The organism is Maribacter caenipelagi (assembly GCF_004364175.1).
Lineage (GTDB): Bacteria > Bacteroidota > Bacteroidia > Flavobacteriales > Flavobacteriaceae > Maribacter > Maribacter caenipelagi.
Map to the genome: position 1 here is coordinate 1 of NZ_SNZW01000011.1, position 115,343 is coordinate 115,343.

Genomic DNA, 115,343 nt, shown 5'->3' on the forward strand with positions numbered 1-115,343 from the left:
GCAATTAGCAATTAGCAATTAGCAATTAGCAATTAGCAATTAGCAATTAGCAATTAGCAATTAGCAATTAGCAATTAGCAATTAGCAATTAGCAAAAAATAAATTTTTCTATCTACAATACCTATTTAAATTCTAATTTCAATTCGTAATGCAACGCTGTTGTCAGTTCGAATGGTTTTTAATTCAATATGTTCATTGAATTAAAAAATGCCTGCCCGCCGGTTAGGAGGGTATCGAGAACCTTTTTGAACACGTAAGCTTCTCGATACTAATTTTCTCGTGCCTCAAAAATTCACTCGAAGTGACAGTTACATAAGTCTTGCTTTAAACTTCATTGAGAAAATAGTGAGATTCATCTAAATTACGTAGCGCTCTTCACCATATTACACTAGCTAATATCAAACCCAGCATTCTTGATTAGACATTAAAAAACAATTATAGTTGTCATAATGTAAAGTTTTATTTACTATTAGTAATCAATTATAGCATTATGAATTTTCAAATATTACCCAATAAGTTTAAATCAATAGGATTAATAATTTTCATCATTGGTTTTGTTATTCCATTTACAATAGGTTTTATAAATGGTTTATCGCAACCCTTTAATTCTAATGAAACCAGTCGTTTAACAGAAAAGCTTCTTCAACCAAACCTTTTAAAGTGGCTAGATATTGTTACTATTTTTGGTATGTTAATCTATATGCTCTCAAAAGAGAAAATAGAAGATGATTATATTACTAAACTGCGATTAGAATCTTATCAAATTACCACAATATTTTGTCTAAGCACCATCATTATTTTTCATGTCATTAATAATGAAATGACATTTTATGTTTCTTACATGATATATGCATTTATGCTGCTATATTTAATAACATTTTCCCTTAAAAAGAGATTTGTACTATGAAAAATTTGGTCAAAGTTGAAAGGGCAAGGCTAGATTTGACACAAGCACAACTTGCTGATACATTAGGAGTTTCAAGACAAACTATTCATGCGATTGAAAAAAACAAATTTAACCCATCGGTAATTTTAGCACTTAAAATGGCAAAATTATTCAGTCTAACAGTTGAAGAATTATTCATTATAGATGAAGAATAAATCCAATAGAGCATTTACCTACTACCCCAAAATATTAGCCACCAAATCCTGCAACTCCGCAACTACCTCATCTTCAAACCACGGATTCTTTCTTCGCCAAAAATGATTAACCGGTGAAGGATGTGGTAGTAAGAAAAACTTTGGTAGAAACTCTTTGTAATGCAAAACATTCTCCGTTAGGTTCTTTTTGGCTTGTTTACCCAAATACTGGTCTTGGGAATATTTACCGATGAGCAGAATCAGTTTTACATTTTTAAACTGATTCCATACTTGTGAATGCCATAAAGGTGCGCATTCTTTTCTGGGTGGTAAATCGCCTGTCTTTCCCTTTCCAGGATAACAAAAGCCCATGGGCAGTACTGCAAAATTATCAGGATTGTAAAAGACTTCTTCGCTGACACCAAGCCACTCTCTAAGCTTTTTACCACTAGGATCATCCCACGCCTTATTTTCAACATGTGCTTTTCTGCCTGGTGCCTGACTTACCAATATAATTTTAGAATTATTTGTACCCGCAACAATAGGTCTTGGCTCTAAAGGCAAATGTGCCTTACAAACCTCGCAACCTCTTATTTCTGATAATAAATCTTGCATTGTAGAAATATAATATATCGCAATTTTTGTAAGCTATAGGGAGAAGCAAACTTTGATTGAACAGATTGCTTTGTACTAGGCAACGACGAATAATTCTATAATAACTTTAGTGCTTCACCATCAAAAGACAAACCTTCAAAACCAGTTTCTATAAAATTTCGAATATTCTGATGAGAGCTTCCTTTTAAATCCAATAAGACCTCATCAAAATAATATTGACCAAAACAAGCTAAGGTTTCCTCTTTTGAAAACCCCTCTTTAATAGCAAACGAAAATAATTTACACGAACCGGAGTTTTGACCCACTTCGTTTCTAATAGCTCCGTTCGTATATGCCGTTGGTGTAAAACTGTATTTCGAATCAATCGCGACCATAGTGTCAGAAAAATTAATTTCTTTCGGTGAGGTCTTTAGTTTATTCTTGAACTCTTCTAATGTCATCGTTACCGGTTTTGGACTTAAATAGGATTATTTCTTAGATTTTGATATTCAAATATAACGAAACCCTATTTTTCACCTCTACTTTACCTTCGTTCAAATTCTCAAATCTATTTTACTTATTACCCCCAACAATTATAACGATTTCCCCTTTTGGTGGTTTCTCAGTAAAGTGTTTTAGAACTTCTTCTGCAGTACCACGAACAGTTTCTTCATATAGTTTAGTGAGCTCTCTTGAAACAGAAACGGGTCTTTCAGTACCAAAATATTCCACGAAGTTTCCTAAAGTCTTTAATAGCTTATGCGGAGATTCATAGAAGATTATAGTACGTGGTTCTTCTGCCAATAATTTTAAACGTGTTTGCCTTCCCTTTTTTACGGGTAAAAACCCTTCAAAAACAAACTTATCATTAGGTAAGCCACTATTGACCAAGGCGGGTACAAAAGCTGTAGCACCAGGTAGACAATCCACTTCAACTCCCGCTTCAACGCAAGCACGTGTTAATAGAAAACCAGGGTCAGAAATTGCCGGTGTACCTGCATCTGAAATTAACGCAATATTTTCTCCTCCCTTTAATTTTTCTACCAAAAAATCTACCATTTTATGCTCGTTATGCATATGGTGACTTTTCATTTGGGTACCAATTTCAAAATGATGTAACAATTTACCACTGGTACGTGTATCTTCCGCAAGAATTAAATCTACCTCTTTAAGAACTCGAATCGCCCTTAAGGTCATATCCTCTAAATTACCAATTGGTGTTGGTACTAAATACAGCTTTCCCATATATTTAAATCTCAATCTTCGAGTAAAAAAACCCAACACAGGTGCTGGGTTGCTGATACAAATATTGTATTAATTAAGAGAATCTACGAGATACCAATTCAATGAATCTTTCTTCATAAGGTTCTTTACCTGCCCAATTGTTATAGTCTGGCTTCACCATATTTTTTATAAATGAAATAGAGCGTTCTTCTGTGTCAATAGTATTTAATTGTGATAGTACACGGTTATAATCTTCCATTTTATCATTGAACAAATGCTTTACAAATGCCAAGCGATCGTTCAAATCTACTTTTACGTTACTTTTTGCCAAAAGATCATTTAATGATTTTGGTGCAGAATCTACTTGTTTAAAATCTTCCTTTCTTGGTGTAAAAAGCTCCTTGTCATTTTTCATTAAATCGGGCTTCGACATAAAATCTGCCAATACATCTTCTAACTCTTCGTTATCTGGCATTTCAGATATAAATCCTTTAATGGTATCCATCCCCGGATGCTTAACTATATCTTCTTCATGCGGATTACTTTCCGGCACTCCTGTATTTCCTTTCATTACGGCATTCGCCATTTCTTCGAATTTTGCCGCAATAGCATTTTTAGAAACATCAATTTCCATATCATTGAGTTCTACTTCAATAAACTTAAGCACAGCGAGTTTCTCGTATAGGTTTTTAGAAACCTCGTACAAATTTGTTACATCATCTAAATTATCAGCAGTCAAAATTTCTGTAGATAACTTTCTCAATTCCAGTTTCAACTTATTTTTCATCTCACAATTTTTACGGTAAAGACCTAAATAGCGGGTTTTTTAAATACCTTTATCATTCTTAAATAATAAACGAAAAACCCATTATTTTCGTCTAAAATTACAAAATGTTTCTTGAAAACACAGTTAATCCTAAAGAACAATTCGGCTGGATAGAAGTCATTGCCGGGTCGATGTTTTCTGGAAAGACAGAAGAATTGATTCGTAGACTTAAGCGAGCACAGTTTGCTAAACTAAAGGTTGAAATCTTTAAACCTATGGTAGATACCCGATATGATGATGAAATGGTGGTATCGCATGATGCCAATGAAATTCGTTCTACGCCCGTACCAGCAGCTGCCAATATTCGTATTCTCGCAGATACTTGTGATGTTATCGGTATTGATGAAGCTCAATTTTTTGATGATGAAATAGTTACTGTTTGCAATGACCTAGCGAATAAAGGTGTTAGGGTTATTGTTGCCGGATTAGATATGGACTTTAAAGGAAAACCCTTTGGTCCCATGCCTGCTCTTATGGCTACAGCAGAATATGTTACCAAAGTACACGCCATTTGCACACGTACTGGCAACTTGGCAAATTATAGTTTTAGAAAATCTAGCAATGATAATTTGGTCATGTTGGGCGAAGTAAATGAATATGAACCTTTAAGCAGAGGTGCATATTATAAAGCTATGCTTAAAGAAAAGGTGAAAACGATGGATGTAAAATCTGAAGAAATCGATACCGTCAAAAAGAATGAAAATGGCTAAGGCAGAAGAAACCGTTTTAGAAATTGACTTAAAAGCTCTAGGTCATAACTACCGTTTTTTACGCTCTAAAATAAAGCCAGAAACCAAATTCATGGCAGTGGTAAAGGCTTATGCCTATGGTAGTGATTCTGTCGCTATTGCTACATATCTTCAAGGTTTAGGTATCGATTATTTTTCCGTAGCCTATGTAAATGAAGGCGTAACCTTAAGAAAAGGCGGTATTACTACTCCTATTCTAGTACTTCACCCACAAAAGGTTCATTTTAAAACGCTCATCGAAAATAATCTTGAACCTAGCATATATTCTAAAGCTATTTTATCTGATTTTATAACGGTGGCCAAAGAAATGGGTAAGACCAATTACCCTATTCACCTAAAATTTAATACGGGACTCAATAGACTAGGTTTTTCTGTTGATGAATTACCGGAAATCTCTACTCGTATTAATCATCAAAAAACAGTCCAGGTTATTGCGTTGTTATCGCACTTGGCAGCTACTGAAGATGCTAACGAAACCGACTTTACCAACCTTCAACTAGAACGGTTTGATGCTATTTGCCAAAAGGCAGATGCAATGTTTAAAACAAAGACTATAAAACATGTATTAAATACTTCGGGTATTATTAATTACGCACATGCGCAACATGATATGGTTAGAAGCGGTATTGGTCTATATGGTTATGGTAATGAACCGCACGTAGATGATGAATTACAACCCGTAATGACCTTGAAAACGATTATTTCCCAAAAACACACCATCGCTACAGGAGAATCTGTTGGTTACAATCGTAAATACAAATCTGATCATAAAACCGTAACGGCTACCCTACCTTTGGGTCATGCAGACGGTATTGGTAGAGAATATGGCCATGGAAAAACGTATGTACTTATACATGATAAACCAGCTCCAATTATTGGTAATGTTTGTATGGATATGATCATGGTAGACGTTACCGATATTGAATGTGAAGAAGGAGATGAAGTGGAAATTTTTGGAAAAAACCTGTCTGCGAACGAATTTGCGGAAACAGCTAATACCATAACGTATGAAATACTTACGGGACTTTCTCAACGCATAAAGCGAGTTTTAATAAATTGAGACGTTAACATTTTATTAAGGAATCAAATTTTTTAGTAAATTGCGTTACTTTTTAAAATTAACCATTAATATAAATTAAATAAACATGTTAAAAGAATTTAAGGATTTCATCATGACAGGAAATGTCATAGATTTAGCCGTAGCCGTATTACTTGCCGGTGCTATGGGATTAGTAGTAAGCGGTTTTGTTGGCGACATTATGATGCCAATAGTAGGACACTTTGCAGGAGGTGTAGATTTTGCTGATTTGAAAGTTGTATTAGACGAAGCTGTTGTTGCCGCTGATGGTGCAGTAACTAAACCAGAAAATGCAATTCTATATGGTAAATGGATCAATGCTATTATCAACTTAATTATCGTTGGTTTTGTATTGTTCATGATCGTTAAAGCTTATAACAAAACAAAAACTCCACCAGCTCCAGTTGAAGAGGCTCCAAAAGGACCAACAGCTGAAGAGTTATTGGCAGAAATAAGAGATGCTTTAAAAAAGTAATCTTAATAATACTCCCTAGTTCTAGGGTACCGTTGCACTGCAACTTACATTAATTAAAACCGTCAACTTTGTTTCGCTAACATTGTTGACGGTTCTTTTTTATAGCACACTTTCCAAATTACCTCACCATAAACAATTGTTATATTTTAAACAATTTGTTATATTTTGATTATTCTATTCTTTTTTACTTGTGCAAGTACCAGTAATACGTATTTTTGCCGCTTAATATAATTGTTTTACAAATGAAAGTAGCTGTAATTGGTGCCACAGGCATGGTTGGCGATGTAATATTGAAAGTATTGGCAGAACGTAATTTTCCATTAACGGAGTTATTATTGGTAGCCTCTGAACGTTCTGTAGGTAAAAAGATGACCTTTAAAGGTCAAGAGCATACGGTTATAGGCTTATCAGATGCTGTAGCCGCTAGGCCACATATTGCTATATTCTCTGCAGGTGGTGACACCTCTTTAGAATGGGCTCCAAAATTTGCAGAAGTTGGTACTACCGTAGTCGATAATTCTTCTGCTTGGAGAATGGATCCGACCAAAAAATTAGTAGTTCCTGAAATCAACGCTCATGAACTTACTGCCGAAGATAAAATCATTGCAAACCCTAACTGCTCTACCATTCAATTAGTAATGGCTTTACACCCTTTACACAAAAAATATAAAATGAAACGTGTTATTGTTTCTACCTATCAGTCGGTTTCTGGTACTGGTGTAAAAGCGGTAAAACAATTGGAGAATGAAATTGCCGGGGTACAAGGCGAAATGGCTTACCCTTACCCAATTGGTAGAAATGCATTGCCTCACTGTGATGTTTTCATGGAAAACGGATACACTAAAGAGGAAATGAAATTAGCTCGTGAACCTCAAAAAATCCTAGATGATCGTACTTTTTCAATCAGTGCTACCGCAGTTAGAATACCTACCGCTGGCGGGCATTCAGAATCTGTAAATGTAGAATTTGAAAATGATTTTGAATTGAATGAAGTCCGTCGTTTGTTAAATGAAATGCCAGGTGTAACAGTTCAAGATAATCCTGATACAAATACCTACCCAATGCCAATATACGCTCACGATAAAGATGAGGTTTTTGTGGGTCGTATACGTAGAGATGAAACACAAAGAAACACCTTGAATATGTGGATCGTTGCCGATAACCTCAGAAAAGGTGCGGCTACAAACGCTGTTCAGATTTCAGAATACCTAGTAGAAAAAGGCTTAGTTTAATTTATACCCTTTACAACGTTAAAACCTTCAAAACTTAACTGTTTTGAAGGTTTTTTTATGGTATTTTAGTGCAAACTGAACTACTCATGAAAAAAATAATATCTACGCTATTCATCATTACACTTTTTTTTTCCTGTAAAAACGAATCAAAACCTGAACCCATTATTGTGAATTATCCTGTTACCGCAAAAGTTGATACTGTAGATACTTATTTTGGCACCGAAGTTAAAGACCCTTATCGGTGGTTAGAAGATGATAGAAGCCCAGAAACAGAGGCTTGGGTAAAAGAACAGAATAAGACAACTTTCGGCTACTTAGAAAATATCCCATTCAGAACCGACTTAAAAAATCGACTAGAAAAACTATGGAATTACGAAAAACTAGGTTCTCCGTTCAAAAAAGGGGACTATACTTATTTCTATAAAAACGACGGACTCCAAAATCAATACGTCGTATATAGAGCTAAAGGCGATGAGAAGCCCGAAGTGTTTTTAGACCCGAATACATTTTCTGAAGATGGTACTACATCTTTGGCGGGTTTGAGCTTTACAAAAGATGGGGCATTAGCAGCTTACCTTATTTCTGAAGGTGGTAGCGATTGGCGAAAAGCTATCATTCTAAATGCTGAGACTAAAGAAATAGTGGAAGACACTTTGATAGATATTAAGTTTAGCGGACTTTCATGGAAAGGGAACGATGGTTTTTACTATTCTAGTTATGACAAACCAAAAGGTAGTGAGCTATCGGCTAAAACTGACCAACACAAAGTATATTATCATAAATTAGGCACCGCTCAAAAAGAAGACGAACTTATATTTGGCGGTACTTCTCTAGAAAAGCATCGCTACATTGGGGCTAGCGTCACCGAAGACAACAAGTATCTATTAATAAGTGCATCTGTTTCTACCTCTGGAAACAAACTATTTGTTCAAAACTTAGAAGATCCCAACGGTCTTCTAATACCCATGGTCGAAGACTCAGATTCTGACAACTATGTTATTGATAACATAGGTTCTAAACTATATATAGTTACCAATAGAAATGCGCCTAACAAGAAAATTGTTACCGTAGATGCTAGTAACCCTGAAGCAAAAAATTGGGTAGATTTTATACCGGAGACCGAAAATGTACTTAGCCCTAGCACAGGAGGAGGCTACTTCTTTACCGAGTACATGGTAGATGCCATTTCAAAAGTATATCAATATGATTATGATGGTATTCGTATTAGAGAAGTTAAATTACCCGGCATAGGTTCGGTTAGTGGTTTTAGTGGTGAAAAAGATGATAAAGAACTCTACTTTTCTTTTACAAATTACAACACACCTGGGTCCACATATAAATTTGATCCGCCCAACGGAGAATATAAATTGTATTGGAAACCAGAGATAGATTTTAATCCTGATAACTATACTTCAGAACAGGTTTTCTATTCTTCAAAAGACGGAACAAAAGTTCCTATGATCATTACCTATAAAAAAGGAACTGAGCTAAACGGCAAAAACCCAACCTTACTTTACGCCTATGGCGGATTCAATGTTAGTTTAACTCCGTCTTTTAGTATCGGAAACGCTGTTTGGATGGAGCAAGGCGGAATTTATGCCGTACCAAATCTACGTGGTGGTGGCGAATATGGTAAAAAATGGCATGATGCGGGTATTAAGACCAAAAAGCAAAACGTATTTGATGACTTCATTGCTGCCGCAGAATATTTAATAGCTAACAAGTACACCTCAAAAAAATACTTAGCCATTCGCGGAGGTTCTAATGGCGGATTGCTAGTTGGTGCCACAATGACACAAAGACCGGACTTAATGCAAGTAGCATTGCCTGCTGTTGGAGTTATGGATATGTTGCGCTATCATACATTTACCGCTGGAGCCGGATGGGCTTATGATTACGGTACCGCAGAAGACAATGATGAAATGTTTCAGTACTTAAAAGGATACTCGCCTGTACATAATGTACAAGCGGGTACGGCTTACCCTGCTACTTTGGTTACTACCGGTGATCATGACGATCGAGTAGTACCTGCACATAGTTTTAAGTTTGCAGCAGAACTACAAGAAAAGCAAGTAGGCACGAACCCAACTTTAATACGTATTGAAACAAATGCAGGTCATGGAGCAGGAACACCTGTTAGTAAAACAATAGAGCAATACGCCGATATTTTCGGCTTTACACTCTACAATATGGGCTATACAGCGCTACCTAACCAAAGTGTTTTAAAAGAATTTAAAGAGTAATTACCTTCTTAAATCAATAATTTATTGAAAAATCCGTTTCATATTGGAACGGATTTTTCAATTTTGCATTCCTAAGAATAAAAACATGTTACGAGTAGAGAATCTATCATTTTCATATGATAAACTTCCAATTTTAGAGTCCATCAACCTTCGTATCCAACGCGGAGAACATGTGGCTATAATTGGTGAAAGCGGATGCGGTAAAAGTACCTTGCTGAAACTTATGTATGGTTTGATGGATTTAGAGCAGGGTGAAATTTTCTGGGAAGATGAACAAATTTTAGGTCCGGCTTACAACTTAGTGCCTGGTATGCCATTCATGAAATATCTTTCTCAAGATTTCGATTTAATGCCGTTCATTACCGTTTCAGAAAACATTAGCCAGTATCTCTCCGTTTTTTATCCCGATGAATTAAAAGAAAGAACCGAAGAGCTGTTGGAGTTGATAGAGATGACAGAATTTGCAGACAAGAAAGTAAAAACTTTGAGCGGTGGTCAACAACAACGTGTTGCCTTAGCTAGAGTACTAGCTCAAAAGCCAGAAGTACTACTCTTAGATGAGCCTTTCAGTCATATAGACAACTTTCTTAAAAATAGCTTACGCCGAAATATTTTCAATTACCTGAAAGAGAATCTCATTACCACCATCGTAGCTACCCACGACGTTCATGATGTTTTACCTTTTGCGGATCGTGCAGTTGTTTTACGCGATAAAGATATTATAGCCAGGGCACGGCCTATGGAGCTTTATAAAAACCCTAAAAACTTGTATGTAGCTTCACTTTTCGGCGAGGCCAATATGATTTCTATAGATGTGCTTAAAACGTATGCGAATACGAAAAGGAAAATAATAGTCTATGCTCACGAGTTTCGAGTTTCACCTTCTTCAGGATTAAAAGTGATCGTTGAAAAAGCATATCCGATGGGAAGCCATTATTTGACCGAAAGTAAGAACGATGAGAATGAAATCATCTTTTTTAATGCAGACCAGTTATTACCGAAAGGAAAGGTTGTTTTTCTAAATGTCGCCATTGAAACCATTAACCAACGTATACAAGAAGCGACTACCGCCTAAAGAACCAGTTTTGAACATTTAACGCTTTAATTCAATCTTTTAACGACTAATTCAACTCGAAATAAACTATTTTTCAATACACTACGATAATGTATTGAAATAATGAATAAATTCGATGAAAAAGTTACATTTTGTACTGGCTATTATCATTTTTACAATGATTCTTTTACCACTATTATAGGTCCTAAAAATAATCTTTAACGTATACTACTGTTCATATTTTTCATTGAAAAGTAGGAACATTTGTTTTGTGTATTTTTGTAAAAATTGAATTTTGAACCAAGAACAGCTACTTACCGAACTACAATTTAAAGCTATTAGAAGTAGTGGTCCTGGCGGTCAGCATGCAAATAAAGTTTCTTCAAAAATGGAACTTACTTTTGAATTGAATTCATCGAGCGGACTAACAGAACGAGAAAAGAAAAGAATTCAATTAAAATTAAAAAATAAATTGACCAAAGACGGATTGTTAATTTTGCAATGTGATGAATTTAGAAGTCAGCATAAGAATAAGGAACTAGTAATAAAACGTTTTTTAAAATTAATAGAAAAAGCATTAGTCGTTCCCAAACCAAGAAAAAAAAGTAAACCGACACGGTCATCAATCGAAAAAAGACTGAAAGGCAAAAAAATAGCTTCCCTCAAAAAGGCCAATAGAAGTAAACCAGAATATTAACCAATAGCCTTAGTAAACCTATCTTAAATTTCTTGTTCTAGTAGATGACATCTAGATTACCACTCTAATAGGGTTTCACTTTTAGTATTATTTGAGTTTATGCAAAAATTGTATACAAGATAAAAACTGTAATAGCCCCCGTAAGCCCCAGCAAGCCACTACCTAAACTAAACAACCGATACCCCGTATTTACGTTCATTCCACTCATTTGGGTAACCACCCAAAAGAAACTATCGTTGGCGTGAGAAACTACCGCCGACCCCGCACCGATTACAATTACCACCAAGGCTTTTTGTATTTCAGAATCAAAGCCAAGTGAACTCATCATAGGCATAATAATGGATGCTGTTGTAACCAAAGCCACTGTTGAAGAACCTTGAGCTGTTTTAATAGCCGCGGCCAAAACAAAAGGGAGAAAAATACCCATATTGTAATCGGTTAAGGTCTGTCCTAAAATATCTGCTATACCCGAGTTTTGTAAAATTTTTCCGAATATACCACCAGCTCCGGTAATTAAAATAATTGAGGCAGCATCTTTAATGGCTTTACCCACCCAACCCGATGAAGACAGCATATCATAATTTAATTTTTTCGGCAAAAGCAAGCATAAAAAAATTCCGATTAATAAAGATATTACTGGCTCTCCCACAAAGTTGATGAAGTCTATAAATCCATTGTCCAATCCTGTTTTTACGGGATTAAGAACAGATTTTAAAACTATAAGCACAATAGGAACTAATATTGGAATAGAAGCTTTTAAGGCACTCGGAGAACCTTTTATTTCCTTTTCAACCACTTCAGCATTTTCAACATCTGGCTCTATATATGTTTTTGAAGCATATTTCTTCGCAAAAATAATACCTACGATCAGCGCTATAATACTTGTGGGAAAACCGAAGGCAATTACCAGTCCTAAATCTGCCCCTAAAATACCTGCAGCCGCAATTGGACCTGGAGTTGGCGGCACCATAGTATGTGATGCCATAAGGCCTAACCCTAGTGCAATTGCGGGTCCGGCAATTGAAATTTTTGCTTTTTTAGAAAGGCTTTTATTCAGCGGATGTAATAGCATAAAACCACTATCGGCAAAAACCGGAATAGAAACAATATACCCGATAATACCCATGGCGGTTGGTACTCTTTTAATTCCTATAATTTTCAATACCTTTTCGGCGATGGCGAAAGCGCCTCCTGTATTTTCTAAAAAAGCACCTATGATAACCCCAAGGACAATTATCAAACCTATTTTACCTAGCGTACCCCCAAACCCTTCATTAATCGAAACTATTATATCAGCATAGGGCATACCGGCAAAAATTCCATATAAAATAGAAATAAGGAACAGCGCCAAAAATGCATGAATTTTTAGTTTGGTCGTTAGTATAATAATCGCAATGACCGCAATAATGAGGTAAAATATTTCCATAGTCTAGTGTAAATCTCGTTCTACTTTAGACCCAGAACCACCAACTAGAAAATCTAAGTCGGCACCTTTATCAGCTTGTTCTACATGATCAATATACATTTTAACATATCCTCGTTTTGCCAAAGGTTCTGGAGCTATCCACTCCTTTTTACGTTTGATCAGTTCTTCTAACTCAACATCAAGATGTAATGTGCGTTTTTCAACATTCAGTTCTATCATGTCTCCATTTTTTACAAAAGCTAATGTGCCACCTACTGTCGATTCTGGTGAAACATGCAGAATTACTGTCCCTGCAGCTGTTCCGCTCATTCGTCCATCAGAAATACGAACTATATCTGTTATTCCCCTTGCCAATAACTTCTTCGGAAGGTCTACATTACCTACTTCAGGCATTCCCGGGTATCCTTTTGGTCCAACTCCTTTTAAAACAATAACACTGTTCTCATCTATTTCTAAATCAGGATCGTCTATTCGCTCATGGTAATCTTCCATGCTTTCAAAAACAACCGCCTCACCTCGATGTTGCATTAACCGCGGCGTTGCAGCAGATGGTTTAATAACTGCTCCATTTTCGCACAGATTTCCTTTCAACACGGCAATTCCAGCCTTATCTTGAAAAGGCTTTTCTAAAGTTGCTATTACATCTATATCATAACAGACCTCTTTTTCATAATTATCAGTAATGCTCTTACCATTTACAGTAATGGCTTCATTATGTAATAATGGTTTTAATTCTTTCATGACAACCGGCAAACCACCTGCATAAAAGAAATCTTCCATTAAATATTTTCCCGAAGGTTTTAAATTTACAAGTAAGGGTACTTTACTACCTACCTTATCAAAATCTTCTAAATTCAATTTTACTCCAATCCTACCCGCTATTGCCGTAAGATGAATAATAAAATTTGTTGAGCCGCCTACTGCAGCGTTTGTAATTATAGAATTTTCAAATGCTTCTCTTGTTAATATTTTAGAAAGTGTTAAGCCTTCCTTTACCATTTCTACAATTCGCCTGCCAGACAACTGTGCGAATAATTTTTTTCTAGAATCGACTGCAGGTATTGAAGAAAAACCCGGTAACGTCAACCCTAATGCCTCACACATAGTTGCCATGGTCGAGGCAGTACCCATAGTATTACAATGACCAATACTTCTTGCAACACACACCTCGGCTTCTTTAATATCTTCGGCAGAATATCCTCCAATTTCTTGACGTTCTTTTATCATCCAATTCATAGAACCTGAACCAATTTTCTCACCTCTAAAACGACCACTCAACATAGGTCCACCTGGCACTACAATGGTAGGTAAGTCTACACTGCAAGCGCCCATAATTATTGAAGGTGTTGTTTTATCACACCCTGTTAACAAAACGATACCGTCTAATGGATTGGCACGGATAGATTCTTCCGTATCCATACTTGCCAAATTGCGAAATAACATGGTGGTGGGTTTCATAATAGTTTCTCCCAAAGACATCACCGGAAACTCAAGTGGAAAACCTCCTGCTTCTAAAATTCCTCTTTTAACAACCTCTGCAAAATCTCGTAGGTGGCCATTACATGGTGTTAATTCTGACCAAGTATTACAAATACCTATAACAGGTTTGCCTTCAAAATAATCATCGGGATACCCCTGGTTTCTTAACCACGATCGATGCACAAATCCCATTTTATCGTTACCCCCAAACCACTCACTACTGCGTAATTTCTGCTTCTTATCCATATTACTAAATAGACAATAAATTATATGCCGGGATTAAGATAACAAAATATTCTGAACGAATTTTTAGTGAATTGTTAGTATCGTGGAGCTTTTGCCATTAAAATGAAATACATCGCCCACAGACTTGCCGAATATTAATTTTCCGATTGGAGTTGCTGCAGAAATACAATATGCAGCTCCAGATGCGTATTTAAATTCACCAGCGGAAATAGCTATATAATACGTTGCGGTATCTGTGATAACCAAACTACCTAACCCTACCGTTGGGGTATTTCTATCTTTTGGTACTTTTGAAAGTAGTTGTTGGGTTTTTTCCAGTTCTGCGAGTTGCTGACCCAGTTTTTCTCGCTCTAACTGTATCATGGCGCGACCTGTTTCGTGCTTATCGCCAGCACTACTTTTTGTTTCTGACGTTAAAGCCGTTTCCAGCTCTTTGATCTGACCCTGTATTCTAGTCAACCTATCGTTAACGAAATGAACACAAAAATCGTAAGCGTCATTTTTTAGAATATCAAGTGATTCAGTTTCCTTCAATGTGGTAAAGATCTGCCAGTTTATAGATCAAGTAATTTACAATTTGATTATCACTTTCACCAGCACTTATCATTTTTTGAATCTCGATTTCATTTTCAGCTTTAAAATAGTCCAAATCACCAGAGCGGTCATCGCTAAAAATATTCCACGACTTTAGTCCGCTGAGCATTGCTTTATGTGCTTCGTAACGCTTTGTAATTGACTGAACTCTCTTTTTGTCAACCTTTACGGTTGCTTTTTCATCATGTAAAAGTTTATAGTCTGCAGTTATTTTTGCATCTGCCTTTTCTGCTTCGGTAATAATTTTGAAATATGCCTGAGATACTAACGATTCATATATATTATTAAAACCTGCATCTATGACCTCATCTTTAGCTAGCGCAACATTTGCATCTGTACTGGCGTATAAATCGTCGTTGGCATATGAATTATCAGTTAATAATGATTTTTTCCATGCTTCACTTTTTATATGCTCTTTCCAGACTTTTGCATATTCTCGTTGGTAGTGGGTTTTCGACAATCCGCAGCTAGTAAGGCAAAGCGCTGTCATAACAACTGTAAGCACAGCTGAAATATTTCTTATAAAAAATGTTTTCATATAGTATAATGCTATTACAAACCATCTTATAAGTCTACTGTTCTAGGTAAACCGATAAGTGCATTTTTGGGTAATAGATAATCAAAGGGGACGTACAATTTAAAAATAAAAATAAGAGTATCGATGCCTTTTGGATAAGATTTAAAAAAACAGGTTAAACGGAGAACGGACTAGTCGAACAAATTTGCCAACTTCTTACCAATGGTGCTGCCTATGGCAATACCCATACCCCCAAGACGGACTCCGCATGCCACATTACCAGACACTTGTTTTACTATTGGTTTCTTTTGTTGCCCAACACCCATAATACCACTCCAGCTGTAATCGATTTCAAAATGTTGCTCTGGTAAAATAACTGTTCTTAATAGTTCTTTAAGCCTATTTTCTACTAAAGAAGTCGTTCCAAATTCAGCCGTTTCTTCTGTTTTAAAATCTAAATTACGACCACCACCCAACAAAATACGGTTATCAATATTTCTGAAATAATAGTAGCCTTCTTCTAAATGAAAGGTGCCTTTAACATGTAAGTCTTTAATAGGTTTCGTAATCAAAACCTGTGCTCGTGCCGGTTTCACATTCTCCGATAATAATTGAGCAGCAAAACCATTTGTTGCTATCAGTAGTTTCTTGGTTGTAAATTCTAGATCATCTGTTTTAACCATTACTTCTGCACCTGAATCTTTAAAAGAATGTACTTCGGTTGAATTTACAATTGTGATCCCTTTTTGCTGTGCTAATTGCACCAAAGATGTCATCATCTTACCGGTATCTATTTGCCCTTCAAAAATCTGAGAGATATAGTTGGTATTGATTCTATTGAAATTGAAGGTATTTGAAGTGGTCTTAAAGACATCTTCTTTAAAAACGGAATGAAGTAACTCGTTTACCGACTTTAATTCTTTTAGACAGCGCTCGTATAATTCTAAATCCTTGTTTAAAAATAACTCGTGTCCGCCATAATTCTGATACCCAATTGCGGTATCTCCTAAAAGATGACGCAAAGTATGTATACCGTCATATCTTTCTTTCACCAGATCAATTACCTCTTGTTCCGAGTGTATTTTTAAGTCCGATAAAATTTCAGAAATACTACCAAAACAGGCAAATCCGGCATTTTTGGTGCTCGCACCTTGAGGAAGTTTCCCTTTTTCCAAAATGAGAATACGTGCCTTCGGATGTTTTGCCTTTAATTCTATTGCACAATTTAAACCTACAATACCACTACCGATGATTGTAAAATCGATATTCGAAAACCACGACGTACGTTCCCAGTAACTTAGATTCATAACAGCATTTTGATTGCGATATAAGATAGAAAAATCAATCTTAAAAACGGACATAAAAAAACTCCAACATTTCTGTTGGAGTTCGTTATTAACTTTCTGGTTGAGGATCCATTTTAAAATCGTTCATGAAGGCTGTTGTATAATTACCAGCCAAATAATCTGGATGGTCCATTAATTGCCTGTGAAACGGAATGGTGGTCTTAATTCCTTCAATTACAAACTCATCTAAAGCACGCTTCATCTTGTTAATTGCTTCTTCTCTAGTTTGGGCAGTAGTAATCAACTTAGCGATCATTGAATCGTAATTTGGAGGAATACTGTACCCACTATAAACATGAGTATCCATTCTTACCCCATGACCACCTGGCGTATGCAAGGTTGTAATTTTACCTGGTGATGGTCTAAAATTGTTATATGGGTCTTCCGCATTAATTCTACACTCGATAGAATGTAATTTTGGAAGGTAATTTTTACCTGAGATCGGCACACCTGCAGCTACAAGTATTTGTTCACGAATTAAATCATAATCAATAACTTGTTCTGTAATTGGATGCTCTACTTGAATACGGGTATTCATTTCCATAAAATAGAATTTACGGTGCTTATCTACCAAAAACTCAATAGTACCAGCCCCTTCGTATTTTATGTATTCTGCAGCCTTAACCGCAGCTTCACCCATTGCTTCTCTTAACTTATCTGTCATGAAAGGTGACGGAGTCTCCTCTGTCAACTTTTGGTGACGACGTTGAATAGAACAATCTCTTTCTGATAAATGACATGCTTTACCGAATTGATCACCAACAATTTGAATTTCAATATGTCTTGGCTCTTCAATCAACTTTTCCATGTACATACCACCATTACCAAAAGCAGCAGTTGCTTCGTTAACGGCACTATCAAAAAGCTCTTCCATTTTGTCTTCAGACATTACGGCGCGCATACCCTTACCACCACCACCGGCTGTAGCTTTAATCATTACAGGGTAGCCCATTTTCTTGGCTATCTTCTTGGCATCCGCAACATCTTTCAAAAGACCTTCTGAACCAGGTACACAAGGTACACCAGCTTCTTTCATGGTTTCTTTGGCCGTAGCCTTATCTCCCATTTTGTCTATTTGATCACCAGAGGCACCAATAAATTTTATATCATGTTCTGCACATATACGTGAGAACTTTGAGTTTTCTGAAAGAAAACCATAACCTGGGTGAATAGCATCTGCATTTGTAATTTCTGCAGCTGCAATTATATTAGGGATCTTTAAATAAGATTCGCTACTAGCAGCAGGACCAATACATACAGCTTCATCTGCAAAACGTACATGTAAACTTTCTTCATCTGCCTTACTATATACAGCTACCGTTTTAATACCCATTTCTTTACAGGTACGAATAACACGCAAAGCGATTTCTCCCCTATTGGCAATCAGTATTTTTTTAAACATCTTTTAAATTTTAAGTTCTTGGTTCCATAACATTCTTAAACACCGTTTAGCAACGGCATCTAACAATAACTACTCAAAATTTAGTTAAGAAGGATCTACCAAAAATAATGGTTGATCAAACTCTACCGGTGAAGAATCATCAACTAATATCTTAACGATAGTACCAGAAACTTCTGATTCAATGTCATTGAACAATTTCATTGCTTCAATTACACAAAGTACATCTCCTGTACTAATAGACTGTCCTACCTCAACAAAAACAGGTTTGTCTGGTGAAGGTTTTCTATAAAAAGTACCAATAATCGGAGATTTTATAGTGATATATTTATCATCTTCAGCTTGTTGCTTTTCAGCTTCTGTAGCTCCGGCTGCTACCTGAGTTTCTACTGGTGCAGGGGCTGCAGCAGGCATAGCTGGCTGAGCCATAGGCATTGTGTGCACGTAAGTGGGCTCAGAATTTGTTGATAAGCTTCCTGTACGAATGGTGATTTTAATATCATCCGTTTCCAGTTTTACCTCGCTAGCGCCAGACTTGGCAACAAACTTGATAAGGCTTTGAATTTCTTTAATATCCATATTTTCTAAGTTATAATTGGTAGTTGTTGTTAGTTAATACGCCCATTTCAAGTAGATAGAACCCCATGTAAAGCCACCACCGAAGGCTGCAAATACTAAGTTATCACCCTTTTTAAGCTGTTTTTCGTAATCAAATAATAACAGTGGCAAAGTTGCTGAAGTAGTATTACCGTAACGTTGAATATTCATCAACACTTTTGAGTCATCTACACCCATTCTTTTTGCAGTAGCATCAATAATACGTTTATTCGCTTGATGTGGCACTAGCCAGTCTACATCTTCTTCCGTAAGGTCATTTCTATCCATGATCTTCGCTGCTACATCTGCCATATTAGATACGGCAAATTTGAACACGGTTTTTCCCTCTTGAAAAATGAAGTGTTTTTTGTTGGTCACACTTTCTATAGTGGCCGGCATTAATGATCCGCCACCTTCCATACCTAAGAATTGTCTTCCGCTACCGTCTGCTCTTAAATACTCATCTTGTAAACCAAGACCTTCTGTATTCGGTTCAAAGAGAACTGCACCAGCTCCATCTCCAAATATGATACAGGTGGTACGATCAGTATAATCAATAATAGATGACATTTTATCTGCCCCTATAAGTAGTACTTTTTTATATCTACCGGTTTCGATATGACCGGCAACCGTTGACATGCCAAAAAGAAAACTTGAACAAGCAGCTAATAAATCATAGGCAAAAGCATTAACAGCTCCTATTTCTGAAGCAACGAATGCTGCCGTAGAAGCCACCATACTGTCGGGCGTTGCCGTAGCAACTACAACAAGGTCTATTTCTGAGGCTTTCAGCCCCTTCTTCTCCATTAGGTCTTGTGCCGCTTTAATGGCTAAATACGACGTACCTTCTCCCTCTTCCTTCTTTAAGACCCTTCTTTCTTTAATGCCCGTTCTGGTAGTGATCCATTCGTCATTGGTTTCAACCAAATCCTCAAGCATTTTGTTAGTCATTACAAACTGGGGAACATAGCCTCCTACCGCGGTAATAGCTGCTGTAATTTTGGTCATACTTTATTTGCTTTCTTGTAAAAAACTTAAAAAACCTGTCAAAAGTCATGAAAATTAGTGATTTTCAACGACTTTTTGGGTAAAGTTATCGGGTTTTTGAAAAATTGCAATTAATAGCCACACCTCTGTTACTCCTTAATTTATCTGAGTAACAAGATCCTAAAATAGAAATTGGGCTAAAAAAAACTCCCTCCTTCAAATGAAGTGGGAGCTTAGTATAATGTAAAAGGGTCTTAAGCTTCTGCTTCTTCAGTTTTATCAACCAAAACTTGACCTCTATAATGTAATTTTCCTTCGTGCCAGTGAGCTCTGTGAAATAGGTGAGTCTCGCCAGTTGTAGAATCTGTAGCCAAAGTAGGAGCTACTGCCTTATAATGTGTTCTTCTTTTGTCTCTCCTTGTCTTGGAAATTTTTCTCTTAGGATGTGCCATTTAAACCTTATTTATCCGTTAATAGTTTCTTTAATTCGTCCCAACGGGGATCGTTTTCTTCTTTGTCTGATCTTTTCTCTTTTGGTTGAAGCTCGTTTAACCTGTCTAACACTTCAGATTCTAAAGTGCCATCTTCAATACCAGGATGAATTCTTTTTTGTGGAACTGCCAATACTAGCATTTCATACACATACTGCGCAATGTTCAATTGGTGTTCGTTATGCGGAAGAATCAATATTTCATCATTCTCATCATTATACTCTTCACCAAACTTAACCACCAAATGTAAATCTCCGCTTATAGCCTGATCATACGGTTCGCTAGTTATGTCACAATCAACATTCACTGTTCCTGATGCTTCCAAATCAACCTCCATCATTGTACTTGTTTTATGAAGTACTACATCTAAATTGATGTTGGTAGCGTTGAATTCATCGTATCCAAAAGAATCAAAGAACGTATTATCAATCTGGTAATTAAAGTTGTGTTTCCCTTGCTTCAATCCTGAGAAAAGAATATTGAACTCCTTTTGCTTCATCTCGTACACACTTAAATTAACACTAATCGCCCACAAAAGGCGGGTGCAAAGATACTATAATTTTGATAAAAGACAATAGTTATCAACTATTTATCTTTATAACTTTTTATTCGAACCAAAAATTAACGTTCCCGCTTTAAACGTTGCTTTTTTAGTACGTCTTTCGTAAGCTCTTCATACTCGGTTCTGTTCTTGAAAATCTTCAGCGCCATAAAGACCGCTTCTTTAAACGAACTTTCGTCAGCCACCCCTTTTCCTGCTATTTCATAGGCAGTACCGTGATCTGGCGATGTTCTAACTTTACTTAGACCTGCAGTAAAATTCACGCCTTGACCAAATGATATTGTTTTAAAAGGAATCAACCCTTGATCATGATATGCAGCCAAAATTGCATCGAACTTTTTATAGCCATCAGACCCAAAAAAACTATCTGCTGAATACGGACCATATACTAAATGACCCATATTTGACATTTCTTTAATAACCGGCTTCATTACTTCATCGTCTTCTTTACCGATTACACCATTATCTCCGCTATGCGGATTTATACCTAACAAAGCGATTTTTGGCTTACGAATACCAAAATCCATCATTAAAGATTTTTCTATCGTATTGATCTTATCGCGTATTAACCTAGGGATTATTGCTGCAGATACATCTTTTACCGCTACATGATCTGTAAGCAAGCCGACCTTTAAAGTATCAGTTACCATAAACATCAAACTTTCACCATCTAACTCTTGTGCTAAAAAGTCGGTATGGCCAGGGAATTTAAATTCTTCTGACTGAATATTGTTTTTATTGATCGGTGCCGTTACCAATACATCTATGTCTCCCTTTTTTAAGGCATCTACTGCTGCTCTTAAAGATTTAATAGCATATTCGCCACCATCTTTGGTCGCCTGCCCAAAATTAATTCTAGGGACTTCTTTCCAAACATTTACGATATTGATCTTATTATCTATCGCTTTTGAAGCATCTGGTATTCCATTGAAAACAATACTTAGATTCAATTGTTTCATTTGAAACGAAACCGTCTTATTAGAGGCAAAAATAACGGGAGTACAAAAATCTAACATTCTGCTGTCTTCGAATGTTTTTAATGCTACCTCACAACCTATTCCGTTCAAGTCTCCTATAGAGATACCTAACCTAATTTTCCTGTTTTCCTCCATGATAATCTGTACCTTTGTAACCCCACGTAAAACCACAAAAATGGTTTTGACCTCCCCAAAGGAGAGGTAAGGTGGTTATCCCATTTATACATTGGGATATAAATAATGAAGCACAAAATTACTTAAATTAAACGACACATGTTTACGGGAATTATTGAAACATTAGGTAAGGTTACTTCTCTTGAAGCCAAAGGCGGTAACTTAGATATTACTATAGAATCTAGCTTAACACCTGAACTGAAAATAGATCAAAGCGTAGCACATAACGGCGTTTGTTTAACCGTTGTTAGCTTAACGGATACTACCTATACCGTAACAGCTATTGCCGAAACATTGAATAAAACCAATCTTGACACACTTAGAACTAATGACTTGGTAAACTTGGAACGCGCCATGATTTTAGGGTCTAGGTTAGATGGACATATTGTTCAAGGCCATGTAGATCAAACTGGCGAATGTACTAGTGTAAAAGAAGATAATGGCAGTTGGATTTTCTCTTTCACTTATGATGACGCAACAGGAAACCCAACTATTGAAAAAGGCTCTATTACTATAGACGGTACAAGTTTAACGGTAGTGAATTCTGGTAAGAATACTTTTGAGGTTGCTATTATACCCTATACGTACGAGCATACACGTTTTAATACCTACAAACCGGGAACTATTGTAAACCTGGAATTTGATGTTATCGGAAAGTACGTTGCTAAGTTGATGGCAAAATAATCTGCTATACCTTAATAAATATTTTTTTCTGATATAAAATGTAGCCCACAAGGCTATAAAATAGCACTACACTCAGTCCATATAAAAGGGATGATGTTTCTAGTGCAAAAAAATCGTGCACATATACTGCTTGAAATAACCAACCATGTAATGAGGTATCGCCAATTTGTATTTGCCCCATTACTTTACTGATAAAACTCGACAAGAAATAAATAACAATGGCATTTGCACCTGCATATCTGAAAATTGAACCAAATTCTATTTTCTTTACATCGGTCAAATAATAGACCAATGCTAAAATTAAGTTTGCCCAACCTGCGGTTACCAACACGAAACTACTTGTCCAGAGTGCTTTGTTGATGGGGAAGACAAAATCCCAAATGTGCCCTATAATAAGTAGACTACCACCCAATCCCATTAAAATGGTGGCTTTCTTTTCTTGTTTACTGGTTAAGATGAGTCCTGTGAACACTCCCAATAAAGAGCTTGCAATTGAGGGTATGGTACTTAGCAATCCTTCTGGGTCATAATCTGCTTTGTAATTGTGAGACCCAAAGACTTTTACGTCTACCCAATTGGCTAGATTATTAGGTGCTCTTTCCAATGTTGAGACCACACCTTCAACAGGAACAAAAGTCATTATCAACCAATACCCTATCAGTAATATTGCGGTAACCCAAATTAACTTTTTCCAGCTCAGGTTAATGAACAATACAGCTGCAAAAAAGAACACTACACCAATGCGTTGCAGCACACCCGGAAAACGAATATCGCTGAACTTTTTAAAGAACGGATAGTGAATTAGAAACGCTCCTAAGAAAAGTCCCAATGCAATTAATTTAAATGCTCTTATGGCAATTTTTTTATATGCTTTTGTATCTACAGTTCTGTTTTTATAAGAGAACGCTATCGATGTACCTACGATGAACAAAAAGAACGGAAAAACTAAATCGGTCGGTGTATAGCCATGCCAATCGGCATGTAAAAAAGGAGAATACACATTAGACCATGTTCCGGGTGTATTTACCAAGACCATTAACAATATGGTAGCTCCTCTAAAAATATCGACCGATAAAATTCTGTCTTTTATCATCTTTATACTATAAGATGTTTCCTTTTAATCGGTTCCATGCCTTTACCAGCAAAAAGCCTGCAATTGCAGAAACAACAGTTAAGACTATAGCTTGTGTTGTTCTACCATAGATCCAATAACCAGTAGCGAACATTATAGAATAAATTAGAATTACCCCTAACAACATTGCTGTTATACCAGCGGGTACACTCCACTTTTCTTTATCCTTTACAATTTCTACTGCATCGGTTTTTGCATCGGCAACTACTTTAGACCAACCTGGTCCACCTGGTTGAATCTTCTTGTAGAAACTTCTCAAGGTATCTTTAGATTCTGGCTGTGTCATAAATGTTGCTATTAACCAAATCGCCGTAGTCAACACTACAATAAATATGTATTCTGACCAGTCTGGCAAAAGTCCAGTTTCCGTGGCAAATAGATACGCACCAACGGGAGTCAATTTTAATATAATTGAAATAATACCTGATGCGAACATCGCCGTAATTTCACTCCATGCGTTAATTCTCCACCAGAACCATCTTAAAATAAATATGAGTCCGGTACCTGCACCAAAAGCAAGAAGGACATCAAATAACTGAAGTGCATTTTGAAGCAATAATGCCAATGCAGCACTGAATATCATTAAAACAACCGTAGATATTCTACCTACTGCCACCAATCTTTTCTCAGAGGCATTCGGATTTATCTGTTGCTTGTAAAAGTCATAAACAATGTATGAAGAACCCCAATTTAATTGGGTACTAATGGTACTCATATACGCTGCTACTAAAGATGCTAATACTACCCCAAGCAATCCGCTAGGTAGTTTTGTCAACATTGCCGAGTACGCTAAATCATGCCCTAATTTATCTGCCGTCACATTTGGAAAAGCTTCTTGTATGCTTGCCAAATCCGGATAAACCACTATTGATGCCAATGCCACCAAAATCCATGGCCATGGTCTTAAGGCATAATGCATAATATTGAAAAAGAACGTTGCGCCAATTGCATGATTTTCATCTTTTGCCGCCAACATACGTTGCGCAATATAACCACCACCACCTGGCTCTGCACCTGGGTACCAAGAACTCCACCATTGCACGGCTAGGGGTATTATAAATAAGGTAATCAATGCTTTTTTATTACTAAAATCTGGAAGTATGTTTAGTTTAGAAGCCACATTTTCATTTGCCATTAAAGCTTCAACACCTCCAACTTCAGGTATATTCACCAAGTAATAAGCAGCACCTATCGCACCTGCCATAGCTACAAAGAATAAAAGGAAATCGGTATAAACCACACCTTTAAATCCGCCAAGGGCGCTAAAAGTTACTGTAATTAATCCTGCACTTACTACCGTCTGCCAAGGCTCTAACCCTAGCATAATGCTTCCTATTTTTATAGCTGCCAATGTTACCGCAGACATGGTAATTACATTAAAGATCACCCCTAAATAAACAGCTCTAAACTTTCTTAAAAAGCTAGCAGGTTTTCCGCCATAGCGCATTTCATAAAATTCTAAATCTGTATTTACATTCGACTTACGCCACAATTTTGCATAAACGAAAACGGTCAACATACCTGTAATCAAAAAACACCACCATACCCAGTTACCAGATACTCCGTTAGTACGTACAATATCTGTCACCAAATTGGGTGTATCTGTTGAAAATGTCGTCGCTACCATTGAAAGACCCAAAAGCCACCATGGCATAGTACGACCCGATAGAAAAAACTCTGATGAATTTTTACCCGATGTTTTTGATACGTAAAACCCTATGCCTAAGACAAGGGAGAAAAAAACTATAATAAAAGTATAGTCTAGCGTACTGAGTTCCATAAGTTGGTTTTAGGTTGATTGTTAAAGATATATTATTTTAGGACATTTTTATATCTAAATACGCTAAACGTACCACGTGCTTCTATCAATAACTACTGAAATTACCCCAACCGCTTGGATCCTTGCTTCAATTGCGACATTTATTATAGGATTATCAAAAGCGGGCATTAAAGGTATTGCTGTTTTGAACGTTACTATAATGGCTTTGGCATTTGGTGCAAAACAATCTACAGGTATGGTCGTACCCTTACTTGTTCTTGCCGATATTTTTGCCGTTATCTACTACAATAGATACACGCAATGGAAGTATGTTTTTAAAGTACTACCGTGGATGGTTTTCGGATTACTCATTGGTGTTTTCATTGGAAATGAATTACCCGAGAAGTTTTTTAAAATAGGTATGGCGACCATAATTATCATTACCGTAGTTATGATGTTTTATTGGGATCGTAAAAAAGATAAGAACGTACCTTCGCATTGGACATTTGCCGGAGCAATTGGTACCATTGCAGGAATTACGACCATGGTCGGCAATTTAGCCGGGGCTTTTTCAAATATTTACTTTTTAGCCATGCGCTTACCTAAAAATCAATTTATAGGTACCGCCGCCTGGTTATTCTTGATCATAAACATTCTTAAACTCCCCTTCCACTTTTTCATCTGGAAAACTATTACATTAGAATCGTTAACCTTAAACCTAATGCTTTTACCAGGAATTCTATTGGGTTTCTTCGTTGGTGTAAAGTTCATCAAATACATTAAAGAAGCATTTTTCAGAAAGATGATTCTGGTACTTACTGCCGTGGGTGCGGTTCTGATTATGCTTAGTTAGAGTTGTATCTATAGGTTTGATTTATTTTGAAAATAGCTTTGGATGATGTAAATCTTACAATTGGATTAATAAGGTTTTAATTTCTACGTAACTTTAATAAATGTAAATAGCTTAAAAAAGTTATTAACTCTTATTATAGTACTTGAAAAGTAATTTACGGGAAACCTTAATTATATGGCGGTTCTCAAAGAGTGACCTAAATTGTATAATAATATCAAAAAAAATTATATCGATAAATTTTAATTTATACATTTGCCATAAGTATAACAATTACAAAACATTTTTAAAATAGCTTGATTAAACAAACTATTTTAAATAAAAAAGACCACAATTGAATTGCAGTCTTTTGTTTAAATGTTAATGAGTAAATTAGGGCTTTTTCATATTTCGTAGTTTCTCTAGAACTACAAAAATTGCCGCTAGAATTTGAAATAACCAAACGAGTTTTTCCATTTTCTTTAAAAGGTAATCTAAGGTCTTAAGTAAAATCATCTAAGAGCCAAATGGTGTGAGATACCTTTTGGCTTTTTTCATTTGTATTTCCTTCTTTACAAACTCTACCGTCTTCACAGATTGGCTTTAATGAACGTTCTGCCCTATTACAATCTGCAGTACTACAAAGGTACATTTTGTGCCACCTGATAAACGTATTAAGCTCTTTTAGCTTTTAACAGGGTTATCAACAATTACATGTTTCAAAAAGAACAATTTGTTAAATACAAATATCAAAAACTTACTTCAACACACTTAAAAACAACAATTTAAGTATACATATATAAATGCATAAATTAAGTTTGCTTAAATAAATACTTCTCCTAAAAAAGATTTAAATTAATTTTTAGGTGATTTTCACATAACTAAATCATTTACATTTTAACCTATATTCTTCAAAGTATAATTAGTAATTGTTCAAGAAAACCTAAAAGCGTAAATTAGGCTAAAGAAACGACCATCGTCCCTAACCCAATAAAGTCCACATATTTCATATTAGGGTTAATCTTTAACCCACGTAACCAGTAATTTAGCAATACTAACCTAGAAATACTGCTACACATGAATATCATAGGAAATTTTATAAAAGGAGTTATCGATATTACCGACAAAATTACTGGTGATGACAACCCTATTGAAGATCAAAAAGCAGTGCTGAAAAACCTTTTAGAAACAGCAAAAGATACTTCTTTTGGTAAAGCCTATGAGTTTAAAGATATTCTAGAAAGTGATTATCCACAGCAAGCATTTCGTGATGCCGTGCCTTATTTCGATTATAATCAAATCAATGAAAAATGGTGGCATAAATTACATGAAAATCAGACCGATGTAACGTGGCCTGGTAGTCCAGATTATTTTGCATTGAGTTCTGGTACTACTGGTAAAACAAGCAAACGCATTCCGGTCACCGATGCTATGATAAATACTATTAGGCAGGCAGGAATCAAGCAAGTTTTGGCAATTTCTAATTTTGACCTTCCGGCAGATTTCTTTGAAACGGGAATTTTAATGTTGGGGAGTTCTACAGATTTAGTCGAAAACAATGACCATTTAGAAGGTGAGATTAGCGGCATAAGTGCAAGTAACATACCATCGTGGTTTAGCGGATACTACAAACCTGGAAAAGAAATTGCCAAAATTGATGACTGGGACGAACGTGTAGCAAAAATTGCCGAAAAGGCTGCCGATTGGGATATTGGCGCACTTAGCGGAATTCCTTCTTGGATAGAACTGATGCTAAAAGAAGTTATTAAAAAACATAACCTCAACAACATTCACGAGATTTGGCCCAACTTGCAGGTATATACATCTGGGGGAGTAGCATTCGGTCCGTACGAAAAGAGTTTTAATGCCTTAATGGGTAAACCGGTAACGGTAATTGACACCTATTTGGCTTCCGAAGGGTTTATCGCTTTTCAAGCTAGACCAGAAACCGACGCCATGAAATTGGTTACGGATAATGGAATCTACTTTGAATTTGTTCCTTTTAATCCTGATTATATTTTAGAAGATGGGTCACTTGCACAAGATGCTCCGTCACTTACTCTTTCTGAGGTTGAAACCGGTCAAAATTATGTATTGATTATAAGCACCGTTAGTGGTGCATGGCGTTATTTGATTGGTGACACTATTGAGTTTACTGATGTAGAGCGTGCTGAAATAAAAATTACGGGTCGTACCAAGTTCTTTCTAAATACGGTAGGTTCTCAATTATCGGTTAATAAACTTGATGATGCCCTACAAGATATTATGGAAACTTTTGATATCGAAGTCCCTGAATACACCCTTTGTGCAAAGAAGTATGAAGACGGATTTTACCACACTTGGTATTTAGGTACTACGGCGACTCAAGATGCCGAAGTTATAGCTCAAAAACTAGATGTGTCTTTAAAAGCTGCAAACAAAAACTATAAGGTTGCCCGTTCTAAAGCACTTAAAGGAGTAAAAGTTTTTACTATTAATCCCGATATATTTTACGATTGGAACGATAGCAATAAAAAGAAAGGCGGACAAGTAAAAATGGAACGCGTAATGAAAGAAGAAAAGTTTGCCGAATGGGAAGCTTTTGTTGAAAAACATCATTAAAATTTGTTTCTCTTATTCTTCAAGAGTCGCATCTCTCTCTTCAACCAATAACATAATTTCTTCTGGAGACAGGTACAGGTTTTTAATACGGTCTACATATGCTTGCGTTAATCCTGCTTTCTTTAAAATGAACTCTTTAGTGGCAAGAATATAACTTTCCATACCGTGTGTAACCGCAAAAGAATCTGCGCGGCGTTCTGCCGCTCGTATATAATTCTCTGAGGTTACGTATTTAAAGCCAAATCCTATTAAATTAAACCCACTTCGCTGCTGGTAATCCATAACATGACCGAGTTCATGACCTAACCACCCTATCATAATTTCTGACGGAATGTCTTTGGTATAGTACACCGAATCGGCAATCTTTATTCTTTCACTAATCAATATTTTATAAGACCTATTTTTTTTTGATTTGAAAACACTCCAAAATGAAGGTTGTGCCTGCATGGTTGACTTTTTAATATTCTTTTTAAACTTGAATTCAATTTTGGTATTGGCAAGTTCAGGATAGTGAGAAAGAGCAATTTTTGCTTCTTCAGTTATTTCATTAGGTATTGTATGTTGTGCAGATGCAACCATATTGTAACTTAATAGTATTAAGATTAAATAGTTCAATTTTTGTATATGTAGGAGTTTTATCAAAGTAGCGGACTAAAAAATTTGGCGAGACCTTCTAAAAATTTACTGAACGGTGATCTATTTTTAAATTTTTCTAAATCTACCTTCGCCTCTTCGGTACAATGTTTTGTAAATAGCCCTTCTATTTCAGAAGCTTTTTCTTTATCATACAAAATAGCATTAGTCTCAAAATTGTGCTCAAAGCTTCGATAGTCAAAATTACCTGAACCTACAGATACTATTTCTCCATCGATAATGATGACCTTACTGTGCGAAAAATCAGGTCTCAAGTAAATATTGGCACCCACTTCTAACAATGCTTCAAAAGTGGAAAACATACTATATTGAGCCAATAAAGAATCTGATATTTTAGGGGTCAATAAGGTAACTTCTATTCCGCTTAGCGCTGCTATTCTAATGGCTTCTAAAACCGGTTCGCCGGGAATAAAATACGGATTAGCAATACAAATACGTTTCGTTGCAATATTGATCATTGCCAAGTATTGCTGCATGATTGCCGGATATCTAGAATCTGGTCCGCTTGAAATTATCTGTGTTACCGTATCACCTTGAGGTTCAACTTTTGGAAAATATTTGTCTTGAAGCAACAATTCTTCCTTACCCGCAAAATGATAATCTTTCACAAATACACGCTGTAAACTGTTTACCGCAGGACCCTCAATTTTTAGATGCAAATCTTGCCACACACCAAGTTCAGATATTGGTTTCATGTATTTATCAGACACATTAAATCCGCCGGTAAAACCAACATTACCATCAATGATTATAATTTTTCTATGATTTCTATAATTAAGGGTAAATAATAGATTTCCGAAACGAATTGGCATCGTCGGAAATGCCTTGACCCCAATATCTATAAACCGTTTTACTCTTTTGCCACGCATAGAATTGCTTCCAAAAGAATCGTACAACATTCTAATTTCAACACCTTCTTTAACCTTTTTCTCAAATAGCTCGTAAAACCTATCTAAAAGCATGCCCTCTGCTAAAATGTAATATTGTAGGTGTATAAAATCTTTCGCTTCTTCTATGGCTTTAAATATAGCTCCAAACGTTTCTTCACCACTATTTAACAAGGTGATATTATTACCTTCATAAGGAGCGAAATAACTGTTTTTTCGAATGAGCGATGCTAATTTATCGTGTTTATAGTCTTCAAATTCATGTACACTCTGCTCACCGCCCTCAAGTTCTTTATGGGTTTCTGAATACAGTCTTCTTTTTTCGGTCTGCTTTAATTTAAAGAGTTTAAATTTTCTTCTGTTAATACCGAACAAATAGTATAACAACGGACCTAAAAAAGGAAAAATTATCACAGTTAAAGACCAACTAACCATCTTGGTCGCTCTAGATCCATTAAAGATAATATTGACTATACTCCATAAAGTTACCGCTATGTAAGCAAGCCAAAAAACAGTATTCATAATTAATTATTTTGTTCCTTAACAAGATACTATAATTTGCTTAAGCCCTAGTTTGATTAAACCTATCAAGATACTTTTAGTATCAAAAGAGTTAATTACTACCTCTAGTTGTGAGTACTTTTAAAAAAAAGTAATGGGAGTAATCGCTATGGACAAAAAACAGATAACCTTATATTATAGTTCGCAAAATTCAATTGGTAAGCAATTGAACGCCTATGTTGAATCTTCGGGTAAAGATCATTTAACCATAGATATTTCTAAGACGAACGTTACGGGCACGCAATGGGCTGAATTAGCTGACGGACTCAACAAAAACATTTCTGACTTGGTGAATACCGAGCACCCAGATTTCAAAGAAGCATATGGTAAATCATCTGTTGATCTTGATGATGACGGTTGGTTGAAAATTTTAAATAAGAACCCTAGTTTTCTGAAAAATGCCATTGTTATAAAAGGTAAAGACTTTATTGAGCTTACAAGTGCATCAGACTTTAAGCAATATATGGACCCCGATAGTGCGGGTATAGAAAAGCCTTATAAGTAACAGCGTTTTCAAATAGCATATAACTTATTTTGAAACATAAGGTTTTCTGAACTTCTAACTACATTGCTTTAAATATACCTTATGTCCAAAATTTTAAAATGGCTTGTTTTCGTTAGTATTTTCTGCATTGGTGGGTATATGCTTGCCGAATGGAAAATGAAAAAAGAGGTCATTAGCTTTTTAGAAAGAAAAGTGCCCGATCATATAGATTTTTCATACGATCGATTGACCATTAGTCTTATGAAAGGCAACATAGCGTTCGAAAATGTAGCCGTAGTTAGTTTGGGCAAGCAGACTTCTTCTTGCGAAATAAAGGTGAATGCCGAAATGCTCTCTATCGAAGGATTTGACTATTGGAAAATTCTATTTCAGAACGCTATCTACATTAAATCTCTAACCCTTAACAAACCTCATCTAAGTTTCAAGACATGCCCAAAAGAATCAGATAATGTAGTTGCCAATAAAAGCAACCCCATTAATCTTTTGAAAGAGATATTTGTTGAAGAAATTATATTCGATGCCGGTAAGATTGAAATTTGGGACTCTAATGAAGAAGTAGCACTCATTGCAGTTAATCAAATAAACCTTTCCCTTAAAAAAGTAGCTACCGATCCCGATGTTATAAAAAAATATGTTCCGTTCACATTTACCGATTACAACATCGAAATTCAAAACTTCAACGCTCCATTAGGTGAATTTGAAAAGCTTGAAATGGCATCATTGGTTATGAATAATGCTACTATCGATATTACAGATATAGTACTTTCTACTATATATTCTAAAGTTGAATTAAGTAGGGAAATTGCCTATGAAAGAGATCATATTTATTTATCTATTCCTGAGATAAAAGTAGATGAGCATAATTACTTGGTTTCAAACGATTCGCTACACGTAAACTTCAAAGAACTTTTGCTATCACAGCCTAAATTAGAAATATATCGTGATAAATCTAGATTAGAAGATTTTACAAATAAGCCACTTTATGGTAAATTATTGCAAAAACTGCCTTTTAAAGTAGCAATTGACTCCGTTTTTATCGAAAAAGGGGCAATTGTCTATGAAGAGAATATTCCTAATAATGTTAAGGCAGGTGCATTGAGTTTTGAAAATTTAGATGCCGAAATCACTAATTTATCCAATAAAACAAATGTTGAAGAGCCTGTTCAAATTCAGCTTAATGCCGATTTAATGGGGACAGGGAAATTTCATCTTAATTGGCAATTTGATGTTTATGATCCCCGAAGTACTTTTCTAATTTCTGGCGGATTATCTAATTTCAACACCTCAAGTCTAAATGATTTTCTTGTACCCAATTTAAGAACCCAAACTACAGGTACTATCGACCAGCTTTACTTTACCATTTCTGGTGACGAGTATGTTGCTACGGGAGATATTAAAATGAGGTACGAAGATTTTAAATTTCAGGTACTTAATAAAGAAAGAAACGGAGTAAAGAAAGTACTTTCATTTATAGGTAATTTATTTATAAACGATGGATCAAAAACAGATGATGATGGGTACAGATATGGTGATATAGAGACCGAACGTGTACAGAATAAATCATTTTTTAATTATCTGTGGATCAACTTACAAGATGGTCTTTTAGATGTACTAACAGGAAATGGAAAGAAAGATTGAACCGAAATATTATAAAACTAAAAAAGCCAGGTAGTAAACTACCTGGCTTCTCTTTTCATAGCAATATTTCATACTAGTTGTCATCAGTAGCATCTTCTACTGCGTCTTCAACTTCATCAGCTCCATCTTCGATTTCATCTCCAACATCGTCCATTCCTTCTTCAATCTTCTCTCCTGTAGTTTTTTCTTCTCTACAGCTTGTTGCAATGCTCATTGTAGCAAATGCAAATACGATCATTAATAGTGACTTTTTCATAATATAGATTTTAATAATTAGGTTAACATTTAAATATTTAGGTATAAAGGTTTACTTGTTAACGAAATAGTTTCCCATACCTGTCATTGCAAATATGAAGGTTTTAACAGAGAGCGCTTAGTTATAAAAAAATGAATATTAACTCATCTACGAAAACCGCATATGTGTCAATTAACATTTTAAAAGTGTCAAGGTTATTCTCTTTTTTCTAGTTTTTTTGTAAGGTACAATTGCCATTGTACATAAAATAAAACAATGAAAAAGTTAACCATAAATAGTTCTAAGTCTAGCGATATGTTTACTCAAATACATGAATGTATACAGGGTAATCTTGTAGAAGATTGGGGTGAAAGTGTTTTAACTTTTAATACTACTATTGGTAAAGGAGCATTAAGAACCATCGATTTTAATTGGGGAGTGTCTCTTATTGATTGTAATATAAAACTGAATGAAGAAACTAAGATTGTTTTTGACACTAAAGACCTAGCACCAATTGAGTTCATTTTTATTACAAGCGGGTATTTTGAGTATAGTGAGAACAATACAGATTCTTATACCAGATTAGAGCAATTTCAGAATACGATTATATCGCATAAACGAGATGCCGAAAAAACATTTTTGTTTCCGAAGAACGAGAATTTAAAAATCAATTTTATACGGATTAACCGTCAAGAATATTTAAAAAAGAAACATAATAATGTCTCTCAATTAAATCAATTGTTGGTGTCATTATTTAATGATAGTAAAGGAGAGGCTACTTTTCAACACGGTGGCAGTTTTAGTTTACGAATTGCAGATGAAATCAAGTTACTAAACGATATAGATACAACTAACGGATTGCTAAGGTCTCTTTCACTAGAAGGCAGGCTTTATCTTATTCTATCGCTACAGTTATTAGAACATAAAAATTTTGAAGAAAACATGAATTTACCTGAAGCTATTTCTAAAGAGGATATTCTAAAGATTCACAAGTTGACTACCTATATATTAGAGCATATTTCCGAAACTATATCTATAACAATATTAAGCGCAGAATCTGGATTAAGCCCCAAGAAACTACAATTAGGATTTAAGATTCTGTATTCTAAAACCGTTAACGAATATGTAAGGCAGTTGAAATTAGAAATCTCGAAAGATTACCTTAAAAATACCGATTTATCGGTATCTGAAATTGTATATGCGATTGGAATAAAGAGTAGAAGTTACTTCTCTAAAATATTCTTTGAAGCTTATGATGTTCTGCCAACAGACTATAGAAAGCATTTAAAAAATAAGAATGCTTCTTTGCGCTAATTTTCTGGATACTCATAGGGCATTAACATGCTGTCATACGAAATATCTTGATTAAATAGATTTTTTGCAATAGGTCTTATTTCTAAATCTGTTTTATGTGGCGGCTGCAATATCATTTGCGCCCTTTCTATTTTAGTATCTTCTGAAAGCCATTCATATTTATCTTCATGGTCTATAATTACGGGCATATAATCTACTAGGTTTTGGTAATTTACTACATCTTTTTCGAGCGGACCAGTTAGTAAAGAACAGGTAATAAACCCATCATCTAGAACGGTATAAATTCCTGCTAAGTATAATATTCCACCATTTTTACTACTCACGTGGTATGGATATATTTCTCCGTTTTTCAATACAGAAGTAAAGAAACCAGTAACGGGTATTATACACCGACAGTTCTTAAACGAATCATGATACCACATATTCGAATCTATTTTTTGGGCAGAGATGGTCAAGGTATTGGTCAGCTTTTGAAAGAGCTCCCAATCATCGTTAAAAGTACTCGGCAACAAACCCCAGATGGCCAAATTAACAGCATTAGGCTCATTCATTGTAATTATGGGTATTGAGACTTCGGTCAAGCCGCTAATAACTACTTGCGGAGTGTATAAATTTGGATATTTGAACAAAGCATTTACATCTCGCTCTATCTCCTTCATCTTTGCTGTATTCGAAATTTTAAAATACATATCAATCATTTGCTTTAAACATAAAGTTCGTCAAATAACCATAGCTCTCTTATTGCAGAAACATAAAAAGATAACGCATTAAAAAAGAGGTTGATATTTCCTAAAAATAAGCACAAAAAAAGAGGCTAAAAATAGCCTCTTCTAGAATTCGTAAAACATGGATTTATCTAATGTCTTCTAACATTTTAATATTTGAAAGTCCGTTTTTAATAGCCTCTTTTTGACTTCTTAAAATGGTAGCGGTCGTTGAAGGCAACGATGTGTCTTCTAAAACATCTTCATATTCTTCTATAGCTGCTTTTTCGCCTCTAATAGCCTCTTCTAACATTGCTTCTGCGTTGTCTAGAGAGAATAGTGCTTTTACATCCATCCAGGCTCTATGTGCCTTACCAGCCATGCTATCGCCTTTATCAATTTCTTGCCCAAATGTTTTGATTTCTGCCTTTAATTCATGGCCAAAATCGTAACGTTGCTTTGCCTTTGTTTCGAAAAAAGCTTTCAATTGAACATTATCAGTGTTTTCAGCTGCCTTCTTAAATCCTTTTTCGGCATCATATGTTTTTTCTAAAAGTTCATTCAACTTGTTTCCTACTTCTTCTGTATATGTACTCATTTTATATAGTTTTAATGATGTGATTTTTATTTAGAGATGTTAATCACAATTACATCTTGTAAAATTTATTTCTATTCTTAAAATCTTGTAATTTTCTCTTTAACTCGGTAACATCTTTACCTTTTGCCTTATCTGAATACATTAATACATGCTCCATATCAATTTCGCAAAACGCATCTTCTTGATTACTGCTGTTATCATTGTTCATATTGTCAACGACAAAATCTCTTAACAATAAGCCGATGAATCCTAATCCTATTATAATAGATATACCTGCAATTAATTGTATCATCTGTTTAGTTTTGATGACAAATATATATTCGATTATATGTACTTTTTATCTTGAAAAAATATAGCATTAACTCCTTTCAATAGGGTTAATTTTCAAAGCTTTAAGGTTAAAAATATAATGCCCTTGCCACACAATAAAGAAGAAAATTATAGAACTTGTAGTATAAAATTAGTTCTCAAGTTTGTGCTACTCTAAATGGTTTTTTCCATCACTTGGTTCTCCAAAATACTAGCGGTGATGGAAAGCACAAACGATAAAAGAATTTGGATGATAAGAAAAGGTACAACAGTAAAATGGTCTTGGGGTAATGGCACTGCCAAAGGTAAAATTATAGAAACATATACTTCAAAAACAACAAAGACCATCAAAGGAAATGAAGTTACAAGAAATGGTAGCGATGATGATAAAGCACTTTACATACAACAAGAAGATGGCGACTATGTTCTAAAGAGCGAAAGCGAAGTTGAACGTGCCGATTAATTTACATATAAGATTTCAACCACTACTTCTTTGTATCTAAATTCAATAACGGATTAAAATCTGCTATTACCTTAATTAATACTTTTTCTGCTGCAGTTTGATATTCTGAATAAGAAGTGATTTCTACGCTCTCAAAAATATCGCTCAGTTCTCTCTTTTCATACTTATTGACTACAAATGGATGCACATAGTATTTCTTACATACATTTCTAGTATTACCCAATGCTTTAGCAGTATCATCAAATGCTTTTATAACATTCTTTTTAATTTCACTCTCAGCATCAGAAGGTTCATTTTCTATAAGCGATTCAAAAAATATTAGCGTACCAGACCATGTTCTAAAATCTTTCGCAGTAAAAAGCTCTCCGCTTATATCTTGTAAATACTCATTGACCATACCACTGTCAACTCCCGTTTTAATACCATCTTCATCAAAGAATTGAAAAAGATCCCAACCCGGTATTTCTTCGCATTGCAATACTAACTTGCGTAATTTTCTATTATTTAAAGAGATACTATGTTTTTTCCCTTTCTTACCGGTAAATTCAAACTTTAGCTTATTCTTACTGGTTTTTAAATGCCTTGTTCTTAAGGTTGATAAGCCATAAGTTTTATTTCGTTTTGCATATTGCTGATTACCTATACGAATATGGGTTTCTTCCATTAACCTTACAATTAGTGCTAGAACTTTTTCTTTAGGCCATCCTTCTAATTGTAAATCTTCATCTACCTTTTTTCTGATAATGGGTAAAGCTTCCCCAAATTGATGCATTCTTAAAAACTTGGTTCTGTTTCTCACCCGTAACCACAAATCGTGATAACGGTATTGAAGTCTATGTTTCATATCAAAACCTACTGCTTGTAAATGTGCGTTGGCTATCGGTGCAATTTTTACATCTTGCCATGCCGGTGGAATTACCAGTTTTTTAATTCTAGATAATTCAGCTTCTTTACTGAGTGGTTTATTCTTTAGTAGATACAGAAATTGGTCTTTCTCTTTAATGCGCAGAATAGATAGTGCTTCTCTATTTACATATTTTAAATGCATATGTGCAGCGACATCATGTGGTTCACTCGCCAGTAGTTCTGAATAATTCATCTATTATTTTTTTTGGTCTAACAGTGCACAAACCGAAAAATTTTGTTCATTATTTTCTGCACAAGTTCAAACAAAAATAATGAATCGGGTTGCTATATACGTGTTCTATAAAACTCTTTTGTAGTCTAAAAACTTCTTTTATCAATCTTATAAATCACTTATACAAAGTTCGATTGCGGTAGAATTTTTACTATACGGATTCTTTTTAATCGCTGAAGTTATATACCTTTCCTTATATAAATATCCATTGCTTATGAAAGGAGAACCAATGTTAATATGTATACCAGACATAAGCGGCTTTACCGAGTTTATGAGCGAAACAGATTTTGAATTAAGTTCTAAAATCATTCCTGCGCTTCTAAATCAAATTATCTACACGAATAAAATCGGACTTAAAGTTTCTGAAATTGAAGGCGATGCCGTTCTGTTCTTTAAAACCGGAGAAATGCCAAGCTTAGAAAAGCTTATTGAACAGTGCCGCATTTTTTATACAGAGTTCTACATAGAGCTAGATGCCCTCAGAAAAAAGTATAGAAAAAATAAAGATGCCGAATCGATACCCGATATACTCGGCTTAAAAATCATACTACATTACGGTAAAGAAATTGCTTTGACCAAAGTTGGCAACAGCATAAAACTCTTTGGTGAAGACCTTATAATTGCTCACAAGCTTTTAAAAAACAAAGTAAGGTTAAGCGAGTATCTACTGTTGACCGAAGGTTTGACCAATTATTACAAAGAGAACAATTTAAACGATCAGTTCGATTGGGGCTCATTAAAGCAAAATTCTACAGAGTACGATCACGTGGGTGAAATTAACTACTCATATATCAACTTAAAACCTTTGGTAGAAGAATAAGTCTCCCATTTTTCAAAACTGTAAAACGTTCATCATTGAGTCTTCTGAGTCAATGATAATCTTCAATATTATTTAATTTTGTAATAGATTAATTAAACAAAAATTATGAGCTATTTAGATATAAAATCAAAAGATATTAAGCCAATAGTAGATGAATTGAACACACTACTGGCAGATTACAATTTATATTACCAAAACCTAAGAGGATATCACTGGAATGTTTCTGGAAAGAACTTTTTTGATCTTCATATTAAGTTTGAAGAACTATATACCGATGCAAGAATAAAGATTGATGAAATCGCTGAGCGTATCTTAACCTTAAGACATAACCCAACTAGCGAGTTTTCTAAGTATTTTGAAATGTCTTCAATAAAAGAGACCTCTTCTCTAATTGCTGATACTGACATGGTTGATCATATTTTAAATCAACATGAAGCTCTATTGAAGCAAATGAATAAAGTTATTAAGAAAGCTGAAGCTGGTGGAGATGAAGGAACTATTGATATGATCGGAGCATATATCGGTGAAATCGAAAAAGTAAGTTGGATGCTTGACGCCTGGTCTAAAGAATAAAATTACAATAAATACAGTATAAAAAAGCACCTCTTTAAAAAGGTGCTTTTTGCTTTCAACTAGATTGCCAATGCAATCTTCATTGTATATTATTTTACGACTTTACGCATTAAATATAACATACCAAATTTTTTGGCTGCAGAGAATGCGGTCGATACCCAGTTATACGGACTCAAATCTTCTTGTACATCTTGTTTCAATCCTTTTAGCTCTTCTAAAGCAATTTCCCGCTCTAATTTCAAGCGCTTTAAATTGAACTCTATTTCCTCAAAATTTTTGTACATATCTTCTTAATTAAAGAATTTAACAGATAGCTTTTTTACTAGCATGTTGTCAATTTTACCTCTAAAAACATAAGCTAAAATTAAGAACACTATAAACAAAGCTCCGGCAATTAAACAAGCGCCTACCATACTCTCAAGAACATTCGCCAAGAAAACGACACCGGCTACAGTTATAAATATAAGTGCCAAAAAAGCAAGACCACCTATAACTGCCATTTTTAGCAGCATACCGGTGGTCATTGTTAATTGTTGAAACACTTTTAGCCTGTAGTATTCTTGGGTTTTCTTATAGTAAACCTCTCCTACATCAATTGCCTTATTAGACGTTTCGTTAAGTGATTCAATAACTCCCATTTATACTGTTTTCTGCAGTTTCTTATTTTTTGTTTTCAACTCAGACAATTTCTTCTCTAAAGTTGAAATTACATCTTCTGTTTTGTAGCTTAAATCAGATACTAAAGATTCTACTCTCGTATCTAAAGTTTCTCTTTCATCGATCATTTTAGAAGCAACTCTGTTTTTAAGATCAACTGCACTGTCTGCAAAATTATCTCTTGTAGCAGCTGCTTGATCAGCAATCAATCTTCTTGTGTTCTCACCTTTATCTGGTGCGTAAAGAATTCCTAAAGCTGCACCTATGGCAGACCCTGCAATAATTGCTAATAATGTATTTCCACTATTGTTCATATTATATATTTTAGATTAAACGTTTTTTTTATACATGATAAACTATTACTTATCGTGCCTTACAAATGTCTATAATAAAGGGACAACTACTTAACTCAAAACCTTTTAATATTGACGTTAACAATAGCTTAAAAGGGTTAAGAATTATATGAAACGAATTAATGCATCAAACTCTTTACCTCTAAATTTGTAACATGAAAGAATATCAAACTAAGAACCCGTTCAACGGTGAGGTTGTAAATACATATACACAAGACAGCACTGTCGATATTGAAGAAAAATTAAAAAAAGCTTTAGCTATAGAAGCCTCTTGGGCAGCTATGGAAATTGAAGATAGATGCGAACTTCTCACCAATGTAGCAGAACTGCTTATAGAACGTAAAGAGGAATATGCAGAGCTGATGACACAAGAAATGGGAAAACCATATTCGCAAGGAATTTCTGAAATTGAAAAATGTGCTTGGGCTTGTGATTTCTATGCACATAATGCCGAGGATCTTTTGGCTGATGAGGTAATTGAAACCGATGCCGATGAAAGTTTTATAAGCAATGACCCATTAGGCTGTATTCTCGCAGTAATGCCATGGAATTATCCTTTCTGGCAGGTAATTCGCTTTGCGGCCCCAACTTTAACGGCAGGTAATACCGCCTTACTTAAACATGCACAAAACGTAACCGGTTGTTCTATGGCAATTGAAAAGTTATTCTTAGATGCAGGTTATCCTGAAGGATGCTTTCAAAGTTTAAAAGCGGGTCATGAAGAAATTGAGAAACTTATTGCTAATGACGGAATCAAAGCCGTAACCTTAACCGGAAGCGAAAAGGCTGGTAAATCAATAGCGGCTACGGCAGGAAAGAATCTAAAGAAATCTGTTTTAGAGCTTGGCGGAAACAATGCATGTATTATTTGGGAAGATGCCGATTTAGACCAGCACATCGATACCATGGTGACCGCACGTATGCAGAATACGGGTCAAAGCTGTATTGCCGCGAAACGCTTTATAGTTTGTGAAGAAATTTATGATTCTTTTCTAGAGAAATTTACTGAAAAAGTAAAGTCCCTTAAAAGCGGTGATCCTATGAAAAAAGATACGTTTATAGGTGTTATGGCTCGTGAAGATTTAGCCGAAGAACTTCAAAAACAGGTCAATGATTCTATAAAAAAAGGTGCTAAAGTAGTATTGGGCAACATGCGAAATGAAGCCTATTTCTCTCCAACCATACTAACGAATGTTACCGCAGAAATGCCCGTATTTAAAGAGGAAACTTTTGGACCCGTTGCTGCAATTACCAAAGTAAAGAATAGAAAAGAAGCCATTGCACTAGCTGCAAATTCTAGATTAGGACTTGGCAGTATGTTATTCACTGAAGATATTGATGCGGCCATGAACGTTATATCAGATATACCCGATGGAGCATTCTTTATAAACGACATGGTTAAATCTGATCCTCGATTACCATTTGGTGGTACAAAAGCATCAGGCTACGGTAGAGAATTATCTAGAGAAGGTATATTAGAATTCGTAAACAAGAAAACAGTATATATTAAAAAATAAAGTTATGACACAAAATACACAAGAGACCAAATTTGTAAAGGAACCAGAAGAAGAAACAAGAGAATATATTCTTCAAAAGAATAAAAAGACTAAAGTTGGCATTACCATTCTAGTCTCTTTTTTAGTGATACTTATTATTGGTATCATCGTTTCAAATGTGTTCTTTACCAATTAAAGATTACTATTTCAACTATTCTAACTTCAAAACAATTCATGATCAACAGATCCTTTCAAAATTTTAGGAAATACTATACCAAAAGCAAATCTTTTAGCTTAGCTATTCTTTTTCTGCTATTTCACTCATGTGCAACATTTAAAGAGCAGAATTCTTTAAATGTTGACGATATAAATGTCAACAACGACATTACTTATACATTTTATATTGCTGGTGGATTAGGGAACTCCTCTTCTCAACCAAACGAGACTCTTTTACAACGTTTTAAAACAGAACTTGATAACGCTTCTGAAAATAGTACTTTGGTTTTTACAGGTGATAATATCTCACCAGATACAAATAATTGGCAAACCGATAGCCTCTTGATTCAAAAACAGTTAGACCTTTCTTCAGATTTTAAAGGCGAGACCGTGTTTTTACCTGGTAACAATGAATGGAAAAGTTATAAGCTTAATAAAATTGAAAAGGTAGAAAATTATCTAAAAGAAATAGAGAGAAAAAATACGGCGGTAGTACCCAATAATGGCTGCCCAATAGACTACCGTGTTATTAATGACGATTTAGATTTAATACTTATAGATTCAAAATGGTTTGTTTCTAACTGGTCTAGAATTGAAGATATCAATAGTAAGTGTTCTGATATTATTACCCGAAGAAGGTTTATGGAAGAGCTAGAGGGTTACATTGGTGATGGACAAGGCAAAAACATAGTCATAGCCATGCACCACCCTGTATTTACGAATGGAACTTATGCCGGTAAAACTACTGTTAAAGACCATATGACTCCTTTACCAATTTTAGGGACGATTAAGAATGCAGTAATGGATCTTGGCGCATTTAATCCTGAGCACGTAAATTCAAGAAGATATAATTATTTACGTATTGCTGTAAGTGCATTGGCACAAGCAAATGATAGAATAACCCTAATTTCAGGTCATGAAGAAAGTTTACAGCTATTAGTAGGTGGTGGAATTCACCAAATAGTTAGTGGTTCTTTAGGCGAAACAAGTGCGACCAAATTGGGTCCGGGTAGAATTACCGCTATTGGTGGTTCTATTGAATATCAAGGTGAATATGCTCATGGCGAAAGAGGCTTTGCCAGGTTGGATTATTTTAAAGACGGTAGTTCTAACGTTACTTTTATCTCAGAAAATGATTTGTCTTCTGACAAAACCTTTTCCGTTTTACCCAAAAAAGTTAAAGAAAAGGAATTCACACAGTTTACTTCCAATAATAAGCAAACTGAAGAAAAAAAAATTCTAGACGACCCAAAGGATTTTAATAAAAGTGGTTTCTATAAGTTTTTGTGGGGTGAGCGATACCGCAAATATTATGGTACAACCGTAGAATCTCCAAACGTTCAATTAGATACGCTTTATGGTGGTCTATCAGTAGTTAAAGAAGGTGGTGGCCACCAATCTTTTTCTCTTAGATTAGAAGACAAAAATGGAAAACAATACGCAATGCGCTCCCTACAAAAGAGTGCACTGAAATTTCTAAAGTTTAAACTTCCCGGTATTGCATATAATACTGAAGATTATCAAGATACCTGGGCAGAAAAAGCTATCTCAGATTTTTTTACAACTGCCCATCCATACATGCAACTGGTAATAAACCCTTTGGCTAAATCTGTAGACATCAATCACTCTGATACTGATTTGTTCTATGTACCAAAACAAGATAGTTTAAAACAGTTTAATGAAAATTATGGCGACGAGCTTTACTACATTGAACGCAGACCTTCTGAAGAACAAGCTCATTATAAAGGTTATAGAAGAAATATCAATGGCGCATCTGGTGAGGTAACCGATTATGAAAGCACGACAGATATGCTTGAAAAGATCAAAAGCGATGAATCATATTCTGTAGATGAAAGAAGCTTTATAAGAGCTCGAATATTCGACATGCTCATTGGTGATTGGGATCGTCATCAAGATCAATGGAGGTGGATAGAGTATGAAAGCCCAGATGGTGAAAAAGAATTTATGCCAGTGCCTAGAGATAGGGACAATGCTTTTCCAAGGTTTGACGGTAAGGTGATACCATTTTTACAATGGTTTATGCCAGGTACGCGAAACTGGGAGACTTATGATGAAGATGTTGACAATGTAAAATGGCTCAACCTATCTGGAAATGTTTTAGATAGAACGTTGACAACTGCTTATGGTCCTGATGTATGGATAGAAGAAGCTAAAGCCATTCAAAATGGGATGACAAGCCAAGTTATTGAAAACGCGTTCAATCACCTACCTACTTCGGTACAAGATGAAACTTCTGAATATATTAAAGAAAGTTTGAAAAAGCGCTTGGCCACTCTACCTGAAACTGCCGAAGATTATGCCATATACCTCAATAAAATTGTTACCGTTACCGGTACCGAAAAAGATGATATCTTCAGCATAACGCGTTTAGAAAACGGAAATACAAATGTTGATGTTAAAAGAATATTATCAGATGAAAAGAATGAACTAATATATTCTAGAATATTTAATGACAGTCTAACTAAAGAGATATGGATTTATGGTTTAGGTGATAATGATGTATTTGTTGTAGAAGGAGATAACAGTCCTAACACTAAACTACGCATCGTTGGTGGTTACGGTAAGGATACCTATAATATTTCAAATAAGAAAAAAGTGAAATTATATGATTGGGAACATGAAAAAATAAATTTTGAGAACTTACAGCCGAAAACCTTATTAACCGACAACTATAAAACCAACACTTTTCATTTTAGGTATTTTAAGCCTAATACAAACGTATTGGTACCAACTTTAGGTTTCAGAACCGATGACGGTATGTTTATAGGCGCATCGAACACTTATACTCAATATGGTATTGACGGTAATTCATTTAGACAGAAACATACTGTTAGTGCCAATTACTATTTTAAATTTAAAGCTGCTGAACTTTTTTATTCTGGTGTATACGGAAGTGTTATGCCCGGGTGGAATTTTGAAATGGATGCATATTTTGCCAATGACCGTTATGTAAAAAACTTCTTCGGTTTTGGAAATGAGACCATAAACAATGAAGACGCCTTAAACAGAGATTATTATAGGGGGCGAATTAGAACGATCAAAGCAAGTGCTGGACTGGCATATTATAGTCTTCGTATTAAAGGTTTGTTCGAGTCTTTTAAGGTTGATGATAACCCTGATCGTCTATTTAATTCTAGTAATTTAGAAGATGCAGTTTTTGAAAACCAAAACTATGGTGGAGCAGAATTGACCGGTGAATATGACCGTGATGATGCTGGTGATTTTCCATCAAAAGCAATCTATTTTGGTTTTTCTGCCGGTTACAAAATGAACCTAAATAATAACGCTAATAAATTTGGCTATGCTTCTTTAAAAGTTGGTCTTGACCATAAGTTAGAGCCTAAAGGAAATCTGGTCTTAAGTACAACTGCAGCGTATAAGGGTCTTTTTGATTATAACGATGTTTACTTTTACCATACCCCCTCTATTGGTGGTGGAAACGGTTTACGTGGATTTAGAGACGAACGTTTTACGGGGAAGTCATATTTCTACCAATCATCAGATATAAAACTTAAACTTAAGCGTTACGTTACAGCCGTATCTCCTGTTACGATTGGTATGTATGGCGGGTTTGATTATGGTAGGGTGTGGTTACCTAATGAAGACTCTAATATATGGCATACATCACAAGGTGGCGGCTTTTGGATCAGCAGCTTAAAAGCACTAACCTTCAATATAGGCTACTTCAACTCTAAAGAAAGTAACTTGATTCAGGTTGGTTTCGGTTTGTCCATTTAATACTAGTTTTAATTTTTGTACTTTTCTAAAGCGCACATCATACCAAAAATACCATGTCTAAAATAGTTTCTAAAGCAGAAGTATTTGCCACTAATTTACTGAGTGACAATGATAACCCAAGATACCTATACCATAATCTTAGGCATACACAACGCGTTGTAAACAGTACTAAAGAACTTATTGAAGGCGAAAAAGTTAACGAGATCGAAAGCGAAATTCTCTTAGTTGCTGCTTGGTTTCATGATCTTGGTTATACTATTTCTTATGAAAATCATGAAGAAAATAGTTGCCAAATGGCTAAAGACTTTTTAGCTGAGCATGATAATAATGACTCATTTATGGATACTGTTTGTAGCTTGATTATGGCTACAAAAAAAGATTACGAACCTAAGAACGAATTAGAGAAAATTATTCGAGATGCAGATTCTTCGCATTTTCACGTAAAGAATTTTGTAGCTACGACCGAGTTATTACGAGAAGAGATTTCTTTAAATGGCAAGAAAAATTATTCTTCTGCAGAATGGCGAGAAGGTAATATTGCGCTATTACGTTCCAAGCATAGATTTTACACCGATTATGCTATTTCCAATTGGCAAAAAGGTAAAGACAAGAACATTAAGAAGCTCATTAAAGCAAAAAAGAAGCATAGTGAGTTGATTAAAAAGGAGAGCTTAAAAGCAAAGTTTAAAGGAGAATTACCTGATAGGGGAATTCAAACATTGTATAGGGTTACCTTACAAAATCATTTAAAACTTAGTGATATTGCCGATACGAAAGCGAATATTCTACTTTCGGTCAATGCTATTATTATTTCTATGGCATTGGCAAATCTGGTTCCTAAGCTTGACAACCCCTCTAACGATTATCTGTTCTACCCAACATTTACTTTTATTATTTTTAGTGTAGTATCTATGGTGATGTCAATCTTAGCCACTAAACCGAATATAACTTCTGGACAATTTACAGAAGAAGAAGTCACTACTAAAAAGGTAAACTTATTGTTCTTTGGTAACTTTCATAAAATGAAATTAGAACAATACAGTTGGGCAATGTCAGAACTTATTAAAGACAAAGATTATATCTATAGTTCATTGACAAAAGACCTCTACTTTTTAGGAATTGTTTTAGAAAGAAAATATCGAATTTTAAGATGGACGTATACCGTATTTATGGTAGGAATAATTATTTCGGTAATTGTTTTTGGTATTGCCCTTAAGTTCTATGGGCCGGAAAGAGTATTAGAACTACCCGTAATGCAGCCTTAATAAAACGGCTGTTATTAAATTGGAATTAGATTAAACTTATTGCATAGTTTAGACTCCGAAATTCATTAAAAGTATGCATGTTAAAATTCCGATTGCAGCTATTACGATAGTGAACTTTAAAGCTTTTGCAAATGCGGGCTCTTTAGTTTGATTATTTACGTTTACCCTGGTCATGAGTGGTTATTTAGAATTATACCACAAATTTATGATGAAACAGTCTAGCGTTTTAACCTCATAAATGAATTTCTTGTCTCCATTGCATTTTATCTAACTCATTGGCCGTATCTGAAGTATAATTTTTCAAATGGTTGTTTTTAACTCATTTGAATCATTGCTTTCTTAAATGTAGCTTTTGGAGCAGAACACATTGGGCATTCATATGCTTCATCAATATCTTCAAATTTGGTGCCTGGGGCAATATTAAATGCTTCATCACCGAAAGTCGCATCATAAACCGTTAAGCAGTCTTGACATTGATATAGCGATTGGGTTGCTTCTACAACTTCAACACTAGTTTGTTCTTCATCGTCTTCGGCACGACCTAGTTGATCAAAGTACATTTTACTCAATTCCATCAACAACCCAGGTAATTCGATTTTATCTATGTCTTGAGCATAGGTAATATACTTCTGACTATTCGGGTCAAAATGCTCAAAATGTAACACGTTATATGTGGGGCGGACTTCAAATTCTTTAACAATAGTGGGCAAACTATTCTTTTCAATAATCACCGAGGCAAAGTGAGAACGTTTACCCACCTCATTGCTGATACCAAAAGTAAGACCATAGGTACTAATATCATTTTGATCAAAACTCCTAACTAAAAACTTCTTTAATTCCAACGCCTCGCCATCATCAATAGGCACATGCCAATTCATCTCTAATTGAGAATGCCTAACATTGATCCCTCTTTTACCTAAAAAGCGCTCTAAGGCGGGTCTACTAGATTTCTTTATACCTTTTACTACAAATGATTTCCATGGGGTGATACAGATTTTACCAATACTGTTATCTAAACAAAAACCGCAGAATTCTTTTAAGAAGGATAGGTCATATTTATTATTTCTCCAGTAAAGACCAAGCCAATACATATCTGAACCCAAACGGTTCATGCCCTCATAATAAGGAAAGGTCTGAAAAGGAACCTTCAGCTCCTTTTCCATCGTTTTATTATTGGTCTCTAAGTTCTTGTTAATCACAAAGAACAACTCATCTATATCGGTAATGTCCTCATAAATTTCTTCGATCTGTTTTGAAATCGAATTGATATCCCAACTATAAATAAGAACTGGATAAAATGCCGATGATTTCCAATGCGGAAGCTTAATGTTCAAATACCAATAATCTTCTTGTTCAGATGCTATAAAGTTGAGGTTTCCACTAAAAATAGGAACCAAACGTTGTTTTGGATCTGTAATATTGATTTTCAACTTGGGTAAAAAGTCAAATCCTTCTAAAATATATAGATAGGTAGATCCTTTAAGCCAGTGGGTCATATCAAAAATATCAGCAGAAACATAAGAACTTACTATGTTCTGAAAGGTTCGATTGGCAATAATATCGGTATTGAATTTCGAAATACTTTCTAGCTGTTCTTCTTTTGCATCTTTTAGCGGAAACAAAATATCTTGTCGAGACCCAAAATTTACACTTGTAAGTCCGGCCGCCTCTAACATGGTGATAATATCTTTCAATTCACCAGGCGAAGTAACACCTCCTTTTATCAGTATTCTATGAAGATCATCATTCATATCTCGCAATTTTAATTCGCTAAAACCAGCTGTTTCTTTAATAAATCTTTTATTTCGGGCTTACAACTACCACAGCCCAAACCTGCGCCTGTTTCTGAACATAACTTATTGAAATCTGAGCATCCGCCGTTAATCGCATCTACTACATTGCCTTCACCTACCTGACTACAAGAGCAAACCAATTTTCCTTTAAGCGGTACAGAAGTAGATGCACCACGTAAAAGTTCATTTCGCTTTTCTGAAAGTTCTATTTCTTCTTCTATCAACCTTTTAAACTCGGCGAATTCATTTTTATCACCCATCAAAATGGCGCCTTTTAACGTATCATCTTTAACTATACATTTCTTGTAAAAACGCTTACTAACGTCCATTAAAATAATTTCTTCATATGAAGTATCGCCTATGGGTGAATTAACCATACCGATACTGCAGAGATCCAGATTTTCGAACTTTAAAATGTTCATCAATACCGAACCGTTGTAAATACTACTAAAATCTCCGAGTATAAAATTGGCGGCAATATCTGCTTGCTGTTCGGCAGCTGAGGTAATACCGAAAAGTGAATTATTAAACTCCGCAATTTCTCCTAAAGCAAATATCGATGGGTCACTACTTTGTAAGTATGAATTTACCACCACGCCTCTTCTCGTCTTAATTCCCGTAGGCTTTGCCAGTTCAATATTTGGTCTTGTACCAATTGCATACACAATGGCATTACACTGAATGGACCGTCCTGTTTTTAGATTTACAGATAAGCTATGTTTTTGGTCTTTATCTTCAAAAACAGTACTTACCTCATTATCAAAATATAAATTTATACCGCGCTCTATGACATCTTCTGCTAATAGGCGACTGGCAACGTTATCTAATTGGCGTTCCATTAATCGTGGCGCTCGTTGTATAATGCTAATATTAATATCTATTTTCTTTAGGGCGGCAGCGAGTTCCAATCCTAAAAGTCCGCCACCAACGATAACCACATTTTGATCTTTAGCCTGTAAGCCTGTTTCAGCTAAATATTTTCTAAGTTTATCGGCATCACCTCTTTCTCGCATGGTAAAACGACCAGGTAATCGTATCTGTACATCGCTAGGTATAAATGCTCTACTACCTGTAGCCATTATAAGCAAATCATAGCTATGCTCTTTTCCGTCGGAATCTAAAACAGTTTTATTCTCCGCATCAATATTGTCGATTCCAATACCCTTATGTAAAGTCACCTCCAGCTTTTGCAACTCCCCTTCCTTTAGCTTTTCAAGTGCCTCCCAAGAAAGTTCATCACTTACATATTCTGGAAGTAATACACGGTTGTAAAAGGGATCTTTCTCTTTTGAAAATACATGTAACTCGTCTATACTATTTTTCTCTCTGTACGATTGTATAAAGCGGTATGCCGCAGCACCTGCACCAATAACAACCACTTTCTGTTTTTCTTTTACAAACTTTGTAACCTCAACGGCACAATACTTAAAATCCGGCTCTTTAGATATGGGGTCGACCAAGTCATTGGTCAAGTTATTTGCCCTACCAAAATCATTGTTCAATACTTTACCCCAATGCATTGGCAAGAAAACAACAGATTCTCGTATATCATAATTAAGCTGCACTTTTACCTGTACTTTCCCTCTTCTGCTTTTTACTACCGCAATATCACCTTCTTTAATTTTGCGCAGATAGGCATCTACAGCATTCATTTCTAAATAAGGCTGTGGAATGTGGGTCAGCAATCTTTTTACCTTACCAGTTTTGGTTCGGGTATGCCATTGATCACGAACCCTACCGGAATTCAATATTAGCGGATATTCGTTATCGGTTTCCTCAGATTTGTTGTAAAGTGTATTAGGTGCATTAAAATGTGCTTTTTTATCGTTAGTAAAGAACTTACGATCCGTAAATAACCTTGGTGTTCCCTTATGTGTTTTATGTGGCACTGGCCACTGAAAACTACCTTCGTTGATCAACCTATCATATGACAAGCCAGAGATATCTATTTCGGTACCTTTTGTCAATAAACAGTGCTCGTCATAAACTTCACTGCTATTATTATAATCAAAACCTTTATAACCCATTGCCTGTGCAAATCTCCATATGATCTCTGCATCTGGCAATGCCTCACCAGGGGCGTCAATAACCTTTGGCAAATAACTAATTCGCCTTTCTGAATTGGTCATGGTACCCTCCTTTTCTAGCCAACCTGCAGCCGGTAATAGAAGATCGGCAAATTTAGTCGTCTCTGAATTATGAGAAATATCTTGTACCACTACAAATTTTGCCTTTTTTAATGCTCTTTCTACCTTATTAGCATTAGGCATACTCACTGCAGGATTGGTACAAACGATCCAGACTGCTTTTAACTTACCTTCGTCAAGGGCATCGAACATTTCTGTTGCCGTGTAGCCTGGCTCGGCTTGTATTTCTCCACCTCCCCAGAAATCGGACACTTCTTTTCTATGCGTCGCATTACCTAAATTTTTATGTGCTGCCAACAAGCTGGCCATACCACCAACTTCTCTACCGCCCATGGCGTTTGGCTGACCTGTTAGTGAAAAAGGGCCTGCACCAGGTTTGCCTATTTGCCCCGTTAAAAGTGACAAATTTAGTAATGATACATTTTTGGCAACACCGATTACACTTTGGTTCAGCCCCATTGTCCACATGCTTATGAACTTTTTAGCATTGCCTATGTATTCGGCAGCCTTTCGAATATCACCAACAGGAATATCACACTTTTTAGCAGCTTCTTTAAGGCTTAGGGTAAATGCCATTTCTTTACAAGCATCAAAATTTGCAGTATGCTTTTTTATAAAGGCGGTATCTATTTTTCTTTTCTCAATTAATCTACGTGCTATGGCATTGAATAAAATAACATCTGTACCCGGTAGAATTTGTAAATGTAGATCTGCACCTGCACAAGTCTGTGTTTTACGAGGGTCTACTACAATTATCTTTACATTCGGGTTTTCTTCTTTATGCTTTTCTAATCTTCTATATAAAATAGGATGACACCACGCCGGGTTCGCCCCTGCAATCAAAAAGCAATCTGCTAGTTCTATATCTTCATATGAAATAGGTACCGAATCTTCACCTAAAGTTTTTTTATAACCCACTACTGCAGAACTCATGCACAACCTAGAGTTGGTATCTATATTGTTCGTGCCAATAAACCCTTTTGTCAATTTATTTATCAGATAGTACTCTTCTGTTAAACATTGTCCCGACACATAAAAACCTACACTATCAGGACCGTGTTTGGCTATAATACTCTTGAATACGGCAGCGGCACGTTCAAAAGCGGCATCCCAAGAAACGCGTTGTAAAGGGTGGTTACGGCTCCACTTCATTTCTGGATATAGAATTCTATCTGTAGTATCTTGAGCTACGTAGTTTAAATTACGCCCCTTGGTACAAAGCATACCCTTGTTGGATGGATAATCTGGATTACCATCAACGGAAATTGTTCCTTTTGCATCTACATCTACCAATATACCGCAGCCAACACCGCAATAGGAACATATTGTTTTATGAGTTTTATTACTGTTCATTTTATCAATGATAAAGAATGGTTCAGAAGTATACTGCAAATTATAAAAAGTACGTATAAATACGTACTTTTTTATCGTAAATGTTTTGGATTAAATCGAGTGATCCGTAATTATTCTGCTTTAAGACTGAGAATGGATCAATAAATAGGAAAGTGAGGTGTTGAAATGTTAAAGTAAAGTATCCTTTATTTGAACTTTTGTTTATGATGTAACACCCTTAGTATATAAACGGCATCATTATGAATAATAAAATGGATTGAATATCTAAACGTATTAAAATGAGCCCTTCGAACATTTCGATAGTAAATCTGATAAAGAAATGGGTTGGCTTTTAAATATGCTATTTGGCTTTTAAAATCATTATCAAATGTATCCTCTAAACCAGATACTTTATAATGACATTTTGCAATTAAGAGATCCTTCTCGGCATCTTTTGATACATTAATTTTATATGCCATTCCTACTCATTACTTCTTCAATAGAGGAAAATTCTATTTCATTATTATCAAATTTATTCAATAAATCATCCATCATATCGGTATACTCCTTTGAGGGTACTTCTAGCTTTTTAGCCTGCTCTATAGCTAAAAATTCTAAGTAGTTTTTAAGGCTGCGATTTTGCCTTTTTGCTTCCGCTTCCAAAGCAGAGATAATTGTTTCATCTAAGTGTAATTCCTTACGTATCATAATAGAAATATATTTATACGTACAATTTACGTATAAATATCGAATTTAATACAATTTTATCCTTTATTTATATTTTACTGAAGTTATGAGCTTTAAATTCTAGATTGTAAGAAATCATGTCAAAGACTAGCACCGGCATGGGCCTGCACCTATAAATTTTTTAGTTCGAGCGCCTAAATTAAACCCTATAATAGTCTCCTTTCCAACTTTTGATACTCGATTTAATTTCTTTGGCAGAAAGTTTTTCTTTTAAAGCTTTTTCCATCAAGGATAAAAACTCATCATCGCTAGCGAAACGTAAGGCAATTATTTGCGACATTCTCAAATCTGAAGGAAGTAGTTTTCCGGTCATAACATAATGTCTCATATTTTCTTCAGCTCTAATAGCTCTATCTTGTGCTTTTAAAGGAAATGTTCTCACATACCACGCCATCAGAATCAAGATAATGGCAATTAACACCGTTAAAGATGCTAAATACAAGTTTTCTGATGTGGTTCTAAAAAGATGATATACCGACCCAACTAATAATGCAACTAAGGCAACAAATAACACGCCGTGAAAACCTGTTACTAGTTTTGCGTGATTTTTAAAATTCTGATTTTTCATTTTATAATTTTTGATAAAGATACTTGTATAATACGATTTTGCTCAAGTTGTTAGTAGTGGTGTGAAGCCAATTGATGCGAAAACGTACGTCTAACTATAAACGTTGTAGTTTTAGCATGAATGAAAGATGAAAAAAATTCGTTTTAAAGAGAATAAAATCTCTAAATCAAATTATACTTGTGTGCCTTTTAGAAAGGTCAATTAGGTTTTTTACATCCATCTTACGCATTAAATTAATGCCTGTTGTTTAGTTTATTGAGACACTAAGATGGTATAACTTCCATTTTCCTCATTCAATTCAAATTCAGCGTTTTCAATTCTTAGGTCATTATATCTCGTGAACTCGCAGCAATCTTCAGAAGTTCGTTCGGCCTCAACTATTAAATTTAAAATATCAATGCCGGACACATTTATTAATACGTCTACCTTTTCGGACTCCCAGCCTATTGAGTTTAATTGAATCAAGTTTACATTATTCTCATCGATAAAATCAAATTCTAAATTTGAATTGTCGGCAAGGTTTGTCACACTAATTTCATTAGAATTAAAGGTCTCATTGGTAAAAAGATTTTCCATTGTCGTTTTGTCCACCAATTCAAAAGTGAATCCATTTGGGGGTGTAAAGCAATCTTTATCCTCACAATCATCGCAAGAATTAAAAATCAATACGAAAGCTACAAGGGCTATGAGGATATTATTTTCCATTTAGAATTTTTCTTATAATATCGTAAGATTTTTCTAAATCAAATTGTGCTTCTGTGCCTTTTTAGAAAGGTCGATGAGGTTTTTTACATCCATCTTACGCATTAGATTAAAACGATGTGTTTCAATAGTACGTTTACTGTTTTGAAGTTTTTCTGATATCTGTTGATTGGTTAAACCAGACAATACCAACTCTAATACCTTAAGCTCTTTGTTGGTTAAATCAAAAACATTATCAGCACTTTTACGAGGTGACTCTTCTATAACAACCTCTTTTTTTGCTCCCAATAAGTTATTTACCAAAACATTGCTTATGTCTCCACTAAAATATTTACCACCTTCTCTAACGGTGTGTATTGCCTTAATGAATTCTGATTTATCGGTATCTTTCAATAAATACCCATTAGCACCTGAACTAATAGATTTTAATATGTATTCTTCTGAATCGTGCATGGAAAGTATAATGGTCTTCACCTCAGAATTGCTTTTGGTCAATTCAGCTACGGCATCAATACCGTTCATGACGGGCATTCTAATATCGATGATTAAAAGATCAGGATTTACCTTCCCTACCAATTCAATAGCTTCTTTACCGTTCGATGCTTCACCAATCACCTCCAAATCAGATTCGGATTCTAATAAAGAACGGATTCCGTCCCTAACCAAGGCATGATCATCTGCCAATACTATTCTTGTTATTTCACTCAAAATTTAGGTAATTATACGTACCGTGCTAAATTACATATTTTAAAAACAACAATACGGTCTACACAACCAATGCTGCATAGACCGTATAACTAACTAAATTCTTGTAAAACTCTATTCTTTTTTGGTATTCAAAAACTGAGGCTTAATAGTTAACTGTACCCAAGCCCAATTTTGGCTACTTGCCGCTAAATCTTCTGTAACCCCTTTAAGTTCATACATACCATCTGCAGCGAACATTTGAGAATACCCGATTGCCAAACCGTAACCATTGAACTTTTTAGCAAACACCAAATCAATCTCCGTACCCAAAGATTTTTCACCGCTTGGCAATTCTTGTTCTCCACTAAAATTTAAGACTTTAACCAGTAAGCTAGATTTCTTTCCTAAATCGAATTTTGCACTTGCGTGAATGTCAAACAGACCTACTGAATTGGCATGGTTACCTACGTAGAAATAATCCATAAATCCGTTAAACTTATGATTGGTTCCGTATAGTGGAAAAAATGCCTCTGTTTTGTCTGTAGTATCTGCTTTGTTTCCGCTAATAACTTCTGTACCTAAACCTAAAACTACCTTATCACTAGCCTTATACCCAACCTCTAAACCTAGTAAATATGCACCGCCAACCTTTACTTCGTTCTGTCTTTCTCCCGTTTGTAAAAATAGGTTGGCATTTGCACTGAAACTGCCCGCTTTATATGCTAAGTGTGTACCAATTGTTTGCAAACTACTTACACCGTCTGCAGCACCGTCGGTATCAAAATTTTGGAAACCGTTGTTCAATGCCAAAATGCTCCCAGAGAATTTATCCCATTGTTGTTTTGCATATACATATTGCATGGTTTTATAGGTAAAAAAACCAGATGTATTGTAGGCTGTACCTACAGATTGAAAACCCGTAGGGTTATCAAAATCTTGACTAAAAGCAAGACCTACATCTAACATGAACTTGTCTTTTTTATACTTTAAAAGTCCCGCATCATGGTTTCTGCCTTGTTGAGCCCAATCCAATCCGCCAAAAATACGTTGGTCATCATAAGAGATAACTTGTCTACCCAATTTTGTAGACCACCCTTTACCTAAATTTATATTTGCCCATGCTTCGAATACAGCAAAAGAATCATTTTGATCATCTGGTAGAATTTGTCTATTCTCTCCCCAAACCATCACATCTTGTATACTTAAATAAAACTGATACGCCTCAGATTCATATTTCGCATTTAATCGAGCTCGTGTAGAAATGGCGAAACCTGCATCTGCGGCATCGGGTATTAAATTACCAAAACCATGTCTGTATTCTGTTCTTGGTCTAAATTGCCCGTCTAGCGTAAATTGTGCATACATGGCATTCGCCGTTAGAAACAATAGGGTAATGATTAGATATTGCTTTTTCATAATCGTAATTTTTAAGTAAATGATTGAGTTATTTGTTAGTGTTCTAAAAAGTCTATTAGGTGTTTTCTGTACGTGTAATAATCATCGTTCTCCAAAACGGATTTACGAGTTCGTGGTCTTTCAAAATCTATGGAAAGGATATCGCCAATCTTGGCACTTGGGCCACTGGTCATCATAATGACGCGATCTGCCAGAAAAATAGCTTCATCAACATCATGTGTAATCATGACCGCAGTAATTTTCTCCTTGTTCCAAATTTCTATAAGAATATCTTGTAATTCTCCCCTAGTCAGTGAGTCTAACATTCCAAAAGGCTCGTCTAATAACAATACTTTTGGCTTAATAGCGAACGCCCTGGCGATACCGACACGCTGTTGCATACCTTGAGATAATTCCGAAGCCTTTTTATGGAAGGCATTCTCAAGGCCTACTTTTTGCAAATAGTATTTTGCAATATCTTGACGTTGGCTTTTGGTTGCATGCGGAAAAACTTGGTTTACACCTAACAATACATTCTGCAAGGCGGTCATCCAAGGCATTAGGCTTGGGGACTGAAAAATGACCCCTCTATCTGGTCCGGGACCTTTTACAGGATTTCCCAGTACGGAAATATTGCCTCCAGAAATCGGATTTAGACCTGCGATCATAGAAAGCATTGTTGTTTTTCCACAGCCAGAATGCCCTATTATGGTTACAAATTCTTCTTTTAAAATCTGTAAATTCAAATCTTCAAGTACCACATAATCTCCCTTTGATGTCGGATAAACTTTCTTCAACTTAGAAAGGTCTAGCATAACTTTAGACGGGTAGATAATGCCATTCTCTGAATATACTTCGTTAGCTTGTTGTGTCGTGTTCATATACTCTTTCTTTAGGCTACAAAGCTTTTAGGAGTGAGCTCTGGTAATTTATATTCTACGTCAGAAACTGTTTTTCTTTCATCACCTATGTCCATTAAATATTCAATAATGGAGTTTCTTGTTTTCTTGTACTCAGGATTATCGTTCATTGCCGTTTTATCCCTTGGTCTTTCAATGTCGATTTTAAACTCTGGTCCCAACGTTGCATTTGGTCCTGGTTTTAAAGGAATTATTCTATCTGCCATATAAATACCTTCGTCAACATCATTGGTAATCAATAAAGCAGTACGCTTATCTTGACTCCAGATATTCAAAATCTCATCTTGTAAGTTGCCACGTGTAAGAGCATCCAAAGCACCTAAAGGTTCATCCATAATGATCATTTCTGGATTCATAGCCAAGGCACGTGCAACCGCAACTCTTTGTCGCATTCCACCAGAAAGCTCTTTAGGTCTTTTATTTATTGCAGGACTAAGGCTTACCATTGCTACATATTCCTTTACCCTTTTCATCAAGTCTTTTTTACGCTCTTTCGGGAAAGCTTCTTTTACTGCCATGTAAATGTTTTGACCTACCGTTAACCATGGTAAAAGCGAATAATTTTGAAAAATTACACCGCGCTCATGACTCGTATCGGTTACGGGTACTCCTTTAAAAAGAACTTCTCCGCTCGTTGGTTGCAGGAGTCCGTTAATAAGGTTTACCAAAGTGGTTTTTCCACTTCCCGTAAAGCCTACAATAGCTACAAACTCCCCTTCATCCATAGTAAGGTTGATATTGGAAAGTACCTCTGTACTACTATCTCCCTCACCATAGGTTTTGTATATATTATTTAGTTCTAAATATGCCATATTCTAACTTTTGATAGCGTTATGCCATTTCGTTTTTATTGAAAGAAACCATGTTCTGTACTGCTAACATCAACCTGTCTAACAAAAAGCCAATGATACCGATGACGAACATTGCGACGATAATTTTTGAGTTGGAATCGTTTGCCCCGTTCTGAAATTCTTCCCAAACGAAAAGACCTAATCCTTGACTTTGTGCCAAAAGCTCAATAGCAATCAATACCATCCACGCCACGGATAGCGTAATTCGTAATCCCGTGAAAATTAACGGTAAAGAAGAAGGCAAAATAACCTTGAATACTTTTTGAAAAGTTCCCAACTTTAATATTTTGGCAACATTGATGTAGTCTTTATCTACAGATGCCACGCCCATCGCCGTATTGACCAAAGTTGCCCACATGGCACAAAGACCCACACTTATAAACGAGATAACAAAAGCATTATCTGAACTGTCGCCGATATATAATGTTTTTACGATCATAAAAACCAATAGGTACCATACTACAGGAGACACAGGTTTAAAAATTTGAATAAACCAGTTAAATGCACTTCTTAATGATGGACTAAGGCCTATAATTATCCCAATAGGTACTGCGATAAACATTGCTAAAAGAAAACCGGCAAATACTGTTTTTATACTTGTTAAAACTATATCTACAAATGAGGCTCTACCCGTATATACAATTGGATCTTTACCTTGAGAAATCATTTTCTCATTAGTAACCGCCATTTTCTCTGCGAATGCAGCCTTATCGGCACGAATAACCTGGTGGTCTGCGACTAAAGATTTTAACGATGCCCATACTTGAGAAGGTGATGGTAATGTATTTGGCTGACAACTACTGTCGCCAGATTCTATACACGCGCGCTCTGCAGCGGCTGCTTCTTCTCCTCTTTCTTGTAGAGCTTTTTCAACCCTGTAATCTGCTTCTTTATTGTAAAGCGCTTTTGAACCCATTTGCCATAAACCAATGAACAATAAGATGGACAAAAGAGTTATACCAGTATTTTTCAAAGATTTTATAATGCCATCTTTTTTAATACTTGGCGTAAGTTTTGAAAGTATTTGCTTCAAACTAGAAGACAAACTTTTTTCGTTTTTTAAGACCATTTCTTGTTCCATACTGTTTAATTTAAGGTCAATGATTTAAAGTTCTTATTTCTTGTCTTTGTTACCGATCGAGAAACTATTGATATACCCAATTGGATCCTTAGCATCATAGCTCGTTCCATCTATAAAGTCTGAAGTTGCTGCTTTGTAACCATCTGTATCAGGAACATCTGCTGCTGGTATCTGACCCTCTGCCACTAAAATATCTGCGGCTTTTTTCCATATATCTGGTCTGTAGATATCTTTAATCGTACTCGCATACCAATCAGAAGATTTAGATTCAGGAATCTGTCCCCATCTACGCATTTGAGTTAAGAACCATATTCCGTCAGAATAGAATGGATACGTTGCATTGTATTTGTAGAAAACATTGAAATCTGGCATTTCACGCTTGTCGCCTTTTTCAAATTCAAAGGTACCTGTCATAGAGTTTGCCAAAACTTCTTTTGGTGCGCCTACATACTGTGACATGGAAAGTATTTCTACCGCTTCAGCTCTATTAGAAGGTTCGTCTAACCACTTACCAGCTCTGATCAATGCTTTAGTTACCGCTATGGCAGTATTAGGATTTTGCTCTACGAATTCCTTCGTCATTACAAACACCTTCTCTGGGTTGTTTTTCCAAATATCATAGTTTGTAGTAACCGGTACACCAATACCTTTAAAAACTGCTTGTTGGTTCCAAGGCTCACCTACGCAGTATCCGTAAATAGTACCGGACTCTAATGTAGCTGGCATTTGTGGCGGAGGAGTTACCGATAACAACACCTCGGCATCTATTTGCCCTTGAACATTGTCTGCAGTATACATACCTGGGTGAATACCCGCTGCGGCCAACCAATAACGCAATTCATAATTGTGCGTAGATACCGGGAAAACCATTCCCATTTTAAATGGTTTGCCTTCATTTTTATAGGATGTAATTACTGGTTTTAAAGCATCTGCTTTAATTGGGTGAATTGGCTTACCATCTGAATCTGCTGGTACATTTGGTTTCATTTTAGACCAAACATCGTTAGATACGGTAATTCCGTTACCATTTAAATCCATAGAAAACGGAGTAACCAATTCTGCTTGTCTACCAAAACCTGCTCCTGCAGCAATTGGCTGACCTGCCAACATATGTGAACCATCTAATTGTCCGTCAATTACACGATCTAAAACATTTTTCCAGTTAGATTGTGCTTCTACAGAAACAAAAAGTCCTTCTTCTTCAAAAAATCCTTTTTCTTTAGCAATCGCCAAAGGAGCCATATCCGTTAGTTTTATAAAACCAAATGTTAACTGTGGCTTTTCAATATCTAGCATTTTAGTTTTTGAGGCTACAGCTTCTTCTGAAGCCGCTTCTGCTTTCTTACTTTTTGTATCTCCACATGCCGTAAATACCAAGGCGAGGGAAAGTGTTAGAATAGATGAAGTAAAAATGTTTTTCATAATCTTATAATTTAGTGTTCTACGTATTAATACTTATTTCTACAAATATATACGTAACTGCATTTTTCATTAATGATATAAGCGATGTTTAAACCTCTTTTTATAACATGTTAAAACACCTTGATTAACCATATTAAAAACTGCCAAAAGATAGTTTTTGCGCATAAAAAACTATAAAACAGTATATTATGATGTTTAAAATATATGGTGTTAACTACGTAAAGAGGAGAATTAAAGAAGTACGTACTACTAGCTGTCCAAATAGAAATTATGCTCTGAAATTTCTTTTTTAAGCAATTCAATATTAGAAATACCAACTCTTTTACCTTTGGTAAGTAATAACCCTTCTTTTTTAAGAATAGAGAACATTCTAATTACTTGTTCTTCTGTAGTACCGGCATAGTCTGCGTACTCTCGTCTACTTAATAAAAGGGAAGAAAATCCGTTGGTTTGCCCAAACTTTCGATTCATATATAATAAAGTATCTATGACACGTTCTCTAACCGTCATTTGCGATAACGATTTTACTCGGATTTCGCTGCGATTTAGTTCATTCGCGTAGAACAACATAAAATCATAGGTTAGTCCAGGTGTTTCCCTTAGGGTTTCTTGAAGTAATTCTTTGGAGAAATAACATAGTGTACAATCTACCAAAGCAATGGCACTTATGGGGTAGGTCTCTTCTGTACCAAAACCTCTATGCCCAATAATTTCTCCCGGAGTGGCGAAACGAACTATTTGTTCTTTACCATGAAGGCCGGTTCTTAATACTTTTACCTTGCCACTTAACAGAAAAAACAACCCGGTAACAGAAGCGCCTTCCATAATAAACTGCTGTCCTTTTTTGCACTTTATTTCCTTTCTAGTCTGAACTAGCTTATCTATATTCGGAGAATCAATATTTTTTCTAATAAGGCAATTTTGATTGGTACATATACTACAGGCGCTATCAATCATTCCCGATTCATTAGGTAAATGATTTGATATGTAGTCTGTACCAGTGCGCATAGAAATACTATTTTATATAGAACTTGTTGCTAATTTTATTGCAGGCTTCGTCGATTTTGCCAATTCTTCCTTCACCTGTTTTTCGTCTTCTGCAGAGAATTTAATAGCCAAAGTTGTCAGTGCGGTAACAATTACAAATCCGCCAATAATAAAGTAGCCGCTAGAAACTGCTCCTGATGCAGCTGCAGATTGTGCCGCCTTCATAGCTTCTTCTCCTAAATTTGCATTTGTCGCTAAAGCATTGGTTTCTGCCAATGCAGATTTAGATTTCAATAAAAGTGCCGCTAAAAAAGCACCTACATTACCGCCTGCACCAACAATACCAGATATGGAACCAATTGCTTTTTTGTTTATAAATGGTACTACGGAGAATGTTGCACCTTCTGCCATTTGTACCGTTAAACTAAAGGCTATTAAAAATACGATACCCATTGCAAAACTCGTAGCCATAGAAAATGTTGAAAGCATAACCCCTTCAAGTGCCAGTATTACGGTCAAGAAAAGTACCCTTCCACGTAATCCTTTTAATCTCCCAAATCGATCTCCGAAAAAACCACCCAAGGTTCTTGCAAAAATATTCATGAGTGCAAATGAAAGTACCAGATTACCTGCAGTGGATCTTGTTAATCCAAACGTGTTTTGCAAGTAATCATCCATAGTGCCGTATACAGTAAGTTCCATTCCAAAAGATGCCGCGTATACAATGAAAAGAATCCACACTCTATAATCTTTTAATACACTTACAAATGATTCTTCATCTTTTTTAAGCTTCGGCATTTTGCCAGCTTCTTTCAATTCCTTAAAGTTTCCCTCCGGAGTATCTTGGGTAAAAAAGTAATATACAACACCCATTATCATGGCAATAACACCAGCGATAATCATAGAATATCTCCAAGCAATTTCATCTGCAACTCCAAAACTTACCACTGCAGCAGCAATTAATGGCATACCCAGACGATTGGCACCACCTCCTAAATTTCCCCATCCTGCGGAAGTAGCATTCGCGGTACCAACAATATTGGGAGCGAACAATATAGAAGTATGAAACTGGGTAATTACAAACGATGCTCCAATAAAACCTATAAACAATCTACATATTAAAAATTGAGTAGGTGTTTGTACAAAACCGATCAGAATTACGGGTATGGCCCCTAAAATCAACAAATAGGTATAACATAATCTAGGGCCATATTTATCACAAAGCTTACCAATTAATAGTCTAGCGAAAACGGTTCCCGTAACCGCCAATATAATAGAGTTCCATTTTTGATCGGGAGTCAACCCTAAATCCTTTACCACATCTGGCATGAAAGGAACTATACCAAACCATGCAAAAAAGCATATAAAGAATGCTATTGATGTTATCCAAAAAGTACGGATTGGCATACTTTTTAAATAAGTTAACTTTAAAGTAGTCGATTTTTTGGATTGATTTTCCATGATATATTTTGTTTCGTTTAAAAATCAATACAAACCTAAACTATTTTATACGTAATTATACGTAGTTTTGAACAATTTACTTATTTACTACGTACTATTGCGTAATATCAATAATTACAGCTTTCTAATTATTGTATTCAGAATTTCAATAGGAAGAAATTCAATTATTATTAATTTCGTATTTAAAATAGGAGTTGTTTTATTTGAATTTTAAGTAGACCTAATTGTTTGGCAGCAGAAAACTACATTAGATAGCATCATGTAATATGCGTTGCACTTCTTCTTCAAAAAAGGATGGGTGATCAGCTACTACATCACCTATCACAATAATTCCGTGCATATTTATTTCTATAGATGATATGTGCTGATGAATGGTGTCTAAAGTAGCCACAACACATCTTTCATTTGGTGTTGTTCCATTTTGAATTACAGCAACAGGTGTCATTATACCCCTGTATTTACTGACCTCATCAATAATTTTATCTAATTTCCTTATCCCCATTAAAATCACCATAGTAGTCGATGACTTAGCAGCATATTGCAAATCTTGAGAGAATGTACCATCTTTTTTGGTCGCGGTCATTACCCAAAAACTACTGCTGACGCCTCTTTTGGTCATGGGTATTCCTTGACTAGATGGCACGGCTATAGAACTTGAAATACCAGGTATAATACTTACAGGTATTCCAAATGATTCTATATATTCTATCTCTTCATTTGCTCTGCCAAAAACAAAAGGATCACCTCCTTTTAACCGAACTACATGTCCATATTCGAACGCATTTTTGACTATCAGTTCATTAATCTCCTCTTGAGTATGAGAGTGTTTTCCGCATCTTTTACCTGTATATATCTTAGGAATATCAGTACGTAGTTCAGATAACAGTTTGTCACTAATTAATGCGTCGTACAATATAACATCTGCCTCGTTCAAAACCCTCAAACCCCTTACTGTTATTAGGTCTTTTGCTCCTGGTCCTGCTCCAACTAAACTTACTTTTGCCGTTTTCTCTAATTCCATCTTCATAGTATTTAGCATTATTAATTATCGATTCTTCAACAAGAATACGTATTTATTTTGGTATAATCATAGAATATATACGTATTTATACGTAATATTGCTGTGTAGCATAAATAATAAGGGCATGAAAACTATACTAGTTGTCGGTAATGGAATGGTTGGGTACAAATTCTGTGAGAAATTTGTCGCTAAAGAGGAAAGCAAACAATTTAAACTTATTGTTTTTGGTGAAGAGCCAAGACCTGCATATGACAGAGTTCATTTAAGTGAGTTTTTTGAGAATCAAGATGCTAAAGCCTTAGAAATGGCTCCGGCAGAATGGTACGCAGAAAATGGTATAGATTTAATCGTAGATGAGCGGGTTGCAGACATTAATAGAACAAACAAGTCTATCACCACGGCCAAAGACAGAGAGTTTTCATACGACTATCTCGTATTAGCAACAGGATCTTCCGCTTTTGTACCACCAATTAAAGGTGTTGAAAAAGAAGGTGTTTTTGTATACCGTACTATAGAGGATCTAGAAGGCATGTTGGCTTATGCCGCTAAACTAAAGGCCAAAAACCCAAATGCAAAAGCTGCTGTTTTAGGTGGCGGACTTCTGGGTCTTGAAGCTGGTAAAGCAGTTATGGATATGGGCTTAGAACCACACATCGTCGAGTTTGCACCTAAATTGATGCCAAGACAGTTAGATTCTAGAAGCAGCCAAGTATTACAATTGAAACTGGAATCTATTGGTTTAAACATCCATTTAAGCAAAGCTACCAATCAAATTCTTGGGGATGACGGATACATTACAGGAATGGAGTTTGGAGAAGATGATGTTCTAGATGTAGAAATGTTAGTAATTTCTGCTGGGATTCGCCCTAGAGATGAACTAGGAAAAAATTCTGGATTGGAAGTTGGTGTTCGTGGCGGTATCGTGGTGGATAACAAAATGCAAACATCTGATAGTAATATATATGCCATTGGCGAAATTGCACTTTATAACCAAATGATATATGGCTTGGTTGCCCCAGGTTATGACATGGCCGGTATTGCCGTTGAGCAAATTATAGGCAAAACAGAAGCCTTAATGCCCGCAGCTATAGACATGTCTACCAAATTAAAGTTAATTGGCGTAGATGTAGCAAGCTTTGGAGAGCCTTTTATGCCTGCCACAAAAGGGCATTCTATAATCTTCGAAAATAAAACTCAACATTTATATAAAAGAATCAACGTTAGTCTTGATGGCAAAAAATTGTTAGGTGGAATTTTAGTTGGTGATGCGTCTGATTATAGTATGCTACACCAAATATATCTGAACGGAATGCCAATTCCTGAAGATGCCTCTCAATTAATTCTACCTGCAAGCGAGGGTTCTGCTTTTGGTAGTGCCATGGATTTACCAGATGATGCTGTAATCTGTTCTTGTGAAGCCGTTACTAAAGGTAATGTTTGTTGCTCAGTGCTAGAAGACGGTAACGAAACCATGAAAAGTGTAGCGAAAGCTACTAAAGCAACTACAGGTTGTGGTGGTTGTAAGCCTATGGTGGCAGATTTAATTAAAGAGAGTTTAAAAACACTTGGCAAAACTGTTAAAGAACGTCTTTGCGAACATTTTGATTATTCAAGACAAGAACTTTTTGACTTGGCAAAACTGAAGGGTCTTACCGATTACGATACGCTATTGGATGAAGTTGGTACCGGTAATGGATGCGAAGTATGTAAACCTGCGGTAGCTGCAATTTTCGCTAGTCTTTATAATGAAACAGCAAATAGACAAGAGACCATACAAGATACCAATGATAGATATCTCGCTAATATTCAGCGTAACGGAACCTACTCTGTAGTACCAAGGGTTGCCGGTGGTGAAATAACTCCCAAGCAATTAATGGCAATAGGTAGAATAGCCCAGAAATATGATCTGTACACCAAAATTACTGGTGGACAACGTATAGATATGTTCGGGGCAAAACTGCATGAACTCCCATTAATTTGGGAAGAATTAATTGAAGAAGGATTTGAAACCGGACAAGCGTACGGTAAATCGTTACGTACCGTAAAAAGCTGTGTAGGTTCTACTTGGTGTAGATACGGTATGGATGAAAGTGTCAGCTTTGCCGTAGAAATAGAGAATCGATATAAAGGTATTCGTTCTCCACATAAATTTAAAGGCGGTGTGTCAGGTTGTATTCGTGAGTGCGCAGAAGCCAGGGGCAAAGATTTCGGGTTCATTGCTGTTGAAGGCGGATGGAATGTTTATGTAGGCGGTAACGGTGGTGCTACTCCAAAACATGCTTTATTACTTGCTGAAAAAGTAGATAAGGAAACTGCTATTAAATATGTAGATCGCTTTATCATGTTCTACATTAAAACGGCACAACCTTTACAAAGAACCGCGCCTTGGTTAGAGAAATTGGAAGGTGGTATTACTTATTTACAGAATGTTGTCATCAATGATTCCTTGGGAATCAATAAAGACTTGGATGACGAAATGCAAGCCTTGGTAGATTCTTATGTATGCGAGTGGAAAGAAGCTGTAGAAACTCCAGAAATCAGAGAACGCTATACACACTTTGTAAACTCTGAGGAAACAGATAACAATATTGAGTTTGTGTCATTAAGAGACCAAAAAATGCCTAAAGAGTGGGCGTAACGGTTGTTGGTTGGCAGTTGTTGGTTAATCTTTACTCCAATCATCCCAGCGTAGAAATTTATTAAAAATTAAAAATCGAAATTATGTCTTTATCTATTTTGAATACATATGAAAGTGTAGCTACTAATGATGTTAAGGTTTGGTTTAAGGCCGCACCTATTTCTAAGTTTCCTAAAAATGGCGGAGCATGTATAAAATACAAAGACAAGCAGATTGCTATTTTTAACTTTACAAGAGAAGGCACGTGGTATGCGTGCCAAAATCTATGTCCGCATAAAATGGAAATGGTGCTTTCCAGAGGTATGATCGGCGAAGATAATATGGAGCCTAAAGTTGCCTGTCCGCTTCACAAAAACACCTTTTCCCTAAAAACAGGTGAAAATTTAAATGGTTCTTTAGATGCAATTGCCACTTATCCTGTAAAAATAGAGTCGGACTTTGTGTATGTTGGCTTTTCTGAATAGTTTTGAGTAAACATATGACTTATGGCGACCACCGATAAATTACTAGTAGCATTTCAACATTTTGACGAAGCCAATAAGCAAGACCCAAATACCGAAATTTTTGAAGGTGCCACCTACCCAAAAGAGGTGCTTTACGGTATACGAATGACAGAGCGCCTAAACGAATATGACCCAACCGCATCTGAAGCTTTACGGTTAACCGCAAGATGTCAACATATTTGTAGATGGGAAATACCTAGAGAGTCTTATGAAATGAACAGAGAAGGGTATTTGAGATGGAGACAAGAGTTAAAAAAATTCCATGCCACTAAAGCCGCTTCTATTTTAGAAGATGTTGGTTACGACAAAGATACCATTGACAATGTCAAGTTTCTTTTACAAAAAAAACAACTAAAGAAAAACGAAGAAACCCAAGCTTTAGAAGACGTAATTTGCTTGGTTTTTTTAGAATTCTACTTTGAACCTTTTGCACATAAACATGAGGAAGATAAAACAATAGATATCCTTCAGAAAACATGGAGAAAGATGTCTGTCAAAGGACAAGAAGCCGCATTAAAATTACCGCTTTCTAAATTTTCTCTAGATTTGATTACTAAGGCACTTCACGCCTAGTTATAATTTACGAATCATTTTTTATGGCCAATAACGAGCAAAATATTCCATTGGACACGGCTACGTTTATACGTATTCGTAAATGGTATTTGTTGGCATTGGCAGCCATTGCCCTTACCGTTATTATAGCCCAAGTACTTATTCAATTACACCTAAAAGCACAATCTGGTGATTCTGAACTTATAAATATAGCCGGTAGACAACGTGCCTTTAGTCAAAAATTAACCAAAGAGACTTTACTTTTAAAAGAATTGAGTAATCCGGAAGATAAAAAAATGGTACTCTCCGAAATCGAGAAAACTCTTGACATTTGGAAAATATCTCACGAAGGTCTTCACTTAGGCGACGCTTCTTTTAACCTGCCTTATGAAAATGACCCAAAGGTACAGTCTTTATTTAAAAAGCTTGATCCTCACCACTCTGTAATGGTTAAGGCATTAGAACATGTACTTACAACCCATCAGCAAGACGGTAATGCAACTGTTCAACAAAACGACTTAGATGCCTTATTGAACAATGAGCGTCAGTTTTTAAACATCATGGACCAAATTGTAAATGAATATGATGCCCGTAGTAATGAACAGCTACAAAAACTTAAACGAAAAGAGTATTGGTTGTTGGCATTCTCCTTAGCCATTCTTCTTCTAGAAATCTTTGTTATTTTCCGTCCGTTATCCATCCAAATTAAAAATACCATTGGACATTTAATGGGTAAGGATGAAGAGTCAAAAGATCAACTGGAAAAGATTCAAAATTTATATGACGAAAAAGAACGTTCGCTCAAAGAGTTGCAAGAACTAAATTTTGTTATTGACAACGCTGCACTTTTTGCAAGTATTCGTAAAGATGGTTCCATTGTTTTTATAAGTAAGAAGTTTTTAGATTTATTAGGTCATGAGACCACACCTGTAAACAAGCCTATTTCAGAAATTCTCACCGTTGAAGAAGGCCAGCAGTCTTATCTAAAAGAAGTGCTGAAAATTAACAGGAAAAATGTGATGCGTACAGAAGAGCTGCAAGTAGTAACTACCAAAGGAAATACAATTTGGTTAGACATGTCAATAGTGCCCATGCATCAATCTACCTTAGAACAAGATATTTTAATTCTATGTTCAGATATCACTGAACGAAAAGAAAATCAGCTTAAAGTACAGCAGTTGACCAAGCAGAATTTTGAGGAACGCATGCAGCAGAAAAAATTGCAGGCAAGCCAAATTGTGGAGGGTCAAGAAGAAGAACGTAAGCGAATAGCCAAAGATATTCATGACGGAATAGGACAAATGTTGACTGCACTTAAATTTAATATTGAATCTATCGATATTGAGAATAAGGACAAAACGGCAGAAAAAATCGCCTACCTAAAAGCCTTAACATCTGATCTTATAAAAGGGGTTAGAACAGCCACTTTCAACCTTACTCCGCCAGAATTAAGTGATCACGGAATTTTCCCCGCAATACATAAAATGACCACCGAACTTTCTAAACTTACAGGTAAAACCGTTCTGTTTAAAAATAAGACCGATGCCAATATAAGGTTTGACTCACTAGCTGAAACTAACATCTATCGTGTTACACAAGAAGCGGTAAACAATGCCATAAAATATGCGGAAGCCAATTATATTTTGGTAACTTTAAATTACTCTTATCCTATTTTAAGCGTTGTTATAGATGACGATGGTAAAGGTTTTGACGATACTATTTTAGGCCAACTACCAAAGAACAATAGCGAAGGTGGCATGGGTCTATTTTTTATGAAAGAGCGTATAGACTATATTAACGGGCGGTTGTTCATTAACTCTGAAATAGGAAAAGGAACACGCGTTACCATAAATTACAAAACAGAAGAAAATAAAATTGCCAATGGAACGGAATGAGCTTTACCCTGTATTTTTAAAAGTATCTAATCTTCAGATTTTAATAGTTGGAGGTGGCAATGTTGCTTTAGAAAAATTGAGTTTTTTGTTAAAATCAAGTCCGACCGCACAAGTTGAAATGGTATCACCAATGTTTAGGAAAGAAACAATAGCTTTAGCCAATAAGTTCAATATAAAAATGAATGTGGCACCCTATCATGTGTCTTACCTAAAAGGGAAAAATATTGCAATCGCTACTACAGACAATGTACCTGTAAACGAGCAGGTATATCATGACTGTAGGGAAAGACAAATATTGGTGAACGTTGCCGACAACCCTCCTTTTTGTGATTTCTATATGGGTGGTATTGTTACCAAGGGCAATGTAAAAGTGGCTATTTCTACTAACGGAAAATCACCGACTACAGCCAAAAGATTACGTCAATTTTTTGAGGATGTAATTCCTGAAAATATTGATGACCTTGTTAAAAACCTCAACGAATTCCGAAAAACCATTAAAGGTGATTTTGAAGAAAAAGTAGAGACCTTAAACGAATTCACAAAAGGTTTAGTAAATAAAAAAGAGGGGTAAATTACCTGTCTACACTTGCATGGTCTAAATTATGACTACAGCTATAATGGGCATTATCTGCTGCGTATACAGAAGCATCTGCCGACTCTTGTGCACCTTTCATTAATCTTTGTGCCTTACGCATATAAAACTGCAAATTACCTAGATTATTTGCCTTCGAGGCATTCTTTACATTTTCAAAAGCTTCGGTAGAAAAATCACGAGAGTCTATGGCATGTCTTTCTGCATCGATCGTATAACTAATAACTTCGTCTAATCCGCATCTTTCAGAATCATATTGCGCCTCAGAAGCTAAGAGTACAGCTTCATCTGCTGCATTTACAGCCTGACCCATTAAAAGCATTGCTGATTTGGTGTTTTTTCGTGCCTTGGTTACAGAAGCATCAAAAGAGGCAATTTCTACGTCGCTTCTTAACGAATCTGATAATTTACTTACTAGTTGCATGTAGTTTTGTACATCGCTAATTTCACTTTTAAAAACTTCGCATTGTGCTTGAACATAAGTTGATGTAAAAAAGAGTACCGCAACTTTTAAATAGGTTTTAATCTTACTCATTCTTGGGGGAAATTTAATTTGTTAAGTACTAAACTGCGATAATTTAAAAATCGTATTATTTTTAGGCCAACTGCATAAAATAAAGAAAATTCTTGTTAAATAAAGCTATTTTGCCTATTCTGTATTCTTCATTCTGAAATAAGTTTTAGAGCTGTAGTTTTCAATACCTTTAAAAGTTCAAAATCGTACTGAAATAATGACCTCAGAATCTATTCGAGAAATACTGATTGAATTTAACTTCAACGGAAATTCAATAAAGTGGACTCCCTTAAATAACGGACTCATCAATGACACTTTTTTGTTTACGGAGGGTGATGGTCGACAATACATTCTCCAGAAAATAAATACCCAAGTGTTTAAAAATGCAGAAATACTAATGGATAACATTAGTAATACACTGCCATTTTTAAATGCAGAAGATTATGCACAAATCACTTTCTTACGAACGAAAAACGGGGAACATACTTTAAAGAAAAATGATGGTCTATGGCGAATGATGACTTACATACCCCAAAGCACCACCTATAACACCACTACAGATAACAACATTGCTTTTGAAGCCGGTCGTATTGTAGGTCGCTTTCATAGTTTATTAAAAGATGTGGACCTTTCTATAGTTAAAGATACATTGCCAAAATTCCATAACTTGAACCATAGAACTCTAGAGTTTCAAGAAGCTTTACAAAATGCAGATGCACACAAAAAAGAAATTGCTGCTGTAGCTATTAAAAAGACCCAGTCCTTTTTTAAGGAGCTTCAACAATTACAAACTATTAATTTACCAGTTAGAATTTGCCATAATGATACCAAACTAAATAATATTTTATTCTCGGATAGCACTAATAAAGCGTTATGCCTTATTGATCTAGACACCATTATGAAAGGGTATTTCTTTTATGATTTTGGCGATGCCATTAGAACAGTGGTAAACAATGCTCCTGAAGATGAACAAAACCACGATTTAATTCATTTCGATGAGAATCTATTTGAATCTTTTGTTGACGGATTAGTTCTTAACCAACAACTCTTAACAACTGCCGATAAAGATAGCTTACCATTAGGGACTGTATTTATGCCTTTTATTCATGGGTTGCGAGCTTTGACAGATTACTTGAACAACAATAAATACTACAAAGTAACTTACGAGAATCAGAACTTAGACAGATGTACTAGTCTCTTTAATTTCGCTGAAAAAGCATTAGCTAAAAAAGGTTTTATGGCAGCCTGTATTCAAAAACGACTTGGTTAGTTTGCCTATTTTGAAGTTAAATCGTCTAACAGCACGCGTATTTTTTTACTGTTCCAATCTGCTGCACCCGTTTCTTTTATGATGATTTTTCCCGTAGCATCAATAACATAATTTGTTGGAATACTATTTTCTTGAAGAATTTCAGGAGCTTGCATTTGCGGAAAATAGATAGGTAGTTCATAATCCTTTTTAGTAATGAAGCGCTGTACTCTTTCTGGCTCTTCTTGGGTCAATAAAATAAAATTGACCTTGTCACCGTAGTCTTTAAACAATTCTTGAATTCCAGGTAATTCTGCAATACATGGCGGACACCAAGTTGCCCAATAACTTATAAAAGTAACCTTGCCTTTACCTACAGAAATACTTTTGGTATCGCCTTGTAAATTAGTTACTGCATATTGAAACGGAACTATCTGATCCTGATTTTTTTCATCTTCAACACTTGGTGACCAAACAACTACTTTCAGTTTATTAACAGCTACCTGAATTGGGGTTCTCGTCTGCGGAATTAGCAACAGCAAAATAAACGCCACAAAAATAATATCACTGATTTTAAATTTTCGCTTTTTCATGTGGGGTATCAGTCGGGTAATAGAGTGATTCTTTACTAGTTGTATTATATTACCTGTCTATTTCAATTAATTTAGAATTTACGTTTAATTGGTTCAATTATGGCTTCTTACTTTCTTTAAGGTATCCATAAAAAACAATCCCGAATAAGCCAAGCCAAAGTAAACGAAAAAGCCAAATATTCATTTCAAATCCAAAAAATTGACCTGTATCGTTTGTTCCAATAAAACTATATGCTATTTCAATTATTGCTATTACCATTCCAATAATTGATGTCATTTTTTTCATGCTTATGTAGTTTTCTATTCCTAATTATCCGACTAAAATTTTAGCTTTTATTTTCTTGAATCCAACTGCTTTTTTAGCAAATTCATATTCTTTACGTTCAATGGAATAATTGCAGACAACACTATCGGAACTGCCACTAAAGGCGTAAGTCCATCTTGTATAGAAACGTAAATAAAGAAAAGTAAAACTCCGGTTAAAACAATTGCCAAGAGCCAAACCATAGTTATTGCTGCTGTATATTTTTTAAGTAATTCTTCTGTACTTAATTTTGAGAGTGCTTCTTTGTTCATTGCTATACCTTTTGCAAAATTAAACGAATTAACATAAGTTACTCTCCCGCTTCTTCCTTCGACTTATTGTATTTGGTGAATTCTACCTTTTTGTCTTCTAATATTTTATAGAATCTACGGTGACTAATTTTAAGGTCTTTGGTTATTTCAGCTACCTTTTTCTTTTTTTTCTTGTAAAGTTTGATCTCTGCCGTTACAGCTTTGTTGAAGTAATATTTGTGAAGTGCATCTACTATCTCTAGCTCTGTTTTGTTGCTAGTACTAGTCAACAGTTCTATTTCAGATTTTATTTGTTGTAAGCCCTTCATGTCTCTGAATTATTTTTCTGGCATTGGGTCAGAGAACCTAGTTTTTAAATTCTCGTACTTGTCTAAATCTTCTAAAGAATGGTTACCGTAATCATTGACAATATCAAATTTTACGTTATTGTTTGCCAAGAACGTAGCTACTCTTTCTAGCTCTTCGGGGGAACCTTTAATTTCAATTTTTGCCATTATTTACAAATGCGTTTTATTAAGTATTTGCCTAAATTTAATATTATTCTTTCAATTCTGTGCAGTAAAATTCCCTACCAAGGCATATCTCTTTTAAAGTTAATTGATTTTTTAGATTTTTTGCCGTTGCACTGTTAATTCAATCGATTTTATTAAAAACAGCTTTTGGTTTTTTTTACTTGAATGGGGTAATTAAAGTAACACTTACTACCTCATTTACGGGTTACCGTAAAAGATATTGAGGAAGTCTTTTTAGATTTAGAAAATCTAAAAAGACCGATAAAATCAAATGAATTTATTTAAAAAACTATTTATGCTTTTTTTTCTAATAGTAGGTACTATACAAATCAACGCCCAATCTTCTTGTTCTGATTTATTGGCTATGGTAAAATCTGAAAGTTACGGGTCTTCTTATTATAGTTATTCTAGCGATGCCATATCTCAAGTTACCTTTTATGAGATTGATGGCGATAATTACAACAGCTACTATTTTGCCGTTGTTCGTTTTAAAAACTCTTATACAGATTATATTTATCAAGTAGGCTCTAGAACAAAAAGCAATTATGCCATGAACTATTTACAAAGCGCAGGCGAAGCTTTCTGGAAATACATACAACCTTATAATGAAAATTTAAATTGTGCGCCTAATTGATGTTTTCAATTTTTAGCATTTGCAACCATATTCTTAACTATATATAATAGCGTTTTCTTTTGTAATGGTTTATAAAATTAGAATGATTATTTTGGTTGTTAGTTTATAGCTTTCTCCCATATTTAAATTAGCATTTGCAAAAAGAATTATAACAAATCAATGACCGAACAAAAAGCACAATTAGAACAACAACTCTGGAACATTGCCAATACCCTACGTGGTAAAATGGATGCCGATGATTTTAGAGATTATATACTAGGCTTCATTTTTTACAAGTACCTCAGTAAAAAAATGGAGCTCTATGCCAATGAAGTTTTACAACCAGACGCACTCACATTTCAAGAAATTGAAGGGCACAAAATGGAAGCCGATTATATGGCTGCCGTAAAAGATGCAGCTTTAGATAAGCTAGGTTACTTTTTAGCACCATCTGAATTGTTTAGCGAGCTTGCCCGTAGAGGTAATGCCGGCGGTAAAAGCCAGTTTATTTTAGGGGATCTTGCCAAAGTGCTTAACCATATTGAACAAAGCACCATGGGAACCGAAAGCGAAGACGATTTTGGTAACCTTTTTGAAGATTTAGATTTAACGAGCTCTAAACTGGGAAAATCTGAGAATGATAAAAATGAGCTGATTGTAAAAGTGCTTACGCATTTAAACGAAATAGATTTTGACCTAGAAAATACGGAGAGCGATGTTTTGGGCGATGCCTATGAATACCTCATTGGGCAATTTGCCAGTGGTGCGGGTAAAAAAGCAGGTGAATTCTATACGCCACAGCAAGTATCTAGCATATTGGCGCAGTTGGTAACGGTGGGCAAAGACAAGCTAAAATCGGTCTATGACCCTACCTGCGGCTCGGGTTCTTTACTGTTACGTGTTGCCAAGGCGGTAAAAAATGTAAGTGCTTTTTACGGGCAAGAAATGAACCCTACCACCTACAACCTTTGCCGTATGAACATGATCATGCACGACGTGCATTACAAAAGTTTTGATATTAAGAATGAAGACACCCTAGAACGCCCACAACATATAGACCAACGTTTTGAGGCTATTGTAGCCAACCCGCCCTTTTCTGCCAAGTGGAGCGCCAGCCCGCTTTTTATGAGCGACGACCGATTTTCTAGCTACGGAAAATTGGCACCCAGTAGCAAGGCGGATTTTGCCTTTGTACAACACATGGTACACCAATTAGATGATAACGGTACCATGGCGGTGGTTTTGCCGCACGGGGTTTTATTTAGAGGTGCCGCAGAGGGTCATATTAGAAAGTACTTGATCAAAGACCGTAATTATTTAGATGCCGTTATTGGCTTGCCTGCCAATATATTTTACGGTACCAGCATACCCACCTGTATTTTGGTATTGAAAAAAACACGCACTTCGGCTCCGCTCAGTGACCGAGTGTTGTTTATTGATGCCAGCCAACATTTTGAGAAGGTGAAGACGCAAAATGTATTGCGAGATGTGGATATTGCTAAAATTATTGACACCTATAAAAGTTATACCAGTGGCAATTTTGAAGAAGCCACCACAGAAAAATACAGTTACGTAGCTACCAAAGCAGAAATTGAAGAGAACGATTATAACTTAAATATACCCAGGTATGTAGATACGTTTGAAGAAGAAGAACCGGTAGACTTAGAAGCCGTAAGCAATGAATTGCGAGCGGTTGCTGAGCGTAGCCGAAGCACCGATGCCACCATTAAGCAATTTTGCGACGAACTAGGTATAAACACCCCGTTTTAATGGCAGAGGATAATAACAAAAAACAAACGTCATTGCGAGGAGGCACGACGCGGCAATCTGCCAGTCTGGAACACGCAACAGACAGATTGCCTCACTCCGCTGGCAATGACGAGCACGAAACGTCTTTGCGAGGCACGAAGCAATCTGCCCAATCAAAAACGCTACCCCTACTACCAAAACTTCGTTTTAAGGAGTTTGATGGGGAGTGGAAAAGAAAGAAATTAGGTGAGGTTGCTAAAATTATTACTGGTAGTACGCCATCAACTGCTAATGAAGAATATTATAATGGTGAAAAATTATTTATTTCTCCTTCTGATATACAGGCAAATAGGTTTGTTTTTGAAACTAAAACAACTTTAACACAACTTGGGTTTAGTAAAGGACGAAAAGTAAGAAAGGGTAGTGTCTTGTTTGTTTGTATTGGTTCAACAATTGGTAAAGTTGCTCAATCAACCGAAGAATGTTTAACAAACCAGCAAATAAATGCATTAGAAGCATTTAAAGAATATTCTAATGAATTTTTATACGGAATATTAGAAAAAAATGGAATTAAAATAAAATTATTAGCTGGAGTTCAAGCTGTTCCTCAAATTAACAAAACGGATTTTTCAAATTTTAAGTATTTGTTCCCATCCCTCCCCGAGCAACAAAAAATAGCTTCTTTTTTAAGTGCGGTAGATGAAAAAATACAGCAGCTCAGCAAAAAGAAAGCACTTTTAGAGCAATACAAAAAAGGGGTGATGCAACAACTGTTCTCGGGTAAGCTTAGGTTTAAAGATGAGAATGGTGAGGACTTTCCGGATTGGGAGGAGAAACGGTTGGGGGAGCTTGCTGAGAGAAATGCTAATAAAAACAAAGAGAATAAAGTAAATTTTGTTCTTACCAATTCAGCTACTCAAGGTATTGTTAGTCAAAGCGATTATTTTGATAGAGATATTGCTAATCAAAATAATTTAACCGGGTATTATATAGTAGAACTTAATGATTTTATATATAACCCAAGAATTTCAGTACATGCGCCTGTCGGACCTATAAAAAGAAATAAATTACAGCAAGGTGTAATGTCACCATTATATTCTGTTTTTAAATTTAAAGTAGAGAATTTGGAATATTTTGAATACTATTTCGAAACTGTTAATTGGCACAGATATTTAGAAAACGTGTCAAATATGGGTGCAAGACATGATCGAATGAACATTACAAATGTTGATTTTTTTAAAATGCCAATACCATTTCCGTGTGAAGGGGAAAGAGAAAAAATAGCCAATTATTTATCGGCAATAGACACTAAAATAGAAACCGTACACCAACAAATAGAAAAAACGCAAAGCTTTAAAAAAGGGCTGTTGCAGCAAATGTTCGTGTAAGGTCATTGCGAGGGAGGCACGACCGCGGCAATCTGCCTGTTGCGTGTTCCTAAGGAACAGATTGCCGCGCTACGCTCGCAATGACGATACGTGGGCGTGTTCCTAACTTACAGATTGCCGCGCTGCGCTCGCAATGACGAATTCAAGGCGCTCGCAATGATGAATAATTATGAAACCAGGCTATGTATACATACTAACGAACAAAAATAACACCACGCTTTACGTTGGGGTTACGGTTAATTTGGGTGAGCGTATACAGCAGCATAAAAACAAACATGATAAAAAATCGTTTACTGCCAGATACAACGTAGACAAATTAGTGTACTACGAAGCTTTTCAAGAAATAGGAGATGCCATAGCACGAGAGAAGCAAATAAAAGCAGGCAACAGAGCAAAAAAAATAGCATTGATAGAAAAGAAGAATCCAGACTGGGAAGATTTAACATAAACGTCATTGCGAGTGTTGCCTTCGTCATTACGAGGGAGGCGCTCGTAATGATGATACGAGAGCGTTTTGAATGAATTAGACATTTGATGCGCGTATTTTTTTGTAGATATTAGTATTAGCGCACACTTTTTTATGTCTGCGCACGTTTTAGAATCAATTCATTAGCGCATGTTTTTAAGTTAAAAGCTTATGTGCGCACGTAATTTTACAGTGGCGCATGTTTTTTTGCGCTATCTTAGAGCTTAATCGTATTATTTTTAATACCATGGAAATTAAAATACCAGCTATAAAAACATCTATATTTCAGGGTAAAACTACTCCTGAAAAAGGAAAAATAGTGGGTTACGGTGCTATAATAGAGCGTTTACAGTTGCCAATACCGTTTCCAAATACATTATCGCTTATAACTGAAAAGAGCAAAAAATATAGTGAAGGTGCTTGGAAAATGTATCCCGCCTCATATGCCCCAGAAGAAACCATATACAAACAGCTTGTTTTTGCTATTAAATATGAAGGCATCAACCTGCTATTTTTTAAATCTTTATTCCACACACTTTCAAAAAAAGAAATACAGCATATATTACACATAGAACCAATGGGGCAATACAGCCGAAAAATATGGTTTCTATACGAGTGGTTGCAACAAGAGGAAATTGAAGTACAGGTAGATTTAAAAAAGCGCAAATATATTCCCCTACTAGACGCTAAAATGCAATACACGGTAGTTGGTAAAAATGCTTCCCGACAAAAAATAACCAACAACCTACCGGGCACCATAGATTTTTGTCCGCTTATATTCAAAACAGAAAAATTAGAAAAGCATATAAACGCCAATGTATCTGGTAAAAAAAATACATTTTTAAACACCGTTCATAAAGATGTGTTACAGCGTGCATCATCCTTTTTACTATTAAAAGACTCAAAAGCATCTTTTTCCATAGAGGGCGAAAACCCAGGTAATAATAGAGCTATGCGTTGGGGTAAGGCTATTGGGCAAGCTGGTCAAAAACCATTAAGCATAGCAGAGTTAAACCGTTTACAGCAGCTCATTATAGAAAATAGCAGGTTTGTACAAATGGGGCTTAGAAAAGAAGGTGGTTTTGTTGGCGCGCATGACAGATCTAGCGGCGAACCTTTGCCAGACCATATCTCTGCAAAGCAAGAAGATCTTGAACAACTTATTGAAGGGTTACTGACCACAAACGCCGTTCTGCAAGATGAAACCTATGATGCTGTTTTGGCTGCGGCCACGATTGCATTCGGTTTTGTTTTTATTCACCCCTATGTAGATGGCAACGGGCGTTTACACCGCTATATAATTCATCATGTATTAGCAAAAAAAGGGTTTGCACAACAAGGAGTAATTTTTCCCGTATCGTCTTCTATCTTGGATCATATTGATGATTATAGAAATGTATTGGAAGCATACTCACACCCTTTACTAGATTATATAGAATGGAAAGAAACAGAAGACCATAATATTGAGGTAACAAACACTACCATTGACTTTTATAGATACTTTGATGCTACACCGCAAGCGGAATTTTTATACGATTGTGTAGAAGACACCTTAGAAAGAGTCATACCAGAAGAGGTAAATTATTTACAAAACTATGATGCCTTTAAACACTATGTAGATAACCATTTTGAAATGCCCGATAAATTGGTTGCCATATTGGTTCGTTTTCTAGAACAGCATAACGGGGTACTATCTAAAAGAGCCTTAAAAAAGGAATTTTCTGAGTTAAAGGATGAAGAAGTAACCGCTATAGAAGCAAATTATAAACGTATCTTTTTGAACACCAAATGACTAAGCAACCAGAAGCATTGTTAGAGCACAAACTAATTCATTTGATAATTGAAGTATATTGGAAATTGGGTTATAATTATTCAAAGCCTTTATAATAGTGCGCTTAAAATCAATTTGGTTAAATTTAATTGTTGAGAAAAACATAAATATGTTAATGAATATGTCTATTTGGTACAAAATATGTAGTTTTGCATATACTTTAGAAGAAACTTTTATCGTTAAGTGCTTGCAGAGATCAGTACTTAATATACAGCAATACACCTCCCATGCCTATCATAGAAGCACACTTGGGAGGTCTTTTCTTTTATAGCTATGAGTAAAAAACCTTATACCAAAACTCCATTAACATTTGCAGACCAACTAGCGCTTCTTAAAAATCGTCAACTAACAATAACTGATGATAAAAAAGCACTTTCATACTTGTCCGAAATAAGTTATTATCGCCTAAGTGCATACTATCTTCCATATCAACAAATAAAAGACACTTTTAATACTGGTACTACTTTTGATCAAATTATAAAAACATATTCTTTTGATCGTGAACTTCGCCTTTTAGTTTTTGATTGCATAGAACGTATAGAAGTTGCGGTGAGAACACAATTCATCTATCATATGGCTACAACACATAATAATGCACATTGGCAAGATGACAAGGCTCATTTTATAACACCGTATTATAATAGGATAGGAAGATTAGTTGACCCTTTCAATGACTTTCAAAGTATTATTTCAAGGGCAACAAGTGCGCGTAAACCCGAAGTGTTTATAAAACATTACACAAACACCTATAATAGTCCTTCGAACCCGCCTTCTTGGATGCGTTTTGAGTTATTGACAATGGGCGATCTATCACATATTTACCGTGGTTTACGAAATAATGCTGATAAAAAAAGTATAGCAAATTATTTTGAAGTGCACCCTACGGTATTCACATCTTGGTTACATACGTTAACTTATGTTAGAAATATTTGTGCGCATCATTCAAGATTATGGAACAAGGACCTAGCCATAGAGCCAGAAAAATTATTAAAACCCGTTGGTCCTTGGTTAGGTACTAGGTACCAAAATAATAAACGGATTTTTTATTTTATTTGCGTGCTTCGCTACTTACTTTTAAGAGCAAACCCTGGTAATAGACTAAAAGAAAAATTAGAATTGTTATTTGCCAAATATCCTGAAGTACCTATACAGTACCTAGGTATCCCTTCTGATGGTAATGGTAATCTTCTTGATTGGAAAAATGAACCGTTATGGAAATAATACTATGACTACACAACCAGAAGCCATTTTAGAACACAACTTGATCAATCAATTAATTGATTTAGAGTACACGCCTGTAAAAATATTGGATGGTAAAGCATTGGTTTCTAATTTAAAAAGTCAGTTAGAAGCTTTCAATGAAGCTAACTATTCAGACAAAGAGTTTGATGCCATTCTTAATCATTTGGCAAAAGGCAATGTATTTGAAAAAGCAAAGACATTACGTGATCGTTTTAGCTTTACTAGGGAAAATGGAGATGTTTGTTATGTTCGCTTCTACGATTCTGAAAACTGGACAAACAACTTATTCCAAGTCACAAATCAAGTAACATTAGAAGGTTCTTATAAAAACAGGTATGACGTTACGCTTTTGGTCAATGGTTTGCCTCTTGTACAAATAGAACTGAAACGCAGAGGTATTGAAATTAAAGAAGCTTTCAATCAAATAAACCGTTATCAATTACATTCATTTTGGAGCAATCATGGCTTGTTTCAATACGTGCAGTTATTCGTAATCAGCAATGGCGGTAACACCAAATATTTGGCAAACAACAAATTACAATCGGTTAAACAGACCTTCTTCTGGTCAGATAAACAAAATAAAAATGTAACCGAGCTTACCGAATTTGCCGCTCAATTTTTAAACCCAAACCACTTGGGTAAAATGATTGCAAAATACATCGTCATCAACGAAACCCACAAAATAATGATGGTATTACGTCCCTATCAATATTTTGCAACCGAAGCCATTATAAAGCAAGTACAGACCTCAACAGATAATGCCTATATATGGCATACCACAGGTTCTGGAAAAACATTGACCTCTTTTAAGACAAGCCAAATATTAATGGACTTGCCAGAGGTATACAAAGTAATTTTTGTAGTAGACCGCAAAGATTTAGATTACCAAACTATGAGAGAATTCAACGCCTTTAAAGAAGGTAGTGTAGACTCTACTAATAATACCACTAGTCTAGTTAATCAGTTCTTAGGTAAGTTTAAAGATAAAAAAGGCGTTCGTAAAGATTCTGATTTAATTATCACCACTATTCAAAAACTAAATAATGCCATAACGGGTCATAATAAAACAAAATTAGATGCTCTAAAAAATGAACGGTTTGTATTTATTTTTGATGAGTGTCATCGTAGTCAGTTTGGTGAAACACATGCAAGAATTACAGAATACTTCACCAATAGTCAATTATTTGGTTTTACCGGTACGCCAATTTTTGCAGACAATGCATCTAAAAATGACCTTGGTAAACGCACAACAAAAGACTTGTTTGGTAATTGTCTACACAAATATGTAATAACAGATGCCATAAGAGACCAAAACGTATTAAAATTTGGTATTGAGTACGTAGGCAGGTATAAGAATAAAAGCCAAACTTTTATTGATATTGAAGTTGAGGACATTGATAAAAAAGAGGTGTTAGATTCTGAAAAGCGAATTACCAAAATTGTAGATTACGTAATAGCGCATCATGACCAAAAGACTTTTAGTAAAGAGTACTCTGCCTTATTTGCCGTTAGTAGTATTGATAATGTAATTACCTATTATGACCTCTTTCAGAAGAAAAAAGAAGCTGGGGAACATAATTTACGTATTGCAACTATTTTCACTTATGGTGTCAATGAAGCCAATGAAGATGCACAAGATTATCTACCAGGTGATGAATTGGACTTGGCTGCAGAGCCATCTCCTGTTTATACTTCTAGCCATACCAGAGATAAACTAGAAACCTATATTGGGCACTATAACGCCATGTACAACACTAGTTTTACAACCAAGGACCAACAACAATTTGAGAACTATTTTAAGGATATTAGCAAGCGCTTAAAAGAAAGAGAGAAAATTACTTTCAATGATGAAAAAGACCGTTTAGATATTGTTTTAGTGGTCAACATGATGCTTACCGGTTTTGATGCCAAAAAAGTAAATACACTATACGTTGATAAAAATTTAAAACAACATGGATTAATACAAGCATTTTCCCGAACTAATAGAATATTAGGAGAAGAGAAATCGCAAGGGAACATACTGTGCTTTCGTAACCTTAAAAAAGCGACAGATGATGCCATTACCCTTTTTTCAAACAAAGATGCCATAGAAGTGGTCACCATGCCAGATTATGAAGCTATTGCAGAAAAATTTGATGAAGCCCTAAAGAATCTTCGTGAAATAACACCTACCTACCAAAGTGTAAACGACCTAGTGAAAGAAGATGATGAAGCTGCCTTTGTACAAGCGTTTAGAAGGCTCTTGAGAAATATGAACGTGTTACAATCATACACCGATTTTAATTGGGACGATTTACCCATAAGCGAACAAGAATTTGCGGACTATCAAGGAAAGTACAGAGACTTATACGACAAAGTACAGCGCGACAACCAAAAGCAAAAAACCTCTATTCTAGCCGATATAGATTTTGAACTTGAGCTGATACATAGCGATACTATTAATGTTACCTACATTATTAAACTTCTTGCCAAACTAAAAGGAGCCACAAAGTCCGAAGCTCAAAAACAGAAAAAAGCCATTATAGATCTATTAGGTGGCGATACCATGCTGCGTAGCAAGCGAGAGCTTATTGAAAAGTTTATTGAAGAAAACCTGCCTAAAATAAATGACGTAGACAACATTCAAGATGAATTTGAAACCTATTGGCAAGATCAAAAAATCTTGGCTTTGGGCAAAATATGCGAAGAAGAACAACTTGACAAGCTTCAATTCAATGCACTGGTAAACAGTTACATTTACAGTGGTCAAGAACCCATACGTGATGATATTTTTAAATGCTTGGACAATAGACCTAGCATTTTAAAAGCTCGCGAGATAGGCGAACGTATACTTTCTAAAATGAAAGAATTCGTTGAGGTATTTGTAAATGGGATGGTGGGATAAAAACTTAGCCAATAACTGGGAATTTAATTAAAAACAGAGCGAGTGAACTCTTGGTTGAGCAGCAATAAAAAAAGCCCATTAATAAAGAGCAACACTAATAGATTCTGGGGGAACTTTAGTATACTAATATTAAGGGCAGCCTCAATTTAATATTTTATTAGGTAATAAGAAAATTGGTTTTAAAAATTATCTAAAAGTCATCTTACGGAAGACCCTTAAATCAAAAAAAGCAGCCATTTTAGGCTGCTTTTTATTCTTTATAAATTTTGAATTTGCTTAGTCACCTACATAGGTAAAGGTCGTTAAGTATGTTTCGTTCTCATCTGAGTGCATAGAAACAGTAGATACAGTTGCTGCTGTTGGGTAATCACCATCATAAGTATATGACATATTAATAGTGTATTCTATTTCACCTTCCTCATTTTTATAAACTACTTGCGACGGGTTATTGTTTGGAAACAATGCTTTTGCCCTGACAATTTCTTCTGCTTGCGGTGCCGCTGCAAAGTTTAATTTGATTTGATCCAACACATCGATCATACCCGCTGCTTCTGCAGTTTTGTAAAATGGATTTGGCTTATCGTCATAAGAGATTTCTGCCGTGTAATACACCACCTCTTCTTCGCCTGTCATATAATCATAATCGTACTCTATAAACTGCAAAACAGAAGGGTTTCCGTTTTCATCATACTCTTCAACTTGTCCGGTTTCAAAAGCATCATAAGGAGATTCGTATAATTCTTCTACATTACCGTTGTCTACATTGCCCGTTACATTACTAAGATCACCATCTTCATAGGTGAAATTGGTAGATTCTGTTCCGTCGAAAATTGATGTTAGTTGTAAATCTGCATTATAAGAAAATAAAACATTTGCACTATCATCTGAATCTTCGGCAGACGTAACGTTTATTGAGCTGATAAGCTTTGTTTCTACACTTCCGTTTACTTCTTCAAACTCTTCGGAAGTAGATTTTTCACAGCTAAAATTAATAACTGAAATAGCGGAAAGCAAGAGTAATTGTTTAAATCGTTTCATAGGTGATTTTGGTTTTAATTTATTTGTTAGGTCTTTACTTAACAAATAGATTTTATAATTATTGCATCCATTATATTACGGTTTTCCGTAATGTTTACGCTACGTCAACAGCTATGGTGTTTGTAGGAATATTTTTATTTAAAAATAATTTGAAAGAAAAATGCCCATCGAATTTCGATGGGCATTTAATATTAATTAATTATCTAGATATGCACTAGATTTAGCTTCTAACAACTACTCGGCTGCTCCCTCAAAAATGGAGTTGAATATCAGTTTGTATGTTCCTCTTGGTTGCGCTCTAAACTGAGGTCTGAATGCAAAAAGAATTACTGATCCTTTGCCGTAAGTTGCTTTGACCATAGCTGGCTTTTTAGCGATATACTTTTTCTCGCCCATCGCCCAACCGCTCATCAATAAATCTTTCTCTGCATAGTTGGCAATAACCTCAACTTCTGGTGCCGGTGCATCTTTGATCTCTTCTGTGCCGCCTTCACCTTTTTTAGATTGCTTATCAATTACAAATGCACGACTCTTATTAAAAGAAACCGCTACCGTGTCTTGCATACCAAATGCTAACGGATGTGTGGTATCTATTCCTGTTTTTATTAAAGATCCAGGTATAAAGAACTCTGTGTTTTCTGTTCCTTCGGTTGCATCTTTTAATGGCAAACCAAATTGCTCTATTACAAAGTTACTAGCTTCATCAAACGCTATTAACGTTCCTCCATTTTTTACATAGTTACTCAATGCCAATGATCCTTCTAGACCAATACCTCCCGTAAATTTCTCTGGCATTTTTAATGGAGAATTACCATGTAATATTGACTTTGGTCGTTGCGATGGTAATATCAATACATCATACTGCAATAAATCTTTTGTTTGAATGTCAGTATCATGAAGTGTATCTGTCTCAAAAGAATATTCATCCATAATAAAACGTGTCCAACCTTCATCCATATTAGAAACCCAAGATTTGTACAAGCCTACTTTTGGAGCGTGAACCTTTGTCATTTCTACTTTTGGTTCTGCGGATAACCCAGTAACTTCTAAACCATATTCAGCAGCTAAATCTTCTATAGATGCACTACCGCCAGATACAATATATGAACCCGCCGGATAGGTGGTTTTACCAGATTTAAACGATGCCTTGGTCTTGTACGCCGTACCGCCCGCTTTCAATATTTTATTGGTTGCAGCGACCGATGCATTACTGTTGGCACTCAAAAAATACCCAAAAGAAGCATTCCCTTTTACATCTCCTTCATAATACTGTGCAGCGTCTATCACTTTTTCTGTGGTTACCTTGAACGGTTCTGCAATTTTATCTACCGCAATACCCATTTGCATTGGTAATGTCCACCCAGCTAAATCATACGGAGTGTCTGGAGGACCTCCTGGATATTGGAAACGTGTTGGGTAGTTTTGCTTTTCCATTAGGTCCATCAAATACGGTCTAAAGGCTTGAGCCGTATAAATGATATACGCTCCTTTTTCATACTTCTTGCCGTTGATCTCAAAGTTTTTGGTTGCCTTCTCAATTTCTATTCCGCCCTTAAGAAGCACATTTACTAAGTTCACGGACTCAAAAGCATCCCATTGTTCTTTACTTATTACGTAGGCGAACGGACCTTCTATTTTCGACTTTTCAATTGCCGAAGCTCCCATTTTGTAAATGTTATATAGGTAGTTGCTCTTACGGTCGGCAGCCAAATCTAAAGTTGCCCAAGTAGCGGTCAACATATAATCTACGGCATCACGAAAGTGAGATTCGCCACCCTTCCAAGGGTCTGGGTACATAATATCTGTACCATCGGTAGGTGTACCACCAGCAACGGTTTTAGGTAATTTCTCTGGGTCATAATATCTAGGAGTTGGCGAGGTGTGTCCGGTTTCCGTTAAAATACCGATCATATTATGATAATAAGGCACGGTACGCCCACCACCGTTCCAGAACATGGTATAAAAATTATCGGCAATGGCACCCGGCATATTCTCCAATGAAAATCTTTTGGTCATAGCAGAACCTACCTCACTTACACCGGCAGTAATTGCTGGGTGAATTCTAGGGTTCACAGGATCCGCATATGGTGGTAACGATATTTTTGTCCAAGAAGGTGAAGATTGATGGTGGTTATACACAATCTGCGGATACCACTCATTGTACAATATCTTAGTTACATTATACGTCTCTGGCATGGTATTCATGAACCAATCTCGGTTATTATCATGCCCCATGTAGTAGTGATATAAAATAGGCGGGCGAGATGTTTCATAAGCGGTACCTAAGTTCTTCTTGTACCAGTCTACAACAATATCCAATCCATCAGGATTCATAACCGGCATTAAAATGGTGATTACATTTTCCCGTATTTTTTTTATTTCTGTGGTTTCTGATGTAGTCAAAGTGTATGCCAGTTCAGAAGTCATTTGACCGTGAGCCAACTCCGTAGAGTGCATACCGCCATCGATCCAAACTATAGCCTTACCTTCTTCAGATAATTTTTTGGCTTCGTCATCAGATACCTGAACACGTGCAAGTTTTGTACTAATGTCTTTCCACTTGTCTAAATCTTTAAGATTTTCTTGGCTAGAAATAAACAAGATGTACATTTTTCTACCTAGTACACTTGTACCGATTTCAACCTTTTTAACACGGTTAGAAGCTGCGTCTAGTTGACCAAGGTAGTCTTCAATTTGGCTATAGTCTGCCAACTTATAGTCGGCACCCACTTTAAAGCCAAAAACATCTTCGGGAGAAGGAACGGTTTGTGCCACCGTAACGGATATGCACAAAATGGTAGTTACAAGGGACAGTAATGCCGCCTTGCACCAAGAATTTTTTGTAGTCATTTTTTGAATTAGTTTGTTTGAACTAGGAAATTAAGAAATAGTAAAGAGCTAGGTAAATGTATCTAGCAAAGATTATGTTAAAAGAAATGTTAATTTCTTAGTTGATAATCTAAAGGTGGCGTTATTGAGGAAATGGTTTATCAAAGATCAAATCTACTAATATGTGTGAAGATGTATCTTGATCTAATTATGTTTGAACTCCGCAGAATGCAACTGTGTGACGTGACATCCCTGAAATAAAAAAACTCTATTAAATCAAAAAATCTAATGGAGTTTTAAGTGTGGTCCCACCTACCTAAAGTTGACCACCTGTCCCGATAGTTATCGGGAGAGTCAGGTGCTCTTTGTTTCAATAAATATCTTGTCTCGCAATTCGGCTTACTTTGTTAAATTCTGAATATAAACACTACTCTTCATTGATTCAATTTTTCGCTCCAAACGTATAGCATGTGCATAATCATCGCAATCAAACTTTTAGAACAAAACCCAATCGTTTGTAATCGAAGTATAGCTTTTTGTTCCATAAGTACCCAAATTATGGTTTTCAATACGTTTTTGTAAATCTTCATGACATGCACCAATATAGAATTTATTAAGTGCTTTACTGTGCAGAATGTACGTGTGTGACATACCTAAAAATTAAAAAACCCATTAAATCTTTTGATTTAATGGGTTTTGAATGTGGTCCCACCTGGACTCGAACCAGGGACCACCTGATTATGAGTCAGGTGCTCTAACCAGCTGAGCTATAGGACCGGTTATAAATTTTATAATACGCATTCTAATTTGAAATCAGTAAGACTGGTGCTCAAACCAGTTGTATTATAAAACCCGCAAATTGCGGATGCAATATTACTACTTATTTTTAACTGACACAAACAATTCTACCGCTACTTACCAATTTCTTGACATAACTCTACCAACACCCCATTCGCAGTCTTAGGGTGAACAAATGCTACGAGTTTGTTATCTGCTCCTTTTTTAGGTTTTTCATTTAATAACGTGAAACCTTCTTTTTTTAAACGTTCCATTTCCCCAACGATATCCTCTACCTCAAAAGCTACATGGTGTATGCCTTCTCCTTTTTTCTCTAAAAATTTGGCAATGGGCCCGTTTGGTTCTGTGGCAGCCAAAAGCTCTATCTTATTAGGTCCGTTTTTAAAGAAAGATGTTAGTACCCCTTCAGATGCTACTTCTTCTTGTTTGTAGGGTGCTACGCCCAATAATTTCTCAAAAAGTGCATTGGAATCTTCCATGTTCTTAACCGCAATACCTAAATGTTCAATCTTTTTCATGCCTTATTTGCTTCAGAGTGCATTATATAGGGGTTAAGATACATTTTAATATGTATTTTTGCAGTATGGAAACGCAAAGACAACGTAAAATAGCTGGGGTCATTCAGAAAGATATTGTAGATATTCTACAAAAGGCCGCCATAAATGGCGGACTTCGTAATACGCTAATATCAGTGTCTAAAGTTGCCGTTACTACCGATTTATCTATCGCTAAAATTTACTTAAGTATTTTTCCGAACGATAAAGCTGGTGAATTAATGGAAGGCATAAAATCTAACCAACCGCTAATAAAACACGAGCTTTCTCAACGCACACGTAATCAATTACGCAGAGTACCGGAGTTGTTGTTCTATTTAGATGATTCTTTAGATTATATAGAGAATATAGAAAAGTCATTGAAGCGCGAAGAAAACCCAATAGAAAACAGAGATTTGTTACCTAAACGCAAAAAGAGCTGATCGGTTGAATTTTCCACTCTATATCGCTAAAAGGTATGTGCGTTCTAAAAGTACCCAGAACGCGGTCAATATTATTAATTTCATTACCTTTTTAGTTATAGTTATTGGCTCTGCGGCACTGTTTATTGTGTTATCGGCTTTCGCCGGATTAAAAACTTTTAGCCTTTCGTTTACCGAATCTTTTGACCCACAGTTAAAGGCAATGCCCGTAGCGGGAAAAACTTTTACATTATCTCCAGAACAGGAAGAACGTTTGCAATCGGTCGACGGACTCGCATTTTACTCCAAGGAAATCGAAGAAAAGGTATCTCTTGAACACCGAGGGAAAAACCATATTGCTTACATAAAAGGTATCGATAGTAATTACACCAAAGTAACCGGTGTAGATAGCACGCTCTATATCGGTGACTGGACAATTAACGATACACAGGTAGTATCTGGTTTGGGCATAGCCAATATTTTAGGAGTTACCATCAACCAGTTTCGTAGCCCTATGCAGATTTATGCATTTAAACCTGGTAAAGGCTCTATTTCACAGCAAAGTATCTCATCGCTATATAATCAATTACCCATGGTGATTGGTGGTGTGTATGCCGTTGAGGCTGATTTGGATAATAAGTATGTTTTTGCCGATTTACGATTAACTCAGGCTTTATTGGAAAAAGATTCGCTTTCCATTTCGGGTATCAATTTTAAAATGGACGAGGGCGTTGAGCCAAGTGCGGTTCGCTCAGAAATTCAATCTATTTTAGGTGCTAACGTGCAATTGAAAAATAGACAGCAATTAAATAGTACACTCTATAAAATGCTGAATACCGAAAATGTGGCTACATACCTCATCTTTACCTTGGTACTGATTATTGCTCTTTTTAATGTTGTTGGTGCTATAATTATGATGATATTGGACAAACAACAGAACTCAAAAACGCTCTATAGTTTAGGTACTACCATAAAAGAATTACGACGAATTTACTTTGTACAGGGAATTCTAGTTACCGGTTTTGGCGGACTAATAGGTGTATTGCTTGGCGTGCTTATCGTGTGGTCTCAACTTGCTTTTAGTTGGTTGAAAATTACTCCGTCGCTGGCTTATCCGGTTAAGTTTGAATTCATCAACATTGGCATTGTGCTGGCAACCATTTTAGTATTGGGCGTAATTGCTTCTAAAATTGCAAGTAGCCGAATTAATAAAAAATTGGTGGATCTTTAGGCGTTGGTAAACTGATGGTCTCCAAATTTCTCTAAAACCTCATCAAAGGCAGCAAATACCGATGCAGAGTCATCACTAGTAACCATTTTCATTCTATATTCCTTAAAATTAGGAATACCCTTAAAATAATTGGTGTAATGCCTGCGGGTTTCAAAAACACCAAGTATTTCTCCTTTCCAGTCAATGGACATTTGTAAATGACGTCGGGCAGCTTCTACGCGTTCAGCCATAGTAGGTGGCGCTAAATGTGTTCCTGTTTCAAAATAGTGTTTTATTTCCCTAAATATCCAAGGATAACCAATACTTGCACGACCGATCATGGCACCATCCAAACCGTATTCATCACGCATTTTTACTGCTGCTTCCGGTGAATCTACATCACCATTACCAAATACGGGAATATGCATTCTAGGATTGTTCTTTACATCTCTTATAGGATTCCAATCTGCGCTTCCCTTATACATTTGTGCGCGTGTTCTACCATGAATGGCTATTGCCGCACAACCTACATCTTGTAATCGTTCTGCAACCTCAACAATTTTAATAGAGCTATCATCCCAACCCAGTCTAGTTTTTACCGTAATGGGTAAATTACTATGCTCTACCATAGCCTTGGTCAAAGAGACCATAAGGTCAATATCCTTTAAAATACCGGCTCCTGCTCCTCTTGACACTACTTTCTTTACCGGGCAACCAAAATTGATGTCAATAATATCTGGTTTAGACTTTTCTACAATCTCTACAGACTGCAGCATACTGTCTAAATTGGCACCAAATATCTGAATGCCTACTGGGCGTTCCTTCTCATAAATATCCAACTTCATGACACTTTTTGCGGCATCACGAATCAATCCTTCCGAAGAAATAAATTCTGTATATACCACATCGGCTCCTTGCTCTTTACAAAGGGCACGAAACGGTGGGTCGCTCACATCTTCCATAGGTGCTAAAAGCAATGGAAAATCAGGTAGTTGTATGTCTCCTATTTTAGGCACGGGCAATCTAATTTTGGGATGCAAAGTTATATAAAAATACAACAAGGGCATTACTTGGTCTTTTGGATAAATTGAATGGTTTTGAAGGTTATTAAAAATAAATCGAATTACTTGTTTGAAGAAAGAGCGTAAATTAGTGACCAAATTAGGTCTTCGACTATGTTTAGACTTACATTTTATCACCCAGTTCTATTGCCAATAACATCATGACCAATTTGCTACTTTTTGTCTCGCTGCCATATGAGCCTATTGTGTTTGGTGTAAAATTGAACATGCACCTGATTCTAGAGTACATGGCTTTCTTTATTGGATTTAGGTATTATGTGTTTTTGCGTAAAAAGAGTACTGACGTTATTTCATCTAACAACCGACTTTCCATTATCATAGGTGCCGTTTTTGGCGCTTTATTTCTTTCTAGAGTGATAGCCTTTTTTGAGAACCCCATAGTTCATTTTGATCAAAGTTTGCTTTTTAACCTAAACAACAAAACTATTATGGGCGGACTCTTTGGTGGTTTGCTAGGTGTTGAGCTTTCTAAAAAATTTATTGGCGAAGAACACTCTTCTGGAGACCTGTTTACATTACCCATTATTCTAGGGATCATCATTGGTCGCATTGGCTGTTTCTTAGCCGGAGTTAAGGAGTTCACCTATGGAACCGAAACAACATTTTTTACCGGAATGGATTTAGGTGACGGACTCTCTAGACACCCTATTGCCCTTTACGAAGTGGTGTTCCTGTTGCTTCTTTTCATTATGATCCGTAAGATTCAAAAAACTGACCTCAACCTTAAAAACGGTGACCTCTTTAAATTCTTTATGGTAACCTATTTCTCCCTTCGATTCTGTATTGAGTTTATAAAACCTAATAGTTTTTATTTCTTAGGGCTGAGCAGCATTCAAATATTATGTTTAAATTGTTTGGTTTACTACCATAAATTCATCCTACGGGGAATAACATATGTCAGAAAAAAACTATACCTATTATGATTTCACCTTAAGCCTTTGCCCCGAATGTTTACGACGGGTCGATGCCAAAATAGTCTTTGAGAACGAAAAGGTGTACATGCTTAAACATTGTAAGGAACACGGTAGATCCAAGGTTTTAATTGCTGATGATATTGAGTACTATAAAAACATTAGAAATTATAACAAAGCATCTGAGTACCCCAAAACATTCAATACAAAAACGCATTACGGTTGCCCTTATGATTGCGGCTTGTGCCCTGATCACGAGCAACATTCTTGTCTTACGGTAATTGAACTTACCGATCGTTGCAACCTAACTTGCCCTACCTGTTATGCGGGATCATCTCCCACTTTTGGTAGACATAGAACATTGGAGGAAATAAAGAAAATGCTCGATATCATCGTAAAAAACGAAGGAGAGCCAGATGTGGTGCAGCTAAGCGGTGGTGAGCCAACTATACACCCTAACTTTTTTGAGATTTTAGATTATGCAAAAACACTTCCTATCAGGCATTTAATGTTGAACACCAACGGAATTAAAATTGCCAAAGATTTTGAATTTGCAAAACGATTGGCCACCTACGCACCAGATTTTGAAGTGTATTTACAGTTTGACTCTTTGGATAACAAAGTGCTACGAACTTTAAGAGGCGCAGACCTTGCGGATGTTCGTTTACAAGCCCTTGAACATCTTAACAGATTAAATCTTTCTACCACGCTTGTTGTTGTTTTACAAAAAGAACTCAATGATCATGAAATGGGAAGCACTATAGATTTTGCCTTGAAACAAAAATGTGTACGCGGAGTCACTTTTCAACCCACACAAATAGCTGGCAGATTAGAAAATTTCGAAGTCGATGAAAACCGAATTACCCTAACTGAAGTACGTAGAAAAATTTTAGAGCAGTCGCCCATTTTTGAGTCCGACGATTTAATACCGGTGCCCTGCAACCCTGATGCTTTGGTAATGGCTTATGCCTTAAAATTAGGTGATGAGGTAAACCCGCTTACACGTTTTATAAATCCTGATGATTTATTGAACGAAGGTAAAAACACCATTATCTATGAGCAAGATGAACAATTACATGGTAAAATGATCGAGTTGTTCAGTACTGGAAATTCCGTTGAAAAAGCGTCGGAAAATCTAAAAAGTATTTTGTGCTGCCTACCAGAAATTGATGCTCCAGAGCTTGGGTATGATAACCTATTCCGTATAATCATTATGCAATTTATAGATGCCCACAATTTTGACGTTCGTGCAATTAAAAAATCATGTGTACACATTGTAAATAAAGACTATAATATTATTCCGTTCGAGACTATGAACCTCTTTTACCGAGATGATAAAATTGAACGATTAAAAGAACTACAAAATGAAATGCTATGATTTTAGAAGTTGGTAATCTAGATGGTCTTGTTACTTTTTTGTTTTTAATAATGTTCGGTCCCGCACTATTGTTCATTGTAATCGGGGCAATTCTATTTTATAAGAAGAAGAAAAAAGCGGGTAAAGTCTTTATGATTTTAGCTGGGGTATATTGCCTAATAAGTCTTGGCATATGCGGTTCTATGATGGCATAGCAATTATAAACGCTTGCCCTCATCTGTATTCTTTTTCTTAGAATTATCGCGAATTTTAGTGTTGCCAAACTTATATCTAAAGCCTAGAATAAGCAATCGGCTTTCTAACCTAGCACTCGTTGAGTTTCGTTGGTCAAGATAGTTTCTAGTTGAAAGAGTATTACCAGTATTAAAAATATCTTCAATACCTAAAGAAATACTTGCGTCTTTATTCCAAAAGGTTTTTCTAAACGATAACCCTACTTTACTATAAGATTCGAACTTAGAATTACCTCTAATATATGGTGAAAAATAAGTGCAGGTTACATCGGCAAAGAGTGATTCATCTTTAAGAAGGGTGAAGTAATTATTGGCTCGAATAAAGGTAGTCCAAATAGCATTCTCTACTATGGTATTTGTGTTTGGGTCTGTAAAGCTGTCTTTGTCACGATAATGGCTAACAAGAGCATATAGATACCAATATGATGTCAGTTCTTTCGACACACTTGCATCAATACCGTAAAAATAATTAGTTTCTAAGTTTATAAATTGAGTTCTTAATGTACTGGTTTCGTTGTCTTGAATAATTTGTTGCGCTTGTTCATTAGATTTTCTATTGACAAATAGCGCCACTTTATAATCGCGGTCATACACATAATCGAACTGCACATAATCACTATAGGCCGGTTTTAAATTAGGATTGCCTTCATAAAAAGAATTTGCCGTTAAATAGAATTGAAACGGATTAATGCTGTTATATCTCGGCCTTGTAATTCTTCTATAGTATTTTAAATAAAAGGCATTCTTTTCTTTCTTAAATGAAAGCGCCATATTAGGAAAAAGGTTAAAATAAGAAGTTGCATTCAAAGAAGCCGACATGTCTAAATTACCTTCGGTGTCAGTATACTCTGCTCTTAAACCAATATTTAATTTCCAACTTTCCCAATTGTTATTTAAGCTGACATAGCCCGCATAAATTTGTTCATCATAATCAAACAAACCAGATCCTGTTGGGCTTATGCCATTTACCGAATCATCAAAACCAGATTGTATAATACTCGCCTCAGAATTGATAGTTGCCACCCTAAAACCAGTTTCCATTACAGATTGTTTTGTTAGTGGCAGTGTTAGGTCTGTTTGAGCGCTAAAAAGATTAATTATTTGATCGGACGCTATATTTAGTGTGTTTTCTGATGTACGCTCTGTAAAACCTTGTACAATGTTATTGTTCAATACCTGGTTCTGCTTAGAATCATTGTATGTATAATGTACATTAGTAGTGATTTCCGCGCCTTTATCATTCAATTTATACACCCAATCTATATAGTTAGATGTGTTATACGTATCATCTTTTAGAACGTTGAGACCGTCAAGCCTAGCAGCTAAATCGCCATCGATAGTATTTATATCGGTAATTGAGAAATAATCTGTATTTCCGTTCGGAGACAAGTTAGAGGTAGAAGTTACACTTAAGGTGTTCTTTTCATTTAATTGTACATCTAAAAAGAGATTGATATTGTGACTTTTCTTCTTGTCAATTATTTTTTGTTCAGCTGTCCAAATTCCGTTTTCCAAATAGGTAGTAATGTCGGTATATCTCGTCCAGTTTCTGTTGTGACTGAAGCTATAGTTGGTAGAGAAATCTATTTTTTTTCCTTTAAAAAAATGGTCTGTTCCTAGTGTGTGTTTTGGTAAAACCCCTTGTGTATATCTATTGAATACGGCACCATTATACCCGGCAACCAAGTTTTTTTTCATTTTAATATTGATCAATAATCCGCCTTCAGCACTGTACTTGGCGGGCGGACTCGTAATTACTTCAATAGCTTCTACGTTACTTGCAGAACTACCGGTTAGAAGGTTAATAATATCGCTTTCTGGTAAGTTTACTAGTTTACCGTTGATCATCACATTAACATTGGGACTACCATTAATGTACAAACGATTATTCATGACCATAACACCAGGAGTGCGTTTTAGAACATCCCAAATATCACCATCTGATAGTGCAGTATTTTCAACACTAAAAATATGACGGTCTGCTAATTGTTCTAGAACCGGCTTTTTTTGAGTTACCACAACCTCATCTAACTCTTGAGCACTTTGAAGAATTAAGGGTTTGAGTACACTGTTTTCGGTCACTGAGATACTAGAACTCTCAACGGTATTTGCTATGAAGCTAGCAACAATATTATAGGTACCAGAGGTAACATCTTCAAATTCATAAAAACCTTGGTCATTAGTGACCGTGCCTTTAATGAATTCACCATCGCCTGATAACAAAATTACATTTGCTAAAACAACAGGATTTTGCTTATCATCTTTTACTAATCCTTTAATAATAAAATCTTGGGAAAATGCCAAGGTAAACGTAAGAAAAAATAGTAGTGTTAAGTGAAAATCCTTTGACATTTAGTGTGCGTATAACACATAAATGTAGGAAAGTAATATTGAATTATCTTACGTAATTCTAAAGTTTTTCTTAATAAAAAATCAAGTTGTTGAATATGAGTAGTTTAACCTTATTCAAGACGTTCACGTTCTATTTTATCAATATCACGCTGATTGTCCTCTAGGCGAAAATTACCGAAGTTATACGTGAAGCCAAATTTTACATATTGGGTTTCTTCGACTGCCAAGTAGCGATTGTTTTGATTTAAGTATTGAGAAGAACTGTAAGCGTTATATTTTCCAAGAAGGTCATTCGCACTAACGCTAAATACAGCTCTGTTATTTAAAAATGATTTTCTTAATCCTATGGTTAAATTTGTAGTCTCATCTTGGATAAAGGATCCTTCTAACCAACCGGTAAGGTAAACAATACCCAACTCGCCCTTAAAACTACCATCATTAGAAAGGGTTATATAGTTGGTAATATCAATATATGCACCATTAAGTTCATTGGTGTATGAAAATGCATCGCTTTGGGAAGCTATAAAAGTTTCTTCTTCATGAAAGAAAGACATATAGCTGTACAAATACCAATTATTTGTAATTGACTTACCATAGGTAAAATCGAAACCGTAAGAAGTACTTCCTAGTACATTTTGGAAATTATCGGTTAATACAAAATCAGTGTTGTTTTGAAAAGTAAGATCCGAAATATACCTGCCATTATCACGGTAGTAAAAATCAAAAAAATACTCTTGATTTAGCGTATAGTTTAAATTAAAGTTATGAATAAAACTTGGTATCAAATTAGGATTGCCTTCTACAAAAATACGCTCATTACTATATGTTCTAAACGGATTTAAATTCTCATACCTGGGGCGTTGTACCTTTCTGGCATAATCAAAAGATAGACTATGGTGGTCATTGATATTGTGCAGAATATACAATGAAGGAAAAAGTTCAAAATAACTAAGCTCGTTAATATTTGATACATTTACAGACACTCCCGTGCTTTCTGTTTGTTCTGCACGTAACCCTGTTTTTATACTCCATTTATCCCAGTCTTTAGAAAGGCTAAAATAACCCGCATACACGCTTTCGTCATAGGTATAGTCATCAGAAAGATTTGGTATAAACTGCGTAACATTATTCTGTAGAAAATAATCTAATCTACTTTCAGAATCAATAAAAGAACCTTTTGCCCCTGTTTCAAAAAATACACTGCCAAAATAATCAGTATAATCTATTTGAGCGGTCTTTATTTCTATCTGTTGATCGGCAATAGTCGAGAAATTAAAATCGCGCTGAAATGAGCCGTTAGGTTGAAAATAATCTGAATTTACATCTTGATTTCGGTCTAAATTAAAATTTGTATAGTGTGTATTTACAGTTAAATTTCCTTGGTCTTTAAACTGATGTTTAAAAGTAAGATCGCCCGAAATATTATGCTTTTGTTCGCTTAAAAAACTGTTTGATGTAAATATTGAATCTAAAACCCCTGCGCTGTTTTTAATGCTAGTTTCCTGAAAAAAATCAGCATCCTTTTTTGGTTGATACTGTGCGTTGCTTGTTAAGCTTAGAGAGTTCTTATCATCAAATTCATAATCTACCGATACCCCTGCGCTATGGGTATTAGTGCGTATTACTTGATCAAAATCTGTATCCCAAATAGAAGTAATACCGGTATTATCCATAAAATTGGTATTGCTCAAAGTATTCTTGAACTGCTTCTTTGGGGTGTAATTGTAACTTGCATTTACATTTAATTTTTTAGTCTTATAAAAATGCGATGTTCCAATATTGTACTTCGGAAAAACTCCCTGTGTATACCCAGCATTTACATTGCCTTTATATCCTACAGATACATTTTTACTGGTGACAATATTCAAAATCGATCCGCCCTCGGCATCATAACTTGCTGGCGGATTATGAATAACCTCAACCGATTTTATATTCTCTCCTTGGTAATTTTCTAAGAGACTTCTTACCTCTTCTGCAGATAATTGAACTTTACGGTTGTTGATATAAATTGTAGTAGCTCTATTACGAACTTTTAGATCATCGCCCATGACAATTACACCTGGAGTCTGACTAAGTATATCCCACGAGCTGTTCTGAGAAATGACTGTGTTTTCTACATTGAAAACAATACGGTCAACTTCCCTTTTTACTACAGGTTTGCCACTTGTAACGGTTACCTCATTTAGTTGTTCTGCTTGCTGATGAATTATTACAGCTCCGATTTTGGTGTCCTTTAGAATTTCAATAGCTAAGTTTTCTGAAGTTTGACCAACGTAAGATGCTTTTAAAAAATAGAGTCCTTCTGCAATATCAGAGAATAAAAACGCTCCATTTTCATCAGCAGAACTTCCTTTTACCAAAACAGAATCTGTAACGGTTAGTAAAAATACGGAGGCAAACGCTACAGGTTCTTGATATTGATCTTTAACCTCGCCTTTTAATTCAAAGGTTTGACTAAATCCACAATGGGACATACCGATGGTGAATAGTAAAAGGGTAATAACTTGTTTCAATGGCAATTTGGGTTGGTATTCAAATCTAGTTAAAAAAACGTTGTAATCCTTTACAATATATGTAATCCAAACCAATCTATACAACAATAAATAGGTAACTACACTCAAGCTTAGCGCTATAAATTAGATTATATTTGCAATTGCTCTTTAATGCCGGGGCATGAATACAGGTATAAATTGGCATTACTATTACTGTTACCGCTATGAAAAACATTAGAAATTTCTGCATTATTGCACATATTGACCATGGTAAAAGTACCTTGGCAGACAGACTGTTAGAGTTTACCGGTTCTGTTACCGATCGAGAGAAAAAGGAACAGTTGCTAGACAGTATGGATCTTGAAAGAGAGCGTGGCATCACTATAAAAAGTCATGCCATACAAATGGAATATACTTATAAGGGTGAAGAATATATTTTAAATCTAATTGACACACCTGGTCACGTAGATTTCTCATATGAAGTTTCTAGATCAATTGCTGCCTGTGAAGGTGCATTATTGGTAGTAGATGCGGCTCAGAGTATACAAGCACAGACAATTTCAAATTTATATTTAGCTTTAGAAAACGACCTTGAGATCATACCTGTTTTAAACAAGGTCGATTTACCAAGTGCCAACCCAGAAGAGGTTACCGACGATATCGTTGATCTTTTAGGTTGTAAGGCAGAAGAGGTAATACCTGCATCTGCAAAAACAGGTATTGGTATTGAAGAAATATTAGCCGCTATAATTGAGCGTATTCCTGCCCCAACGGGTAACCCAGATGAAGCGTTGCAAGCTTTGGTTTTCGATTCTGTTTACAATCCTTTTAGAGGGGTTGAAACCTATTTTAGAGTTATAAACGGCGAAATTAAAAAGGGACAAAAGATAAAATTTGTAGCAACCGACAAAGACTATTATGCCGATGAGGTAGGTACTTTGAAGTTGACTCAAGAGGTTAAAAAGAGCGTTAAGGCTGGTGATGTTGGTTACTTGATTACGGGTATAAAAGATGCCCGCGAAGTTAAAGTAGGTGATACGATAACTGATGCCGCTAACCCTACTAAAAATCCGATAGGCGGATTTGAAGATGTAAAACCAATGGTTTTTGCAGGTATTTACCCGGTAGATACAGATGAGTTTGAGGAACTACGTGCTTCAATGGAAAAATTACAATTGAATGATGCTTCTCTTGTATTTGCACCAGAGAGTAGTGCCGCCCTAGGCTTCGGGTTTAGATGTGGTTTCTTAGGAATGCTACACATGGAAATCATTCAAGAGCGTTTAGAGCGAGAGTTCAATATGACTGTAATTACTACGGTACCCAATGTTAGTTACCACGCATTTACGCGTAAAGATCCTGATACCCCAATTGTTGTAAACAACCCAACTGATCTACCTGATCCGTCAAGTATTGACCATGTTGAAGAACCTTATATAAAAGCTACCATTATTACGAAGTCTGATTTCGTAGGTAATGTAATGTCATTATGTATTGAAAAGCGTGGTGTAATTACCAATCAAACCTATTTGACCACCGAACGTGTTGAGCTTAATTTTGATATGCCTTTGGCAGAAATAGTTTTTGATTTCTATGATCGTTTAAAAACGGTTTCTAAAGGGTATGCATCTTTCGATTACACACCTATAGGAATGCGACCTTCTAAATTAGTACGTGTAGATATTTTACTAAACGCACAGCCGGTAGATGCGCTTTCTGCTTTACTTCATGCTGATAATGCCGTAAATATTGGAAAGAAGATTTGCGCGAAGCTTAAAGAACTAATACCAAGACAACAATTTGATATTCCTATTCAGGCTGCTATTGGCGCGAAAATCATCTCTAGAGAAACCACCAAAGCATTGCGTAAAGATGTTACCGCCAAATGTTATGGTGGTGATATTTCTCGTAAACGTAAACTTCTTGAAAAACAGAAGAAAGGTAAAAAACGTATGCGTCAGGTTGGTAACGTAGAAGTTCCACAAGAGGCTTTTATGGCGGTATTAAAATTGAATGACTAGAACTAGATTACCCTAACCACTTTCTAAAATCGGAAGTGGTAGATGAACTGGACATTGCTTTTTCGTTACACCCCTTTGCCGTAATAAGTAATTGATTATTAAAGAGACTCTCAATCTGCTATATAAAATCAACATGTGCGATTTCGCTACGGTTGATTCGTAAGAACTTCTGTGGTGGTAATTGTTTTATTATACTGCAAATAGTTTGAGACATCAGCTGCCTTTTGCCTTCTTGAGCAGTAGCAACTCAAAAATCTCCAGAGGCTTCAATTATACTTATATCAGAGGTGTTTAATAACTGAATACCATTAGACCGTTTTATAACAAACGTTTCTTATAGTTATTTTGATCTTCTTTTAATACATTAGAAGTATTACTGAAAGTACCCTTCATAGAGTTTTAAGCATTATTTACTGCTGTGATAACTAGAATTATTGATTTTAGTTTCATGGCCGGTCATTTTTTAATTGATGCACTAAAACTATAGTCAACCACTTATTTTATAAAGTAGATTTTTCTCTAACGAGATAAAAAAGGGATAAGATGGGTGTATCTATCTAATAAGAGAATGTCGGCGCCAAGTTGTTAATACTATTTTACTAAAGTACACTTGAATATGTTAAAAGAACTATTCATGCAAAAAAAAGGTCCTACAAATATTTTGTAGGACCCGAGTTTATTAAATTCTTTCAATTAAAAGTCTGTAAACAAGTTTAGTGCTTCACAAGTAGCATCAACAACTTGTTGAGGTGATAACCCGTCTAAATCAGATTCGTCTAAAGTACCGGCACTTTCTCCGCCAACAGTCAATTCATACGTACCGTCGCCATTATCACAAATTTCAACTTTTTGATCTGAGGCTGTACATGACTTACATTCATTGTCATCATCTTTTGAACAACTTGTGAATGATACGGTAGCCGCTAAGGCTAAAAATAAAACTGCTTTTTTCATAAAGACATTTGGTTTTGGTTGATTTTTATACAACCACTAACGAAATGATTTTATAGTTTATTGCCAAAGTCTTATTTAAATAGGAAGTCTAAATCTCTAAAAATGAGTTTATAGTACTTTTGTAAACAACCTAAAAACCCCTCTACTACTAGGTCTACTTGTTGCCTCATTATTGAAATTACAGCTATTATCTAATGTAAATTTAGATTAGCGATATCGATGTTTAATTCTCTTGGGCTTCTTCTTTATCTGGATCTTCCATTGGGAACATTTTACCTAAGTATGCAAGTTTATATCCTTTTTGAATATCTGTAAATTCTTTACTAAATGCAGTGATAATTTGTATATCGCCTTCTGGATCTTTGAGAAATAGAGGAACAATATCTGCATCGGCCTTTGTTATCTCTATCAAACCTTCATAATGCTCTGTATCATGTAGTTCAATTTCATGTATAGCAGGAAATTTTCGTGCCGCTTCTGTCAATTTTATAAAGTCGTCGGTGTGCGAAAACAATCCTTCTTTTGGGTTGTTCTCTGGATCTGACATTTCATCTGCATCTACCAATCTAAACGAACCGTTTTCACCAAAAGCATCTTGAAACTTGTCTATCGCATATCTGTTTATATCAGAATTTGCGGTCAAAGCCATCAAATATCCAATATCGTTAAGTTCAATATTATCGGTTAAATTATCAGAATAAATGTTTGCTGAAATAGCTTCTAATCCTAATTTATTTGCCTTGTCAATATTAGATTGGTTATTGTCTATTAGAACAACATGTCTGTCGTTTTTATGTAAATATTCACCAATTAAACGAGATACTTTTGAGGCTCCAAGAATCAGAATTCCTTCAGACTTATTAAGGAAAACACCAATCAATTTCGCAAAAACTCTAGCTGTGGTAGCATTTAATAAAACCGTACCCAAAACAATCATGAACACAAGTGGAGTAATATATTCTGCCCCTGGCTCTCCTTTAGATAATAATTTTGAACCAAATAAAGATGCTATACCCGCAGCAACAATACCTCTCGGACCTACCCAGCTGATAAAAAGCTTTTCATTCAATTTTAAATTAGAGCCAATAGAACTTAAGAAAACACCCAGTGGTCTAATGACTAATACAATAGACAAGAATAATACTATGGTTTTCCACGTAAAAATTAATTCTAGATCCGAAATATCAATATTAGCTGCCAGTAAAATGAATAATATGGAAATCAAAAGAATACTCAACGATTCTTTAAAATAGAGCAGTTCTTTTATATTAGGCAAATTGGTATTCCCCATTACCATACCCATAACAACTACCGCCAATAAGCCAGATTCATGTGCAAAAACATCTGACATAACGAAAACACCCAACACCACAGATAACGACACTACGTTCAATAAATAATGTGGAATAAAATTCTTTTTGATTAAAAAGGTAAGTGCGTGTGCAAAGGTAAAACCAAAGGTAAAACCGAACAATAAAATTTTACCAAACTCAATTAATGCCGTCATGGTATAGGCTTGACCTTCACCTACACTTATAAACTCATAGACTAATACTGCTGCCAATGCGCCAATAGGATCTATTAGAATACCTTCCCATTTTAATATAGCAGAAACGTCTTTTTTAAGCGGAATATTCCTTAAAATCGGAGTAATTACCGTTGGACCGGTAACAATTATTAAAGCAGAAAACAAGAAACACAGCTGCCATGAAAGTCCGAACAAGAAGTAGGCTGCCAATGCTGCACCAAAAAAGGTTGTTAAGCTGCCCAGGGTAATTAACTTCGTTATTACCGGACCAATATTTTTAATTTCGGAACGCTTAAGCGTGAGTCCGCCTTCGAATAAAATGATGCTAATTGCCAAAGACACAAAATAATACAAACCTTCGCCAGGAAAAAGACCTTTATCCCCGTTCCAAATAGGCTCAATAATTTTAGAACCATCTTCGGTGTATAATGTTGACAACGGACCAACAATTAAACCTATAAGAATTAACGGTAAAATTGCGGGTAGTTTTAAGCGCCATGCTACCCATTGAGCAAGTATTCCTAAAATGATAATTCCAGCAAGCTCTAGCATACATTTTATTTTGGATAAAAATAACAATTAAACGGCACTATTTAACATAAAACCACAGGAACAGTGCATTTTTGAGTACTTGTTTTGGCAATAAGAATTCACTTGTAATTATTTAGCCCTATCTTGTTAAGCACAACATTTGAACCAACTACTTATCAAGTTATATAATTCCATTTTATTCGGATTTGCATTCTCGCCTTCACTCAAAGTAAATATACTAGAATCTAGCCGTATTGCATATTACTTAAACTGCAAACTTATTCTTCTACATGTAGGAGAAAAGACAGCTGAAAAAGCGGCAAAAGTCAATCAAATTATTTCTGAAACGGAACAGTCTAATGATGCCGTTGAAGTCGTTTGGAAAGAAGGTGATCCCGAGAAAATCATAATCACAGCTTGTATCGATTTAAAAATCGACCTATTGATTTTAGGTGCTTTACAACATGAAAATAAGTTTCAATTTTATGTGGGTTCTATTGCCAGAAAACTAACGCGTAAGGTTCATTGCTCTGTTCTACTATTGATTAAACCTACAGAAAAAAGAGTGCCTTGTAAACACATCGTGGTAAACGGACTAGATGCCCCCGAAACGCCAATGGCTATTGAACATGCATTTTATGTTTCGAGCCTTTTGGGTGCACAACAAATTACCATTGTAGAAGAAATTTTACCAAAAGAAATTCAAGTTGATGTAGCGGATGATCGATCTTTAAAAAAGGCGAATATTATAAAGCAGCGTATTAGACATAGAGAAGATTCAAGGGTCAATACCATAGTATGCTCCTTGCCCGAGAATATTACCAAAGGCATTAAGGTAAAAACACAAAGTATTTTTGGTAAAAGAGGATATTCTATTGGGCATTATGCAGAGGTGGTAAGAGCAGATCTATTGGTTATGAACGCGCCCTTAAAAACAAGTATCTGGGATCGAATATTTCCGCATGATATTGAATATATTCTATCAGATTTACCAACCGATTTATTAATTGTTAGAAAATAGATTTGACAGCTAAAAAGAAGAATTCAAACTTTATAGCCACGCTTCCGAAGAATTTATTTTCTGGTTTCGTTGTTTCATTAATAGCCTTACCTCTTGGCTTGGGACTTGCACTTGCAAGCGAGGCACCACCTATATCAGGTATTATCGCTGCAGTTGTCGGCGGTATTGTTGTGTCAATTCTCGGAGGCTCTAATGTAACTATTACTGGGCCTGGAAATGGTTTGGTCATTGTTCTTTTAGGTGCCATTACAACCCTTGGCGGCGGTGATTTATATGCCGGGTATTTATTTACACTAGCGGCAATTGTTTTCTCGGGTGTTCTTATGTTACTTCTCGGGTTTCTTAAAATGGGTAGACTTGCTGATTTCTTTCCTGCATCTGCCATTGAAGGAATGCTTGCCGCCATCGGCTTGGGTATTTTAGCCAAACAATTTCATATTATGATCGGGCATAATAATGAGCATGGTAGCATCATACATCTGTTATTGCAAATTCCAGAAGGTTTAATAGGTCTTTATCAAGACTATCACATAGAAGAACTTATTGCTGCAATTATAGGTGTCATTGCCCTTTTGATTATGGCGAATTACTCTAAAATAAGAAACAAATATTTACATCTTATTCCTGCACCCATGTGGATTCTGATTTTGTCTGTGGGGTTTAGTTATGTGTTTGTTTCATTAGGACTTCCTTATCCTTTAAGAGAAGAGTTTTTGGTTAATATTCCAAACAATGTATTATCGAATTTAGCTTTTCCCGATTTTTCAAAAGCTTTAGATATTGATTTTATAACCACCGTTTTTGCTATTACGCTTATAGCAAGTATAGAATCGCTTTTGAGTATTAAGGCAGTAGACAAGCTTGATCCAGAACGAAGAAGGTCTAATGTGAATAAAGATCTTAAAGCTCTTGGGCTTGCAACTTCTCTTAGTGGTTTGGTCGGAGGGTTAAATGTTGTAACCGTTATAGCAAGAAGTTCGGTTAATGTTAATAATGGCGCTACGAATAGATCTGCCAATATTTTTCACGCTCTGTTTCTTGTGATTTTTGTTTTACTTTTTCAAGATCAATTAAGGCGAATTCCTTTAGCTGCATTGGCGGCTATCTTGGTGTTTACCGGCTATAAACTTGCGACTCCGAAAAACCTACAAAAAGTTGCCCGTATCGGTAAAGAGCAGATTATTATATTTTTAGCCACCCTATTGACTACATTGTTTACCAACCTAATATCTGGTATCGCAATGGGTATTTTGGTGACATTCATCATACATGTGGTATTGAATAGAAGTTTATCTCTTTTTGTCAACCATATCGCCAAGCCAAATATTTTAATGTTTAAAGAGAAAGATGCCGGTAATTATTATATCAGCGTTAAGTATTTTGCCACTTTTCTTAATTTCTACAAGCTAAAAAATAAGCTAGATATCATACCAGAAAACGAAAATGTAATATTAGATTTTTCGCACTGTAGCTTTGTTGATCATACCGTTATGGAAGGGCTGGAAAACTATGTAGATACATTTACAAAAAAAGAGGGAAGCATTGAAATTATAGGTTTAGACAAGCATGGTGCCGACTCTAAGCATCCGTTTGCTATTAGAAAAATATTACCGCTCAATAAACTAGGTACTATTGAAAAATATTTTACCAAAAGACAGCGCCTTTTAAAGACCTTGGCAAAAGAATACCAATGGTCTTATGATCCAAAAAAATCAGAGAAAACTAAGTTTTTAAATAAATTCATTTTCTTTAAAAACAGAAAAGTCCCTTATTACTACAACAGCTTTTACGATAATACCAAAACCTTTCACTTGTTTGATGTTGAATTTAACGAAGGGGAATTTATTGCTAAAGAAGTTGTCAAAACTACTATTTTACATATTAAAGTAAAACATCAAATACCCGTATTTTCTTTGGACAAAGAAGGACTTTTAGATTTTGTATACGGAATGGCGGGCTTTAAAGATATAGAATTAGAAAACCATCAAGATTTTAACAAGCGTTTTTTCTTAAGTGGAGAGCACACAAAAGACATTCAAGATCTATTTACAAATGAACTTATTCTTTTTTTAGAAAGCAACCCATACTACCATATAGAAACTAATGGAAGCTCCATCTTAATTCTTAAAAAGGAGCGCTTATTAAGTGTTAAAGAGATAAAAGCAATGCTTTATTTTGGAAAACAATTGAATCACCTTCTTAGTGAAACCGTAGTTGTTTAGTATTTTTCGTTTTATGTTTGTAGCCACCATCCCCGTGGTTAAGCCATTTTTTCTGCTAATTAGTTAAACAATTTTAATAGTTACTTTTTAAAAGTTTAATTTCTAAAGAGATAACCACCTAGTACCTAGGTAATAAGTGTGTTAATTACACTACTATAAATCTTACAAAATATGAAGAAAAAACGCCTTTATAAGGGCGACTTTTTTAACTTAGTATATCTTGGTGGTTTGAGCTATTATCATTAACGCCATAGTTTTAAACGATATTATATAATTTATATTAGTAAAAATGTCCAAAACCAATGCCCGGTCTATGTTTAAAAACCCGCTACTATATGGGGTAATGGCATTTTTATTTGTACTAATAATCACCCAATTCGTTGCCTTTCAAAAATACCAGCTTCATCAAAAAACAAAACAGCAAGAAATAGAGCAACAGGTTTCTAAACTAAAAGTTGACCTACAAAATGTATTGGGTCAAAGCTTCAACGTTACACAAACCTTAGCCTTTATGGTAGAACACTATGGTATTCCAGATAACTTTGACAGTGTAGCTCAACTACTCTTAAATAGCAACAATAGTATAGATGCATTAGAACTGGTAAATGATAAGGGGATAATTACCCATGTTCATCCGTTAAAAGGAAATGAAGTTATTGGATTGAATATTTTAGATGATCCAGATAATAAATTTGGAGCCAAAACTACACTTGAAAAAAAAGATTATTATACCGCAGGACCCATTTATTTTAGACAAGGAGGTTCGGGTATAATAGGTAGAAGACCATTATTTAAAAATGGAAAATTTAACGGGTTCGTAGCAGCGGTAGTACGTTTATCAACAGTTTTAAATGCCATTCAATTAGATTCTACTGAAAATGAACAATTCTCATACCAACTGGTTAAAATTAATTTAGATAAAACTGAAGAAACTTTTTATGCATCTAAGAACATCTCTAAAGCAGGCGCTATAACCTTACCACTTACTACTAGCCAAGGAGAGTGGAAATTATATGTTTATTTAAATAACAGCTATGCGAATTCATCTACCATTCTATTTTCTGTTTTGGGCATATTACTTTCGTTAGTATGTGGTCTTCTTTCGTGGTTTCTAATGCGACAACCATCTAAATTGAATAGATTGGTCGATGAGAAAACAGCACTCTTAAAAGAAAGTAAAGAGCGTTATAAGTTATTAATTGAAGGCGCTTCAGATGGTATATTTTTAATTGATTTTAAAGGAAATATAGTTGACGCAAACCCTTATGCCCTGCAGATGTTTGGTTATACTAAAGAAGATTTGTTAAGGAAAAATTTATTAGACCTTACCCTTAAAAAAGATACGGTTAAAAGACCACCACGTTATAAGCAAATGCTTGAAGGGAAAACGGTACGATCTGAACAAAGACTGATCAAAAAAGATGGAAGCATTTTTTATGGAGAAGTAAGTGCCAAAAAGCTTAACAATAAAACTATTTTAGGTATTGTAAGAGATGTTACCGAAAGAAAAGAGCTTGAAATAGCCGCTGAAGAAAACTTAGTAAGATTCGCTAAAGCGTATAATAACAGATTTGTAGGTATGGTTATAAGAGACCATACAAACCGCTTTGTAGATGCCAACCCCTATTTTCTAAAATTAATAGGATATTCACTTGAAGAAATTAAAGGTAAATCTATCAAAGAATTAGGCTTAATTAATATTATCGAAGCCTCAAAATCAAACCCAGCAATAAATCTACTTGATAACTCAGAGCAAGTAAACAAACTTGAGGTTGATTTCATTGCTAAAAATGGAAATATTTTACATTTGATAACATCTAAAGAACCTTATGAGTATTTAGGAGAAAACTATAGCTTAAGTACTTATGTTGACCAAACCGATGCAAAAAAAGCTGATCAAGAGAAGCAGCGGCTAATCTCAATAATAGAAAATAGCCCAGGCTTTATTGGGTTGGCAACACTAATAGGCGAACCTTTGTTTTTGAATGATGCTGGTAAAAAAATGCTCGATTTACCATGTGATTTTGATATTAAAAACTCTACAATCTTTGATTTTTTTGAAGAAAGCTATAAAAATGTTATAGTCAATGAACATCTACCGACCATAATGGAAAAAGGATTGTGGACCGGGGAGGTGCCGCTTAAAAATTTTAAAACCAAAAACATAACTCCTTTAGAATTTTCTGGTTTTCTGATTAAAGATAAAACCACAAACAAGCCAATTGCTATTGGTTCCATTGGCTTTGACCTTACCGAACGTAAAGAAAATCAAAAAGCTATTCTTGAATTACAAAGTAAAATGGATGCTGCCATACGTATTGGTAAAATTGGTTATTGGGATTTTGACACGGAAACAAATACATATATCTGTTCACCATTAATCTATGATATTTATAATATAAGTCCAGACACAGTTTTAACAATACCTGTTCTGGAAAGCCTTATTCATCCAGATGATTTAGAAATGCACCGTCAAAATTTGAGAGAGATCGTAAAAGATAAAAGCAACCATGCCTTTACTTATAGAATCATTGTTACAGATGGTTCCATTAAATATTTAATGGTAGATATAGAGGTTGCTAGAGATGATGATAACAGGGCGATTGATTTTAAAGGAACGGTAATAGACGTTACAAAACAAAAAGAAGCTGATTTTGAAATTCTAGACCTACAATCTAAAATGAATGCGGCAATTAGAATTGGAAATATAGGCTATTGGCATTGGAACATGACCGGCAATATTGTAGAATGGTCTAAAGAAATGTATGCTATGCACGAGGTTGACCCTAATACAAAAATGACCCCAGAATTGGTAAGGAAAATTATATATCATGAAGATGTAATTGTGTTAGATACCAAACTTGAAGAGAAAAAAGGAGAAAGTAAATCTACACCAAGTAACTATAGAATTCAACTTAAAGACAACTCATTTAAATATTTTTTAGCTTTTTCCGAAATTATATACGATGATAACGGTGATCCTATTGTTTATCATGGTACGGCTATGGATATTACCAAAAATGTTCTATCAGAATTAGCTTTAAAAGAAAGTCAAGAGAAGTTCTCTAAAGCATTTCAAACCAATCTAATGGGGATGCTTATATTAGATGAACAAAGACAAGTAATAGACGCCAATAAAATGGTGTATAACATATTAGAGACCTCCAAAGAAAGATTACTAGGTAAGACAATTTTAGAATCTAAAGAAATTTTCATAGATGAAAACGAGAGGGAAAGACTATGGAAAAAACTTGTAGAAGAAGGTGAGATATTGAACGAAGAGTATAAGGTTCAACTAAAAAGTGGGGTAAAAAAGACACTTTTAATATCTATTGCTCCATTATATTTAAAGGGTGAAATCAGTTACTTGGTTAATATTTTTGATGACTCAAAAAGAAAAGAGGCAGAAAGTAATCTCGAAGCTCAATTTCATGAACTTCAGAAAACCAACTCAGAGCTAGATAGTTTTGTATATAGCGCTTCTCATGAATTAAGAGCTCCTTTATCTTCGGTTTTAGGGCTAATACAATTAATTCAAATGGAGGATATTAACCCGAAATTGTTCCAGCATTTGAATATGATGGAAAAATCTATTGAAAGATTAGATGACTTTATTAAAGACATTATAGAATACTCTAGAAATAAACACCTTGCTCTTAAGATAGAATCCATAAATTTTACTATTTTAATTGAACATTCTATTGAAAGTTTATGGTATTTAGAAAATACCCAAAAAATAAACATTGAAATAAACGTAGAGGATAAGGTTGATTTTGTATCAGATAGTAAGAGAATTTCGGTGTTATTGAATAATTTTATTTCTAATGCCATAAAATATCATGATATTAGTAATGATAATGCCGCTATTTGGATCGATGTGAAAACCACCAAAAAAGAAGCGGTTTTAATTATAAAAGATAACGGTGTTGGTATGGCAGAACATCAACTAGAGAAGATTTTTGAAATGTTCTATAGGGTCTCTTCAAAAGTAATGGGGTCTGGTATTGGACTTTTTATTGTAAAAGAAGTACTCTCTAAATTGAACGGAACAATAGATGTACAATCAAAAATAGGTAAGGGATCAACGTTTACTTTAAGAATACCAAATGAATCAGGTAAATAATAATATGGCTAGGGATATAAATATTTTATTGATTGACGATTCGGATGTGGACAACTTCATAAACAAAGCCATTATTTCGAAAGAAGATAATATTTCTCAAATTACTACCATGACTTCTGGTCGAGAAGCCTTAACTTATTTAAGTGGTATTATTGACAAAACGGAAGCTTACCCCGATATTATTTTCTTGGATATCAAAATGCCCGGTATGAGCGGATTTGAATTTTTAGATGAATATGTCAATTTTCCAGACACACTTACCGATCACTGTAAAATTTATATTCTAAGCTCTTCAATGGATAGTTTAGATTCTGAAAAAGGAAAAGAATATATTATGGTTAAAAAGCAATTAACCAAGCCTTTGGCCCATCATATTATTGGAGATTTACTGAATGAAGATTAGCTATTTGTTTTATTATTTAAGATTTTAATGCATATAATTATTATCCAATAATTACATATTTACATTACTTCACCTTTAAAAAGGCTTATAATCTAAGGGTTAAATGATAATACTTTCTTAATAATCCTAAGATTACGGTCACTTTTATTATTTTGCCCCTTATGAAAATTTATCCTGTTGAAACCGGTAATTTTAAATTAGACGGTGGTGCTATGTTCGGCGTAGTGCCAAAGACAATTTGGCAAAGAACAAACCCGGCAGATGGTAATAACTTAATTGATATTGCTGCTAGAAGCCTTTTAATAGAAGATGGTGATAGATTAATACTGGTAGATACCGGTATGGGCAATAAACAATCTGATCAGTTTTTTGGGTACTACTATAGATGGGGAGATTTTACGATAGACTCTTCTTTAAAAAAATGTGGTTTTCACAGAGATGATATTACCGATGTTTTTTTAACACACCTTCATTTTGACCATGTTGGCGGTGCCATTCAATGGAACAAAGATAAAACCGGTTATGAACCTGCTTTTAAAAATGCCAAATTTTGGACCAATGAAAAACATTGGAAATGGGCAATAGAACCCAACCCAAGGGAAAAAGCATCTTTCTTGACAGAAAATCTAATGCCTATGCAAGAGAGTGGTCAATTATCTTTTGTTGATGATGCGGGAGAAAGTTTCTTAAAAAATAGTCCTTTAGGTTTTGATATCCGTTTTGTAGATGGTCATACAGAAAAACAAATGCTGCCCCAATTCTCATTTCAAGGTAAAACTATCGCCTATATGGCAGACCTGATACCAACCGTTGGTCATATTTCATTACCTTATGTTATGGGGTACGATACTAGACCGCTAATGACGATGACCGAAAAAAAGATATTCTTGAACGAAGCTGCAGATAATAATTACTATCTCTTTTTTGAACATGATGCACATAACCAACTTTGTACCTTAAAACACACTGACAGAGGTGTTAGGTTAGATCGGGTATACACTTTTAACGAACTCTTCAATTAATTTTACACTTTAAACAAAAAACATTAACTAATAGTTTCCCATATATGACAAATTCATATTTTAAATCAATTTTTGCCCTTTCAATAGCTGCATTATTAACTGGGTGCGGAAGTACTAAAACAGCTGGAGGAAGCGGATTAATTCTTACTCCTGTAGAAAATATAGATTCTACTCCTTTAAAAATTTCTGATCTTACTACCAGTGAAAAAAACAACTGGGGCCATTTAGATCTAGTTACCGATACTATACCAGGTATGAGTGTAGATAAAGCGTACAGCGAAATCATTAAGAACAGAAAAGGAACTAAAACAATTGTTGCCGTTCTTGATTCTGGTATTGATCTAAGTCATGAAGATTTAGATGATGTCTTATGGACAAATACAAAAGAAAAAGCTGGTAACGGAATAGACGATGATGGTAATGGCTACATAGATGATATACACGGCTATAATTTCTTAGGAGAATCATATAACGAACAGTTAGAATATGTTCGTATGCTTCGTTTAAACATAGGTGACGCCACTACATTAGCAAAAGCTAAAACGAAACTAGACACTAAGTACAATGAAGCTTTACAGGGTAAAGAACAATATGAGTCAATTTACCAAGCTGTAAAAAATGCAGATGCAGATGTAAAGAAATTTTTAAACAAAGATGTTTATACCAAAAAAGATTTAGCCAGTATAAATGCCACTGATGAAACTATGCAACGAAATGTTGCCATTCTAAATCAAATGTTCGGCATTAATGAATCTATACCAGGTGTTCTTGAAGATTTAACTAACGGACTTAAATACTATACAGAGCAACTTAACTATAATCTAAACAAAGATTTTAATGGTAGAGAGCCTGTTGGTGATAATGCCTATGATTATACAGATGTAGATTACGGTAACGGAAACCCTAATAACAGAGTTGACGATGAAAGTCACGGTACGCACGTAGCTGGTATTATTGCTGCCGAGCGTAATAACGGTATGGGTGTCAACGGTGTTGCCAACAATGTAGCTATTATGAGCATTAGAGCAGTGCCTAACGGTGATGAGTATGATAAAGATATTGCTAAAGGTATTCGTTACGCTGTTGATAACGGTGCGCGTATAATTAATGGAAGCTTTGGTAAGTCTTTTTCACCAAATGCCGATTGGGTATACGATGCCATAAAATATGCAGCAGATAACAATGTTCTTTTTGTTCATGCGGCCGGTAATGATGGTGCAGACCTAGATAATCCTGTCAACGCTAATTTTCCAAATGATCAAATAAATAACGGAACAGAAATTGCCGATAACGTAATTACCGTAGGTGCCTTGAACCCAAAATATGGGTCAGAATTGGTAGCAAGCTATTCTAATTATGGAAAAATAAATGTTGATATTTTTGCTCCGGGTACAGATATCTACTCTACATACCCAAATAACGAATACGAATATTCTCCTGGTACTTCTATGGCAGCACCTGGTGTTGCGGGTGTTGCTGCTTTGGTAATGTCTCAATACCCAAGTTTAACGGCTTCTCAAGTGAAAAAAATTATACTGCAATCTGGTTTACCTATTAAAACGAAAGTAGTGCTAGGTAAAAACACGGGTAAAAGCGGTTCATTAGATGAAATTTCTACTTCTGGTAAAATTGCAAATGCATATAATGCTTTGGTATTGGCAAGTAAAGTGGCTACAGGCCAGGTTAACTTATAATAATTTATATTACTCATATGACTAAATCATTTTTTACATTTCTAACCGCAATTTTCTCAATAGGATTGCTGGCTCAAAACAAGACCGACTACTGGCAACAACATGTTGATTATACCATGGACGTTAATATGGATGTTCAAAGTTTTCAATATACCGGTACCCAAACTTTGGTATACACAAACAACTCTCCAGATGAGTTGAAACGTGTCTATTTCCATTTGTATTTCAACGCTTTTCAGCCAGGTAGTGAAATGGATATTCGTCTACAAACAATTGCCGATCCAGATGATAGAATGACTACGCCCGATAAGAAAAGTAGAATTGCTTCACTTACCGATAGTGAAATAGGATATCTACATGCTACAACTTTAACACAAGACGGAAGCGAGGTTGTTTTTTCTGAAGAAGGAACGGTGTTGGTTGTTGATTTAGCTAAGC

Annotated in this window: 105 protein-coding genes and 1 tRNA gene (1 of these 106 running past the window's edge); 48 read left to right on the forward strand and 58 right to left on the reverse strand. The window is 35.4% G+C overall.

The features are described 5' to 3' along the window. Window positions 1–490 precede the first annotated feature (490 nt). Together DFQ03_RS00865 and DFQ03_RS00870 are read left to right on the forward strand one after the other, a co-directional pair. The gene (locus tag DFQ03_RS00865) at window positions 491–907 is read left to right on the forward strand and encodes a hypothetical protein (protein WP_133671150.1); all 417 of its coding nucleotides are present in this window, start codon (window positions 491–493) and stop codon (window positions 905–907) included. Continuing rightward, window positions 904–1,101, forward strand: coding sequence for a helix-turn-helix transcriptional regulator (locus tag DFQ03_RS00870; protein WP_133671151.1), 198 nt, complete (start codon window positions 904–906; stop codon window positions 1,099–1,101). The genes DFQ03_RS00865 and DFQ03_RS00870 overlap by 4 nt, the downstream gene beginning before the upstream one ends. A 21-nt stretch (window positions 1,102–1,122) precedes the next feature. Here the strand turns inward: DFQ03_RS00870 and DFQ03_RS00875 are convergent, their stop codons facing one another. From DFQ03_RS00875 to DFQ03_RS00890, 4 genes are all read right to left on the reverse strand, one after another. Continuing rightward, on the reverse strand, window positions 1,123–1,695 hold the full coding sequence (locus DFQ03_RS00875) for a uracil-DNA glycosylase family protein (RefSeq protein ID WP_133671152.1): 573 nt from the start codon (window positions 1,693–1,695) through the stop codon (window positions 1,123–1,125). A 95-nt stretch (window positions 1,696–1,790) separates the two neighbouring features. After that, window positions 1,791–2,135, reverse strand: coding sequence for a HopJ type III effector protein (locus DFQ03_RS00880; protein WP_133671153.1), 345 nt, complete (start codon window positions 2,133–2,135; stop codon window positions 1,791–1,793). 112 nt (window positions 2,136–2,247) lie between these two features. Then, window positions 2,248–2,919 carry a 16S rRNA (cytidine(1402)-2'-O)-methyltransferase gene (gene rsmI, locus DFQ03_RS00885; RefSeq protein WP_133671154.1) on the reverse strand — a complete coding sequence of 224 codons (672 nt, stop codon included), beginning with the start codon at window positions 2,917–2,919 and terminating at the stop codon, window positions 2,248–2,250. Window positions 2,920–2,992: 73 nt separating this feature from the next. Then, window positions 2,993–3,685 carry a hypothetical protein gene (locus DFQ03_RS00890; protein ID WP_133671155.1) on the reverse strand — a complete coding sequence of 231 codons (693 nt, stop codon included), beginning with the start codon at window positions 3,683–3,685 and terminating at the stop codon, window positions 2,993–2,995. Between the two features lie 104 nt (window positions 3,686–3,789). Between DFQ03_RS00890 and DFQ03_RS00895 the strand changes: the two genes are divergently transcribed. From DFQ03_RS00895 to arfB, 7 genes are all read left to right on the forward strand, one after another. Then, entirely contained in the window at window positions 3,790–4,434 is a 645-nt protein-coding gene (locus tag DFQ03_RS00895; RefSeq protein ID WP_133671156.1) for a thymidine kinase, read from the forward strand. Continuing rightward, window positions 4,427–5,533 carry an alanine racemase gene (gene alr / locus DFQ03_RS00900; protein WP_133671157.1) on the forward strand — a complete coding sequence of 369 codons (1,107 nt, stop codon included), beginning with the start codon at window positions 4,427–4,429 and terminating at the stop codon, window positions 5,531–5,533. The genes DFQ03_RS00895 and alr overlap by 8 nt, the downstream gene beginning before the upstream one ends. Before the next feature lie 85 nt (window positions 5,534–5,618). Next, complete coding sequence (gene mscL, locus DFQ03_RS00905) at window positions 5,619–6,026, forward strand: large conductance mechanosensitive channel protein MscL (protein WP_133671158.1); 408 nt, start codon at window positions 5,619–5,621, stop codon at window positions 6,024–6,026. 242 nt (window positions 6,027–6,268) lie between these two features. Next, window positions 6,269–7,258, forward strand: coding sequence for an aspartate-semialdehyde dehydrogenase (locus DFQ03_RS00910; protein ID WP_133671159.1), 990 nt, complete (start codon window positions 6,269–6,271; stop codon window positions 7,256–7,258). An 86-nt stretch (window positions 7,259–7,344) separates the two neighbouring features. Beyond that, on the forward strand, window positions 7,345–9,501 hold the full coding sequence (locus DFQ03_RS00915; RefSeq protein ID WP_133671160.1) for a prolyl oligopeptidase family serine peptidase: 2,157 nt from the start codon (window positions 7,345–7,347) through the stop codon (window positions 9,499–9,501). An 85-nt stretch (window positions 9,502–9,586) separates the two neighbouring features. Then, on the forward strand, window positions 9,587–10,576 hold the full coding sequence (locus tag DFQ03_RS00920; protein WP_133671161.1) for an ABC transporter ATP-binding protein: 990 nt from the start codon (window positions 9,587–9,589) through the stop codon (window positions 10,574–10,576). 274 nt (window positions 10,577–10,850) lie between these two features. After that, a complete protein-coding gene (gene arfB, locus DFQ03_RS00925) occupies window positions 10,851–11,252 on the forward strand; it encodes an alternative ribosome rescue aminoacyl-tRNA hydrolase ArfB (protein ID WP_133671162.1) in 402 nt (133 codons plus the stop codon). A gap of 97 nt (window positions 11,253–11,349) precedes the next feature. On the opposite strand, the gene DFQ03_RS00930 is transcribed toward arfB, so the two are convergent. The 11 genes from DFQ03_RS00930 to pdxA form a co-directional block, all read right to left on the reverse strand. After that, window positions 11,350–12,678: a GntP family permease gene (locus tag DFQ03_RS00930; protein WP_133671163.1), complete on the reverse strand. Its 1,329-nt coding sequence runs from the start codon at window positions 12,676–12,678 to the stop codon at window positions 11,350–11,352. 3 nt (window positions 12,679–12,681) lie between these two features. Further along, on the reverse strand, window positions 12,682–14,403 hold the full coding sequence (locus DFQ03_RS00935; protein ID WP_133671164.1) for an IlvD/Edd family dehydratase: 1,722 nt from the start codon (window positions 14,401–14,403) through the stop codon (window positions 12,682–12,684). A 63-nt stretch (window positions 14,404–14,466) separates the two neighbouring features. Beyond that, complete coding sequence (locus DFQ03_RS00940) at window positions 14,467–14,937, reverse strand: 3-oxoacyl-ACP synthase (RefSeq protein ID WP_133671165.1); 471 nt, start codon at window positions 14,935–14,937, stop codon at window positions 14,467–14,469. Beyond that, on the reverse strand, window positions 14,924–15,535 hold the full coding sequence (locus tag DFQ03_RS00945; protein WP_133671166.1) for a hypothetical protein: 612 nt from the start codon (window positions 15,533–15,535) through the stop codon (window positions 14,924–14,926). The genes DFQ03_RS00940 and DFQ03_RS00945 overlap by 14 nt, the downstream gene beginning before the upstream one ends. A 170-nt stretch (window positions 15,536–15,705) precedes the next feature. After that, window positions 15,706–16,821 carry an NAD(P)/FAD-dependent oxidoreductase gene (locus DFQ03_RS00950; RefSeq protein ID WP_133671167.1) on the reverse strand — a complete coding sequence of 372 codons (1,116 nt, stop codon included), beginning with the start codon at window positions 16,819–16,821 and terminating at the stop codon, window positions 15,706–15,708. An 88-nt stretch (window positions 16,822–16,909) separates the two neighbouring features. Further along, a complete protein-coding gene (gene accC / locus DFQ03_RS00955) occupies window positions 16,910–18,262 on the reverse strand; it encodes an acetyl-CoA carboxylase biotin carboxylase subunit (RefSeq protein ID WP_133671168.1) in 1,353 nt (450 codons plus the stop codon). Window positions 18,263–18,346: 84 nt separating this feature from the next. Next, complete coding sequence (gene accB / locus DFQ03_RS00960) at window positions 18,347–18,838, reverse strand: acetyl-CoA carboxylase biotin carboxyl carrier protein (protein WP_133671169.1); 492 nt, start codon at window positions 18,836–18,838, stop codon at window positions 18,347–18,349. Between the two features lie 33 nt (window positions 18,839–18,871). Continuing rightward, entirely contained in the window at window positions 18,872–19,864 is a 993-nt protein-coding gene (locus tag DFQ03_RS00965; RefSeq protein WP_133671170.1) for a beta-ketoacyl-ACP synthase III, read from the reverse strand. Between the two features lie 233 nt (window positions 19,865–20,097). Further along, complete coding sequence (gene rpmF / locus DFQ03_RS00970; RefSeq protein ID WP_027065618.1) at window positions 20,098–20,295, reverse strand: 50S ribosomal protein L32; 198 nt, start codon at window positions 20,293–20,295, stop codon at window positions 20,098–20,100. Window positions 20,296–20,302: 7 nt separating this feature from the next. After that, window positions 20,303–20,833, reverse strand: coding sequence for a YceD family protein (locus DFQ03_RS00975; RefSeq protein WP_133671171.1), 531 nt, complete (start codon window positions 20,831–20,833; stop codon window positions 20,303–20,305). Between the two features lie 122 nt (window positions 20,834–20,955). Further along, window positions 20,956–22,008: a 4-hydroxythreonine-4-phosphate dehydrogenase PdxA gene (gene pdxA, locus DFQ03_RS00980; protein ID WP_133671172.1), complete on the reverse strand. Its 1,053-nt coding sequence runs from the start codon at window positions 22,006–22,008 to the stop codon at window positions 20,956–20,958. Between the two features lie 138 nt (window positions 22,009–22,146). Between pdxA and DFQ03_RS00985 the strand changes: the two genes are divergently transcribed. After that, entirely contained in the window at window positions 22,147–22,731 is a 585-nt protein-coding gene (locus DFQ03_RS00985) for a riboflavin synthase (protein WP_133671173.1), read from the forward strand. Between the two features lie 4 nt (window positions 22,732–22,735). Here the strand turns inward: DFQ03_RS00985 and DFQ03_RS00990 are convergent, their stop codons facing one another. Both DFQ03_RS00990 and DFQ03_RS00995 read right to left on the reverse strand, forming a co-directional pair. After that, the gene (locus tag DFQ03_RS00990) at window positions 22,736–23,824 is read right to left on the reverse strand and encodes an acyltransferase family protein (RefSeq protein ID WP_133671174.1); all 1,089 of its coding nucleotides are present in this window, start codon (window positions 23,822–23,824) and stop codon (window positions 22,736–22,738) included. A 7-nt stretch (window positions 23,825–23,831) separates the two neighbouring features. Continuing rightward, window positions 23,832–25,643 (reverse strand): sodium:solute symporter family protein, encoded by a 1,812-nt coding sequence (locus tag DFQ03_RS00995; RefSeq protein ID WP_133671175.1) that lies wholly within the window; start codon window positions 25,641–25,643, stop codon window positions 23,832–23,834. Between the two features lie 76 nt (window positions 25,644–25,719). Between DFQ03_RS00995 and DFQ03_RS01000 the strand changes: the two genes are divergently transcribed. After that, window positions 25,720–26,475 carry a sulfite exporter TauE/SafE family protein gene (locus tag DFQ03_RS01000; RefSeq protein WP_133671176.1) on the forward strand — a complete coding sequence of 252 codons (756 nt, stop codon included), beginning with the start codon at window positions 25,720–25,722 and terminating at the stop codon, window positions 26,473–26,475. 1,053 nt (window positions 26,476–27,528) lie between these two features. Next, window positions 27,529–29,052, forward strand: coding sequence for a GH3 family domain-containing protein (locus DFQ03_RS01005; RefSeq protein WP_133671177.1), 1,524 nt, complete (start codon window positions 27,529–27,531; stop codon window positions 29,050–29,052). A 12-nt stretch (window positions 29,053–29,064) separates the two neighbouring features. Here the strand turns inward: DFQ03_RS01005 and DFQ03_RS01010 are convergent, their stop codons facing one another. Continuing rightward, complete coding sequence (locus tag DFQ03_RS01010; RefSeq protein WP_133671914.1) at window positions 29,065–29,631, reverse strand: hypothetical protein; 567 nt, start codon at window positions 29,629–29,631, stop codon at window positions 29,065–29,067. Between the two features lie 59 nt (window positions 29,632–29,690). Beyond that, on the reverse strand, window positions 29,691–31,115 hold the full coding sequence (cls, locus tag DFQ03_RS01015) for a cardiolipin synthase (protein ID WP_133671178.1): 1,425 nt from the start codon (window positions 31,113–31,115) through the stop codon (window positions 29,691–29,693). 133 nt (window positions 31,116–31,248) lie between these two features. Here cls and DFQ03_RS01020 point away from each other — a divergent pair, with 133 nt between their 5' ends. Beyond that, window positions 31,249–31,659: an arsenate reductase family protein gene (locus tag DFQ03_RS01020; protein ID WP_133671179.1), complete on the forward strand. Its 411-nt coding sequence runs from the start codon at window positions 31,249–31,251 to the stop codon at window positions 31,657–31,659. 81 nt (window positions 31,660–31,740) lie between these two features. Then, entirely contained in the window at window positions 31,741–33,297 is a 1,557-nt protein-coding gene (locus DFQ03_RS01025; RefSeq protein ID WP_133671180.1) for a DUF748 domain-containing protein, read from the forward strand. 73 nt (window positions 33,298–33,370) lie between these two features. Here the strand turns inward: DFQ03_RS01025 and DFQ03_RS01030 are convergent, their stop codons facing one another. Continuing rightward, window positions 33,371–33,553, reverse strand: coding sequence for a membrane protein (locus DFQ03_RS01030; protein ID WP_036150642.1), 183 nt, complete (start codon window positions 33,551–33,553; stop codon window positions 33,371–33,373). A gap of 255 nt (window positions 33,554–33,808) precedes the next feature. Here DFQ03_RS01030 and DFQ03_RS01035 point away from each other — a divergent pair, with 255 nt between their 5' ends. Beyond that, window positions 33,809–34,846, forward strand: coding sequence for a helix-turn-helix domain-containing protein (locus tag DFQ03_RS01035; protein WP_133671181.1), 1,038 nt, complete (start codon window positions 33,809–33,811; stop codon window positions 34,844–34,846). Here DFQ03_RS01035 and DFQ03_RS01040 read toward each other — a convergent pair. The 3 genes from DFQ03_RS01040 to DFQ03_RS01050 form a co-directional block, all read right to left on the reverse strand. After that, entirely contained in the window at window positions 34,843–35,505 is a 663-nt protein-coding gene (locus tag DFQ03_RS01040) for an SOS response-associated peptidase family protein (RefSeq protein WP_166637416.1), read from the reverse strand. The genes DFQ03_RS01035 and DFQ03_RS01040 overlap by 4 nt on opposite strands. Window positions 35,506–35,698: 193 nt before the next feature. Continuing rightward, window positions 35,699–36,148: a ferritin-like domain-containing protein gene (locus tag DFQ03_RS01045; RefSeq protein ID WP_133671183.1), complete on the reverse strand. Its 450-nt coding sequence runs from the start codon at window positions 36,146–36,148 to the stop codon at window positions 35,699–35,701. 49 nt (window positions 36,149–36,197) lie between these two features. Next, entirely contained in the window at window positions 36,198–36,440 is a 243-nt protein-coding gene (locus DFQ03_RS01050) for a hypothetical protein (protein WP_133671184.1), read from the reverse strand. A 267-nt stretch (window positions 36,441–36,707) separates the two neighbouring features. Here DFQ03_RS01050 and DFQ03_RS01055 point away from each other — a divergent pair, with 267 nt between their 5' ends. Then, on the forward strand, window positions 36,708–36,920 hold the full coding sequence (locus DFQ03_RS01055) for a hypervirulence associated TUDOR domain-containing protein (protein ID WP_133671916.1): 213 nt from the start codon (window positions 36,708–36,710) through the stop codon (window positions 36,918–36,920). Window positions 36,921–36,942: 22 nt separating this feature from the next. Here DFQ03_RS01055 and DFQ03_RS01060 read toward each other — a convergent pair whose 3' ends face one another. Next, window positions 36,943–38,019 (reverse strand): DNA topoisomerase IB, encoded by a 1,077-nt coding sequence (locus DFQ03_RS01060; protein ID WP_133671185.1) that lies wholly within the window; start codon window positions 38,017–38,019, stop codon window positions 36,943–36,945. Window positions 38,020–38,272: 253 nt separating this feature from the next. Here DFQ03_RS01060 and DFQ03_RS01065 point away from each other — a divergent pair, with 253 nt between their 5' ends. Together DFQ03_RS01065 and DFQ03_RS01070 are read left to right on the forward strand one after the other, a co-directional pair. Beyond that, complete coding sequence (locus DFQ03_RS01065; protein WP_133671186.1) at window positions 38,273–38,878, forward strand: DUF2652 domain-containing protein; 606 nt, start codon at window positions 38,273–38,275, stop codon at window positions 38,876–38,878. A 105-nt stretch (window positions 38,879–38,983) separates the two neighbouring features. Then, window positions 38,984–39,451, forward strand: coding sequence for a Dps family protein (locus DFQ03_RS01070; protein ID WP_133671187.1), 468 nt, complete (start codon window positions 38,984–38,986; stop codon window positions 39,449–39,451). Between the two features lie 89 nt (window positions 39,452–39,540). On the opposite strand, the gene DFQ03_RS01075 is transcribed toward DFQ03_RS01070, so the two are convergent. Genes DFQ03_RS01075 through DFQ03_RS01085 form a run of 3 tightly spaced genes read right to left on the reverse strand, consistent with a single transcriptional unit; the run spans window position 39,541 to window position 40,422 of the window. Continuing rightward, the gene (locus DFQ03_RS01075; RefSeq protein WP_133671188.1) at window positions 39,541–39,735 is read right to left on the reverse strand and encodes a hypothetical protein; all 195 of its coding nucleotides are present in this window, start codon (window positions 39,733–39,735) and stop codon (window positions 39,541–39,543) included. Between the two features lie 6 nt (window positions 39,736–39,741). Continuing rightward, window positions 39,742–40,089 carry a phage holin family protein gene (locus tag DFQ03_RS01080; RefSeq protein WP_133671189.1) on the reverse strand — a complete coding sequence of 116 codons (348 nt, stop codon included), beginning with the start codon at window positions 40,087–40,089 and terminating at the stop codon, window positions 39,742–39,744. Continuing rightward, on the reverse strand, window positions 40,090–40,422 hold the full coding sequence (locus DFQ03_RS01085; RefSeq protein WP_133671190.1) for a YtxH domain-containing protein: 333 nt from the start codon (window positions 40,420–40,422) through the stop codon (window positions 40,090–40,092). A gap of 194 nt (window positions 40,423–40,616) precedes the next feature. Between DFQ03_RS01085 and DFQ03_RS01090 the strand changes: the two genes are divergently transcribed. The 4 genes from DFQ03_RS01090 to DFQ03_RS01100 are packed head-to-tail and all read left to right on the forward strand — an operon-like array spanning window position 40,617 to window position 47,197. Beyond that, the gene (locus DFQ03_RS01090) at window positions 40,617–41,978 is read left to right on the forward strand and encodes an NAD-dependent succinate-semialdehyde dehydrogenase (protein WP_133671191.1); all 1,362 of its coding nucleotides are present in this window, start codon (window positions 40,617–40,619) and stop codon (window positions 41,976–41,978) included. A gap of 4 nt (window positions 41,979–41,982) precedes the next feature. Next, entirely contained in the window at window positions 41,983–42,153 is a 171-nt protein-coding gene (locus tag DFQ03_RS18725; RefSeq protein ID WP_166637417.1) for a hypothetical protein, read from the forward strand. 38 nt (window positions 42,154–42,191) lie between these two features. Then, window positions 42,192–45,932 carry a BamA/TamA family outer membrane protein gene (locus DFQ03_RS01095; RefSeq protein WP_243834384.1) on the forward strand — a complete coding sequence of 1,247 codons (3,741 nt, stop codon included), beginning with the start codon at window positions 42,192–42,194 and terminating at the stop codon, window positions 45,930–45,932. A 53-nt stretch (window positions 45,933–45,985) separates the two neighbouring features. Further along, window positions 45,986–47,197, forward strand: a complete 1,212-nt coding sequence (locus DFQ03_RS01100) for a Pycsar system effector family protein (protein ID WP_133671192.1) — start codon at window positions 45,986–45,988, stop codon at window positions 47,195–47,197. Window positions 47,198–47,511: 314 nt separating this feature from the next. Here the strand turns inward: DFQ03_RS01100 and DFQ03_RS01105 are convergent, their stop codons facing one another. From DFQ03_RS01105 to cobA, 15 genes are all read right to left on the reverse strand, one after another. Next, window positions 47,512–48,948 (reverse strand): rubredoxin, encoded by a 1,437-nt coding sequence (locus DFQ03_RS01105; protein WP_133671193.1) that lies wholly within the window; start codon window positions 48,946–48,948, stop codon window positions 47,512–47,514. A gap of 11 nt (window positions 48,949–48,959) precedes the next feature. Beyond that, window positions 48,960–52,490, reverse strand: a complete 3,531-nt coding sequence (locus DFQ03_RS01110; RefSeq protein WP_133671194.1) for a nitrate reductase — start codon at window positions 52,488–52,490, stop codon at window positions 48,960–48,962. A gap of 185 nt (window positions 52,491–52,675) precedes the next feature. After that, a complete protein-coding gene (locus DFQ03_RS01115; protein ID WP_133671195.1) occupies window positions 52,676–52,948 on the reverse strand; it encodes a type II toxin-antitoxin system RelE/ParE family toxin in 273 nt (90 codons plus the stop codon). After that, complete coding sequence (locus DFQ03_RS01120) at window positions 52,938–53,177, reverse strand: hypothetical protein (RefSeq protein ID WP_133671196.1); 240 nt, start codon at window positions 53,175–53,177, stop codon at window positions 52,938–52,940. Before DFQ03_RS01120 ends, DFQ03_RS01115 begins: the two co-directional genes overlap by 11 nt. Window positions 53,178–53,355: 178 nt before the next feature. Next, complete coding sequence (locus DFQ03_RS01125; protein WP_133671197.1) at window positions 53,356–53,784, reverse strand: DUF6526 family protein; 429 nt, start codon at window positions 53,782–53,784, stop codon at window positions 53,356–53,358. A gap of 252 nt (window positions 53,785–54,036) precedes the next feature. Continuing rightward, complete coding sequence (locus tag DFQ03_RS01130; protein WP_133671198.1) at window positions 54,037–54,489, reverse strand: hypothetical protein; 453 nt, start codon at window positions 54,487–54,489, stop codon at window positions 54,037–54,039. Between the two features lie 33 nt (window positions 54,490–54,522). Next, window positions 54,523–55,194: a response regulator transcription factor gene (locus DFQ03_RS01135; protein WP_133671199.1), complete on the reverse strand. Its 672-nt coding sequence runs from the start codon at window positions 55,192–55,194 to the stop codon at window positions 54,523–54,525. 111 nt (window positions 55,195–55,305) lie between these two features. Next, window positions 55,306–56,589 carry an alginate export family protein gene (locus DFQ03_RS01140; protein WP_133671200.1) on the reverse strand — a complete coding sequence of 428 codons (1,284 nt, stop codon included), beginning with the start codon at window positions 56,587–56,589 and terminating at the stop codon, window positions 55,306–55,308. A 35-nt stretch (window positions 56,590–56,624) separates the two neighbouring features. Beyond that, complete coding sequence (locus DFQ03_RS01145; RefSeq protein WP_133671201.1) at window positions 56,625–57,449, reverse strand: ABC transporter ATP-binding protein; 825 nt, start codon at window positions 57,447–57,449, stop codon at window positions 56,625–56,627. A gap of 11 nt (window positions 57,450–57,460) precedes the next feature. Next, window positions 57,461–58,300, reverse strand: coding sequence for an ABC transporter ATP-binding protein (locus DFQ03_RS01150; RefSeq protein WP_133671202.1), 840 nt, complete (start codon window positions 58,298–58,300; stop codon window positions 57,461–57,463). Between the two features lie 19 nt (window positions 58,301–58,319). Further along, window positions 58,320–59,420 (reverse strand): ABC transporter permease, encoded by a 1,101-nt coding sequence (locus DFQ03_RS01155; RefSeq protein WP_133671203.1) that lies wholly within the window; start codon window positions 59,418–59,420, stop codon window positions 58,320–58,322. A gap of 33 nt (window positions 59,421–59,453) precedes the next feature. Further along, window positions 59,454–60,842: a CmpA/NrtA family ABC transporter substrate-binding protein gene (locus DFQ03_RS01160; protein WP_133671204.1), complete on the reverse strand. Its 1,389-nt coding sequence runs from the start codon at window positions 60,840–60,842 to the stop codon at window positions 59,454–59,456. 249 nt (window positions 60,843–61,091) lie between these two features. Beyond that, a complete protein-coding gene (locus tag DFQ03_RS01165; RefSeq protein ID WP_243834385.1) occupies window positions 61,092–61,850 on the reverse strand; it encodes a Crp/Fnr family transcriptional regulator in 759 nt (252 codons plus the stop codon). A gap of 12 nt (window positions 61,851–61,862) precedes the next feature. Then, on the reverse strand, window positions 61,863–63,290 hold the full coding sequence (locus DFQ03_RS01170) for an MFS transporter (RefSeq protein ID WP_133671205.1): 1,428 nt from the start codon (window positions 63,288–63,290) through the stop codon (window positions 61,863–61,865). A 247-nt stretch (window positions 63,291–63,537) separates the two neighbouring features. Next, window positions 63,538–64,311, reverse strand: a complete 774-nt coding sequence (gene cobA, locus DFQ03_RS01175) for a uroporphyrinogen-III C-methyltransferase (RefSeq protein WP_317128147.1) — start codon at window positions 64,309–64,311, stop codon at window positions 63,538–63,540. Between the two features lie 124 nt (window positions 64,312–64,435). Between cobA and nirB the strand changes: the two genes are divergently transcribed. The 5 genes from nirB (at window position 64,436) to DFQ03_RS01200 (ending at window position 70,470) form a co-directional block, all read left to right on the forward strand. Next, window positions 64,436–66,949 (forward strand): nitrite reductase large subunit NirB, encoded by a 2,514-nt coding sequence (nirB, locus tag DFQ03_RS01180; protein ID WP_133671207.1) that lies wholly within the window; start codon window positions 64,436–64,438, stop codon window positions 66,947–66,949. 83 nt (window positions 66,950–67,032) lie between these two features. Continuing rightward, window positions 67,033–67,413: a nitrite reductase small subunit NirD gene (gene nirD / locus DFQ03_RS01185; protein WP_133671208.1), complete on the forward strand. Its 381-nt coding sequence runs from the start codon at window positions 67,033–67,035 to the stop codon at window positions 67,411–67,413. A gap of 21 nt (window positions 67,414–67,434) precedes the next feature. Further along, complete coding sequence (locus DFQ03_RS01190; protein WP_133671209.1) at window positions 67,435–68,025, forward strand: DUF4202 domain-containing protein; 591 nt, start codon at window positions 67,435–67,437, stop codon at window positions 68,023–68,025. A 23-nt stretch (window positions 68,026–68,048) separates the two neighbouring features. Beyond that, window positions 68,049–69,899, forward strand: a complete 1,851-nt coding sequence (locus tag DFQ03_RS01195; RefSeq protein WP_133671210.1) for an ATP-binding protein — start codon at window positions 68,049–68,051, stop codon at window positions 69,897–69,899. Continuing rightward, window positions 69,886–70,470, forward strand: a complete 585-nt coding sequence (locus DFQ03_RS01200) for a precorrin-2 dehydrogenase/sirohydrochlorin ferrochelatase family protein (RefSeq protein WP_133671211.1) — start codon at window positions 69,886–69,888, stop codon at window positions 70,468–70,470. The genes DFQ03_RS01195 and DFQ03_RS01200 overlap by 14 nt, the downstream gene beginning before the upstream one ends. A 1-nt stretch (window position 70,471) precedes the next feature. Here DFQ03_RS01200 and DFQ03_RS01205 read toward each other — a convergent pair whose 3' ends face one another. After that, the gene (locus DFQ03_RS01205) at window positions 70,472–71,026 is read right to left on the reverse strand and encodes a hypothetical protein (RefSeq protein WP_133671212.1); all 555 of its coding nucleotides are present in this window, start codon (window positions 71,024–71,026) and stop codon (window positions 70,472–70,474) included. 196 nt (window positions 71,027–71,222) lie between these two features. Between DFQ03_RS01205 and DFQ03_RS01210 the strand changes: the two genes are divergently transcribed. After that, window positions 71,223–72,275 carry a phosphotransferase enzyme family protein gene (locus DFQ03_RS01210; protein WP_133671213.1) on the forward strand — a complete coding sequence of 351 codons (1,053 nt, stop codon included), beginning with the start codon at window positions 71,223–71,225 and terminating at the stop codon, window positions 72,273–72,275. A 5-nt stretch (window positions 72,276–72,280) separates the two neighbouring features. Here DFQ03_RS01210 and DFQ03_RS01215 read toward each other — a convergent pair whose 3' ends face one another. From DFQ03_RS01215 to DFQ03_RS18730, 5 genes are all read right to left on the reverse strand, one after another. Continuing rightward, the gene (locus DFQ03_RS01215; protein WP_133671214.1) at window positions 72,281–72,847 is read right to left on the reverse strand and encodes a TlpA family protein disulfide reductase; all 567 of its coding nucleotides are present in this window, start codon (window positions 72,845–72,847) and stop codon (window positions 72,281–72,283) included. A 97-nt stretch (window positions 72,848–72,944) separates the two neighbouring features. Beyond that, the gene (locus DFQ03_RS01220; RefSeq protein WP_133671215.1) at window positions 72,945–73,133 is read right to left on the reverse strand and encodes a hypothetical protein; all 189 of its coding nucleotides are present in this window, start codon (window positions 73,131–73,133) and stop codon (window positions 72,945–72,947) included. Window positions 73,134–73,180: 47 nt separating this feature from the next. After that, window positions 73,181–73,423, reverse strand: a complete 243-nt coding sequence (locus DFQ03_RS01225) for a hypothetical protein (RefSeq protein ID WP_133671216.1) — start codon at window positions 73,421–73,423, stop codon at window positions 73,181–73,183. 38 nt (window positions 73,424–73,461) lie between these two features. Further along, a complete protein-coding gene (locus DFQ03_RS01230; RefSeq protein ID WP_133671217.1) occupies window positions 73,462–73,731 on the reverse strand; it encodes a hypothetical protein in 270 nt (89 codons plus the stop codon). A 9-nt stretch (window positions 73,732–73,740) separates the two neighbouring features. Further along, window positions 73,741–73,917, reverse strand: coding sequence for a hypothetical protein (locus DFQ03_RS18730; RefSeq protein ID WP_166637418.1), 177 nt, complete (start codon window positions 73,915–73,917; stop codon window positions 73,741–73,743). A gap of 313 nt (window positions 73,918–74,230) precedes the next feature. Between DFQ03_RS18730 and DFQ03_RS01235 the strand changes: the two genes are divergently transcribed. The 7 genes from DFQ03_RS01235 (at window position 74,231) to DFQ03_RS01265 (ending at window position 84,108) form a co-directional block, all read left to right on the forward strand. Next, window positions 74,231–74,569 (forward strand): hypothetical protein, encoded by a 339-nt coding sequence (locus DFQ03_RS01235; protein ID WP_243834386.1) that lies wholly within the window; start codon window positions 74,231–74,233, stop codon window positions 74,567–74,569. Between the two features lie 159 nt (window positions 74,570–74,728). Further along, on the forward strand, window positions 74,729–76,318 hold the full coding sequence (locus DFQ03_RS01240) for a type I restriction-modification system subunit M (protein WP_133671219.1): 1,590 nt from the start codon (window positions 74,729–74,731) through the stop codon (window positions 76,316–76,318). After that, complete coding sequence (locus DFQ03_RS01245) at window positions 76,318–77,685, forward strand: restriction endonuclease subunit S (protein ID WP_133671220.1); 1,368 nt, start codon at window positions 76,318–76,320, stop codon at window positions 77,683–77,685. The genes DFQ03_RS01240 and DFQ03_RS01245 overlap by 1 nt, the downstream gene beginning before the upstream one ends. A gap of 169 nt (window positions 77,686–77,854) precedes the next feature. Further along, window positions 77,855–78,133 (forward strand): GIY-YIG nuclease family protein, encoded by a 279-nt coding sequence (locus DFQ03_RS01250; RefSeq protein ID WP_133671221.1) that lies wholly within the window; start codon window positions 77,855–77,857, stop codon window positions 78,131–78,133. A gap of 265 nt (window positions 78,134–78,398) precedes the next feature. Continuing rightward, complete coding sequence (locus tag DFQ03_RS01255; protein ID WP_133671222.1) at window positions 78,399–79,943, forward strand: Fic family protein; 1,545 nt, start codon at window positions 78,399–78,401, stop codon at window positions 79,941–79,943. A 312-nt stretch (window positions 79,944–80,255) separates the two neighbouring features. Then, window positions 80,256–81,203, forward strand: coding sequence for an Abi family protein (locus DFQ03_RS01260; RefSeq protein ID WP_133671223.1), 948 nt, complete (start codon window positions 80,256–80,258; stop codon window positions 81,201–81,203). A gap of 4 nt (window positions 81,204–81,207) precedes the next feature. After that, on the forward strand, window positions 81,208–84,108 hold the full coding sequence (locus DFQ03_RS01265) for a type I restriction endonuclease subunit R (protein WP_133671224.1): 2,901 nt from the start codon (window positions 81,208–81,210) through the stop codon (window positions 84,106–84,108). 276 nt (window positions 84,109–84,384) lie between these two features. Here DFQ03_RS01265 and DFQ03_RS01270 read toward each other — a convergent pair whose 3' ends face one another. The 5 genes from DFQ03_RS01270 to mce form a co-directional block, all read right to left on the reverse strand. Next, the gene (locus DFQ03_RS01270; protein WP_133671225.1) at window positions 84,385–85,146 is read right to left on the reverse strand and encodes a hypothetical protein; all 762 of its coding nucleotides are present in this window, start codon (window positions 85,144–85,146) and stop codon (window positions 84,385–84,387) included. A gap of 234 nt (window positions 85,147–85,380) precedes the next feature. Beyond that, window positions 85,381–87,996 carry a M14 family metallopeptidase gene (locus DFQ03_RS01275; protein ID WP_133671226.1) on the reverse strand — a complete coding sequence of 872 codons (2,616 nt, stop codon included), beginning with the start codon at window positions 87,994–87,996 and terminating at the stop codon, window positions 85,381–85,383. A 474-nt stretch (window positions 87,997–88,470) separates the two neighbouring features. Further along, entirely contained in the window at window positions 88,471–88,626 is a 156-nt protein-coding gene (locus DFQ03_RS01280) for a GIY-YIG nuclease family protein (RefSeq protein WP_133671227.1), read from the reverse strand. Window positions 88,627–88,678: 52 nt separating this feature from the next. Then, window positions 88,679–88,752: transfer RNA gene (locus DFQ03_RS01285), tRNA-Ile, on the reverse strand. 134 nt (window positions 88,753–88,886) lie between these two features. Further along, window positions 88,887–89,291 carry a methylmalonyl-CoA epimerase gene (gene mce / locus DFQ03_RS01290; RefSeq protein ID WP_133671228.1) on the reverse strand — a complete coding sequence of 135 codons (405 nt, stop codon included), beginning with the start codon at window positions 89,289–89,291 and terminating at the stop codon, window positions 88,887–88,889. 65 nt (window positions 89,292–89,356) lie between these two features. Here mce and rbfA point away from each other — a divergent pair, with 65 nt between their 5' ends. Next, window positions 89,357–89,749, forward strand: a complete 393-nt coding sequence (gene rbfA, locus DFQ03_RS01295) for a 30S ribosome-binding factor RbfA (protein WP_133671229.1) — start codon at window positions 89,357–89,359, stop codon at window positions 89,747–89,749. Between the two features lie 4 nt (window positions 89,750–89,753). Continuing rightward, complete coding sequence (locus tag DFQ03_RS01300) at window positions 89,754–90,959, forward strand: ABC transporter permease (protein WP_133671230.1); 1,206 nt, start codon at window positions 89,754–89,756, stop codon at window positions 90,957–90,959. Here the strand turns inward: DFQ03_RS01300 and dusB are convergent. After that, window positions 90,956–91,954, reverse strand: a complete 999-nt coding sequence (dusB, locus tag DFQ03_RS01305) for a tRNA dihydrouridine synthase DusB (RefSeq protein WP_133671231.1) — start codon at window positions 91,952–91,954, stop codon at window positions 90,956–90,958. The genes DFQ03_RS01300 and dusB overlap by 4 nt on opposite strands. Before the next feature lie 206 nt (window positions 91,955–92,160). Between dusB and DFQ03_RS01310 the strand changes: the two genes are divergently transcribed. The 3 genes from DFQ03_RS01310 to DFQ03_RS01320 are packed head-to-tail and all read left to right on the forward strand — an operon-like array spanning window position 92,161 to window position 94,503. Further along, complete coding sequence (locus tag DFQ03_RS01310; protein WP_133671232.1) at window positions 92,161–92,943, forward strand: prolipoprotein diacylglyceryl transferase family protein; 783 nt, start codon at window positions 92,161–92,163, stop codon at window positions 92,941–92,943. Next, a complete protein-coding gene (locus DFQ03_RS01315; protein ID WP_133671233.1) occupies window positions 92,915–94,309 on the forward strand; it encodes a radical SAM protein in 1,395 nt (464 codons plus the stop codon). Before DFQ03_RS01310 ends, DFQ03_RS01315 begins: the two co-directional genes overlap by 29 nt. Then, a complete protein-coding gene (locus DFQ03_RS01320) occupies window positions 94,306–94,503 on the forward strand; it encodes a hypothetical protein (RefSeq protein WP_133671234.1) in 198 nt (65 codons plus the stop codon). The genes DFQ03_RS01315 and DFQ03_RS01320 overlap by 4 nt, the downstream gene beginning before the upstream one ends. Before the next feature lie 3 nt (window positions 94,504–94,506). Here the strand turns inward: DFQ03_RS01320 and DFQ03_RS01325 are convergent, their stop codons facing one another. Continuing rightward, complete coding sequence (locus DFQ03_RS01325) at window positions 94,507–96,894, reverse strand: outer membrane beta-barrel family protein (protein WP_133671235.1); 2,388 nt, start codon at window positions 96,892–96,894, stop codon at window positions 94,507–94,509. Between the two features lie 110 nt (window positions 96,895–97,004). Continuing rightward, on the reverse strand, window positions 97,005–99,407 hold the full coding sequence (locus DFQ03_RS01330) for an outer membrane beta-barrel family protein (RefSeq protein WP_243834387.1): 2,403 nt from the start codon (window positions 99,405–99,407) through the stop codon (window positions 97,005–97,007). 203 nt (window positions 99,408–99,610) lie between these two features. Here DFQ03_RS01330 and lepA point away from each other — a divergent pair, with 203 nt between their 5' ends. Next, window positions 99,611–101,407: a translation elongation factor 4 gene (gene lepA / locus DFQ03_RS01335; protein WP_133671236.1), complete on the forward strand. Its 1,797-nt coding sequence runs from the start codon at window positions 99,611–99,613 to the stop codon at window positions 101,405–101,407. A gap of 693 nt (window positions 101,408–102,100) precedes the next feature. Here the strand turns inward: lepA and DFQ03_RS01340 are convergent. Both DFQ03_RS01340 and DFQ03_RS01345 read right to left on the reverse strand, forming a co-directional pair. After that, window positions 102,101–102,361, reverse strand: coding sequence for a hypothetical protein (locus DFQ03_RS01340; RefSeq protein ID WP_133671237.1), 261 nt, complete (start codon window positions 102,359–102,361; stop codon window positions 102,101–102,103). A 223-nt stretch (window positions 102,362–102,584) separates the two neighbouring features. Beyond that, window positions 102,585–104,441 (reverse strand): cation:proton antiporter, encoded by a 1,857-nt coding sequence (locus DFQ03_RS01345; protein ID WP_133671238.1) that lies wholly within the window; start codon window positions 104,439–104,441, stop codon window positions 102,585–102,587. A 139-nt stretch (window positions 104,442–104,580) separates the two neighbouring features. On the opposite strand from DFQ03_RS01345, the gene DFQ03_RS01350 reads away from it, so the two are divergent. The 7 genes from DFQ03_RS01350 to DFQ03_RS01380 all read left to right on the forward strand — a co-directional run. Further along, on the forward strand, window positions 104,581–105,441 hold the full coding sequence (locus DFQ03_RS01350; protein ID WP_243834388.1) for a universal stress protein: 861 nt from the start codon (window positions 104,581–104,583) through the stop codon (window positions 105,439–105,441). Between the two features lie 2 nt (window positions 105,442–105,443). Next, on the forward strand, window positions 105,444–107,663 hold the full coding sequence (locus DFQ03_RS01355; RefSeq protein ID WP_133671239.1) for a SulP family inorganic anion transporter: 2,220 nt from the start codon (window positions 105,444–105,446) through the stop codon (window positions 107,661–107,663). Between the two features lie 289 nt (window positions 107,664–107,952). After that, entirely contained in the window at window positions 107,953–111,786 is a 3,834-nt protein-coding gene (locus DFQ03_RS01360) for a PAS domain S-box protein (protein WP_133671240.1), read from the forward strand. Further along, a complete protein-coding gene (locus DFQ03_RS01365) occupies window positions 111,770–112,189 on the forward strand; it encodes a response regulator (RefSeq protein ID WP_133671241.1) in 420 nt (139 codons plus the stop codon). The genes DFQ03_RS01360 and DFQ03_RS01365 overlap by 17 nt, the downstream gene beginning before the upstream one ends. Window positions 112,190–112,350: 161 nt before the next feature. Continuing rightward, window positions 112,351–113,211, forward strand: coding sequence for an MBL fold metallo-hydrolase (locus DFQ03_RS01370; protein WP_133671242.1), 861 nt, complete (start codon window positions 112,351–112,353; stop codon window positions 113,209–113,211). Between the two features lie 44 nt (window positions 113,212–113,255). After that, the gene (locus DFQ03_RS01375; RefSeq protein WP_133671243.1) at window positions 113,256–114,905 is read left to right on the forward strand and encodes a S8 family peptidase; all 1,650 of its coding nucleotides are present in this window, start codon (window positions 113,256–113,258) and stop codon (window positions 114,903–114,905) included. Between the two features lie 17 nt (window positions 114,906–114,922). Next, a protein-coding gene (locus DFQ03_RS01380; protein WP_133671244.1) for a M1 family metallopeptidase crosses the window boundary here: on the forward strand, window positions 114,923–115,343 show its 5' portion. It continues 1,433 nt past the right edge of the window; the window shows 421 of its 1,854 coding nt (coding positions 1–421); the start codon lies at window positions 114,923–114,925; the stop codon falls past the right edge of the window.

What these genes read in the sequence shown, in the direction of transcription:
- DFQ03_RS01230 (WP_133671217.1), bottom strand. Translation starts at nt 73,731, where the DNA reads ATGAAGGGCTTACAACAAATAAAATCTGAAATAGAACTGTTGACTAGT.
- accB (WP_133671169.1), bottom strand. Translation starts at nt 18,838, where the DNA reads ATGGATATTAAAGAAATTCAAAGCCTTATCAAGTTTGTTGCCAAGTCT.
- rbfA (WP_133671229.1), top strand. Translation starts at nt 89,357, where the DNA reads ATGGAAACGCAAAGACAACGTAAAATAGCTGGGGTCATTCAGAAAGAT.
- DFQ03_RS00995 (WP_133671175.1), bottom strand. Translation starts at nt 25,643, where the DNA reads ATGGAACTCAGTACGCTAGACTATACTTTTATTATAGTTTTTTTCTCC.
- DFQ03_RS01270 (WP_133671225.1), bottom strand. Translation starts at nt 85,146, where the DNA reads ATGAAACGATTTAAACAATTACTCTTGCTTTCCGCTATTTCAGTTATT.
- DFQ03_RS00950 (WP_133671167.1), bottom strand. Translation starts at nt 16,821, where the DNA reads ATGAATCTAAGTTACTGGGAACGTACGTCGTGGTTTTCGAATATCGAT.
- DFQ03_RS01275 (WP_133671226.1), bottom strand. Translation starts at nt 87,996, where the DNA reads ATGACTACAAAAAATTCTTGGTGCAAGGCGGCATTACTGTCCCTTGTA.
- DFQ03_RS01045 (WP_133671183.1), bottom strand. Translation starts at nt 36,148, where the DNA reads ATGAGTACATATACAGAAGAAGTAGGAAACAAGTTGAATGAACTTTTA.
- rpmF (WP_027065618.1), bottom strand. Translation starts at nt 20,295, where the DNA reads ATGGCACATCCTAAGAGAAAAATTTCCAAGACAAGGAGAGACAAAAGA.
- DFQ03_RS01030 (WP_036150642.1), bottom strand. Translation starts at nt 33,553, where the DNA reads ATGAAAAAGTCACTATTAATGATCGTATTTGCATTTGCTACAATGAGC.
- DFQ03_RS01085 (WP_133671190.1), bottom strand. Translation starts at nt 40,422, where the DNA reads ATGAACAATAGTGGAAATACATTATTAGCAATTATTGCAGGGTCTGCC.
- DFQ03_RS01090 (WP_133671191.1), top strand. Translation starts at nt 40,617, where the DNA reads ATGAAAGAATATCAAACTAAGAACCCGTTCAACGGTGAGGTTGTAAAT.
- DFQ03_RS01155 (WP_133671203.1), bottom strand. Translation starts at nt 59,420, where the DNA reads ATGGAACAAGAAATGGTCTTAAAAAACGAAAAAAGTTTGTCTTCTAGT.
- DFQ03_RS01200 (WP_133671211.1), top strand. Translation starts at nt 69,886, where the DNA reads ATGGAACGGAATGAGCTTTACCCTGTATTTTTAAAAGTATCTAATCTT.
- nirD (WP_133671208.1), top strand. Translation starts at nt 67,033, where the DNA reads ATGTCTTTATCTATTTTGAATACATATGAAAGTGTAGCTACTAATGAT.
- DFQ03_RS01195 (WP_133671210.1), top strand. Translation starts at nt 68,049, where the DNA reads ATGGCCAATAACGAGCAAAATATTCCATTGGACACGGCTACGTTTATA.
- DFQ03_RS00865 (WP_133671150.1), top strand. Translation starts at nt 491, where the DNA reads ATGAATTTTCAAATATTACCCAATAAGTTTAAATCAATAGGATTAATA.
- cls (WP_133671178.1), bottom strand. Translation starts at nt 31,115, where the DNA reads ATGAATACTGTTTTTTGGCTTGCTTACATAGCGGTAACTTTATGGAGT.
- DFQ03_RS01020 (WP_133671179.1), top strand. Translation starts at nt 31,249, where the DNA reads ATGGGAGTAATCGCTATGGACAAAAAACAGATAACCTTATATTATAGT.
- DFQ03_RS01035 (WP_133671181.1), top strand. Translation starts at nt 33,809, where the DNA reads ATGAAAAAGTTAACCATAAATAGTTCTAAGTCTAGCGATATGTTTACT.
- DFQ03_RS01065 (WP_133671186.1), top strand. Translation starts at nt 38,273, where the DNA reads ATGAAAGGAGAACCAATGTTAATATGTATACCAGACATAAGCGGCTTT.
- DFQ03_RS01150 (WP_133671202.1), bottom strand. Translation starts at nt 58,300, where the DNA reads ATGGCATATTTAGAACTAAATAATATATACAAAACCTATGGTGAGGGA.
- DFQ03_RS01375 (WP_133671243.1), top strand. Translation starts at nt 113,256, where the DNA reads ATGACAAATTCATATTTTAAATCAATTTTTGCCCTTTCAATAGCTGCA.
- DFQ03_RS01260 (WP_133671223.1), top strand. Translation starts at nt 80,256, where the DNA reads ATGAGTAAAAAACCTTATACCAAAACTCCATTAACATTTGCAGACCAA.
- DFQ03_RS00910 (WP_133671159.1), top strand. Translation starts at nt 6,269, where the DNA reads ATGAAAGTAGCTGTAATTGGTGCCACAGGCATGGTTGGCGATGTAATA.
- DFQ03_RS01190 (WP_133671209.1), top strand. Translation starts at nt 67,435, where the DNA reads ATGGCGACCACCGATAAATTACTAGTAGCATTTCAACATTTTGACGAA.
- DFQ03_RS01095 (WP_243834384.1), top strand. Translation starts at nt 42,192, where the DNA reads ATGATCAACAGATCCTTTCAAAATTTTAGGAAATACTATACCAAAAGC.
- DFQ03_RS01080 (WP_133671189.1), bottom strand. Translation starts at nt 40,089, where the DNA reads ATGGGAGTTATTGAATCACTTAACGAAACGTCTAATAAGGCAATTGAT.
- DFQ03_RS01370 (WP_133671242.1), top strand. Translation starts at nt 112,351, where the DNA reads ATGAAAATTTATCCTGTTGAAACCGGTAATTTTAAATTAGACGGTGGT.
- DFQ03_RS00880 (WP_133671153.1), bottom strand. Translation starts at nt 2,135, where the DNA reads ATGACATTAGAAGAGTTCAAGAATAAACTAAAGACCTCACCGAAAGAA.
- DFQ03_RS01240 (WP_133671219.1), top strand. Translation starts at nt 74,729, where the DNA reads ATGACCGAACAAAAAGCACAATTAGAACAACAACTCTGGAACATTGCC.
- DFQ03_RS01340 (WP_133671237.1), bottom strand. Translation starts at nt 102,361, where the DNA reads ATGAAAAAAGCAGTTTTATTTTTAGCCTTAGCGGCTACCGTATCATTC.
- DFQ03_RS01360 (WP_133671240.1), top strand. Translation starts at nt 107,953, where the DNA reads ATGTCCAAAACCAATGCCCGGTCTATGTTTAAAAACCCGCTACTATAT.
- DFQ03_RS00920 (WP_133671161.1), top strand. Translation starts at nt 9,587, where the DNA reads ATGTTACGAGTAGAGAATCTATCATTTTCATATGATAAACTTCCAATT.
- DFQ03_RS01255 (WP_133671222.1), top strand. Translation starts at nt 78,399, where the DNA reads ATGGAAATTAAAATACCAGCTATAAAAACATCTATATTTCAGGGTAAA.
- DFQ03_RS01210 (WP_133671213.1), top strand. Translation starts at nt 71,223, where the DNA reads ATGACCTCAGAATCTATTCGAGAAATACTGATTGAATTTAACTTCAAC.
- DFQ03_RS01265 (WP_133671224.1), top strand. Translation starts at nt 81,208, where the DNA reads ATGACTACACAACCAGAAGCCATTTTAGAACACAACTTGATCAATCAA.
- DFQ03_RS00895 (WP_133671156.1), top strand. Translation starts at nt 3,790, where the DNA reads ATGTTTCTTGAAAACACAGTTAATCCTAAAGAACAATTCGGCTGGATA.
- DFQ03_RS01005 (WP_133671177.1), top strand. Translation starts at nt 27,529, where the DNA reads ATGAATATCATAGGAAATTTTATAAAAGGAGTTATCGATATTACCGAC.
- DFQ03_RS01040 (WP_166637416.1), bottom strand. Translation starts at nt 35,505, where the DNA reads ATGAAGGAGATAGAGCGAGATGTAAATGCTTTGTTCAAATATCCAAAT.
- DFQ03_RS01145 (WP_133671201.1), bottom strand. Translation starts at nt 57,449, where the DNA reads ATGAACACGACACAACAAGCTAACGAAGTATATTCAGAGAATGGCATT.
- nirB (WP_133671207.1), top strand. Translation starts at nt 64,436, where the DNA reads ATGAAAACTATACTAGTTGTCGGTAATGGAATGGTTGGGTACAAATTC.
- mscL (WP_133671158.1), top strand. Translation starts at nt 5,619, where the DNA reads ATGTTAAAAGAATTTAAGGATTTCATCATGACAGGAAATGTCATAGAT.
- DFQ03_RS01310 (WP_133671232.1), top strand. Translation starts at nt 92,161, where the DNA reads ATGACCAATTTGCTACTTTTTGTCTCGCTGCCATATGAGCCTATTGTG.
- DFQ03_RS01235 (WP_243834386.1), top strand. Translation starts at nt 74,231, where the DNA reads ATGCTTTTTTTTCTAATAGTAGGTACTATACAAATCAACGCCCAATCT.
- DFQ03_RS01140 (WP_133671200.1), bottom strand. Translation starts at nt 56,589, where the DNA reads ATGAAAAAGCAATATCTAATCATTACCCTATTGTTTCTAACGGCGAAT.
- DFQ03_RS01280 (WP_133671227.1), bottom strand. Translation starts at nt 88,626, where the DNA reads ATGTCACACACGTACATTCTGCACAGTAAAGCACTTAATAAATTCTAT.
- DFQ03_RS01325 (WP_133671235.1), bottom strand. Translation starts at nt 96,894, where the DNA reads ATGTCAAAGGATTTTCACTTAACACTACTATTTTTTCTTACGTTTACC.
- DFQ03_RS01315 (WP_133671233.1), top strand. Translation starts at nt 92,915, where the DNA reads ATGTCAGAAAAAAACTATACCTATTATGATTTCACCTTAAGCCTTTGC.
- DFQ03_RS01125 (WP_133671197.1), bottom strand. Translation starts at nt 53,784, where the DNA reads ATGAAAAATCAGAATTTTAAAAATCACGCAAAACTAGTAACAGGTTTT.
- DFQ03_RS01250 (WP_133671221.1), top strand. Translation starts at nt 77,855, where the DNA reads ATGAAACCAGGCTATGTATACATACTAACGAACAAAAATAACACCACG.
- mce (WP_133671228.1), bottom strand. Translation starts at nt 89,291, where the DNA reads ATGAAAAAGATTGAACATTTAGGTATTGCGGTTAAGAACATGGAAGAT.
- lepA (WP_133671236.1), top strand. Translation starts at nt 99,611, where the DNA reads ATGAAAAACATTAGAAATTTCTGCATTATTGCACATATTGACCATGGT.
- DFQ03_RS01075 (WP_133671188.1), bottom strand. Translation starts at nt 39,735, where the DNA reads ATGTACAAAAATTTTGAGGAAATAGAGTTCAATTTAAAGCGCTTGAAA.
- DFQ03_RS01320 (WP_133671234.1), top strand. Translation starts at nt 94,306, where the DNA reads ATGATTTTAGAAGTTGGTAATCTAGATGGTCTTGTTACTTTTTTGTTT.
- DFQ03_RS01010 (WP_133671914.1), bottom strand. Translation starts at nt 29,631, where the DNA reads ATGGTTGCATCTGCACAACATACAATACCTAATGAAATAACTGAAGAA.
- DFQ03_RS01345 (WP_133671238.1), bottom strand. Translation starts at nt 104,441, where the DNA reads ATGCTAGAGCTTGCTGGAATTATCATTTTAGGAATACTTGCTCAATGG.
- DFQ03_RS01110 (WP_133671194.1), bottom strand. Translation starts at nt 52,490, where the DNA reads ATGAACAGTAATAAAACTCATAAAACAATATGTTCCTATTGCGGTGTT.
- DFQ03_RS01060 (WP_133671185.1), bottom strand. Translation starts at nt 38,019, where the DNA reads ATGAATTATTCAGAACTACTGGCGAGTGAACCACATGATGTCGCTGCA.
- DFQ03_RS01225 (WP_133671216.1), bottom strand. Translation starts at nt 73,423, where the DNA reads ATGAACAAAGAAGCACTCTCAAAATTAAGTACAGAAGAATTACTTAAA.
- alr (WP_133671157.1), top strand. Translation starts at nt 4,427, where the DNA reads ATGGCTAAGGCAGAAGAAACCGTTTTAGAAATTGACTTAAAAGCTCTA.
- DFQ03_RS00945 (WP_133671166.1), bottom strand. Translation starts at nt 15,535, where the DNA reads ATGAAAACATTTTTTATAAGAAATATTTCAGCTGTGCTTACAGTTGTT.
- DFQ03_RS01220 (WP_133671215.1), bottom strand. Translation starts at nt 73,133, where the DNA reads ATGAAAAAAATGACATCAATTATTGGAATGGTAATAGCAATAATTGAA.
- DFQ03_RS01245 (WP_133671220.1), top strand. Translation starts at nt 76,318, where the DNA reads ATGGCAGAGGATAATAACAAAAAACAAACGTCATTGCGAGGAGGCACG.
- DFQ03_RS01070 (WP_133671187.1), top strand. Translation starts at nt 38,984, where the DNA reads ATGAGCTATTTAGATATAAAATCAAAAGATATTAAGCCAATAGTAGAT.
- DFQ03_RS01120 (WP_133671196.1), bottom strand. Translation starts at nt 53,177, where the DNA reads ATGATACGTAAGGAATTACACTTAGATGAAACAATTATCTCTGCTTTG.
- rsmI (WP_133671154.1), bottom strand. Translation starts at nt 2,919, where the DNA reads ATGGGAAAGCTGTATTTAGTACCAACACCAATTGGTAATTTAGAGGAT.
- DFQ03_RS01205 (WP_133671212.1), bottom strand. Translation starts at nt 71,026, where the DNA reads ATGAGTAAGATTAAAACCTATTTAAAAGTTGCGGTACTCTTTTTTACA.
- DFQ03_RS00915 (WP_133671160.1), top strand. Translation starts at nt 7,345, where the DNA reads ATGAAAAAAATAATATCTACGCTATTCATCATTACACTTTTTTTTTCC.
- DFQ03_RS01130 (WP_133671198.1), bottom strand. Translation starts at nt 54,489, where the DNA reads ATGGAAAATAATATCCTCATAGCCCTTGTAGCTTTCGTATTGATTTTT.
- DFQ03_RS18725 (WP_166637417.1), top strand. Translation starts at nt 41,983, where the DNA reads ATGACACAAAATACACAAGAGACCAAATTTGTAAAGGAACCAGAAGAA.
- DFQ03_RS01025 (WP_133671180.1), top strand. Translation starts at nt 31,741, where the DNA reads ATGTCCAAAATTTTAAAATGGCTTGTTTTCGTTAGTATTTTCTGCATT.
- DFQ03_RS00965 (WP_133671170.1), bottom strand. Translation starts at nt 19,864, where the DNA reads ATGACCAAAATTACAGCAGCTATTACCGCGGTAGGAGGCTATGTTCCC.
- DFQ03_RS00975 (WP_133671171.1), bottom strand. Translation starts at nt 20,833, where the DNA reads ATGAAGCAAAAGGAGTTCAATATTCTTTTCTCAGGATTGAAGCAAGGG.
- DFQ03_RS00990 (WP_133671174.1), bottom strand. Translation starts at nt 23,824, where the DNA reads ATGATAAAAGACAGAATTTTATCGGTCGATATTTTTAGAGGAGCTACC.
- DFQ03_RS00985 (WP_133671173.1), top strand. Translation starts at nt 22,147, where the DNA reads ATGTTTACGGGAATTATTGAAACATTAGGTAAGGTTACTTCTCTTGAA.
- DFQ03_RS00890 (WP_133671155.1), bottom strand. Translation starts at nt 3,685, where the DNA reads ATGAAAAATAAGTTGAAACTGGAATTGAGAAAGTTATCTACAGAAATT.
- DFQ03_RS01100 (WP_133671192.1), top strand. Translation starts at nt 45,986, where the DNA reads ATGTCTAAAATAGTTTCTAAAGCAGAAGTATTTGCCACTAATTTACTG.
- DFQ03_RS01170 (WP_133671205.1), bottom strand. Translation starts at nt 63,290, where the DNA reads ATGGAAAATCAATCCAAAAAATCGACTACTTTAAAGTTAACTTATTTA.
- DFQ03_RS00935 (WP_133671164.1), bottom strand. Translation starts at nt 14,403, where the DNA reads ATGGATAAGAAGCAGAAATTACGCAGTAGTGAGTGGTTTGGGGGTAAC.
- cobA (WP_317128147.1), bottom strand. Translation starts at nt 64,311, where the DNA reads ATGGAATTAGAGAAAACGGCAAAAGTAAGTTTAGTTGGAGCAGGACCA.
- DFQ03_RS00870 (WP_133671151.1), top strand. Translation starts at nt 904, where the DNA reads ATGAAAAATTTGGTCAAAGTTGAAAGGGCAAGGCTAGATTTGACACAA.
- DFQ03_RS01160 (WP_133671204.1), bottom strand. Translation starts at nt 60,842, where the DNA reads ATGAAAAACATTTTTACTTCATCTATTCTAACACTTTCCCTCGCCTTG.
- DFQ03_RS01050 (WP_133671184.1), bottom strand. Translation starts at nt 36,440, where the DNA reads ATGATACAATTAATTGCAGGTATATCTATTATAATAGGATTAGGATTC.
- pdxA (WP_133671172.1), bottom strand. Translation starts at nt 22,008, where the DNA reads ATGGAGGAAAACAGGAAAATTAGGTTAGGTATCTCTATAGGAGACTTG.
- DFQ03_RS00930 (WP_133671163.1), bottom strand. Translation starts at nt 12,678, where the DNA reads ATGGAAATATTTTACCTCATTATTGCGGTCATTGCGATTATTATACTA.
- accC (WP_133671168.1), bottom strand. Translation starts at nt 18,262, where the DNA reads ATGTTTAAAAAAATACTGATTGCCAATAGGGGAGAAATCGCTTTGCGT.
- DFQ03_RS01055 (WP_133671916.1), top strand. Translation starts at nt 36,708, where the DNA reads ATGATAAGAAAAGGTACAACAGTAAAATGGTCTTGGGGTAATGGCACT.
- DFQ03_RS01165 (WP_243834385.1), bottom strand. Translation starts at nt 61,850, where the DNA reads ATGCGCACTGGTACAGACTACATATCAAATCATTTACCTAATGAATCG.
- DFQ03_RS00875 (WP_133671152.1), bottom strand. Translation starts at nt 1,695, where the DNA reads ATGCAAGATTTATTATCAGAAATAAGAGGTTGCGAGGTTTGTAAGGCA.
- DFQ03_RS01105 (WP_133671193.1), bottom strand. Translation starts at nt 48,948, where the DNA reads ATGAATGATGATCTTCATAGAATACTGATAAAAGGAGGTGTTACTTCG.
- DFQ03_RS18730 (WP_166637418.1), bottom strand. Translation starts at nt 73,917, where the DNA reads ATGGCAAAAATTGAAATTAAAGGTTCCCCCGAAGAGCTAGAAAGAGTA.
- DFQ03_RS01115 (WP_133671195.1), bottom strand. Translation starts at nt 52,948, where the DNA reads ATGGCATATAAAATTAATGTATCAAAAGATGCCGAGAAGGATCTCTTA.
- DFQ03_RS01215 (WP_133671214.1), bottom strand. Translation starts at nt 72,847, where the DNA reads ATGAAAAAGCGAAAATTTAAAATCAGTGATATTATTTTTGTGGCGTTT.
- DFQ03_RS01365 (WP_133671241.1), top strand. Translation starts at nt 111,770, where the DNA reads ATGAATCAGGTAAATAATAATATGGCTAGGGATATAAATATTTTATTG.